Below are 113,953 nucleotides of genomic sequence, written 5' to 3'. Positions count from 1 at the left end.
CATTGCTCGCCCAGTTGGATGTCGCGGTAGCCTATGTCGTAGACCAGTTCCGGGTTAACTGAGCTTCTGGCTTTGGTGAGTTCGCCATGCAGGTGGACTACCGTGCTGGAGCCGCCGCGTTCATGCAGGTCGTCTACGTTTTGGGTGACGATGGTTACCCTGTGGCTCTGTTCCAGTTCGGCGAGCAGGCGGTGGGCGCGGTTTGGCTGGGCGGTGGCGAGTTGGCGCCTGCGTTCGTTGTAGAAGCGCAGCACCAGTTCCTGATTGCGGGCGAAGGCTTCGGGGGTGGCAACATCGTAAACACTATGTTGCTCCCAAAGCCCGCCGTTGTCGCGGAAGGTGGAGAGGCCGCTCTCGGCGCTGATGCCAGCGCCGGTGAGGACTACAACATGCCTTTGCATCAGTCGAAGATCTTGCCGGGGTTGATGATGCCGTTTGGGTCGAATACCTGTTTGATCCCTCTCAGGTAGGCAATTTCTGCTTCGCTGCGTGTGTATTGCAGGTAGGGCTTTTTGGTCATGCCCACGCCATGTTCGGCAGAAACGCTGCCTTGGTATTTCTCGACAATTTCGAACACCCACTTGTTAACCTGCTGGCACTTTTCGAAGAAGTCTTCTTTTGCCATGTCTTCCGGTTTGAGGATGTTGAGGTGCAAGTTGCCATCGCCAATATGGCCGAACCAGATGATTTCAAAATCCGGGTATTGTTCAGCTACCAGCTCATCGATTTCCTGTAGAAAACCCGGAACTTTAGAGACCACAACGGAAATATCGTTCTTGTAGGGCGTGCGGGGCGCGATGGATTCCGAGATGCGCTCACGCAGCTGCCACAGATTCTGGGCCTGGGTTTCGCTCTGGCTGATAACACCGTCCAGTACCCAACCATTTTCCATGCATTGCTCGAACAGGTTCATGGCATTGTCCATCACCTGGTCCGATGTCGCTTCAAACTCCAGCAGCGCGTAGTAAGGCGCTTCGGTTTCAAACGGAGCCTGTACCTGCCCGTGGGCCAGAACATGCCCCATGGCCTGATGCGAGAAGAACTCGTAAGCGGTCAGATCAAGGCCGCTCTGGAAGGTTTTCAGCACATCCATGGTGTTGCCGAGATCATTGAGCCCGAGCACCAACACCGTGAGGCTGTCGGGCTGGCGCGAGAGCTTCATGGTGGCTTCGGTGATAAACCCTAGCGTGCCTTCAGCGCCGATGAACAGGTGGCGCAGATCATACCCCGTGTTGTTCTTTGCCAGATCCTTGTTCAGATCAAGGATGTCGCCTTTACCGGTGACCACTTTCATGCCGGCTACCCAGTCGCGGCTCATGCCGTAGCGAATGACCTTGATGCCACCCGCGTTGGTGGAAAGGTTGCCGCCAAGCTGGCTGGAGCCGGCAGACGCAAAATCGACCGGGTAGTAAAGGTTGTTCTCTTCGGCAAAGTTTTGTAGCTGTTCGGTCACAACGCCAGCCTGACAACGAACCAAGCGGTCGCTGGCGCTAAAATCAAGAATCTGATTCATGTTGTCGAAAGCAACAACCACTTCCCCGTTGGCGGCCACGGCACCTGCGCTCAAACCGGTACGGCCACCGGAAGGAACCAGCGCAACCCGGTTTTCGTTGGCAAATATGACCAGCGCCTGGACCTGTTCAGTGGTTTTCGGGAGCACGATGGCCAGTGGGTTGGGCGCATAGATTCGCGTCCAGTCTTTGCCGTAACTCTCAAGATCAGCTGGGTCGGTCAGTACCTTTCCGGGAGCCTCGCCGTTGGCAACCAGCTGTTTCAGGGAAGCAATGATCTGTTCGGATTTCATCAAGGAATCAGTCTCGTCAGGGTTGGGCTGGCAGCTCTGGATACAAATTCTCAGTCCAGTTGATCCAGGCGAACCGGCACACTGTGAAAAGTTGCTTTTATGGTATCATACCGCCCCTGTTCTGTGAGCCAGCCCCGACGATCACTGGCTGCAGGTCATTTCATGCCACGAAAGGTTCGGAAGCGAAGCCCATGTCAACGATGTCCCTCGAAAAGAGCAAAATCCGGATTCTGCTGCTGGAAGGCGTGCATCAATCCGCCCTGGATACCCTGAACGCCGCAGGCTACACCAACATTGAGTACCTCAGTCACTCTTTGGCCGAGGAAGATCTTATTGAGAAGATTGCCGATGCGCATTTTGTTGGCCTTCGCTCCCGTACCCAGTTGACCGCAAACGTATTTGAGGCTGCCAAAAAACTGGTTGCCGTGGGCTGTTTCTGTATCGGTACCAACCAGGTGGATCTGCAGGCGGCGACCCGTCGTGGCATCGCGGTATTCAACGCGCCTTTCTCCAACACCCGCAGTGTTGCTGAACTGGTTCTGGCACAGGCTATCCTTCTGCTCCGTGGTGTTCCGGAGAAAAACGCCAAGGCACATCGTGGCGACTGGCAGAAATCGGCCAAAGACAGCTACGAGATTCGTGGTAAAAAGCTGGGCATCATCGGTTACGGCAACATCGGTACCCAATTCAGTGTTCTGGCGGAAAGCCTGGGCATGGATGTGTACTTCTACGATGTGGTTTCCAAACTGTCCATCGGTAATGCGACGCAGGTAGGTACCATGCATGAACTGCTCAACATCGCGGATGTGGTGAGTTTGCATGTGCCGGAAACACCGGCCACAAAGTACATGTTCAAGGCAGAGCAATTGGCTCAAATGAAGCCTGGCTCTATTCTGATGAATGCCTCAAGAGGCACTGTTGTTGATATTGATGCTCTCGCAGACTCCCTCAGAAGCGGCAAGCTGCTGGGTGCCGCGATTGACGTATTCCCGGTTGAGCCCAAATCCAACACCGAGGAATTTGTTTCTCCGTTGCGGGAATTCGACAACGTTATCCTGACACCACATGTTGGCGGCTCCACCATTGAAGCACAGGAAAACATCGGGCGTGAAGTGGCAGAAAAGCTGGCGATGTACAGTGACAACGGCACCTCAGTGTCTTCTGTTAACTTCCCGGAAGTTGCCTTGCCTTCGCACCCGAACCAGCACCGCTTGCTGCATATTCATGAGAACGTGCCGGGCGTGATGTCTGAAATCAACCAGGTATTCTCCGAGAACGGCATCAACGTGTGCGGGCAGTACCTGCAGACCAAAGAAGACATTGGTTACGTGGTGATCGATGTAGACAAGGCCTACGGTGAACTTGCCCTGGAGAAGTTGCTCCAGGTAAAAGGTACCATTCGTGCTCGTGTGCTGTTTTAAGCAGCATTGGACATAAAAAACCGGAGCTTTGTGCTCCGGTTTTTTATGTCCGGCAAGGCCGGGACCCGGGTTGTTAACCGGCTACTGCATTGGTACCAGCGTCAGTTCAACACGACGGTTCTGCTCACGCCCTGCCGAAGTGTCGTTGGATGCAATCGGGTAACGCTCACCATAACCCACCGCACGGGTACGCTTGGGCTCAATACCCTGATTGAGCAGGAAGTCCCTCACAGAGCCCGCACGGCGCTCACTGAGCAGCTGGTTATAGCTGTCAGCACCGGAACTGTCTGTATGGCCCTCAATCTGAATAATGGTCTTGTCGAATTCTTTCAGAACCAGGGAAACAGATTCCAGCGTACTTGTGAAGCCACCCCGGATTGTGGTCTGGTTCAGATCAAAGGTGATATTACCGGGCATGACAAGCTCGATCTCGTCACCGTTACGAATCACCCGGACCCCTGTGCCTTTCAGCTTATGTCTCAGCTCTGCTTCCTGCCGATCCATGTAATAGCCAATGCCTCCACCGACAGCTGCACCGCCTGCTGCACCAATCAGTGCGCCTTTGCCGCGATCACTCTTGCTTGAGGTTGCAGCGCCTACAGCTGCGCCACCGATGGCGCCGATGATGCTGCCTTTGGTTGCATTCGAAGTTTTCTCTTCATCGGTGTAAGGGTCATACGTCATACAACCGGCGAGGCCCATGGTTGTAACTGCTAATGCGAGCATTGTTTTCTTCACAGCATTCTCCTGTGGCTGGCTTTTTACAAACGTCTTTTCAGCTTCAAGCCTTCAAACTCTGCGGCCTTGTTGTCGCGACGCATCAAGAGTTCTCAGGGACGTCTGCTACGGGTGATTAAATGTGTCGATAATTGTATTGAACACGGTGGCCTGTAAATCCTTGGCTTCGTTCACCAGGTGGTGACGACCGTCGGCGATTCGAACTTCCTCCACCGATGCAAACTTATTGCGGATAATTCTCAGATTATGCTGCCAGTCCACTGTCTGGTCTTTTTCTCCCTGAACCACCGTGACCGGAAAGTCTACAGGGCGGGCCGATTCAATGTGCGGTATCCAAGTGCGCAACGCGCTTACCCAGTCAACATGCACTGCTCTTGCCTGCAGCGGATCATGCTCCTTCAGGAAGCGCAAAAAATGTGTGTTGCCGCTGTTTGCGGAAAATACACGCTGCCAGCGGCTGATAAACGGCTTGACCACCGTGTGCAGAACTCTGGCACCAAGCCAACCGACTGGCCGGACCAGCGGCGCCAACAAGACCACTTTACGAAATTCTGATGTTTCCCGGGAGTGATGATTCGACAGCAAGTAATCAATCAGTATGCCGCCCCCCGTACTCTGGCCAACCGCAAACCATGGCCCGCGGATTTTGTCCCGGACATGGGCAAGAACTTCTGACAACACCCCCTGATACTCCAGGAAGCTGCCAATTGCCGCCGGTGTCCCGCTGGAAAGCCCATGACCTGGCTGGTCGTACGCCAGCACATCAAAACCGGCGCCAATGCAGCGGTCAATCAACTGGCTGTATAAGCCGACATGATCAAAATAACCGTGCAGAATGAACACAGTACCACGTTTCGCCCGCTGCTCCGGCAACCGAAAGTAATGCACCATGACTTCATGCCGGTCCGCCGCTACATAGCCTTGGTGATACTCAACCTCAGGATGTTCAACCCAGAGATCAAGGCCATAAAAACGACAATAGGCCACCATTTCTTCGCTAAGCCCTTCCCGTCCACCCGGGTCAAAAGGCTCAAGCCGATCCAGCAGGGACCCACGATCCCAATCCGGTATTTCTATGGTATCTGTTTTCCAGTACACGTAGAGTTAAACGCCTGTCATGAATAGATAATACGAATTACGATGCTCAATCCTAACCCATAGCGGGGTCATAACACAGATGTTGCAACATCTTCTTGAAACCGGGCTGCGCCAGACCATGAATCGCCTGGTGAAACCGGCTCTTCATCCCAAGGTACCGGTTTCAGTTCAACGCACACTGGTAAGGCACGCCTACCGAAGCTCTGTTCCGCCCGGTGACTGCCGCTTTCAGGCAGGTACACTGGCAGGCACTCCGGTTATCAGGAGTTCGTTCGGCCAGGCCACACGCGGTGCCGTGCTGTATCTGCATGGCGGCGGTTACATCATCGGCTCTGCCACTACCCACAAAGGTATTACCGGGCATCTGTCCAAAACCAGCGGCTGCATGGTAGTTACTCCGGATTACCGCCTTGCACCGGAGCACCCTTTCCCGGCCGCATTGGACGACGCGGAAGCTGCCTGGCTGGCGCTCATTGATGAAGGTTTCGCACCCGGGCAAATTGCCATTGCCGGTGATTCCGCAGGCGGCGGGCTGACGATTGCGCTGGCCTTGCGATTGCGTGACCGCGGTAAGCCCTTGCCCACCTCCCTTACGGTTTTTTCACCCTGGGTAGATCTGACCCAGGAAGCGCTGTATTCACCCGAGTGCGAGCCAGTATTGCAACCACGCTGGACAGCCAAGGCTGCGAAACTCTACGCCGGTCAGGAGTCTCTGCGCAACCCGCTGATTTCACCGATTTTCGGCGACCTTGAGGGTTTGCCCCCGATACTGATCCAGGTCGGAAGCCAGGAAATTCTGCTTAACGATGCGGAGCGACTCGCAAGCGCAGCCGCAAAGGCCGGGGTTAAAACTCACCTTGAGGTGTTTAACAGCCTTTGGCACGTTTTCCAGGTTCACAGCGGCCAGCTGGACCGAGCTACAGCCGCCGTGCAAGCCGCTGGCGAGCATATCAGAGAGCATCTGGCAGGCTGAGCTTACCGAGCACAAGCGCCTCTTTGCGCTTTCTCGGCCATTGTTTGATGTGCCACTCCAGCTTTGAAGCCCGGCTGCGGTCGCCGGCCGGCGAACTGAACACCAGCTCCAGCGGGCCCTTGCCCCTCAGACTTCGCGCGCCTTTGGGCACGCCAGCCTGGTGTTCAGCAAAGCGGCGGAGGACATCTGTGCTGATACCGGTATAAAGCGCGCCACTGGCGGTACGAACCATGTAAACAGACCAGTCACTAGCCATCAGTCAGCACCTGCTCCCTTGCTCTCACCTTTTTCTGCTGCAACCAGAGGCCCATCATAATCAGCACCAGGCCAATGTAGGTCGACGACAGAATCTGTTCACCAAGAATAAAATAGATAAACACGAGAGACAGGAAAGGCGAAATGAAGATCAGATTGCTTACCCTGGAGGTGTTTTCCGCCTTTTTCATGGCATAAGACCAGAGTACAAAGGCGATGCCCATCTCAAACACACCCACGTATACGGCCGCTACCAGTGAACCCGTTAGCGGCAACGCCAAGCCTTCCGTCCACCAACAGATCAGTGCAATCACCGGAAGGCCAAACAAAAAGTTCAGAAACAGCCCTACCACAGGGTCGCGCGTATCACGGGTAGCGATAATCCAGTAGGAGGCCCAGACAAGCGTACTGCCGATTGCCAGTGAGACGCCCAGCGGATCTGAGAAACTGAGAGTGGTAACGGCGCCACGAGTGGCAATCACCACAACCCCGGCGTAACAGACCAGCCCGGCAAGTATATCCAGCTTGCGCAACCGATGCCCCAGAAAAGGTACCGACAGATACGCCAAAACCAACGCCCAAGTATAATTTAACGGCTGCGCCTCTTGGGCAGGCAGTCGGTCAAAAGCGCCGAAGAGCAGAAAGTAATACAGGCAGGGGTTGATCAGCCCCATACCAAATGACTGAACGTATTGCTTTTTGCGCAACAAAAACACCAGGTGCCAGCGCTTCTGCAACAGCAGAATGCAGCCCATAACCAGCACAGACGAGGCGCAGGCAACCAGCAGCATTTGCACTGGTGCCAGATCCGCAAGCGCCAGCTTGAAAGCGGTGGCCACCGTAGACCAGAGCAGAACCGTGCCCAGCCCGTACAGCATGGCTGTTTTCTGATTTGTCATTACGGCTCCCCTTTCAGCTCTCGTGCACCGGTGCTCTCAGGACTGGCTTCATCATTGTTTTCGCCCGCCGACTGACCCGCTGCCAGCCACCGATACAAGGTGCGTCGGTTAACGCCCAGAATCTGCGCCGCCCGGCGCTTGTTGCCATTCACCGCCTGCATCACTTCGCGCACATAGTCTTGTTGGAGGTGTTCCAGTGTCGGCCATTCGGAGATGTTTCCATCAGATCGGGTAGCTTCGGGGCTGACCGCACCGCCCTGACGTTTCCTTACCCGCTCAGGCAAATGATCGGGCTGAATGGTATCGCCCTCACAGAAGGTAACGGCCCTTTCGATGGCGCTACCCAGCTCTCGGACATTACCCGGAAACGGATAATCCATCAAAGTGCGGGCGCTTACCTCACTAAGCTTGAGAAACCCGCGCTGATGCCGCCGTGCCGCCTCCCGTAAAAAATGCATCGCGAGCAGATCGACGTCATCACCCCGCTCTCTCAGCGCCGGAATACGCAGGCTGAAGGTTTCCAGCCGGTAGTATAGATCTTCCCGGAAGCTTCCCTCGCGTACTGCCTTGAGCAGATCCACATGGGTGGCGGCGAGAATTCGCACATCCACCGGCTCTTCCTGATCCGCCCCCACTGGTTTGACCATGCCCTCCTGCAGAACCCGTAGCAGCTTCGCCTGCAAGGCCAGGGGCATTTCTCCAATTTCATCGAGCAACAAAGTGCCGCCGTGGGCTTCTGCGAACAGACCTTTGCGGGCCTGTCGGGCGCCGGTAAAAGCACCCGCCTCGTGACCGAAAAATTCACTTTCCATAAGTTCGCCGGGGATGCCGGCGCAATTAACAGCCACAAAAGACCCGGAGTTCCGCCCACTGGCCTGGTGAATAGCTCTCGCGACCAGCTCCTTACCGGTGCCGCTTTCGCCGCAGATCAGCACTGCGGCTTCGCTGCGGGCAATCTGTCGGATCTCAGACCGAAGCCGAACCATGCTTTCATGTTCACCAATGAGACCGAGAGATTCATCCTCGCCTTGGTGCGTAAGAAGCTGCTGCAATTGCCGGGTGAGGTCGGCCTGAGCCAGCAACCGACGTATTTTCAGGCGCAGGTGGTCAGTGGATAACGGCTTGGTCAGAAAATCATCCGCCCCGGCTTTTAGCGCATCAACCGCCTGATCCACGGTTCCGAACGCGGTAATGATGATAAAAGGCAAGCTATGGCCGTCAGTCTGAGCTGCCTTGAGAAGTTCCAGACCATCTCCATCCGGCAGACGAAGGTCAGAGACAACCAGATCCGGTGTTTCGTCAGCCAGCAGCCGGCAGCCCTCGTTTACCGTGCTGGCGCGAGTTACGCGATAGCCATCCAGCTCGAGCTCTTCACTTAACAACAGGCTCAGGCTGGCATCATCTTCCAGTAGCAGAATAGTTGCCTGGTGCTCGCTCATTCCGCTGCCTCCACTGGCCAGAACAGGCTCATCCGGCATCCGCCCGCTTCATTGTTCCCGATTTCAATCCGGCCACCGTGCTCTTTCAGCACGCTGCAGACGACCGCCAGCCCAAGCCCCGTACCCTCTCCCGCTGGCCGGGTGCTGTAAAAAGGCTCAAACACAGACTCACGTTTTTCGGGTGCTATGCCCGGGCCATCGTCATCTACCCGCACCTCCCACTCGTTACCGCCGTGATGCAGCGACAAAATAACCTCAGAACGAGCAGCTTGGCAGGCGTTGCGCACCACATTAAGACACGCTAATTCCAATCTCACGGGTTCCGCCCTGATCCTGGCGTCCGCATCAAGGCCCTCGCTCAGCATGCGTTTGCCTCGGCATTTCTCGTCCTCAGCGGCACGATCCAACACATCTCTGAGCACTGCAGCAAGACTGATTGGCCGTCGTGAATCCGGCACATGCCGGAAACAATCCAGAAGCTGCTGAATAATCATGGTCATACGCCCTACCTGGTAGCCTATATCCTCCAGATGGCGGCGCTGCTCATCCGTGAGCTCGTGACGCGCCAGAATATTTGCGCGCCCCTGAATGACATTTAACGGAGCGCCCAGTTCGTGCGCGACACCCCCCGCCACGCGCCCGATCATGGCAATTTTTTCCTGATATTCCAGGCGCTCAGCCAGCTCGCGTTCTTTGATCACACGGTGTTGTATTTCCTCTTCCGCGCGGGCCATGCGCTCACCCATCTCCCGCACACCACCATATATCTGCCTCAGCTCACGGGGGCCGGATGGATCCGCACCAAGACGCCAGTGCCCGGGAGCCAAACCCGCCATCGTGCTCAATAGCCGACTTACATGCCGGCCCACAGCACCGTAATGCCCGAGCACCACCACCAGAATGATCGTGATCGCCAGAGCAGACCAGATAGACACCGCCCACAGGCGGCTTGAGGCCAAAAGCTCATGGAAATCACTGCGTCTGCGGGTTATCTGCAGCAACCCCTGTATACGACCGTCTGCGGCTACCAGGGGCGTAAAGTGCGAGAATACGGACTGCCCGTCCACCCAGCGAAACGCTCCGCCAAGCTCGCCGCTATTGATCACCTGCTCCGCACTGGCGCTGTTACCCACATCTGTATCGGCCAGGCCAAGGCTGGCGATTCGGGCACCATCCTTGTCAAATACCGATGCGCCCGACACACGCCCAATCCGGAAAATCGATTTCAGGGAATCGCCCATTACCAGTTCGTCTTTTTCCTGCATCGCCCGGGAAAGCGGGCCGCTGGCCGCGCGGGCAACCAATTCCAGATCTTCCCGCAAGCGATCATTCAAGGCTCTTTCTACGGCGCCAAACCCCAGATAAATGGCAAGCCCGCTAATGACGAGCAAAGGGACAACAATGCTCAATACCAACGTTAACTGTATCGATCCAAAAACCTGGCCGGCATTTCTGAGGGAGGGTTTCATTCTGGCTCCAGCGACATAATTGCCACACATTTCTGCCACATGTGGCATTTCGCCACAACCCTCATTACGTGAGATTAACCAACAAATAAGGTCAACCTAATGTTTTAAAAGGAAATTATTTCAAAGCAAGAGACTGGCACGGTGTTTGATTAGTGCTTGGTGAACGCAAATGAAACAGGAGAAGTCGATTATGAATATGAACAAATTACTCGTATCCATTACCGCATCCATTGCCCTGCTGGCCACCGCACCCACCATGGCGGACCAGACCCAGCAAAGCCCGGCAGCAACCGATTCCACCGGCTACTCGAACCCCGCAGCAGCGGGCACTCAGAAGACCGACTACAACGACGCTGAACTGAAAAAGTTCATTGCAGCACAGGAAGGCATTACCGAAGTGCGCGAAGAGTACATCGAGAAAATTGAAGCAGCGGATTCCCAGGAGAAAGCTCAGGAACTGCAGATGAAAGCCAACGATGAGATGGTATCGGTCATCGAGGATTCAGGCATGGACATCCCGACCTATAATGCCATAGCTACGGCCTACAGCAGCGAGCCGAAAGTACGCAACCGTATTGAAGCGCTGATGTAAACGCCGGTCGATACCGGACAAGCTGTTCATCAGTTTAGCCCCGCCAAGCGCGGGGCTTTTTTATAGTGCCTTAACAAACCGTAACTGCAAATCTCACTGGCAGTTGCCATACATTAGTTTACCCATTGAGCACATCTCGCCCCTTGACAGTATCCTGGTTCAGGAGGACTCCATGGAAGCGGAAGGCCGACGCCCGCTATTGATCGTCATTCTCACCCTCGCGCTGCTCCACCTTGGTGGCTGTCGTTACCCCAACGATGTCGCGGGCACAACGGAGCGTGTAACCGCGGGCACTCTTCGCGTGGGCATTGCACATAATCCACCTTGGGTGATAACAGACCACGAAGGCACAAAGGAACCTGAGGGAATAGAGGCCGACTGGGTGCGGGATCTGGCAGAAGCCTTATCGGCGAAAATAGAATGGCATCACCAACCTCAGCTTGAACTACTCGAATCTGTTGCCAAGGGCAATCTGGACATTGGCATCGCCGGTCTGGTGAAAACAGCCCAGATAAGCAAAATGGCAGCACTAACACGCCCCTATACCCAGACAAGTCACCATCGTTCGGATGGAAATATAGTTAAGGAGCCACATGTTTTGGCGCTGCCCCATGGCGAAAACGGCTGGATGATGACCGTCGAACGGCTGCTGGAAGCGCGCCCACCGCGAACCGATGTCTGGCTTGCCCCGAGCGAGCAGGGGGCGCAATGAACATACGCCGCACCTACCGTATCCCGGAAAACCGACAGGTCGTCCTAAATAAACTGATCAGGCTGCAGTGGGTAAACTTTTTTTTCCGGTTATCAATTGTTGCGGCCATCTATTTTGCGATGGGCAACAGCCAAGCCATGAAAGCCGCCTGGCTTGAAGACATTCTGACCTTGGGCCCTCCCCTGGCGTTTCTGATTGCCATGCACATACAGAAGCGGCCGCCCGACAAGTCCTACCCTTACGGCTATCACCGCGTTAACGTTATCGCGTTTCTGTTCACAGCTTGCGCGTTGTTCGCACTGGGACTCTTTTTACTGATTGATTCCACAACCTCTCTTCTGGAAGCCAAACCCACCTCCATTGGGGCACAAACCTTCTATGGACACACACTTTGGGCCGGATGGGTGATGATCGCGGCACTGGTATACAGCGCAATCCCGCCGTTTATTCTTGGCCGCATGCAGGAAAAACTCGCCCGCCATGCCCACGAGAAAACGGTAATGGCAGACGCGAAAATCAGCAAAGCCGACTGGATGACTGCGGTTGCCAGTGTAATAGGTATTCTCGGGGTTGGTATGGGGTTATGGTGGGCAGATGCTGCGGCTGCTCTGATCATCGGGCTGGACGTAACCCGCGACGGCTACACCAACATACGGGAGGCCGTTGGGGATCTTATGGACCGACGACCGCACTCATCAGAAACCGGAAAGCCAGAGGAGCTGCCCGCCCTTCTTGAACAACAGCTAATGGCACTGGAGTGGGTAGAGCGCGCGAGCGTGCGCCTGCGAGAGGAAGGCAACGTGCTCAGCGGTGAGGCGTTTGTAGAGCCAGCCTGTGACAAAGACCTGACCACCAACATAGTCCAGGCGCAACACTTGGTCGAAAACACAGACTGGCGCATATCCGAAGTCGTCATAATGCCGGTGACCGACCTTACACGGGCCTCGGGTTAGTCTTGATCTCTTACCCAGCGGTCTCCTTCTTTATGATATTCCTGCTTCACTGCTGCCCACGCGACTTTGTGAGCGGTTTCCTCGCGTCCTGAGTCGCCCCGACGATCGTCGGGATCACTGTATTGATCCCACGCCGAGTTAAACGCTTTGCGATAGATTTCCTGAGCATGAGCGGGAAGATTGTCGGTGACCTGGGCTGGCAGTTTCGATTTACTTGAATACGGCATAAATATCTCCCTGAATGAGAGGTTGGCTACGCTAACCTTGCCGGCGCACTCCACCAACATAACTAACAATCTTTGCGACTGTCTTCAACGAGTAAATAATGACAGCAGCCTTAAGGATTCTTCACAACCACTCCTGCCAGCATTATTCGCACTAGACTTATTCCCGTAACTGCCGCTAACGCGAGCGCCGACCATTCATATCGCGAAAGGAGCCATTTTATGCCTCACAATTCTGATCATCCGAAGCACTCCGCCGCTGAGGGCGGCGAGTGGCATCAGCGTTCTGACAAAGCGCACCCCACGCTTACAACCCAACAGGGCGTACCCATTGCGGACGACCAGAACTCTCTGCGTGCCGGAGCAAGAGGGCCTGGCTTGCTTGAAGACCAGGTCCTGCGAGAGAAACTCTTCCATTTCGATCACGAGCGCATTCCGGAGCGGGTTGTTCATGCCCGCGGCGTTGGTTTTCATGGCTACTTTGAGAATTACAAAAACCAATCTGAGCTGACTAAAGCAGATTTATTTCAGCGCCCTGGCGAACAGACACCGGTCTTCGTCAGGTTTTCAACCGTTGCGGGGAATAAAGGCTCCGTGGACGTTCCTCGCGATGCCCGTGGGTTTGCTACCAAATTCTATACACAACAGGGCAACTGGGACCTGGTAGGCAATAACATTCCGGTCTTTTTTATTCAGGACGCAATGAAGTTTCCGGATCTGGTTCACGCCGTAAAAGAGGCACCGGATCGCGGTTTTCCGCAGGCCCAATCGGCCCATGATAATTTCTGGGATTTCGTCAGCCTGATGCCCGAAAGCACTCATATGCTGATGTGGGTTATGTCGGACCGGGCAATACCGCGTTCACCCCGATTTATGGAAGGCTTCGGCGTACATAGCTTCCGCTTTGTTAATGCCCGGGGGGAGTCGCACTTCGTGAAGTTCCACTGGAAACCGAAACAGGGGCTTCAGTCGGTAGTCTGGAACGAAGCGGTGAAGATCAACGGTGCGGATCCCGATTTTCATCGCCGCGACATGTGGGACGCTATCCAGCGCGGCGATTATCCTGAATGGGAATTGGGCGTACAGATTTTTGATGACGCCTTTGCGGAGGAGTTCGAGTTCGACATTCTGGATCCCACCAAACTTATCCCGGAGGAGCAGGTTCCGGTAACGCCGCTTGGAAAAATGGTACTGAACCGGGTGGTCGATAATTTTTTTGCTGAAACTGAGCAGGTTGCCTTCTGCACGCAAAATATCGTCCCGGGTATGGATCATTCAAATGATCCCCTCCTTCAGGGCCGCAACTTCTCCTATCTGGATACCCAGACCAAACGTCTGGGCGGGCCAAACTTTACGCACATTCCGATAAATGCTCCGAAATGTCCGATGCATCACTTTCAGCAAGATGGCCATATGGCGATGACCAATCCCGGAGGCAGGGCAAATTACGAACCGAACAGCTGGGATGATAACCCCGGGCCGCGGGAAAACCCTGAGCATGGGTTTGAGAGCTACCCTGAGAAGATATCTGGCACCAAAGTGCGCGAGAGATCCCCCACCTTTGCGGATCACTATAGCCAAGCGTGGCAGTTCTATGTCAGTCAGACCGAAACTGAGCAGAATCATATTGCCGATGCGTTCGTATTTGAACTGAGCAAAGTGGAAAGGGAGGATATACGTATCAGGATGGTAGCCCATTTGCTGAACGTAGATGACGCCCTTGCCGGGAAAGTCGCGGACGGGCTGGGGTTGGAGGCCTTGCCAAAGGCCGCAACCGCCGCTGTAGTGCCGCGGAAAGATCTTCCCGTCTCGGACGCCCTGAGCATTCTGAAGAACGGCCCGTCGAGCTTTGCAGGGCGCAAGCTTGGGGTGTTCGTCAGCGAAGGCACCGATGCAAAGATCTTTGATGCCCTGAAGGCGGCTGCAGAGCATGAGGGCGCAGTGCTGGCTGTCATTGCCCCGGCTATTGGTGGCGTAACCGATAGCAGTGGCCGAAAAATCAGCGCGAACGAAAAAATTGATGGCGGGCCGTCTGTGCTTTTCGATGCCGTCGCTCTCCTGCCCGGCGACAAGGACATCCAAAAACTCGCGAGCCATAGCCCGGTTCGCGATTTCATCTGTGATGCTTTTGCCCACTGCAAGTTCATCGGCTATAACACGGCCGCTGAAACTTTGCTGAAGAGCGCTGGCCTTGCTGACAGCAAGGATGACGGATGCCTGAAGATCGACTCCAAAGAGGACTCTTGTTCACGTTTCATAGAGCGCTGTCGTGATTTACGCTATTGGCCACGTGAAGATGCGGTTAACAAGGTATGAAGGTCTGACATTTACGGCTAAGAGGTTAAAGCTGGCCGGATTTCGCCGCCAGCTTTAATCTACAGCGACCGGTACCGAGACAAACTTGACGCCCTGGCGCGCCAGCTCAGCAGCACCACGTGCCGTAAGCTCGGAAATAAACTGGAACTGATCTTTGGGATCAAACGGGTAGGCCTTGAGCCGATAGTGCATACCCCAAGGCTTGTTGAAAACAATCACCAGCACAGGTTGCCAGGTTTTTGTTCGCGGGCTGGTGAAGGCTACGTCCCTGAGCAGCTCACGTACCCGGCTGACATCATGGTTCGCCTCAAGATGAAAGTCTGCCACGCACATCAGGTTATCGGTGCCATCGTTGCCGTTGGCAATCAAGGAGTCCCACAACTTGTTATGAGGGATAATCACAACCGTGTCATCCGGGGTGACAATCTCGGCCGCACGTGTGCCTATGGCCCGCACTTCACCGTATTGCCCATCCACTTCAATCCAGTCTCCGGGGCGATAAGGCATCTCATAAAGGGTGACAATGCCTGCAATCAGGCTGTTTGCGTAATCCTTGAAAGCAAAGCCCAGCGCCAGAGCCAGAGCGCCAAAAATGGCCACCATGTTTTCAAATGATGGCTTCACCAGAATCGGAACTACGATCACAATCGTAGCGAGAATAATTAACAGCCGAAGCAGAGGCACGGATGCCAGCAGGTAAAGGCGCGGCTTGCCGCCAAGCTTTTCGGCAACGCGGGGAAGCACTTTTTGGACCGCCACCATGATCAACGAGGCGATGACGATAACAAGCACGGCCTGCAGCAGCGCCTGCCCTGTAATGGAGGCAAAAGCATCCTTGATTCCAAGATCATCGATCATAATCGCTCCTAGAACTGATCAAGCGGAAATCCCCAGCTCTGCAGATGACGCCTGACAGTGGGGTATCCGATGGGTGTTATTTGCCAACGCTCATCAAGCTGATCACAGGTCACCAACTCAGCACGTTTTAACCGTGACAGCACCAGGCTCAGTTCGTACGTGGAAACACCGGTAACCGCCTCCAACGAGGCCATATCAAGGCCGTTGTGCAGCAACAATCCGTGCAGCACAAAGCCGGTGACACTCTCCTTGCTCTGGGGCATGGTCGGGAGGCTCAGCCGCTCCAACGGCACAACCCAGCAATCTGCCGTTTGACTTTGCTTTTCAGTCTTTTCATCCGCATCGTCCAGCTTGGCATTATCATCCGGTCGCGCCCGTAGGGATCGCTGCCAGATTGCCAGGGCCACGCCGGGGTTGCCGCGAGAGGTGGCGGCCAGATCTCGCAAAAAGTTGCTGTATTTGCGCTTTTTACTGTCTTTAACTTTTTCACTTCCGTTTGTATCGGCCAAGGGCAACACGTAGTAGCCATCGCCCGTCATCCTTGCGATCACGGTTGATTTACCGCTACCCGACGCCAGGTGCGTGAACCAGGCCCCCAGCCGCTCAGCATCCATGGGCCCCGGTGTCCAGGGCGACATCTGGGCGTTCTCAAGATAATGCCCCCAGTATCGCCAGCACCAGCTCGAGCACCCCACAATGCCCGCGCCCGTATCGCCATTCGCGATCCGACGAAACAGTTCCTTGACCAGTGCCAGGCCTGAAAGGCGTCGCAGCCAGAAATCAGCAAGCTCGGGAATCACCCAGGGGCGTGATAGATCCTGCCGATCCCACCACTCACTGGCTTCATGATCGTCAAATGACAGAGTATCCGGCGGCGAAATGATGACCCATTCTTCTCCACCACTTTCAATCGAGCCTGACGGTCCAGGCTCCGGAAATCGGGCGAGTGCCTGCTGCACCCCGGAAAAAGGCGGCGCTACCAGGAAGGCGACCTCCCGGATAAGCGAGCCCTCGATGCGCGCGCGCTCAAGGCCACTCGCAATGGCTGTCGCCTGATCTGAATAATCCGGTTCTGGCGCCAGCCGGTTCTGCTGGGAGGCTGATAGCTCTGGCAGCTCATCCATGCTTTCGAAAGGCTCTTCGACCTGAGACACCCCTGCCTGCAACTGCTTTAGAGCATGGCCAATCGCATCCTTGAGCGAGCGCCGCACAGATGTCTGCGGCAGTGCCCACTGCTCAGCGGGCATCAAGCCGCCTGGAAGACATGGGTCGGCTTTGTTCTCGTTGGTTTTATCCTTCAAAAAACAGCTCCTGCATGGCCAGCGGCTACCCGATCTACTCAGGCACCAACCAGCTGTGTTCGTGAGAAAGGCCCAGCGCAGACTCTCCGGCAATATCCTTAATCATGGCAGAAAACCGATCGTCAAACCCCCAAGGGGGATTAACAACCAACAGGCCGGAGCCAGTCATGCCTCGTTCAGGGGGCGTTTTCAGATAGACTTCACTACACCACACCTTGCGCAACCCGTTATCCTTCACAGCTTGTTTCAGAGTGGCATGCAAACCACTGGTAAGCACCGGATACCAGACAAGATAAACACCGTGTCGGCACTTCTGCCATGCTTTGAGCAGAGTCCCGGCAACATCAGAGTACTCGGATTTGATCTCGTAGGAGGGGTCAATCAAGACCATCAGCCTGGGTTGCGCAGGGGGCAGCCGCCTCAACAGCCCCTTCAGGCCGTCTTCGTGCATAACTCGCACTCCCTGCTCTGCCGCCCAACCGGCAAGCTGGCCACTTTCAGTAGGATGCAATTCAAACGCCGTCAATGAATCACCCGGGCGCAGGAACTGGCGAAACCAGGCGGGGGATCCGGGATAAACTGTCAAACGGTCATCACCTGCGTTGAAGCGCGACAACACCTTCATAACCGGCTGCCAGTCTTCGGAAACCAAATCATTACGGCTGGCCCAGAGTTTTTGCACGCCAGAGTCTGCTTCCGCGGTTTTACGGGCTCGTTCGCTCTTGAGGTCGTAGATAGCGCTACCCGCGTGGGTATCAAAGCCGGCGATAGCTGAAGACTTTGACTGCATCATGGAAAGAGCCAGTGTTAACGCAGCGTGCTTCTGAACATCCGCAAAGTTCCCGGCGTGGAAGGCGTGAAGATAACTCAGCATAAATCGGCTCCCTGTGAACAGGAACTATTAAGCCCGAGCGCACGCCATCAGTGCAAGAGACCCTCTAAAAAACGCTCCCTGATTCAACGCCAAAGCACTCTTGCGTTATGGCGCTTTAGCAAACATAATTGCGAACGATAATGCATCCTATTACCATACTCGTTCCTGGAATTCCGGAGTTATCAATGAAAACAATGTTTCGACCGGCCCCTCTTGTGCTCACGATTGCCGCCATAATGAGCTCGGGCTGCGCCAACACCACTCCGTCAGATTCAGCCGCCTCTCAACCAGCCACCAAAACGTCGGTTGTAGAGCACTACGCTGACATGGCACACGCCGGATATGAGGACGCCCTGATTACAGCCAAGGCGCTCGACAAGGCTACTGATCGGTTAATTTCCGACCCTACAGAAGCCAACATGAACGCGGCCAAAGAAGCCTGGCTTGCCGCACGCGTGCCCTATCAGCAAACAGAAGTGTTCCGCTTTGGCAATACAATCGTCGACGACTGGGAAGGCCAACTGAACGCCTGGCCCCTGGATGAGGGATTGATTGATTATGTACAGGCCGACGATTACCAGTACGAGCTGGGCAATGCAGGCGCAACCGCGAACATCATTGAGAGCAAACGCATCAACGTGGGCGGCGAAACCCTCGATGTAACAAACCTCACTCCCGAGCTCCTTGCTGGTTTGAATGAAATTGGCGGTTCGGAGGCCAACGTTGCTACCGGCTATCACGCCATTGAATTTTTACTCTGGGGCCAGGATTTGCACGGCTTTGAGCAGGGTAACGGCGAACGCCCTGTTACCGACTACGCCACTGGTGCCGACTGTACCAACGGCAACTGCAACCGCCGGGGTGAATACCTCGACGCCGTAACCGATCTTCTGGTTTCTGATCTGGAATGGATGGTTGCGCAATGGGCACCGGGTGCCTCTGACAACTACCGGAACCAGCTAATGAATGCTGACGCCAACGAAGGCGTACAGAAAATGCTGTTCGGCATGGGCTCTTTGTCGCTGGGCGAACTGGCTGGCGAGCGCATGAAGGTGGCTCTTGAAGCCAACTCCTACGAAGACGAGCATGACTGCTTCAGTGACAACACCCACAACTCTCACTATTACAATGGTCAAGGCATCCAGAACGTCTACACCGGCACCTATCGCCGCGTAGACGGTAGCCTGGTAACAGGCCCATCCCTCTCTGATCTGGTAGAACAGAGCAACCCCGAGCTGAATGCTCGCCTGAGCGCGCAACTGGATGCCTCAATGAAGGCTCTGGGCGTGATGAAGGCCAAGGCCGAAGCAAGCCAGAACCCCATGCCGTTTGATATTATGATTGCACCAGGCAACGCCAAGGGCGCAAGCGTTGTGAACGGCGCGATCATGGCATTGGTTGAACAGACCGGTTCCATTGAGAAGGCAGCTCGCCAGCTGGGCCTTGAAGCCCTGTCGCCAGACGACGCCGGCCATTCTTTCTGATGCCAAGTTTGAAATAATGATCAAAAAACGACTAATAACCGCATTGCTGGCGTTTCTGGCCTGTATCACCCTGCCGGTTCACGCTGCCCGCCACGCAGGCTTTCCGTTACAGGAGTCGCCCAATACCGGAGGAGACGGCACGGTCGAGCAGTTCGACACCAATGCCTACTCCTTGCCCCAGGGCAACCTCTCAATGACCAAACGCCTGGACTTCAGCGTTGGCAACAGTTTTTTCCGCAACCCGTGGGTAGAAGCACCTTCCAGCACCACAGCGCGGGACGGTTTAGGCCCCCTGTTCAACACCAACTCCTGCCAGGGCTGCCACATCAAAGACGGCCGCGGACACCCTCCCGGAATCGATGAACCACCTGTATCGCTGTTCCTGCGCCTGGCCGTTCCGGCAGACCCCGAGGTTGATGCCGAAATTCTGCTTACCCATGGCTTCAAACCGGCGCCCGTATACGGCAGCCAGCTGCAAACGGCAGCCCTGCCCGCCGCCAAGCCAGAAGCCGATATGGTGCTGACATGGAACAAGCTGACCAAAACTCTGGCTAACGGCAGCGAGGTGGAGCTGCGAGAGCCCGTGTACCGGATAGAGAACCCCAATTATGGTCCTGTGCCCGACGACCTTCAGATCTCTCCCCGGGTCGCACCACCCATGATAGGTATGGGGCTACTGGAAACCATTCCAATTGCCGATATCGAGGCCTTGGCTGACCCACAAGATGCAGACGGGGATGGTATTTCGGGCAAGCTGAATGAGGTATGGGATCTGGCCACCAACCAGACAACACCCGGCCGGTTTGGCTGGAAAGCCGCCGAACCAAACGTACACCAACAAAGCATGGGCGCATTTGCCGGCGATATGGGGCTGACCTCCAGCCTGAAGCCGGCCACAGACTGCATGCCAGAGCAAGCGTGTGATCGCTTTCCCGACGGTGGCCAGCAGGAAGTCAGCGACAAAATCGCAAACTTTGTCACCTTCTACGCCAAGAGTTTGGCTGTGCCGGCACGACGCAACATGGAAGATCCTTCTGTGCAGAAAGGCGCCCAGCTGTTTAACGAGACCGGATGCGCCGGGTGTCACACTCCCCGGCACGTCACAGCAACAGACGCAGAGCGTCCGGACTTGAGCAATCAGACTATCTGGCCCTATACCGACATGCTGTTGCACGACATGGGGCCTGCCCTTGCCGATGGCCGCGATGAGTTTTTGGCCAATGGTAGCGAGTGGCGCACGCAGCCGCTCTGGGGCATTGGCCTGGCACAGACAGTCAATCCGCAAGCGGGGTTCCTGCATGACGGACGGGCGCGAACTCTGGAAGAAGCCATACTCTGGCATGGCGGTGAAGCCGCGCCAGCCGTGGCACGCTTCAGCCAGTTCAGCGCCGATAATCGTCGGGCGCTGCTCGATTTCCTGAATTCACTTTAAAGGAGCCCGATATGAAGCGACTGACACTAACGCTTTGCCTCGCCTCAATTCTGGCCACCACTCCACTGATGGCGGCTAGCGACAGCGCAGATAACCCGAGTGCTGACTACCGGAAGCAGTGGCACAGCGACATTCTCACGGGCTACCAGAGCTTGGCGACACAAAGCCAAACCCTGGCAAAGCAGGCGGAGACATATTGCCAGGCCCCCTCGCCCGAAGGGTTTGAGAAGACCAAACAGGCCTGGCTGGAGGCATTTCTCGCTTGGCAGCAGGTGCGTTTCGTGGATTTTGGCCCCGTAGAACAGGGAAACCGCGCCTGGCAATTCCAGTTCTGGCCGGATCCTAAAAACCTGGTGGCGCGCAAAGCTTCCTACCTGCTCAAAGATGATGCACCGATAACCCCCGAGAAAATCAACGAGTCCGGTGTCGCTGTGCAAGGCTTCCCGATGGCTGAATACCTGCTGTACGACCAGGCACTCAATAAGGGCGAAAGCGCCCTGCCTGCAAATCGCACCTGCAAATTGCTGGTTGCCGTAACCCACCACATCGCCGCCAACGGCGAAGCATTGGCCAACGACTGGAACAGCTTCCAAAGCAGCTACGTTGGCAATGAACAGTACACAGATACAACCATCCGGGCAGCAATGGCCGGGTTGGAGATTCTGGAAGAACGCCGCCTGGCCACGCCCATGGGATTGCGCGGCAACGGCAAGCGCTCGATATACAGCGCCGATGCCTGGCGCAGCGAGGCCAGCCTGGTTGCTGCTGACGCGAGCGTGCGAGGGCTTAAGCATCTCTTTCTGCCGGCTTTCTCAAAGCTCCTCAAGGATCGGGGACAAGCGAGCCTGGCTGAGAATATCGATCAGCAGTTTAATGAAGTCCTCGCCAACTTCCCGGAGCTTGACCGCCCGATGGCGCCGCTACTGGTTGACGATAAGGCTTTCAGATCCTTGCAAAGCCTTTACATTGACGTGACTCAGCTAACCGCGCTGGTGAACGACCGTGCGGCCGTTGAGCTCGGCGTCGTGCGCGGTTTTAATTCCAGCGACGGAGACTGAGGAAAGACCCATGCATGAACTGACACGCAGAAGCCTTATTAAAACAGCCTTTACAGCCAGCGCAGCACTCACGCTATCCGGTTGCAACATATTGCCCCGAAAAGCCGGCAGCGAAGGCCCGCTACAGTACACGGGTGCGATCGGCCTGCCTGACGGCAGTTTTGCCGTGGGAGCCATAGCGCCGGATGGCACAATGCTCTGGAAATCCCCGGTACAAACCCGCTGCCACAGTGGCTGCAATCGCCCGGGCACAGCGGAGGTATTGTTCTTTGAACGCCGGCCCGGCTGGGCGTTCTATGTTCTCAACAGCAAAACGGGCGAAAAGCTCCACCGCATTGAAGCCGCAGAGGGCGAACACTTTGTGGGCCATGGCGTGTTTTCAACAGACGGCCGATTTCTGTACGCCCCGGTTAACCGCTATGAACCCGGAGAAGGCATCATCGCGGTGTACGACAGCCACATGCGATATCAACGGGTGAATACCTTTGAGTTGGACGGCACCGGACCGCACCAGATCACACTGCACCCCGACGGCCAAACGCTGATCGTGGGGCTGGGAGGCATTCTCACTCACCCGGATTACGACCGCATCAAGCTCAATCTTGACACCATGGAGCCTGCGCTGGTCTTGATGGATAGACACTCTGGCGGGGTTCTTGCCCGCTTCCAGCCATCCCACCACCAACTCAGCACCCGGCACGTGGATGTCGCACCAGACGGCACCATTTATGCCGCCTATCAATATCAGGGCCCGGCCCACGAGCTGCCGCCGCTGGTAGCCAGGTACCGCAACGGGCGCTATGAAGAGATCGACTTGGGTGAGTCTGTTCACCGGGAACTGGGCAACTATATCGCCAGCATAGTCGCCCACCCGGAGAGCGATCTGGTTGCCATTGCCTCTCCGGTGGGAGGGACAGCACTGATCTTCAACAGCCATTCAGGGGAGGTGATTGAAAAAGCCGCCATTGCTGACTGCGCCGGCGTTGAGGCCCTGAAAGGGGGAGATTTTCTGGTTTCCTCAGGCCGTGGCAAGCTGGTTCGCATGGGCAAGGGCAAGCCGGTGGCCGAGATTGCCAGTATGCCTGTTCAGTGGGATCATCACCTGGTGTAAAAACGCTGATCTGCATTCCGGGGTTCAGGGGTGCCGGCCCGGCTGGTATTCTTGGCTATCCATTTCCCGGAGGACGGCGGCTTGTCTCAGCAACAGACACCCTTACAGAAAAACACCACTTCGCAAGAGAGCGCCGAGGCAACAACCGGCGCACTCGAGCGATCTGTTGACCGGCTCTACAGCCTGATCGCAAACGAGGAAGACGCCCGGGTCTGCAGAGACATCCCGACGGAAGCCTGCCGTGTGGTGCCACGCAACTTCTTTCTGATTCTGGCAGCCAACGTACTGACCAAACTGGGCGACCTGTTGATCAGCCCCAAAACGGTGCTCGCGTGGCTGATGAGTGCCATTGGAGCACCGGCTCTGGTGGCCTGGCTTGTTCCTATCCGGGAATCCGGCTCCATGGTGCCCCAGATGATGATCGCGGCCTGGGTCCGCCGCAAACCTGTGCGCAAATGGTTCTGGACAATTGGCAGTTTTGGTCAGGCGGTCAGTGTTGCGGCCATGGCTGCCTGCGTCTGGTTTCTTGAGGGCTATACCGCCGGTGGTGGCATCATCGCCGCGCTGATTGTGTTTTCCCTGTCACGCGGCTTCTGCTCAGTGGCCATGAAAGACGTACAGGGGAAGTGCATCCCGAAAACCCGCCGGGGCAGACTCTCGGGCCTTGCAGCCACCATAGGCGGCACAGCAACCGTTATGCTGACGGCTTTGCTGTTCTGGGGGCGCGGCGACCCGACTCTGGCATTTTACAGCCTGTTACTTCTGCTGGCGGCCGCTCTCTGGATCATTGCCGGGCTTCTGTTCGCAGGCGTGGAAGAACACGATGGTGAAACCGGCGGCGGTGGCAACGCCCTTGCCGAAGCCTTTCACAGCCTGTCGCTTCTGCGCGATGACGTGCCTTTTCGTAACTTCGTTATCACCCGCGCATTGCTGCTGTGCTCGGCTCTGGCCTCGCCCTATTTTGTCGTGCTGGCTCAGAAAGAATCAGATACCGGCTTGATGCTTGGCGTGTTTCTTCTGGCAAGCAGTCTGGCCAGCTCTGTATCCGCCAGCTTCTGGGGTTGGATGGCCGATTCGTCGAGCCGCCGGGTGATGATTCGCGGTGCCGCTATCGCCAGTGCTGTGTGCCTGAGTGTTGGGCTGACCGCCATGTTTGCTGGCGCAGGCGTGGGCAATGGCTGGTTTTATCCGCTGGCATTCTTCGTGTTGAGCATTGCCCATGCAGGTGTAAGACTGGGCCGGAAGACTTATCTGGTGGACATGGCGGGGGGGAACAAGCGCACAGACTACACGGCCGTCAGCAACACCGTGATCGGCTTTTTGCTGCTTGCGACCGGAGGATTGACTGCATTGCTCTCACTGATATCGAACGCCGCTGTAATCGTCTTGCTCGGATTAATGGGTCTGGCCGGAACCTTCAGCGCAATTCGATTAAAAGAGGTAACCGACGACTGAATCTCCCGTCGCCGGCCAGATACTTCAGTGGCTTCAGACAGGTGCCTTGCCCTCATTCAGTGCCAGGGCACCTTTCACAATGCGGTAGATCAGCCAGATCGAGATACCCAGAAGAATGAACCACCCAATAATAATAAACGTGGTCACAACACCAATAACTGACCACAAGAGCCCTATCCAGAAGGTGCGAATCTGCCAACGGAAATGCGGCTCAACCCAGGTGCCTGCAACGTCGTCCAGTTTGACGTAATTGATGATCACACCAACCAGCCCGGTAACGCCTCCCAGAAAAAACGACAGCCCCTGAAGGATATAGACCAATACCGCCAGGTTACGCACGGGGTCGGAGCGACGGGACAACTCATCCGTCTGTGCCTCGGCAGGAATGAATTCCGAATCAGCCAAGTCGTATCTCCTTTGTCTGTATGAACTGCCAGTTTAACACAGCCCCTGAAGCAGCTCTCAGGCTCAGAAGATCAGTGTTTATCCGGACGATACCCGAGCCGGAACCCACCCCAATGTCGGCCATTCACATAAATCGGAACAGACAGATCATGCATCACCTCACCTGTGTCACGGCGGTAGGTCTGCAGCAGCATCTTCTCTTTGTGGCTACCACAGCGAATGCCCGTGCGATCGTTAAACAGGCGCTTGCTTCGGCTGCGCACGAGATCAACCGCGGGGTCGCCGGTTGGTGCGTGGGCAAACTCACGGTTATGGGTAGGTATATAACCGTCCGGTGCTGCAACAATCGCAAACACCAAGGCCGGATGTGAGCTCTTCACCTGTTCCTGGACACCAGGCAGGTTCTTGTCAGTAAATGTATCAAAGCTGCTCGAATACTTTACAGGCTGAGTCCCCTGGATCGGCGTTCTCGTTTTATCAAACAACTTGCTTTCAGTCAGCTTGCCATCGCGGATAGCCTGCTCAAAAATTTGGCCGATCTGCTCTGCGCCATCCCGGGTCTGGTCGTAGAAGAACCTGTGATAACTGGATCCGCTGTTAAGTGCAAACGCCGCGTTAGCTAATTCCGAAAGCTCCATCAGCGTGGCTGCCTGCTCTGCCAGTGACGCAACACTAGTATCACTCTCGGAAATCTGATCCCTGACGGTTTCGATAGCCGAGAACACATGATTCAGGCTGAGCTCGTTGCTCTGATCAATCTCGGCGATGCGCGCCACCTGTTGCTGAACCCGATCAGACTGTTCCCGTATCTGGTCAAGCCGCTCACCGACGGACTCCACCGATGTAAGCCCATCCTCGACGCTGCGGGCAAGGTCTCCAATTCGGGTGACAATCAACGCAGTATCTGACCGGATTTCCTGCAGCGTTTCAGCCACCTCGCCAGTGGCCTGAGCGGTGCGGCCTGCCAACTGCCGGACTTCATCCGCAACCACCGCAAAACCGCGCCCCTGATCTCCGGCCCGGGCGGCTTCAATGGCCGCATTAAGCGCCAGCAGGTTCGTCTGCTCCGCAATACCCTGAATGGTGGTGGTTACGCCCTGAATCTTGTTGGATTTTTCGTTAAGTTCCTGAATCAGGCGAAGGTTTTCACCAGATTGCTGATGCACCACCCGGATGCTGTCAATTGCTGAGGTGAGGGCTTGGCGTCCCTCCGCGCTGGTCTGACTATTCTGCAAGGCCATGGCGGCCGCATCCGTCGCCTGCTGTGAAGACTCCCTGACGGTTTCAGTGATCTGCCCGGCGTGATCGGCCATCTGCGCGGTTTCCTGAACCTGGAGATCGAGCCGCAGCTTGAGCTGATCCGCCGCATAGGAAACCTGGGCGGCAGATATGGCACTCTTATCCGCACTGCCAGATAGCGTTTTTACCAGCTCCTGGCCCGATCGGGCATTGGCAAGTAATTGCTGACACCGTGAATGCAGAGGGTGAGTTTCGTCCAGTGTTCCATCCGTCAGTCCCGCCAGCCCACGATCTACCGGCTCAAGAACCCTCATGACCAGGAATAAGGCTGCAACAACAAGGCCTATGATCAGCCCGATAAGCAGTGATGCCGCATCCAGGCCCAGAAATGGCGCCATCAGAAAGCCTGCAACCGCGAGAACAAGTGCGATTGCGCTCCCCAAAAATATTGTTGCACGATCAAGCAACCCCATAAAAACCTCGTCGTTGTTATTGCTTCTGATAGGTACACGGTTGTCCGCTCACTTAACAGACTAAGGAATTGAAACGGGTTAATAACTCATACTTTAGTTGACTTATGTATCTTAACGGCCGGATTGGGCGCTTCTTAAAACAAAAAAACCGCAAACCCTGTAAGCCTTTCTCATCAGGCCACCAGGTTTGCGGTTTTCAGGAAGGTTGGCTCGCGGCTCAGGCGCCAATCACACCTTTGTCGTCGCGAGTAACGATGACAGTTGCGTCCCGGGGGTGGTCACCTTCGTTGCCAAAAGGCCAATCAATGGCCGGGTGCTGAATATTCACGAACATGGTTCTGACATCCGGCGTTGTTACAACACCGGTTACCTCACAACCCTTTGGCCCCACGAAAAACCGCCGGATATCCCGGGTAACGGGGTTGGCCGCGAGCATCATATTATTTTGATACGGTGCGGCGTCAGAGCCATCTGTCTGAATCCAGAGACGGCCGTTGTAGTCAAACCACAAGCCATCCGGGCTGTTGAAGATGTTGTCGTCGTTCAGCTCTATAGCAACCTCCCCATCCACAATTGTTTTTGTGCCCTGCTCTCCGGCAAAGACAAAGATATCCCATTGAAAGCCTGTTGCGGCAAAATCGTCATTATCCTCGCTCCAGCGGATAATGTGGCCCGTACGGTTTTCAGCATTGGGATTCGCCGCATCAACCTGTTCCTCAGTGCGCCGGGAGTTATTGGTCAAGGTGAAATAGACCTCACCTGTATTCGGATCTACAGCGCCCCACTCCGGGCGGTCCATAGGCGTAGCTCCTGCAATATCCGCCGCCAGCCGCGTATTCAGCAAAACGTCCGCCTGATTATCAAAACCGTCAAACAGGACATCGCCAACCCGTGAGCCCTGCGCAGCCTCAACACTGGCCACAAAGGCTGTATCGTCAAGCGTCAGAGGCAACCAAATACCAGAACCGTCGTCATTAAAGCGCGCGACATACAGGGTCCCCTCATCCAGCAAATACCCACTGGCGGTTGCGGCGTAATAGGGCCGCGAGGAGATAAACTTGTAGATGTACTCAAAGCGCGAATCGTCACCGGAGTAACAGACAACGGGCTTGCCTTCTTCTACCGGCGCAAAAATAACGCCTTCGTGTCCAAACCGGCCGAGAGCCGTGCGCTTCTGTGGCTTACTCTCTGGCGTAAACGGATCGATCTCGACCATATAACCGAAGGTGTTTGCCTCGTTCCGATAGTCGTCTGCCGCGCTCGGTGCCACGGGTGTCACGTCAAACCGTATATATTGATCATCACTGCCCTCGGCAAGTTCCCAGTCGTAACGGGTGGCACCGCCAACACCATGACGGGTCTGTTCCCGTGGCTGCATTTGCGAGCTGTTTGCGAAGTAACCGTGCCAGTTCTCCTCGGCCGCAAGGTAGGTCCCCCAAGGCGTGGGGCCCATTGAACAGTTGTTCAGCGTGCCCCGCGTCTGGGTGCCGTTCTTGCTGAAGCGGGTCGAGAGTTTCTGATATCCGCGAACCGGCCCGCGGATATCCATCTCTGTATTGCCCGTAACCCGACGGTTGAAGGGGCTTCCGAATACCATGCCCCAATTACCTGCGCTGTCTTGCTTTATATGAACTACAGATACGCCGTGCGCAGCCACTTCCTTACGCACCTCATCGGCAGGACGCATGCCATTCGGATTATAGGTGGGGCCATCGGGGTGCAGAGCAGCCTGATTGATGTACTCATGGTTCATCACCAGCAGCCCTTCGTCAGAGCGATTGCCGCCAGCCTTGAAATCGATCGGGAAGAAATGCATGCCGTCATGGTGCATGCCTACTTGTTGTTCCTGATCAGCTCCGGAGTTGGAAGCGTCTGCTCTGAACACCGGGTAAGAGCCGGTGATCGGCGTTCCCCAGGGCAAGAAGGGCTTGGCTGAGTAGCCTGCGGGCACAATAACCGTGTTTGCCGTGGAAACGGCTATGGCCTCAAAGCCAAGATCAGTGGTACCGACATCAGGGTTTGTGTCCCCATTACCGCCATCACTCTTGCTGTCGCTTCCGCAGCCTGCAAGTCCTACGCCCATGATGCTGGCCAACGCAGCGCCAACGCCGCCTTTCATCAGAGTCCGACGCTGCATTCTTGCTGCCAGGACTTCGTGAAATACTCTGTTGCCGGAGTGGTTCACAACAGGTTCATAATCGGGATCAAGGTAGTTTGAATCAAGGTTGTGCTTGGCCATATTATGTCTCTCTTTATCTCTCTCGATAGGCAACAAACGTGTGTTGTCGAGGGGACAGTGTCGGCAGGAGACATGACAGTGCGGAGACAATAAAAAGACAAAACCGTTAATCTTATTAAAAAAGATTAACGGTTTTGGTGTGTTCCGGGGAGATACTCCGACGCGTATTAAACGCGCCGGAGCGGACAACCGGTAATATTTCGCTTATTTGGTTACTTCGTCATAACCTTCTTCAACAGCGTCGCCCGCGTCTTCGGCTGCCTCACCCATTTCGTCTCCAGCGTTTTCAACGCCTTCTTTCATTTCACCCATGACGCCTTTGTCTTGGCCGGTGGCTTCTTCATAGGTTTCTTCAACCGAATTGCCTGCATCGTCCACCATTTCTTCAGCATTATCCGCAGCCTTATCGAAATCAGCTCCTTCATTGTCTTCGGAGCTACAAGCAGCAAGACCCAGAGTCAGAAACATAAGAAGTGCGCTGAGAGTTAACTTGTTCATAACATATCCCTCTGTTGGTAAACGTTTGAAACCGTGTACAGGGTAAGGCCATGTCCGGCGCCACACAATTACCTGCCGATTACCCTTTATTTAACCAAGCGTGCCAGAGATCGGCTGGCCGTCGAGCATAAGCACTCTATCGAAGGGCAACATGGTTCCTCGGCCAAGAAGAATAAAGTCCTGCCCGGCCCGGCTGAAAATGTCCCGCACGACATCATGAACCGTGCAAATCTGGCCCGCACTATCGCGGTATACAACCTCCACAAGCTGAGCCTTGAACTCGTATTCACGCAGTCGGTCCAGACTCTGACCGGGCGCTGCAGAATGCAAATCATCAGAAACTGTCATCACCTGCCCACCCCTGTGTTTATCGTTTTTGTGCGGAAATTCTGGCTCAGATTTTCGGACTCCGCCAATTAATTGTTTTTTGTCATTTCAAGCCAACTCCATTATTGTTTTTGAAAATTGTTGCATTGACAGATTGTCCGACATAGATTCGAGTTACGCGTTCTGCAATGGCGCACACAGAAATGGAGAGAACTCATGAAGGCCAAAACGCATGACAACCTGGATTCGCAAACGCCTGCAACCTCGGTAGGTAACCCCGCAGCCTCTGCAAGCGGCATCGAAAAGTGGAAAGATCCGAAGCGTTACCTTTGGCTACTGGGCCCTGCCCTGCCCGGCATTGGTCTGGCTGCGTTAGCAGGCTATGCAATGGCACCGAAAAAGCTGAAAGGCTTGGCCTGGACTGGTCCGGCGCTGGTACATGGCATCGTTCCGGCCCTGGATCGCGCTATTGGAGAGGACAAGAGCAACCCGCCGGAATCCGCGGTGGCTCCACTGGAGCAAGACAAGTATTACAGCCGTATCGTAAAAGCGTTTATTCCTTCCCAGTATGCGATGACGGTTTTGGGCGCATGGCTGGCCAGCCGCAAAAATACGCCGATTGAGGACAAAATCGGTTTGACGCTGACCGTTGGCGCCATCAATGGCGTTGGCATCAACACCGCTCACGAATTGGGCCATAAATCCAGCAAACTCAATAAGCTGATGGCAATGGCAGCGCTTGCACCAACGGGCTATACCCATTTTGTTGTTGAGCACAATTTTGGCCACCACAAGCGGGTAGCGACTCCGGAAGATCCCGCAAGCAGTCGCATGGGTGAGAGTTTCTGGAAGTTCCTACCGCGCACGGTGTTGGGTGGTATGAAATCTTCGGTGAAAATCGAGAAGGCGCGCCTGGAGCGCAAGGGCAAAAGCTTCTGGAGCCTGGAGAACGAGTTGTTGCAGGGCTGGGCAATGAGTGCCGGTTTCTTCGGAGTGACTACGTTGGTCTGCGGCCCACGAGCAGTTCCATTCCTGGCTGCGCAGGCGGTCTACGGCGCGAGTTTGCTGGAGAGTGTGAATTACATTGAGCACTATGGGCTGCTGCGCCAGAAGGACAAGAATGGAAAATACGCGCGTACCCAGCCGGAGCACAGCTGGAACAGTAATCACATTGTGACGAACCTGTTCCTGTATCAGTTGCAGCGTCATTCTGATCATCACGCCCATCCCCAGCGCAGTTACCAGGCGTTGCGGCATTTCGAGAAGGTCCCGCAGTTGCCCGGCGGTTATGCATCCATGCTGCTACCGGCTTACGTGCCCCAGTGGTGGTACGAGACCATGGACAAGCGGGTGATTGATCACTACGAAGGCGATCTGAGCAAGATCAACTGGGATCCGGATCGTAAGGCGGAGTTGGTGACCAAGTATGCAGATTATTCCGCGGAGGTGGCTGCCAAGGTTGCGGCCAGTCGGGAGGGAGCTTCTGGTTCGGCTTCGGAGAAGGCTGCATAGCTTTCAGACGCTGGTGCGGGCCGCCGGTGGGCCAAGGTTCTCAGCACACGCTGTAAATACCCCTGCGGGGTCCGGCCAGCAATCGTAGATTGCTATCGTTCAGCTGCGCATGAAGCTGCGCTTCATAAACGCTTGCTTCACCCATGTAAGCTTGACGGCAGCATCCGTGCTGCCGACAGTCCTGAGAACCTCGGCCCACCGGCAGCTTAGAGTTTGGTAGGGCCTGCCTTATTTTCCTTTGAAAACTGCGTTTCGCCGCTCAAGAAAAGATTGAATTCCCTCTTTCACATCTTCGCTGGCCATCACTGGTTGCAAATCCGGGAACAAGCGCAGTTTTGCGACCTCCTGACCTTCGCTTACCGCGATTTTGGAGGATTTCAGGCTACCTCGCACACCCAGGGGTGCAGCACTGGCAATCTTCTCTGCGATTTCCAGAGCCACGTTGAACTGCTCTCCCGGCTCAACCAGTTCCTGTATCAGGCCCCATTCGTATGCCTGTTCAGCCGTCCACTCATCACCGGTCAGAAGGTAACGCTGAGCATTGCCCCACCCGATTTCACGCTGCAAGCGGATGGTCGCACCGCCGCAGGCGAAGATGCCGCGTTTGACTTCCAGTTGTGCAAAGCGAGTGCCTTTGGCCGCTACGCGGATGTCTGTGTTCAACATCATCTCGACACCGCAGGTGAAACAGATACCTTGGGCGGCAAACACGACCGGTTTGCCGAGGCCGTCGCCGGTGATATGAAACGGATCCAGCTCGCCTTCACCCGGTTCTATACCTTTACCGTTCGCGAACACGCCCGCCCAATCGTCCAGCTGCAAACCGCTGGTGAAGTGGTCGCCCTCCGCGTACATCAGACCCACTCTCAAATCGTCCTCGTGTTCCAGCTGGTAATAGGCCGCAGCGATCTCGTGGTACATGGCCCGGTTCATGGCGTTCATTTTTTCCGGGCGGTTTAGCCCTATGAGCAGGATATGATTTTTCTTTGTTACGTTAACCAGTGACATTGGCGACACCTATAGCAAACAGCAGTTTTCAACGTTTGGAAGTCATCTTCTTAGCTTGAGCGCAATCGGCGGATGACACCTCCCGGGAATGTCGGTGGCCAGGGATGGCCACCGCCAAGCCTTACTTGGATGTACTCGCAGGCGTTTCCCGGGAGGTGTCACCCGCCGATTGTGCATACTCCCAGCTTAGAACCACTCAGACTTCATGTTCAGGCAGGTGTCATCCATATTCCGCAACAACACCAAATCCTGAGCAACCGTCGGCAACTCCCAATGGAAGAAGTACTGGGCGGCCTGGAGTTTGCCCTGATAGAAGTTGCGTTCGTCATCGCTGTTGGCGGAGGCCAACGCTTGGGCTGCGGCGTTAGCCTGGCGCAACCACATCCAGGCTACGATGATATGGCCGAACAGGTGCAAATAGCAGGAGGCGTTGGCGAGGGTTTTGTCCACTTCACCGCTCATCAGGGATTTGCCCAGGCTTTGAGTAACTTTTACGGCCTGCTGCAAGGTTTCGCTCAGGGACAGTGCCCATTGCTGGCAGCGATCGGTGGTTGCGGCCTCCAAGTCTACCTGCATTTCCTTCATCAGCAGCTGCAAACCAAGGCTTTGGTCCTGCCAGATCTTACGGCCCAGCAAATCCAGACCCTGTATACCCGTGGTGCCTTCGTGGATCGGGTTGAGGCGGTTATCGCGCCAGCACTGTTCCACCGGGTACTCACGGGTATAACCGGCACCGCCGTATACCTGAATGGCCAGGTCGTTGGCTTTCGGGCCATGTTCGGAAGGCCAGGTCTTGATCACCGGAGTAAGCAGGTCGAGCAATTTGCCGGCTTCGGTCCGCTTCTTTTCATCCGGATGGGTGTGCTGATCGTCCATCAGTCGTGCGCCATACAGGCAAAGTGCCAGCCCGCCTTCGCTGTAGGCTTTCTGTGCCAGCAGCATCCGGCGCACATCGGCGTGGTCAATAATCGGAACTTGGGGGGTTTCCGGGTTCTTCTCGGAAGCCTTGCGACCCTGCACGCGGTCTTTGGCGTATTCCAGGCTGTGCATGTATCCACGATAGCCAATTACTGCCGCGCCAAAGCCTACGCCAACACGGGCTTCGTTCATCATCTGGAACATGTACTTCAAACCCTGATGGGGCTCGCCCACCAGATATCCGTGACAAGGCGCATCGTCACCAAAACTGAGCGCCGTGGAGGTTGTGCCACGGTAACCGAGTTTGTGAATCAGGCCGGCGAGGCTTACGCCGTTGCGATCCGTGGGGTTGCCCTCGCTGTCTACCCGGAACTTGGGCACGATGAACAGGGATATGCCTTTAACCCCGGCAGGAGCGCCTTTAATTTTAGCAAGCACCATGTGAACGATGTTCTCGGTGATGCTCTGCTCGCCACCGGAGATGTAAATTTTTGCGCCTTTGATCAGGTAGTGGCCGTCATCGGTTGGCGTAGCGGAGGTGCGAATGTCCGCCAGCGATGAGCCGGCATGGGGCTCGGTGAGGGCCATGGTGCCACTGTATCGGCCGCTGAGCATGTTGGGCAGAAAGCTGGTTTTCTGTGATTCGTTACCGAATACGCGAATGAGGTTTGCAGCCGCAGTGGTCAGGAACGGGTAGCCTGCTGTGCCCGGATTGGCCGCAGTAAAGAAACCATTGCAGGCGGCCATAACGGATTCGGGGAGCTGCATGCCGCCCAACTCGTAATCGTAACGCCCCGCAATAAAGCCAGCTTCGGCGTAGGCATCGAAGGCCTCTTTCACTTCAGGCAGCATTTCCACCTGGCCGTTAACGAATTTGGGCTCGTCTTTGTCAGCCGCGCTGTTGTGGTTGGCGAACTTCTCTCTGGCCATTTTGTCAGCGGTTTCGATGACGGCATCGAAGGTATCGCGATTGTGCTCGTTGAAGCGAGCGCGGCTGAGCAGGCTTTCGGTATCAAGCACTTCATAAAGTTGGAACGCCAGATCGCGGCGGTCTATCAGGGTATCGGTCATTTATACAGCTTCCTGGTGATTGGCTGGAGCCATCTTTTGGTTACCTACAGGCTCTCATAACCGGGTTTTTCTGGGAACCGGCGTTTAAGACATAATTATGGTGATATTTGCCACTTTGTTGACTAACGCCAGGGCGATGCTGGTGCCACTGCCCAGGACTGGCTGGAGGAGCATTATGGTGAAGCTGTAAACCTGCAATCTCTTGCCGCTTTAAGTGGCCTGACTACACGTTCGCTGATCAGGCGATTCAAGTTGGCAACGGGAGACACCCCGACGGGTTACCTTCAGGCTATAAGAGCGGAGGCTGCAAGACAGGCCCTGGAGAACACTCGGTTGCCGGTAGAGGACGTCCCGGGCTTGCTCCCGGCGCCTGCAGGTCGCGGTTCGGTCGTTAGCATAGCGGTGACCGCTTGGCCCGGGTTATGCATCGTACTACCTTGACATCCACTGGCTGGATATTTTCGTAAAGTTTACTGACAGGTGTCACGTTGGAGAGAAATACAATGAACGCAACCGCTCAACAAACCCGGGTTGAAGTTCTTAACCGGCTGTACACAATGAAGCTTGAACAGATCGAGCAAGCCAACCGGCAAGGTAATAGCCTGCGCAATCAGGTGCTGGCTGCCGAAGCCGACGCTATTTTTAACGCTCTGAAATCCGTCAGGTGACTGCCGGATGACCCAAAGGGGTGGCAGAAAATGGCCTGATAGTGCCCTTCCACGTCACTTTTAAATATCACTTCTGCACTTGATCGATCACAAGTTGACTTGACCTGCGAGCCCGGGCACGTATCATCAGTTTCCAGGCTTTAACAACGGAACAACCATGACCGCAAGGTCCTTCGGCTGCAAGCAGATCAACCGCCCCCCTATTACCGCTGACATCGCGCGGCATCGCGGGCGTTTACCGTACTTCCCGGACCCGCCGGCCTCCCGCTGATCCAACTCCTGGCGCCAGCCATTATCGTCTCAAGGCGACTTATGCAGGGTGGCGCACCGGAGACTAGACTCAGACTCATATGCTATCCCCATTCATAACAAAAGAAATCCGCTAACGAGGCTGCGATGTCGCTACCGCTGGTTGTACTACTGCCGTTTCTGGGGGCCATAGCCGCCCCCCTGTTTGCCCAAGGCGGGCGAACGGCTATCGCAATAGCATCATCTGTCCCGGCACTGATTGCACTGGCGGCGCTGTTTCCACACTGGTCTGTTCTTTCGGCAGGCGGCACCGTTCTGCACAGCTACGAATGGCTGCCTGCTCTCGGGCTCTCTTTCAGTTTTCGTCTTGATGGCCTGGCACTGCTGTTCGCATTGCTGATACTGATCATCGGCCTCCTGATTATTCTTTATGCCCACTACTACCTGAAAGCCAATGAAAATGTAGCCAAGTTCTACTCCCTTCTCCTGTGCTTCAAAGGTTCGATGCTGGGCATCGTGCTCTCCGGCAACCTGCTTTTGATGCTCATTTTCTGGGAACTCACCAGCCTGACCTCGTTCCTGCTGATCAGTTTCTGGACTCACAAACAGGATGCAAGGCGCGGCGCCCGGATGGCACTGGCCGTAACCGGGGGCGGTGGCCTGGCTCTGATGGCCGGCATTCTTCTCATCGGCAATATTGTTGGCAGCTTTGAGCTGGACGATGTGCTCGCCGCCGGCGACCAGATCAAAGCACACGCGCTGTATCCGGTTGCACTGGCCCTGATTTTGCTCGGCGCCTTTACAAAGTCCGCCCAGTTCCCGTTTCATTTCTGGCTACCCCATGCCATGCAGGCACCCACGCCGATCTCTGCTTACCTGCACTCTGCCACCATGGTAAAAGCGGGCATATTTCTGATGGCGCGTCTTTATCCGGCTCTGGCAGGAACCGAGCAATGGTTTTACATGGTCAGTTTCACCGGCATGGCCACCCTGTTACTGGGCGCCTATATCGCCATGTTCAAGCATGATCTTAAAGGACTACTTGCGTATTCAACCGTAAGCCACCTGGGCCTGATCACCCTGCTGCTTGGTATGGGTACACAACTGGCCACCATCGCTGCACTATTCCACGTGATCAACCACGCCACCTTCAAGGCATCACTGTTCATGGCCGCCGGTATCATTGACCATGAAACCGGCACTCGCGATATGCGCCGGATCAACGGGCTCTGGCGCTACATGCCCCATACAGCCACCCTTGCGATGGTTGCCGCAGCATCCATGGCAGGTGTTCCGCTGCTCAACGGCTTTCTCAGTAAGGAAATGTTCTTTGCCGAGTCCCTGCAGCTCAATCTGCCTGGCCTCTGGGCCTGGGTTCCTCCGATTATTGCAACCCTGGCGGGCATCTTTGCGGTTGCCTACTCAGCCCGCTTCATTCACGATGTTTTCTTTAACGGAAAACCTGTGGATCTGCCCATATACCCGCCTCACGAACCACCACGATACATGAAATTTCCGGTGGAGATTCTGGTGTTCGCATGCATCATGGTGGGCGTGTTCCCGGCCATTTCCGTAGGGCCGCTATTATTCTCTGCGGCATCTGCCACCCTCGGCGGTGATGTACCCGACTATCAGTTGGCCGTTCTCCATGGCTTTAACTTGCCTTTGCTGATGAGCTTTTTGGCCTTCTTTGGTGGCCTGCTGATGTACAGCCAGCGCCAACGCTTTTTCGACTTCCATGCCCGTTTCGGGGAAGTTGACGGGAAGGCTGTATTTGAAGCCGTGGTTTCAGAGTTCGTAAACCTGGCTCACCGTTTCACCGGGTGGATCGAAAATGGTTCTCTCCAGCGCTATGCCATGCTTCTCGTAATCAGCGTGATTGCAGTAGCCGCATTGCCGCTTGCACAGAGTGGGTTCTATATTGGTGAGAACGGGCTGAGCCCAGTGGACTGGCCCACGGCGATTGCCGCAGGCATGCTGATTGTCTCTACGCTGGCGACAGCGCTCTGGCACCGGGAGCGTTTTTACGCGCTGGTGCTCCTGAGTGTTGTTGGCCTGATTGTGGCGCTGACGTTCGCCCGTTTCTCTGCACCGGATCTGGCCATGACTCAGCTCTCGGTGGAAGTGGTCACCATTGTTCTGTTGATGCTGGCGCTCTATTACATGCCTTCCTGGACACCCCTCGAGAGCTCAAAAATGCAGCGTGCCCGCGACATTCTGATCGCCTTGACTGCAGGTGTCGGGATGACCCTGGTGACCCTGGCCATGCTGACTCAGCCATTCAGCTCCATTTCTGAGTTTTTCCTGGAAAACAGCAAGCCGGGCGGTGGCGGAACCAACGTGGTTAACGTGATTCTGGTCGATTTCCGTGGTTTCGATACCTTAGGCGAGATTACCGTGCTGGCCATTGCAGCGCTTGGCATTTACGCCATGCTGAAAAACACCGCACTCACGCCACCGCCGGGAGACGGCCTGGGCCATACCTGGACCCGGGATCATTACCCACTGATGCTAAGGCAGATTGCCCGGCCCATGCTGCCCCTGGCGCTCATGGTGTCTGCGTATATTTTTCTGCGCGGGCACAATCTGCCCGGGGGTGGTTTTATTGCTGGCCTGATTACCTCGGTGGCACTGATCCTTCAGTACATCGCCAGCGGCATGATCTGGACACAGGATCGTATTCCATTCCGTTACCACAACGTTATTGGTCTCGGTTTGCTGTTTGCGACCATTGCCGGTGCCGGAAGCCTGGCCTTCGGCTACCCCTTCCTGACATCCGCATTTGGGTATATCAACTGGCCTGTGGTGGGGAAATTCGAGGTTGCCTCGGCGCTGGTGTTTGATCTGGGCGTTTACTTGGCGGTGATTGGTGCGACCTTGCTGGCACTGGTCAGCATTGGCCGGCTGTCGCCTCATTCAGCCATCAAGAGCAAAAAGGAGGGCGTGTAATGGAACTGCTATTTGCACTGGTTATCGGTGCCCTGACGGCATCCGGCGTATATCTGCTGCTACGCGCCCGCACCTTCCCTGTCATTATGGGGCTGACACTGCTTTCCTATGGCGTAAACCTTTTCCTGTTTGCAACCGGGCGCCTCGCGACCGGCCAGCAACCTGTCATTGGAACCGCTTCAAATTATTCTGACCCTTTACCCCAGGCATTGGTGCTCACCGCGATCGTTATCGGTTTTGCCATGACCGCGTTTCTGGTTGTACTGGCTCTGCGCAACCTTGCAGACAACGAAAACGATCATGTGGATGGCCAGCGTGAAAAACCTTCACCACCATCGAAACACGAACAGGAGGTAAGCAGTAAATGACTCACTGGCTTATCGCTCCAATTCTGATTCCGCTGCTCGGTGGCATTCTGCAGGTATTCATGGGCTACGCCCCGATCAGCCTGCGCCGAACCTTGGCAATTGCCACCACTGTGCTGATGTTGGTGTCCGCGGTTGTTCTAATGATGCTTGCCAGCGATGACAGCTATCGCATTTATGCGTTTGGCAACTGGCAACCTCCCTTCGGGATCGTTCTGGTTCTCGACCGGCTGGCGGCGCTGATGCTGTTGCTGACAGCGGTTCTCGGCCTGTTTTGCCACATCTACGCCAGTGGCGGAGCAGACGAGGGGAACCGGCAGTTCCATGCACTGTTCCTGTTCCAACTGATGGGTCTGAACATTGCCTTCCTGACCGGCGATCTGTTCAACCTGTTCGTTGCCTTTGAGATTCTGCTTATTGCCTCTTACGGGTTGCTCATGCACGGCGGCGGCACCACACGCACGGTGCCCGGGCTTCACTACGTCGTTTTGAACCTGGCGGGTTCAGCCCTGTTCCTGATCAGCGTCGGCATGATTTACAGCGTTACCGGCACCCTGAACATGGCAGACCTTGCAGTGAAAATTCCGCAGGTTACCGGCAGCAACCTGAACCTCGTGAAGGCAGGCGGCATGATGTTGCTTGTGGTTTTTGGCTTGAAGGCCGCGATTCTGCCCCTGTGTTTCTGGCTGCCCAAAGCCTACGCCAGGGCAACTGCGCCCGTTGCTGCATTGTTTGCGATTATGACCAAGGTGGGCATTTACGCCATTGTACGAATCTACCCGTTGATCTTCGGGGAAGGTGCCGGAGAGCTTGCAAATCTGGGTATGGACTGGCTCTTCCCGCTGGCCCTGATAACCCTCAGCATGGGTGTTATAGGGGCACTTGGCGCCGACACCCTGAAAACCCTGGTGGCCTGGCAGGTTATTATTTCTGTAGGAACCCTGCTTGCGCCCATCGCACTCGGTTCTGTGGCTGGTCTGTCGGCCGCTCTGTTCTATCTGGTCAGCACTACCTGGACAGTAGCCGCTTTGTTTCTGGTTTCCGAACTGGTCGCAAACCAGAGAGGTCTGGCCTCTGACAACATCGTCACGGCGCCAAAAATGCGCCACCGGACTTTCCTGAGCGTGTTATTTCTTATCGGCGCTGTGGCCGCTGCCGGTTTACCGCCCCTGAGCGGCTTTTTCGGCAAGCTGCTGATTCTCCAGTCGGTTGAGCCTGGTGTCGAAATGGCATGGCTATGGGGTGTTCTGCTGGTTGGCAGTTTTCTTACGCTTATTGCCTACAGCCGCGCCGGAAGTATCGTTTTCTGGTGGAACGTGGATGGCCACCTGGAAACGCCGGAGCCCTTGAACAACCGGGTTTCGATCTCCACTGGCATTCTGACCTGCCTCACCATGCTAATCGTGGTTCTGGCTGGGCCTGTGAGTGACTACACCCGTGCCACGGCTGAGCAGTTGTACGATAATCAGGGCTATATCAATATTCTTCAGACGCCTGTGCATATTCCGCAGAATCCTTTGGTCGGGGAGATAAACTGATGTTTGACCGCCTGAGTTTTCCTCAACCCTGGCTCAGCCTTATTCTGTTCACCACATGGCAGATACTCAGCGACGGCGTATCCGGTGGCAGTGTCGTCCTCGGGTTTATCCTGGCCTGGCTGATCCCTCAGATGACTCACCGGTTCTGGCCCGAGCGCCCCGTCTTTGTAAAAACCTGGCGTATGCCCGCCTACATCCTGCGGGTGCTGGGGGATATTGTCGCAGCCAGTTTTTCTGTGGCCTGGCTGATCCTCAGCCCACGCAAGCCTCGGCCGGCTTTTGTCAGTTACCCGCTAAAGCTTGAACACCCGCTGGCAATATCCATTCTGGCCAGCACCATTTCACTCACTCCCGGAACTGTCAGCGCCGATATAAGCGATGACAACACGACTCTGCTGATCCATGCGCTGGATGCCACCAGTGATCAGGAGGTTATTGATACTATTCATAACCGCTACGAAAAGCCGTTGATGGAGATGTTCCAATGATCACGATTGCCTTGAACCTCACCATTGTCATGGTGACGCTGGCAGCGCTACTCAACGTATACCGTTTAATAAAAGGTCCGGACGAACCTGACCGGGTTCTGGCGATTGATACCCTCTATATCAACGCCATTGCCCTGATCATTCTGCTCGGCATTACGCTGGGAACGCGCATGTACCTGGAGTCAGCCCTGTTGATTGCGGTTATGGGGTTTGTCAGCACGGTAGCCATGGCCAAGTATCTGAAGCGGGGTAGCGTCATTGAATAACAATCCGGCACAACCGATCAGCTATTATCTGCCTATGTCTGGAGGAGACAACTCATGAGCCCATTCGCAGAGTACGCCATCTCAGCCCTGTTGTTGTTTGGTGGTGCTTTTACGTTGGTTGGCGCCATTGGCCTTGCCCGGCTACCGGACTTTTACACCCGGCTGCACGGGCCAACCAAAGCAACCACCGTCGGCGTCGGTGCCATCATGCTGAGCTCCGTTATCTATTTCAGCGCCATGGGCGAGGATATCGACATTTCCGAAATCCTGATCACGGTCTTCTTGCTGATGACCGCACCGGTGAGTGCCAACATGCTGGCCAAAGCGGCCATGCACATCGGTGTGAAAACCGTGGAAAGCACTGAAGGCAATCCGTGGGAACAGTAACCCCACCGTGGAACAAGGTTTCTCGGGTGCCAACGGAATAGTGATGCAAGCTTCCGGCTTCACTCAGTTTATGTCAGATTCAGCCAACTTCTCAGACAAAACCAACAACCGGGAAAGAGGATTACAGACATGGTAAAGACACAAATTTTACCGGCGGCGAAAAATGCCCACCAATACCCTCTGCTGATCAAACAGCTGCTGCTTTCAGGGCCAAGGTATTCTCCGGACCAGGAAATCGTATACGCCAACCGCAGCAAGTACACTTACACCGATCTGGTAGAACGCATTCACCGCCTTGCCAACGCCCTCTCCGATGCTGGCGTGAAGCCAGGCGATACGGTCGCGGTAATGGACTGGGATACGCCCCGCTATCTGGAATGTTTTTTCGCGATCCCCATGATGGGTGCCGTGCTGCACACCATAAACGTGCGTTTGTCACCGGATCAGATTGTTTACACCATGAACCACGCCGAAGACGACGTTGTGCTGGTGCACGACGACTTCCTGCCCGTTCTTGAAGCCGCTCGTGACGACATCAAAACGGTCAAAATCTATATCCAACTCAGTGATGAGAAAACGGCAAAAGATACGCGGCTTGATACCCTTGGCGAGTACGAAACACTCCTGGCCAATTCCGCCGCAGAGTTCGACTTCCCGGATTTCGACGAGAACAGCGTCGCAACGACCTTCTACACCTCGGGTACCACCGGCAACCCGAAAGGCGTGTTCTTCAGCCATCGCCAACTGGTGCTCCATACACTGGCAATGACCGGATCGCTTTCCGCCTACGATGAAATGCCACTACTGCGCTCATCGTCGGTGTACATGCCGGTGACACCCATGTTCCACGTTCACGCCTGGGGTGTTCCTTACGCGGCCACCATGATGGGCATCAAACAGGTTTACCCTGGCCGCTATGAGCCCGAATTACTGGTTGATCTGATCAAGGAGCACAAGGTGTCTTTCTCACACTGTGTTCCAACCATCATGCAGATGCTGATGGGCACAGAGTCCATCAAGACAGCAGATCTGAGCAACTGGCACGTACTGATTGGTGGCAGCGCGATGACCAAAGGCCTGTGCGATGCAGCCGCCAAACTGGGCATCCGCATGTACACCGGCTATGGCATGTCAGAGACCTGCCCTTTGCTCAGCGCAACCCATCTGAAGCCCGAAGATCTGGAGCTGTCGCTTGAGCAGCAAACCGCCAAACGGATCAAAACCGGCATTGCAGTCCCTATGGTAGAGCTGGAGATTGTTGACCCTTCCGGCAACCCAGTAGCTCATGACGGCGAAGCCAAAGGTGAGGTGGTTGCTCGAGCCCCTTGGCTCACCCAGAGTTATTTCAAAGAACCCGCCAAAGGTGAAGAGCTTTGGGAAGGCGGCTGGTTGCACACGGGGGATGTTGCCTCCATTGAGCCAAATAACACGCTCACCATCAAGGACCGCATCAAGGACGTGATTAAAACAGGCGGCGAGTGGCTCTCATCCCTGGATCTGGAAAACCTGATCAGCCAGCACCCGGCTGTAGAAGGCACTGCTGTTGTAGGCATTCCGGACGAAAAGTGGGGAGAGAGGCCCTATGCTCTCATCACATTGAGGCCAGGCGCGAAGGCAACGCTGGAAGATATACAGAGCCACCTGCAGAAACATGTTGATAGCGGAGAGATCAACAAGTGGGCGATCCCCAGCGAGATTGACTTTGTTGAAGACATCCCGAAAACAAGCGTCGGGAAGATCAACAAAAAGCTGATCCGTGACCAGTTGCAGTAAACCGATTTGATACCGCAATGGCCCGCCAGGTTTCCCTGCGGGCCATTTTTGTTTTTCACCGTATAATCCCCTGCCTCAAACCTTTCTCAACTCACTGCTACAAAAGAGCCTGACTATCGTGATGTCGAAACTCCGACAGAAGAGAGGCTTGAGGCAATCCGCACAGGCGACAAGATGCTTTACGTCAGGAAAAAGCGCTAAACACGGATATTTCAGCCACCGGAGCGCTTTACCACCCAGCCCTGCTGCTCCATGAGTGGCACAAGCAGATCCCGCTGGTCACCCTGGATTTCAACAACGCCCTCTTTCACCGTGCCACCAGTGCCGCATTTTGCTTTCAGTACTTTGGCGTAGGCTTTGAGCTCTTTCTCATCCATGGGGATGCCGGTAATCAGAGTAACGCCTTTTCCTTTGCGCCCCTTTGTCTCGCGGCTTACCCGCACAACGCCATCACCTTCCGGGCGTTGAGCCTGGCTGCAGGTGCAGTCAGAAACCGGGTTGCGGCATTCGGGGCACATTCGCCCCTGCTCCGTTGAAAACACTAAACCGCCTGTCGATCGCTTCGCCATTTATCCTCCGTATGCAGGGACTCTGGAGCTATGTTCCCAAACGAGCCCCGGTTATTTCAATCGGGATCAGGAGGATACTTGGTGAACATATCCGCAACCACTTCGTCAATCAGCTTGCTGCGGGTTTCGGGAGACTGGTTTTCGTTGAGGTAGCGACGGCTGGCGGCGCGCCAGACAACTTCTTCAGTGCTCTTGTCTACCAGCTCAACCACCAGCTTTCCTTCTTTCACTTCCCGCACAGGAGGCGGTGCCGAGAGCCCCCAGCCAAAGTTACCTATACCATAGCCAAAGCCAAGACCCACACCCGAATGCTCGAGACGATCCTCTTCCACAATCTGCCAGTTCACCAGAATGTCTGCTTCCGGCTCCGGTACCTTGCGCAATGCCTTACGATTCAGCTCACGCTCAACCGCGTTTTGAACACGATTTCCATCCAGTGAAACAAACGAGGAATTGCCGGCACCGGGCGCAAAGGCCCAGGACGAATAGTCGCCGAAAACCACCGCGGAGTTGTAATCAGTCACCACGTTACTGGCACACCCGGTCATTGCCAGTGCCACCAGCGCTGCCATCAGAAGACGAGCCATTGCCTACTCCTTAATTTCCTGGAATCCTGATACCAGTATACGCACAAGACACTTATCCGATGCGTTTTTGCCCGCTCATGTTTCAAAACTGTAATCCAGTTTATGAGCATCACAAAAGGCCGTGAACGTTTCCGCTTGATCGTCCGGAACGAGAACTCGGGCGGTTACCGAATTGCCATAGTCGATTGATTCCAGCTCAGCCGCATTAACATCACACCAGTGTCGCAGCGGTTGCTCATCGGCAAAACCCATCTTAACGTTTGCGGGACAAACCGGTTTGTGGAAAATCCTGCCCACTTCTGACAACACACTTTCAGCCGCGCCAGCGTATGCCCTCACAAGCCCTCCGGCGCCCAGTTTGATGCCACCGAAATAACGGATCACCATGACCAGAACGTCGCCCATATCCTTGTGCTGAATCACATTGAGAATTGGTTTGCCTGCAGTACCGGAAGGCTCGCCATCATCGTTCATGGCGGCTTCCGCTGCAGAGCCGGGGCGTCCGATCTGGTAAGCCCAACAGATATGACGTGCATCGGGATGATCCTGACGTGCCTTTTCAAGCCAGCCTTTTACCTCATCCCGGGTACTCACCGGCGCAACCCGGGCAATGAAACGGCTTTTTTTCACACCGGTTTCACGCTCTAGGTAACCGGCAGGTACCGGGTAATCTTTTTTCATGAACAGGCCTGTGTTTTCATTAATCGGCCGCAAATACCGGTAACCGGGCTACGATCTGTAAACCTCCGCGTTCGCTATTGTTTGCGGTGATCTCACCGTCATGGGCCAGAATAATGTCTTTGGCGATCGCCAGCCCTAATCCCCACCCTTCGCCTCCCCGGGACTTGTCACCCCGGAAAAAAGGCTCAAAGAGATGGCCGAGGATTTCATCTGCGACACCTGGGCCTTCATCTTCGATCATCAGGTTTATCCAACCCGCAGACACCGTAAGCGCAACATGAACCACCTTGCCCGGAGGGGTATAATCCAGCGCATTTTGCAGAATATTATCAAACGCCCGTTGTAACAGGCCGGCATCGCCCAGCACAGACACGCCAGCGCTCTCGGGCATTGATACCAGTTTACAATCCACACTGCGGTGCTCTGCATACTCTGCCGAATCCCGTAACACGTGATTCAACACATCCACGGGCCGCACTGGCTTTCGCGCTATATCACCACCCTGCTCGGTCACCCGGTATAACGTCAGGATCTGCCCTGTCATGGTGTCGAGGCGCTCATTCTGGCGGAGAATACTGGCCATCAGCTCGCCCTCTACGCCGCCTTCGCTGGCCAGCTCAATGGCTACGCGCTGACGCGCCAGCGGCGTTCGCAAATCGTGGGATATGTCCCGCAACAGATGTTTCTGCCGCTCCAACAGAGTACAAAGCTGATCCGTCATCGCGTTAAACGCCGTCGCCAGTTGTCCCACCTCGTCCCGCCGGGCCGCTATGCGCTCATCAACCCGCAATTCTGTATTACCACCCGCGATGGCCTGTGCGGTAGTTTCCATATGCCTCATGGGGCGCGACACAAAACGCGCAATTAACCAACAAGCCAAAGTGATCAGAACAAATGCCAGCCCCATTTCCATAAACCGGAAAACCGGGGGTTCCAGCCAGCCTTCCCCGTGCATTTTGGGCCAGGCAACCAGACGGTACCCCTCACCGACATCAACAATGGCGGGCTTTTGCCGATACCACCCGGATTTGATCCGAGAGCGGATGGCCGCAGGCAAGCGGTTGTCATCATCGGAACCAATCATCATCAGGTGCAGCCCCAGCTCGTCACCCTGTGACTTCAGGAACCTGTAAGCATCTCGGCGCCCTCGGGTATCAAGGATGGAGGCCACCTCAAATCCAAGATCCCGTAACTCAAGCTGGCGCTCGATGCCAGCGCGTTCGCGATCCAGTAAGAAGCTGGAGGCCAGGCCGCTCACGATCATTGCTGCTGCCATAGCCAGCCAGATCAGCAGGAAAATCCGCCAGAAAAGCGGCACTATCAGCCGGCGCGTCATACCGGCACCCGATAGCTGTAACCGAGACCACGTACTGTCTCAATCCTTGGCGTGTCCTCGTTGCCCAGCTTCTTGCGAAGATTACTAATATGCATGTCCAATGTGCGATCAAAGGCTTCCAGGCGGCGACCCAGCGCCCACTGCATCAGGTCTGTTTTGCGCACCACACTGCCAGCATGGGCCAGTAGCACCTGCAGAATTTCGTATTCGGTGGCTGTCAGTTCCAGCGGCTCGTCATTCTGGTAAATACGACGGCGAACCAACTCAATCCGCAGGTCGCCATAGTGCCGTGCCTCCTCTACTTCCGCCTTCTGATCCCAGGCCACCCGGCGCAATATCGCTTGAAGCCGAGCTGCCAGCTCACGGGGATTACAGGGTTTGGGAATATAATCATCCGCACCGACTTCAAGCCCCACAATGCGATCTGTTTCATCGCCCCGGGCGGTCAGCAATACGACGGGCAGGTGAGTTGCCGAGCGCAGTTCACGCAACACCTCAAGGCCATTGATATCAGGCAGCATAATGTCCAGCACGACAATATCGCAACGCTGCCCGAGCGCCAGCGCCAAGCCGTCCTTACCATTGGCAGCTTCGCGCACGGTGAACCCCTGGCCGCTTAAATAGCGGGCAAGCAGCTCGCGGAGCTCGTCATCGTCTTCTACCAGAAGGACTCTGTTCTGCATCGTTTCTCTCTAAACAGGGTTTGCGCTAACCGGATTTGCTCAATTGATGTGTGCAAAGCGTGTTCCCCGAAGTCTAACACGGGCCCCGGAACCTGCTGACTTTGGCGTGCGCTTCTTTGCAGAACCTTTACATAGCGTTGACGCTCGTTTACCAGGACGCCAAGTACCATAACGGTGAATCATGCTTCTGCCGCAACCGGCCAAGCAGCAACTTCACTGAAAGAGGAAATACCATGAGCAAACGTAAATCATCCATCATTGCCGCCGGCATCCTGGCCTCCGCCCTGTTTACAGCCAGTCCTGCTTTGATGGCAGGCAACTCTTCCGGCAACCATGGCGACGGCCAGCGCGGTAATCAGCGCGACATGGCTGAAATGTGCGACAACATGCGCGAAGGCAAAGGGCCCTTTAACAAAGCAGAACGCCAGGAAGAAATGGCCGAGCGACGGGAAGCCATGGCTGAGCGCCTGAAACTGAACGACGAACAGCGTGGAATCTGGAACGAGATGCACGAAGAAAAACGCGAGCAGCACGACAAGCGTATGGAAAACATGCAGGAAAAGATGAAAAAGCGCTGCGATCAGTTGAAGAAGTGATCACAAACCGGGTTTTGACGTAAGGTATCGGGAGCGATCAAGGAGTACGCCCCAGCCATGTCAAAACCCGCTATTCCAAACATAACACTTGAGGCCTGCCATTCCCTTTCCGATATCCCCCGGGAAACCTGGAAGCGGCTGGCAGGCACCGACAACCCGTTTTTACGTTACGAGTTTTTCGAAGCGCTGGAAAGCTCCCATTGCACCAGCGAGAATACCGGCTGGAAGCCCTGCCATCTTGTGTTCCGGACGGAAGGCGAGATTGCCGGTGTCGCGCCCGCCTACCTCAAGTCACACTCAATGGGCGAGTACGTATTTGACTGGGCCTGGGCGGACGCATACCGCCGCTACGACATGGAATACTACCCAAAACTCCTGATAGCTGTGCCTTTTACACCTTCCCAGGGGCCGCGGTTGCTGCTTGATCCGCAATTGCGAAATGCGCTCAATCCCCGCCAGATTCACAACCTTCTGGACACCCTCGTCGGCCACCTTGGCGCTCACTCGTGGCACCTTTTATTTCCCAGCGCAGAGGATCAGCAACTGCTCCAGCAAGATGAGCAGCTACATCGCATTGGCTGCCAGTTCCACTGGCACAACCAAGGCTACGGGTGCTTCGAGGACTTTCTGGGCCGACTCACCTCACGCAAGCGAAAATCCATTCGCAAGGAGCGCCGCCAGGTAGCTGAACAGGAGATTTCCTTCACCCGGTTCCATGGCCGGGATCTCCCCGATCACGTTCTTGCAGCTTTCTATGTGTTCTACCGGGCCACTTACCTGAAACGCGGGCAGCACCCCTACCTTTCCCGGCAGTTCTTTGAACAGATACGACAGACCATGCCCGAGCACCTGCATGTGATCATGGCCATAAAAGACGGAAAAATGATTGCCAGCGCATTGTTTCTGAGTGGAAAGAGCACACTTTACGGCCGTTACTGGGGCTGCCTTGAAGAATACAACCACCTGCACTTTGAAACCTGTTACTACCAGGGCATTGAGCTGGCGATTGATCTGGGCCTTCAAATCTTCGACGCGGGTGCGCAGGGCGAACACAAACTGGTGCGCGGCTTTGAGCCGGTGCTCACGCATTCATGGCACGGGATCGCCCACCCGGGATTTCATGACGCGATTGAAGTCTTCACACGGGAGGAGGCAGAACAGGTGATGGCTTACTACGAAGACGCCAAAACGGTGCTGCCGTTCCGGCAAAACGACGGAGCCTGAGAGGCTACCCTTCGGGCGCCGCCCTGCTCCGCATCCAAGTCAGCTGTCTTTGATACGGAAACCTATCTTCAGCGATACCTGATAGTGGCCAACCTTGCCATCAACAATGTGTCCACGGGTTTCAGTTACCTCGAACCATTCCATATTGCGGATGCTCTTCGCAGATTCCGCAAGGGCATTTTCAATCGCGCCCTCAATGCTTTTCTCTGACGAACCGACAATTTCAACCTTCTTGTACACGTGGTTATCGGACATAACAAAGCTCCTTGCACTCGGTGGCATTCAACCAAAGCCTATAAGACAAGCCGCTATCCGGCAAATCACAGAAGTCAAAATATTACATGGCAGGCTGCAGGTTGCTCGACTAAGCTTTTTTTACAAGTTTGCAGACAGTCGTTCGTGGAAGCCAGAAACATTGATATTGACGCTGCCGGCTTAGCTAATTCACCGACTTCTACATCATTTTATGTGCCAGTTCGTTCTCGAATTTCCAGCAATAGAATCACCATGACGAGAGCACCAGATGCCCGCCGATACTGATACTGCCGCCATTACCGATGATCAGACCTCAGAAATAGAAACCTATTTAACTGATATTGCGCAAGGTATCAGCCAACTACTCCCTGAGTCGGCTCAATCAAGCTGGCAACTTATTTTGCAGCACCCAATTTTGGGGGCTCTGCTAATTGCACTTGTGTCCTACATTATTGCCATTTCTTTCAGGTCATTATTGGCCAACCTTGTAGGCCGAATCACTGGCTTGACACGACCTTCGGTTGACAATGCTGTGATGAAAGATTTGCGCAAGCCCATTTTTAACATGATCTTTTTTTTGGGCTTATCGCTAGCGGTTGTTGTGGCTAACCTGCCTTTAGGTGGAATCACACTGATCAAAATATTCTTATCATTTATAACCGCCAGCTGGATGGGCGCTGTTATTAAAATCTCAACACTCGCGCTACAAGCACTGAGTCGGGAAAACCGTTTTCAACTGATTGATGCGCGCACTGTGCCACTGCTGGATCTGACCAGCAAACTGCTCAGCATCATGATAGGCAGCTATGTACTTTTGATAATCTGGGGGGTTAACCCGGTAGGCTGGCTAGCTTCAGCTGGTATCGTCGGCCTGGCCCTGGGGTTCGCTGCCAAAGATACGCTGGGCAATTTGTTTTCCGGATTTTTTATTGTTGCCGATGCACCTTATAAAATCGGAGATTACATCAATCTGGACTCTGGTGAGCGCGGTAAGGTTTGTGCAATTGGTTTACGCAGCACCCGCCTGTTAACCCGTGACGATGTTGAGATCACCATCCCCAACGGGGTCATTGCTAACGCTAAAATTATTAATGAAAGCGGTGGCCCAATGAGCCTGAGAATTCGCATCATAGTTGGCGTAGCTTACGGCTCTGACGCTGATCAGGTGGTTCGACTATTATTAAAAGCAGGAACAGAGCACAACGAAGTATGCAAACTACCAGAGCCCCGAGTCAGGTTACGTGGTTTTGGCGCCTCAAGCCTGGACTTCAATTTAATGTGCTGGATAACCAAACCGGAAGATCGCGGCCGGATTGCACATGAGCTGCATATGACCATCTACAGATTATTCAATGAGCATGGCGTGGAAATCCCTTACGCCAAGCGGGACTTGTATATCAAGCAATGGCCCAAGGACAACTCCCAAAAATAATAAATCAATGCAACCGGGTTTATCACTCAAAAGAAATATCGAACAAAGGCAGCCGCGAGGATACCTGCCGCAATGGCTGGCAGCGGCTTCTTGATGGCAAGCATGGTAACCGCAGTAACCATGAGGGCCGCGAGCGCGCCCGCATCACCGCCAAATGCCATGGGCACGATGATGGCGATGAGCACGGAGCTGGCCATCGTGTTGATAAAGCTCTCAATGCGGGGGTTTATCCGCACATAGGACATGATAAATACGCCCCCGAACCGGGTTACCAACGTAACCAGCGTCATGATCAGAATCAGCACCAGGACACCGGTTGTAGTGGTTTCAATGGTCATGCGGGCGCCTCCACATCCTCATCAACTGGCTTCTTTTCAATCCAGAAGAGGCCGACCAAGCCGCCTGCAACAGCCCCTGCCACTACATGCGTGTTAGCGGGCAGCCACTTCCATGCAGCGATCGACGCCACGGCCGCAACCGACCAGGCCACCAACACACGGGGGTTCTTCTTACCGCCCAGCGCCATCGCCAACAAAAAGCAGCCCAGCACCATATCCATCCCGAGACTTTTCGGGTTCTGTAAAAGCCCACCGAAATACACGCCTAACCAGGTGCCGACAATCCAGGCCAGCCAAAGCGCAAGCCCGCCGCCCAGAATCACCTCAAGGTTACGCCTGCCGCTTTGGTATTCCTGGGCCGACACAGCCCAGTTGGCATCCGTAAGCAGCAGCATAAGGCCGTAGCGTTTGGCGGGAGAAACATCCTTCAGCATGGGATAAAGCGAAGCGCCCATCAGCAGGTGCCTGGAATTAATAGCAAATACTACAACCATAACGGGAATAACCGAGACTTCAGCCCCCCACATATCAATTGCGGCAAACTGCGAGGCACCCGCAAACACCAAAGTACTCATCAGCAAAGATTCGAGAGGGCCCAGCCCCTTCTGCACAGCCGCAAGACCGAACGCGGCGCCAAATGCCACCACAAACAGAGAAATAGGAAACATCCGGATAAGTTCGGAACGAACCTTCGCGGGCTGGAACTGGTAGGAACGTGCAGTGTTTATCATCTACGCAAGCTAAGGAAGTTTTACGGAAACGCGTATAGGTACTTTCCGAAGGCAGGGACCTCAAGTGCAGCCGCGCCCGGTTATTGCTCGGAGGCCATGTCTGAGTCCTCCACCAGCCGCGCCCGAACACGAGGTAGATATTCCGGATATTGGCTCTGAACAAAGTCTACTAAGCCCTCACGCACAACACACCGAAGGTCCCAGGCCTGGCTGGAATCCGGGGCGCCCATCAGGAAGCGTATCTGTAAGGCCCGGTCGTTGGAGTCAGTAACCTGCACCGTCTCTGTCTTGCCGTCCCACTGAGGCGCTTGCCGGAGCAGGCGCGCAAACTCCTCGCGTAATGGCTCCACCGGTATGGCGTAGTCCAACCACAAAAAGACAGTGCCCAGCAGGTCCGCCGTATTTCGCGACCAGTTCTGAAACGGGTTCTCTATAAACCACTGCAATGGCACGATCAACCGCCGCAGATCCCAAACCCGCAACACCACATAGGTGGCGGTTACTTCCTCGACCCAGCACCACTCACCCTGAACATGGAGTACGTCGTCGATGCGGAACGGCTGAGTTAGCGCGATCTGCATGCCCGCCAGCAGGTTACCGAGCACCGGACGGGCCGCAAAACCCAGAACAATCCCACCAATGCCGGCAGAGGCCAGCAAACTCCCGCCGACATGGCGCACCCCATCAAAGGTCATCAGGGCTGTCCCCATCCCGACGATCACTATCAGGATGTTGAGGCCACGAACAAGAAAGCGGGTCTGTGTTTCAACTTTGCGAGCACGCTTCCATTGGCCTTCCAGTACCGGGTTGAGCGTGACTATTACCTCACCGATGGCCGAGGTGCAACGCACCGCCGCCCAGGTTAGCGACAGGATCAACAATAGCGTGGCGAGATGCTGGAGTTCCGACAGCAGGGGAAGATCTTCGGGTGCGGTTTCCAGAACCCCGTTCAGCACCAGCAAACACAAAACGACGCCCAGAGCGCGCGCGGCGGCATCGAGAAAGATACGGGGAACGGCCTTGGAGCGGGTAAATCGCCGCGTCAGTGCCAACGCAAGCCGATAGGCAGTGTAGGTTGCCAGCAGCGCCAGTAACGCCGATACCCCCGGCAACAGCCACGCCCTGAGGCCGGCCTCGATAGACTCCAACATCCTGTCCTCCCCCGGACAATGACTCCAAAACCCTCAAACTAGCGCATGACTGCGGGCAGTGGCAAAAGAAAGTGATGGCGGGGGGCATGCGGGGAACGGAAAAACCGGAAAACCATCCCTGGGGACCGTCTTCCGGCCTGAAGCTAACACCAATTGTGGCAAATCAGAACTTCACTCCAGCCCATAACCAGGCCTTGTCCGTATCAACACCAAAGTCATCGGCTGAGTAACTGGCAAACTTGGCACCCACACTGTAGTTCTCATCAAAGGCATAGGTCGCCTGAAGACCGAGTTCGCTGCCATAATCAACACTGTTCCTATCACTACTGAAGTCCCGATAGACCACTATCAGCTTGACCCCGTTGACCGAAGTCGCAACAGACGCATGGATATCCTGCAGACCGTCCACCGGGGTTACCAGGAACTGATCGGCCCAGCCGTTCATGGCGTGTAGCGTCGCCAGCGGTGTCTGGAAGAAGGCCTTGCCGTCATCGGAGCCCAGGGTCTCCATACCGGCCTTAAAGGTTACGCCCCAGGTCGCCAGCCCCGCTTCCAATAGCCAGTAGTCCACGTCAAAACTTTGGGAATTGTCCCCATAGTCGCTCTGGCGCGCATACTCAAGTGTGTAAAGGGCCTTGGCCCCGTCGGTAATGGCCGTTCCTCCATCGAAGCGCAGACCAAAGGTCTGAGTAGACAGCGACGGCAAATCGGTAAAGTCCAGCAGGTAGCCGTAACCCGTTACCGTGCCTGCGGCCAGCCCCTCATACCGGACATTAAGCACTGGAGCACGCATGCCAAAATTCCCCACCGGACTCGCATCAGAAAAGATTCGATTGGCGTTATACAAATAGCCGGCCGTTATCCGTGTATCCCTGAGCGAGGTGTTAATAGCGGTGAACCCGTCAAAGGTCTGCTCATTCTGGCGCCAACCAACGTTGCCTATAAAGCGATGGTTGTCCAGCGCAAGACGCTGACGGCCGTAGGTCAAGGTTGTATCCGCCAGACCGCGATAGCGCAGGTATACCTGGTTGACCTCGGTTTCTGTAGGGTCGGCCACCACCGAATGGTCAACGGTGCCATTGATAGTACTGTTGTAATTCTCATTACCTACTGCAGTAACGTTCTCAGCCTCCATGAATACCTCAAACCCCTGATACCGAGCAGTGCGGTAGCCCAGGCGTGTGCGGACGGTGGAAGCCTGGGCATTATCAAGTGGGTTGTCCTGGTCGACAAACTCGTAGCGATAACGGAGATCAGCCGACGGTATGCCAGAGGTCAGCGCATCGGTAAGGCTTTGCGACGCGACCGGAGTCGCCGTCGAGACCAATAATATGCCGAGCGGTAAAACCGGCAGCGACAGTTTCCGGGCACGCGAGCTGGAGAGCAGTGATCGTTTTTTCATCGGTATTGCACCTTGTGTGGTGGCTAGCGGGTTGCTGACAAACAGAATTGGATGAAGCTGTGCGAGTCTAGAGCGCATCAAATCGCACCAACCTTGACGAAAGTCAGTCCAGAGTTCTGACCATCCACAAATGGCATGCAACAGACAAAAATACCCATAAATATAACAACCTACCTCCATAGTGGTATGTGTTTCTTGGTATCACTCTCCTGTTCCCGGGCGTAGATTGCCCAATCCCGGGGTGAGCGCCCAGTCTCGCCGACGCCCAGGACCAACAGGTCAGCGAAGAGCGATCCCACATCTGCAATTGACCTCTCCGCCCAGAGCGATTAGTTTATATCCAGTCCGACCCCACAAGGGCAATCCCCTTGGGGAGACCCGGGCACCTGAAATCAAAACGCCGGCCACAAGCCGGGCGACAAAAACAACACCGCCACTGCCGCCGAGATCCGGCCAAGTGGAGAGGATTTCAAAATGTCTGTATCTGCACGCCTCCAGGATGTCTTGTGCGCTGCACAACCGCGCCCAACTGTTATGAATATCGCCTTTCATTTCCACAGGTTTGAGTCCATCAGCACCAGGGAAGAGGGGTAAACCGCATGAACGTATTCAGCCATCCCGAATTTGACAACCACGAACATTTATCCTTTTTCTGCGACCCCGAGACCGGGCTCAAAGCCATTGTTGCCATACACAACACTTCCCGCGGACCCGCTTTGGGTGGCTGCAGGATGTTCCCTTATACCAGCGATGAAGAAGCCTTACGCGACGTACTGCGCCTGTCACGGGGGATGACGTACAAATCCGCGCTTGCCAACCTGGATCTGGGCGGCGGCAAATCGGTCATTATCGGCGACCCTCGCAAGCAAAAGAGTGAAGTCTTGCTGGAAGCCATGGGCAAGCGTCTGGAAGGCCTTGGCGGCCAGTACATTGCGGCCGAAGATTCCGGCACCAGCGTGTCTGACCTGAAAGTCATGGGGCGGCATACCAAGCACGTTGCCGGCATTGTGGAACGTACCGCTTTTGACGGCCAGCCCAGCAACGGTGATCCCTCACCTACCACAGCCTATGGCACATTCGTCGGCCTGAAGGCTGCGGTGAAACACAAGCTTGGCCGCGACGACCTGACCGGTTTGAAGGTTGCTATCCAGGGTATTGGCAACGTGGGCTATCGCTTGGCACGCCACTTGAAAGAAGCCGGCGCAGAACTTTGGGTGTACGACATTCACCAGGAGAATATGCAGCGTGCGGTGGATGAGCTGGGCGCTCATGCCGCCTCGGCTGACGACATTCTGTTCCTGCCGGTAGATGTGGTCGCACCCTGCGCCATGGGTGCAGTGCTAAACGACGCCAGCATTCCCCGCCTGGACGCTACTGTCATTGCAGGCGCCGCCAACAATCTCCTGCAGCGCCCGGATCACGATCAGGCACTGAAAGACCGCGGCATTCTTTATGCTCCGGACTTCGCCATTAACGCCGGCGGCATCATCGACATCTTCTACGAGCGCACAGGGGCGTCCCCGGAAGCCGTGCGGGCCCATGTAGAGGGCATTGGCCAAACGCTTTCCGAGATCTTCACGCGCTCGGATCGCAGCGGCATGCCAACAGGCGCAGTTGCCAATATTCTTGCCGAAGAACGCTTCCGGAAACATTCCGGCGCAGCTGAGACAGCGCGCGAGCAGCGCATCAACGCGGGATAACGAACAGCATTTGGTTTACGGGGCTATGATCAATTCATGGCTTCCGCTCTTACAAACAAAAACAAGCATCTACAGGAGACAATCATGTCTGAATCGAACGCACCTGTTTCAGGAGCACTGGAAGGCTCGAATGCCAACCGGGGGCTCTGGTCCTCCCGCCTTGCTTTTATACTTGCGGCCACAGGTTCGGCTGTTGGATTGGGGAATATCTGGAAATTCCCTTACATTACCGGTGAAAACGGTGGTGGAGCCTTCGTACTGGTATACCTGCTGTGTATCGCTGCGATTGGTCTGCCCATCATGATGGCTGAGGTGCTCATTGGTCGCCGCGGCGGCCGCAGCCCGGTTAACAGCCTCAGAGCCATTACCGGGCACGACAAGCTGAACCCGGCCTGGCGCATGGTCGGCGCAGTCGGGGTGATCGCCGGCTTCCTGATTCTCTCATTCTACTCGGTGATCGGTGGCTGGGCTGTATCCTATGTAGGGACAGCCGCCAGTGGAGAGCTGACCGGCCAGTCTGCGGATGCCATTGGTGCCATCTTCTCTGACCTTCTGGCGGATCCGCTCACGCTGCTGATGTGGCATACCCTGTTTATGGCGCTGGTGATGCTAGTGGTAGCAAAAGGCGTTCGCGCGGGCCTTGAGCGGGCCGTCAGCATTCTTATGCCGGCCTTGTTCCTGCTTTTGCTCACCGTTGTCGGCTACGCCATGACCACCGGTGAGTTTGGCCGCGCTGTGACTTTCCTGTTCCAGCCAGACTTCTCCAAACTCACCACCTCCGGCATTCTGGTCGCCTTGGGCCACGCCTTCTTCACTCTGAGCCTCGGCATGGCGGTGATGATGGCTTACGGCTCCTACCTGCCTAAAGGTGTGTCCATCGCCAAAACCTCCATTGCCGTTTGCGTCATCGATACCGGTGTGGCTTTGCTGGCCGGCCTGGCCATTTTCCCGATTGTCTTCGCCAACGGCCTTGAGCCCGGCGCCGGCCCCGGCCTGATCTTTCAGACCCTGCCGCTAGCGTTTGGCCAGATGCCCATGGGGAGCCTGTTCGGAACCCTGTTCTTCCTGTTGCTGATATTTGCCGCCTGGACCTCCGGTATTTCGCTGCTGGAGCCCATTGTGGAATGGCTGGAGGAACAAAAAGGAATGACCCGCATCACCAGTACGTTAGGCGCAGGTTTCGTGTGCTGGGCGCTGGGCATTGCATCAATCCTTTCCCTGAACCTGTGGTCGGGTTTCGCGCCACTGGGGTGGATTGGCATGCTCGAAGGTAAAACGATCTTTGATCTGCTGGACTTCTTTACTGCCAACATCCTGTTGCCGCTGGGCGGCCTGCTGGTTGCCGTATTTGCCGGCTGGGTAATGTCACGCAAGGCGATGGAGGATGAACTGGCGCTGTCAGAGCCCATGTTCCGCCTCTGGTACATTACCGTACGTTTCATTACGCCGGTGGCCGTGGGTGCAGTATTTATCTACAATTTGTTCGGTTCTTGAGCTATGTCAAATTTGAAAACGAGGTGTAAAAACCGAGGAGTTCCGACGTAGACTTCAAATATGTTTGAGCTATATCGCAGTGTATGATGGGGCGTTGTTGATCTAAGGAGAGGCCCTATGACCACTCGCCCCGTCAAGGATCCATCGGCCCCCAAGTGGTTTGCACTTGGGGAGGACGAGGTTTTCAGGAATGTGGGCTCAGGCCTTGATGGCCTGAGCCCCACAGACGCAACAGAAAGGCTTAACCGCACCGGGCCGAACCGGCTACCCGAAGTTCAGCCCGACGGCCCGCTACGCCGATTCCTCAGACAATTCCGCAATGTCCTGATCTATGTACTGCTGGCCGCCGCAGCGGTAACAGCCGCGCTTGGGCATCTGGTCGATACCGGTGTGATCCTGGCCGTCGTGCTGGTCAACTCAGTGATCGGCTTCGTACAGGAAGGTCGTGCCGAGCAGGCTTTGTCGGCAATTCGCGACATGCTGGCTCCAGAAGCAGAAGTACTGCGTGACGGGCGCCGGGCGACGGTGCCAGCCGAGGAACTGGTACCGGGGGATATCGTACTTCTTGACGCCGGCGACAAGGTGCCCGCCGACCTTCGATTGGTTGCCGCCAAGGGCTTACGTATTCAGGAAGCGGTTCTGACAGGTGAATCCGTTCCGGTCGACAAGGTGACAGATCCTGTCGCCGCAGACGCACCCATTGGCGACCGACACTCGATGGCCTACAGCGGTACCCTGGTCGCCGCCGGCACCGGGCGTGGCGTTATTGTAGCGACAGGAGCCGAGACCGAAATCGGGCGAATCAGCGGGCTGCTGACCAGCGTCGAGACAACAACCACACCACTTCTCCTGCAGATGGAGGTCTTCGCCCGCCGCATTACCGGCGTCATCCTCGTACTGGCCGCGATGATCCTCGCCTTCGGGTACGGCGTGGCCGGCATGAGCTTTGGTGACGTCTTTGTCGCCGTGGTTGGCTTATCGGTTGCTGCGATCCCTGAGGGGCTGCCGGCAATTCTCACCGTAACACTCGCCATCGGCGTGCAGGCGATGGCACGGCGCAACGCGATCGTGCGCCGACTCCCCGCGATCGAGGCTTTAGGCTCTGTCTCGGTCATCTGTACAGACAAGACAGGCACGCTAACCCGCAACGAAATGACGGTGACCAGGGTCGCCACCGCAAGGCAAAGCTTTTCTGTAACCGGCACAGGGTATACACCCGATGGTTCCATTATGCTCGACTCCAAGGAGGTCGAATCAGGAACCCATCCGCTCCTGAGCGATCTTGCCCTTGGTGCCATGCTTTGCAACGATGCAGAACTGAAGCAAACGGAAGCTGGCTGGACCGTTCAAGGCGACCCAATGGAGGGCGCCCTGGTCGCCTTTGCCTGCAAAGCCGGCCTGGTGACAGGTGATACCCGCCCTGCCAATCCGCAAACTGACGCGATTCCCTTCGACGCCCAGCACCGGTTTATGGCGACACTGCATCATGATCACAACGGCCAGGCAACAATCCACGTGAAGGGAGCTCCCGAGCGTATCCTGGCCATGTGTACCCGCCAGCATGAGGACGAAGACGGGGCCACCCCCTTAGATGCCGAATACTGGCGGCGTGCTGCGTCGGAGATTGCAGCTGAAGGCCAGAGAGTTTTGGCCATCGCCACAAAGCACGCACCGGAAGGCGCTCAGACACTGTCCTTCAGTGAAGTGGAAAACGGGCTGACCATTCTGGGACTCGTCGGCCTGATAGATCCACCCCGTGAAGAAGCTATTACCGCCGTAGCCGAGTGCCAGGCAGCGAGCATCCGGGTCAAGATGATTACCGGCGATCATGGCGGCACCGCCCTGGCAATTTCTCGACAACTGGGGCTTGAGAATACCGAGGAAGTTCTGGAAGGTGCCCAGATTGACGGGCTGAGTGCCACAGAACTGCAAGAGAGCGCCGCGCGCATCGACGTGTTTGCGCGTACCAGCCCCGAGCACAAGCTGCGCCTGGTCGAAGCATTGCAGGCTGATGGACTCGTCGTGGCCATGACTGGCGACGGGGTTAACGACGCGCCGTCGCTAAAACGCGCTGATATCGGCATCGCTATGGGAAAAACCGGGACCGAAGCGGCCAAGGAAGCGGCCGAGATTGTGCTGGCCGACGACAATTTTGCCACCATTGCGGCCGCCGTTCGAGCCGGCCGAACTGTTTATGACAACCTGCGAAAAGCCGTCCTCTTTCTCCTGCCTGTCAATGGCGGTGAAGCGATGGCACTCATTGCAGCGCTTCTTCTGGGCCTGACGCTGCCCATCACGCCGGTGCAGATCCTGTGGGTTAATATGGTCAGCTCGGTTGTTCTGGCCATGGCCCTGGCCTTTGAAGGGGCGGAACCCGGCATCATGCAGCGCCCGCCTCGCCCTGCCTCAGAGGGTATTCTGTCGCGCTTCGTCCTATGGCGCGTGGCATTCGTGTCGATTCTCCTGTGCTCAGGCATTTTCGGGATGTTCATCTGGGCCCAACAGCAAGGCGCAAGCATCGAAGAAGCACGCACGATCGCAGTCAACACACTGGTGGTGATGGAGATCTTCTATCTTTTCTCTGTGCGCTTCCTCAATACCACCTCGCTGTCGCTCAAGGCCGCACTCGGAACGCGGCCGGTGCTTATCGCCATAACCGCAGTCACCACGTTACAGTTCCTGTTTACCTACGCTCCGTTTATGGAAGCCTTCTTCGATACCCGGCCTTTGAGCGTTCCCCAGGGCTTGGCTATCGTCGCCGTAGGGCCAGCACTGCTTGTGATTCTTGAAATAGAAAAACGTGTTCTGCGCCACAGGATGCACCGTCCCCGCACCCCAGGGCAGCCTTCAAAGACTGAAAGTAAAAGAGAGACATTGTGACCGAAGCGCTTCAGGGCTACATGTTCTACGAGTTCGCTGCGCTGCTGGTACTGGCCGCTGGTGTAGGCTTCATCGGACTTCTTCTGCGCCAACCATTGATTGTGAGCTTCATTGCGGTGGGCATAGTTGCCGGCCCCTCTGTGCTGGATATCGCCCGCTCGGATGAACAAATAGACCTCTTGGCCGAGTTGGGAATTGCGGTTCTGTTGTTCCTCGTCGGGCTCAAGCTGGATTTCAATCTGGTACGCACGCTGGGCCCTGTGGCACTGATTACGGGGTTGGGGCAAGTAATCTTCACAACGGTCTTCGGCTTCATCATCAGCCTATTACTTGGCCTCGATGCTCTATCGGCTATATACGTAGCCGTCGCTCTGACGTTTTCGTCGACCATCATCATCGTCAAACTGTTGTCTGATAAACGTGAGATCGACTCGCTCCATGGCCGCATCGCGCTTGGCTTTCTGATTGTGCAGGATGTCGTTGTTGTGGTTGCGATGATCGTATTGTCTGCTATCGGCGTGGGAGCCGGTGAAGATGCTGCGCTGACCGATGTCCTGGTCGTTCTTGGTTACGGCCTGGTCATGCTTTTCGCGGTGGCGCTATTCATCCGTTATGCTGCCAATCCGCTGGTCGACCGCCTGTCGCAGGCTCCGGAATTGCTGGTGTCATTTACCATCGCCTGGGCCGCACTGTTAGCGGCGATTGGCCACTATCTCGGCTTCGGGAAAGAACTCGGCGGGCTACTAGCGGGTGTTTCGCTGGCCTCCACGGCCTACCGTGAGGCGATTGCCGCACGCCTCACGTCGCTGAGGGACTTTCTGTTGCTATTTTTCTTTATCGCGCTCGGAGCTTCCCTGGATCTGTCAGTTCTGGGAGCCAGCGTAGGGCCGGCCATTGTCCTGTCGCTTTTCGTGCTGATCGGGAATCCGCTGATTGTGCTGATCATCATGGTCACGATGGGCTACCGCAAACGTACAGGCTTTCTTGCGGGCCTCACGGTGGCACAGATCAGCGAGTTCTCTCTCATTTTCATGGCGATGGGCGTGACTATCGGACATGTCAGCGACCAGGCGCTCGGCCTGGTAACACTCGTGGGCCTTATTACTATCGCCGCCTCAACCTACATGATCACCTATTCGCACCAGATATATGATCGAGTAGAGCCGCTTCTGAGAATTTTTGACCGACGCATGGCTGCGACGCCGCGCGAAGATGCTCCATCAAGCTCGCAGGGACACGATGTGATCCTGTTCGGGCTCGGGCGCTACGGCCTTGGTATTGCGGGCGTGCTGCGGGAGGCCGGACTGAGAGTGCTTGGCGTCGACTTCAGCCCCACGGCGGTTCGCCATGCCCGAATGGATGGATACGATGTTATTTTCGGCGATGCAACGGACCCGGAGTTTCTTGCACACCTGCCGCTTGGTGCGGCCAAATGGCTAGTGCTGGCAGTGCCCGAACATGAAACCGGGCTGACCCATGACGACCCGCGCCGTGCGCTGCTCAGGTCGGTGCAGGACCTTGGCTATCATGGCAAGGTCGCCGTTGCCGCACACAGTGAGAAGACGGCGGCAGCGCTTGCGCGCGCCAAGGCAGACATTGTGCTAATGCCCTACCGCGATGCGGCCATTGCTGCAGCGCGTATGATCCTGAATGGAGAAGCCGTAGCGGACACGCCTATGAAAGACCCGACCGGCCAAAAAGAATTCATTGAATGACAGACCAGCCGTTGCCTATAAACGCCTGAGTGAGGCCCCCAGGGCCTCCCCTATTCGTGCATTCAGTTTAAGGTCCGCCAGCTCTTCCGCCCGGGTCCGGCCCAGGTTAAGGGTGGCGACAGGTTTGCCAAATTCTTTGGCATACCGGCAGAAACGAAAACCCGAGTACACCATCAGCGATGATCCAATCACCAGTAAACCATCACTGGCGTTAAGCACCTCTATGGCTGACTGTACTCGCTGCTTCGGGACATAATCCCCGAAAAACACCACATCCGGCTTCAGTATGCCGCTGCACCTGGGGCAATCTGCCAACTGAAATCCTGAAAAATCCACATCCAGATCCGCGTCTCCGTCCGGTGCGGTGTCGGCTTTGTACTGCCCGAAATCCGGATTGAGATCGGCACAACGTGCGTGCACATCATCCCGGGGACAGCGATAGCCACAGCTCATACACACTACTTCATCCGCTCGGCCATGCAGATCACACACACCGCGCGTACCTGCTTTTTGATGCAGGCGATCTACATTCTGGGTGACCACCAGGCTGGCATGATTACGCAGTTCGAGGTCGGCGATGTAGTAGTGAGAGGGGTTTGGGGTGGCATTGCGCATGACAGGCCAGCCAATCAAGCTGCGCCCCCAGTAACGCTGACGGGTTTCAAAGCTTTCCATGAAATCCCGATGCTGTACCGGTTGTTTGCGCTTCCAGGCGCCTTCGCCATCGCGATAATCCGGAATGCCGGAATCGGTGCTGACGCCCGCACCGGTCAGAATCATGAGTTTGGGATAGCGGTGGATAAATTCTGCCAGCAACTCACCTGCCTGTTCCGGCGCGTGCAGAACCTGCGCCTCACTCAACTCCGGGAGGCGGTGGTTCGAACTGAAGGGACGAGTTCGGTGGGTTGTCTCTGGCATACAAACTCCGGCTGATTCAGCCCGGTTTGCGGGCCACGTAAACGGTGTTGAAAGACTCTCTGTTCTGGAATGGGTTATAAAAGCTTACAACATGGCAGACTACTTCGGTGAACACATCTCGAAGTACATCCATGAATACGGCATCTTCGCCCTCATTGGACCACATGGCAAAAATACCCCGGGGTTTGAGTTGACGGGCCATGCGGCTGATATTTTCGGTGGTGTAGAAGCTGGCGTTCGAGTCGCTCAACAAGGCACGAGGCGAATGGTCTATGTCCAGGAGGATGGCATCGAACTCTTTGCCCGGGGTTTCGGGATCAAAACCGCCGTTTTCGGGATCGGTGACGGCCAGATCAAAGAAACTGCCGTGAATGTAGCGGCTGCGAGCATCTGCGTTGATGTCTTTACCGAGGGGCACATACTCTTGCTGGTGCCAGCGGATAACCGGCTCCAGGTACTCGACAATCAGCAACTCTCCGACCCGTTCGTGCTTGAGTGCGGCTACAGCGGTATAACCGAGCCCCAGGCCACCCACGACGACGCTCAGGTTGTCGCCTTCGGTTTCACCTAGCCCGAGATCAGAGAGGGCCACTTCGGCGTCCACAAACATACTCGACATGAGAAATTCTTCGCCGAGTTTTACCTCGAAGATGTCTCTGTCGCCCAGTGCCGGGATGCGTCGGCGGCGGAGTGTGATTTCGCCGATTTCGGAGGGTTGGCTATCAATTTGTTCGAACAGTCGTGCCACTTTGGTGCCTCTTTTTTTATTTAGCTAAGGTCGGGCCTGCATCAAATCTGCACTGTGCAGGCGCCGGTGGGAGCCCCTCTCCCAAAAACCGCTGTAAATACGTCCTTGTACGCTTGGCTCCGCCATCCATGGCTCCGCACATTTTTGGGAGAGGGGCCCCCACCAGCGCTACTGTCTACTCCCCTGTATCCTCCGCCACCTTCAAGCATTCGGTTAAAACTATGCTCATTTTCTCTGCACCGAACTTGTTCATCAGTTCAATGTTCCGCGGTGGTATTCCGTCTACATCCGGATGGCTATCAATCGCGGCTTCCAGACTGGCTTCCCGTAACAGGTGAAGCATCGGGAACGGGGAACGATTGGTGTAGTTCTCCGCTGCATCCGGTGCTGTGTCGGCAAACTGATAATCCGGGTGGAAACTGGCAATCTGGTATACACCTTCCAGATCCAGATAGGTTAACAACCCATCCGCAGCACCCAGAAACTCATTGTAGTCCGCAAAACTCTGCAGTACGTGAGGATGAATCAGGAGTGTGGTTTCGGTGTCCGGTTCATCGTCCAGGCGCAGCAATTCAGTTTGCAGGGCCTGAAGCAGTGAATCTTCGTTATCAGCCTCGGATACCACAAACCGAACCCGATCTCGGACCAGCTCCCGTTTGGCGAACGGGCAAAGGTTGTAACCAACAACAACGTCTTCGACCCATTTACGGGTTGCCTGAACTACGGTTCCATCGCTCACAATAAATTCCTCTGGTTGTTGATCCAACCCACCAAAGTTCGGTCGGGTAGGCGGGCAGGGCGGGCCAAAAATGTGCGGAGCCATGGATGGCGGAGCCAAGCGTACACGGACGTATTCACAGCGTTTTTTGGCCCGCCCTGCCCGCCTGCCCAGCCTCCGCAGTATCAGTAGATTTTACAGATACCCCTGGCTACGAAGATAATCATCGTAGGTACCACTAAAGTCAGTGATGCCATCAGACTTAAGCTCAATAATCCGAGTCGCCAGTGAAGAAACAAACTCACGGTCGTGGCTCACGAAAATCAGTGTACCGGGATAGTTCTCAAGGGCCAGGTTCAGCGCCTCGATGGACTCCATATCCAGGTGGTTGGTGGGCTCATCCATCAGCATCACGTTTGGCTTCTGCAGTATCAGCTTGCCAAACAGCATGCGCCCCTGCTCACCACCGGAGATTACCCGCACAGATTTACCAATGTCATCGCCAGAGAACAGCATTCGGCCGAGGGTGCCTCTTATCAGCTGCTCGCCGCCTGTCGTCCACTGGGCCATCCACTCGGTAAGCGTGTCGTCTGCGGCGAAATCCGCCGTGTGATCCTGGGCGTAGTAGCCCACTTCGGCGCTGTCGGTCCACTTCACCTCACCGCCGTCAGGCTCGTAAACCCCTGCCATACACTGTAACAGCGTGGTTTTACCAATACCGTTCGGGCCAATAATGGCCACGCGCTCTCCGGCTTCAACCTGCAGGTTCAGCTTGTTGAACAAAGTATTGCCATCAAAGCCCTTGGTCAGCTCCCGGATGGTTACGGCCTGGCGATGCAGCTTTTTGCCTTGCTCAAAACGGATGAACGGACTTATACGGCTGGACGGTTTTACTTCATCCAGCTGGATTTTGTCGATCTGTCGCGCGCGCGACGTGGCCTGCTTTGCTTTGGAAGCGTTGGCAGAGAAGCGGCTGACAAACTGCTGCAGTTCGGCAATCTGGGCCTTTTTCTTTGCGTTATCCGAGAGCATACGCTCACGGGCCTGGGTGGCCGCCGTCATGTACTCATCATAGTTGCCCGGAAACAACCTCAGCTCACGGTAGTCCAGGTCAGCCATATGGGTACACACACTGTTAAGAAAGTGCCTGTCGTGAGAAATGATGATCATGGTGCTGCTGCGGGCTACCAGAATGTTTTCCAGCCAGCGGATAGTATTGATATCCAGGTGGTTGGTGGGCTCGTCCAGCAACAGCACGTCCGGATCGGAGAACAGCGCTTGGGCCAGCAGTACCCGGAGTTTCCAGCCCGGGGCCAGGCTGCTCATGGGTCCTTCGTGTTGCTCCAGGGGAATATCCAAACCAAGAAGCAATTCACCGGCACGGGATTCGGCGGTGTAGCCATCCATTTCCGCAAACTGTACTTCCAGGTCGGCAACCGTCATGCCGTCTTCTTCACTCATCTCTGCCAGCGAATAGATGCGGTCGCGCTCTTTTTTAACGTTCCACAGTTCTTCATGGCCCATGATCACGGTGTCCATGACCGAGCAGCTCTCGTAGGCAAACTGGTCCTGGCGCAGCTTACCCAGGCGAACGTTCGGCTCCAGCATGACCTGGCCCGCAGACGGCTCAAGGTCGTCACCCAGGATCTTCATCAGAGTGGATTTTCCGCTGCCGTTAGCCCCGATCAGGCCGTAGCGATTGCCGTTACCAAACTTGGCGGAAACATTTTCAAACAGGGGTTTAGCCCCGAATTGCATGGTGATATTGGCAGTAGAGATCAAGAAACAAACCTGTATATGTGAGGGCCAGCGCCGTGCTGGCTAAATAAAGCCGGCATTGTACAGGTTTGCAGGGATAACCGTGAGGCCGCAGAAACACCGATAAAAAGGCTTGCCTCAGGCGAAGGGTACGGGCAGCATTCTTTCTCTGAAGTACCCATTCATTTTATGTAAGGACAGTTACCATGGCACAGGCAACCGCACGCCACATTCTGGTAGACAGCGAAGCAAAATGTGAAGAGCTGAAAAAAGAAATTGAAGGTGGAAAAGATTTCGCTGACGTTGCAAAGCAGCACTCTTCCTGCCCGTCCGGCCGTAACGGCGGCGACCTGGGTTCATTCGGCCCTGGCCAGATGGTTCCGGAGTTCGATAAAGTGGTCTTCAGCGGCGAAGTCAACAAGGTTCTCGGGCCGGTAAAAACCCAGTTTGGCTATCACTTGCTGGAAGTAACCAGTCGCAGTTAAGGGGCCATCTACTGCGGGCCGAAGTTCTCCAACCGCGGATTGCTGATTGGCTCCTGATCGCATCAGGAGCCAATCCAACGAGTACTGAGTGTTCTTACCGCACCTGCCCTATTTTTCCGGAGAGAGGAAACGCGCCATCTGGTTGCCGATGGATTCAATCGGATCGGTAATGGCCTGCTGAATGCTGCGGGTAACGGTTTTTGAAAACGCAGTCCCCGGGCCGCTCTCCAGAAAATCGATATACAGCCCCATCTCTTGAGAGCTGATTTTTTCATAGGTATGCAGGTAGCTGTCATACACCTGCTGCTCAACGATGCCACGGATTTTGCCGCGCTGGTTTTCTATGCTCTGTTTGAGCTCATCGTAATTCGCCGAATCGCTGCTGAACGCAGCCATGGCGGTTGCCAGCCCGAGCTGCACGGCAATGGTGGTATCCACAGCGCTTTCCGTGGCGCGGGATGCACGATCAAACCGCTCAAACGCCCGGGCGCGGTCGGTGCCTTTATACTTCTTGTTCAACTCCGCCGCTCTGGCCTGAATCTGCTTCCAGGCGCCCGGATCGGAGGCCGCAACTTCCACCGCCGAAATTTTCCGGCCAACCGGGGTTTCATACCAATCCTGTACCGCTTCAAGCTGCTTCCCCGAGAGGTCGCTCTCCAGGTTTTTTACAATCTGCTGCTCTATATCCGCCGCACGGAAGCTGTTGGTAACGACGTATCCAATAGTATCGGCCACCATGGGGGGCAACTGCGGGTTGCGCTTCAGCCCCTCGCGGATGCCCTCACTCATCATGGCGGGATAGCGATCGACGATATCATCAATGGGCGACGCAGCCAGAACCTGCTGAGCAGTGGGCGCAGCCATAGCGGGACCAGCCAGAAACAGGCCAGTGATTAAAAGAGGTTTAACTAGGGTGCCAGGCTTCATTTAATTATCATCCTGTTTAGTGGGTGCTGCGTTTATGACACGCGCGCCCTCCCCTGAGCAAGCAATCCATGGGTTCCGGAGATGACAGTTTGGTAGGAAAATTCTGGAAGCCGGCACGTCCGCGCAAGCGACGCCGCCAGACCCGCCGTAATCGGTGGCGATCCCACGTGAAATGGTTCGGGCTTCCGGTTCTGGGTTTGATTATCGGCACATGGGCAACGCTGCGCTTCAGCCTGCTGGCTCCGGACCCACCGGTTAATCCCGAGAATCTGTGTGAGATTTTCCGTGAGCATACTGTCTGGTATGACTACGCGAGCAACTCCCAGAAACGCTGGGGCACGCCCATCGCCACACAGATGGCTTTCGTTTACTACGAATCTTCGTTTCGCAGCCACGCCCAGCCACCCAGAACACGGCTATGGGGTTTTATACCCTGGCGCCGGCCAACCACCGCCTATGGCTATGCCCAAGCCCTGGACCCGGCCTGGGGGGAATATCTTGCGGCTAATGGTGACGGTTTGTTTACGGTTCGCACCGATATGGAATACGCGCTGGATTTCGTGGGCTGGTATAACCATCTCACTCATCGAGAGCTCGATATCGCCTTCCATAAGCCTCGCGAGCTCTACCTGGCATACCACGAGGGTCGCGGCGGCTACGCTCGAAAATCCTTTACCCGAAAGCCTGCAGTAACGGCGCTAGCGACAAGAGTTCAGAACCGGGCCTTCCGGTACGACAATCAGCTCAAGGCCTGCGAGCAGGAATTCCAGTGCTGGCACTGGTATCAGTTCTGGCCATTCTGCGGTTGAGCTTGCGCACGTTCAGGCGGTCGGACTGAACTCAATGGCGGTGGCCTGGGCCCGCAGGCGGTCCACCAGAAACTCCATCACAATACGCACTCTCGCCATTTGGTGCGTGTCCTGGCTTACATGCACCCACAGGTCGACACCTTCACCCTCGATAGGATCTGACAGGCGGCGCAGTTCTTTGGTGCCCTCACCCAGGTAACAAGGCAGCACAGCCAGACCAGCTCCGGAACGTGCCAGCGCATGCATCGCATGCAGGCTGTTACAACGGATCACTGACGTAGCGTTTTTCAGGTGTTTGCGATACCACCGACCCGTCGCCAGATGGCTGAAGGTGTCATCCGGAATAATCCAGATACAGTCTTCGGGGTGGTTTTCAATATCCATATTGCGGTGGTGCCGGCAGTAACTGGCTGAGCCATAAACAGCCGATTCGATTGCGGCTATACGCTCACCTTCCAGCGTTGCCTGAGGTTTGTTTTCAGGGCGCAGCGTAAGATCCGCCTCCCTGTGCGTGAGATTGCTTACGTCGTTATCCGTAAGCACTTCCAGTTCAATATCCGGAAACTCGCGCACCAGCTCCGCCAGCACCGATCCGAGCAGTTCGCTCATCATCGTGTCCTCGGCGGCCAGGCGCACCTTACCCACGGGCGCCGCATCCTGCCCTACCAGTTTACGCTCAAGGTTCTCCATCTCGACAGACAGCTTTTGCGCGTTGCGAAAAGCGGTCTCACCCACCGGCGTCAGCTGTAATCCGTCTCGATTGCGCTCAAAAAACTGCACGCCCAGAGATTCTTCCATCTGGTCAAGGCGGCGCAAAACAGTGGTTTGATGAACGCCCAGTATTTCTCCGGCTTTTGCGAGGGTTCCACCTATTGCCAGAGCGTGTATGTATCGAAGATAATCCCAGTCCATAGCTACTGCATATTTGCAACGTGAGTAAGGAGTTTAACGTATTTACGCTGCAAAAAAATACCCCTATAATTTTGCGTATATTCGGGCCAACCCTTTTATCCATTTTTAAATAGCAGCTCACCAGACAAGGAGGAAGTCGCTATGGCACAAAGACATATAGCAACCGTTCAACCGCTACCATCCAGTATCCTCCACAACAGTACTGCGGTGAGAAGCCAGCACACCCGTGCGGCTGCAAAGATGGCGGTGCAATTCATGAGCAGCAAACTGCGTTCTTTCAATCGCAAGGCTGCTGCAGTAACTGATATCACCCAGATGCAGGGTGGCCACTGATTCCAGCCGGGCATACGTAAAGAGCTGCGCCAATAGCGCAGCTCTGAAACCAGAAGCCAGACTGAAAACGCCGACGATTCTCAAGAGGATCCGTCGGCGTTTTGCATTAGACGTTCAAAACTCCCAGATCACCTTCTTTTTCTGCTCGAACCAGTCGTCCATTTTACGGTTGTAGAGGTCTTCGATCACATTGCGCTTGATCTTCATCGTGGGCGTAAGCATTCCGTTCTCCATGGTCCAGGGCTCCTTCACAGCAACCACAAACGCAATTTTTTCGTGGGCCTCACAACCTTCGTTCACTGCTTTCAGTTCGTTCGCCAGCTCCTGTTCCAGCTCATCCCGGCTCATGCCAGTCGTGAGCGCAGCCCGGATTTCTTCCGAGAGCAGCAGCATCAGGCACGGTTGAGGCTGGTTAGCACCAGCAACACAGACAACTTCCACAGCAGGATGATTAAACCGATTCTCAATAGGTACCGGCACCACATACTTGCCTTTGGAGGTTTTGAACAGATCTTTCACTCGGCCCGTAATCCGCAGATAGCCGTCGGCATTGATTTCGCCCATATCACCGGTCTTGAGAAAGCCGTCGGCGGTAACGTCCTCCCGGGTTTTCTCTTCGTTTTGATAGTAGCCCAGCATCATGCCCGGGCTTTTCACCTGCAGTTCGCCACCCTCACCAATGCGATGTTCCACGCCGGGGTTCGTAACGCCCACAAAGCCGATTCTGGCCTGTCCTGGCCGGCTGGCATGGGAGTAGCCAAAGTTTTCCGTCATGCCGTAAACCTCAAGCAGCTCCAACCCAAGGCTGCGGTACCAGGTGATAATTTCTTCCGACAAAGGCGCGGCTCCGGTCAATGCGGCACGGCAGTGATCCAGGCCCAGTTGCCTGAGCACCTTCTTCTTCACCATGGAACTGACGACCGGCAGACTGAACAGTAATTTCTGCTTTTTAGGCGGCAGTTTGGCGTTAACGCCGAGGTAGAACTTCATCCACAACCGGGGAACAGAGAAAAACAAAGTGGGCCGAGCACGCTGCAAATCCTGCTGAAACGTGTCCAGCGTATTGGCAAAGTAAACATGAAAACCGAAATACAGCGACTGGGTTTCTACCGCCGCCCGTTCTGCCACGTGAGCCAGTGGCAGATACGACAGCATCCGGTCGTCTGATGAGGCGGTGAACATCTGCTGCAAACCATCCGCGACCGACACCATGGCCCGGAAACTGTGCATAACCCCTTTGGGACGCCCCGTGCTACCTGAGGTATACGCAATCGTCGCGAGCGTATCCGGGTCTGGCAGCTCCGGAGAAGCTGGCTGATGCTCCGCAATAATGTCCAGCCACTTGGGCGTATCATTTCGCGGCGACATGGGTAGAGAGATGATCGGGAGGTCGGAGGGGATATGCCCTTTTATATCGTTCCAGCCATCCGCCGTTCCATCGAGCTTGCCCAGAAACAGCAGCTTTGCTCCGCTGTGCTCAAGTATGTAAGCGGAAGCTTCACCGTTGAGTGTGGGATACAGGGGCACGGACACATGCCCTGCAGCCCAGATGGCCAGGTCCGACAGGATCCAGTGCGCGCTGTTTTTGCCCAGCACTGCGATATTGCTGCGTTCCGGTAATGCCAGGCTGTTGATATGGGCTGCCATACGCGATACCTGATCAGCTGCCTGCTTCCAGGTAATGTCCTCCACCGTTCCATCCGGATAAGGCTGAGTCAGGTATGGCTTGTCGGGGCTTTGTTCCGCCCAGTAATACAAGCAATGCAAAGAGGTTTGCCTACGGGGGTCCACTGCCATGAAAAACTCCTTTGTTATTTTTTTATGACATTAATCAATATTGGTCTAAAGTAAAAATCGAAGCGTACCGCATCCCATCACTCATAGGAGATCACCATGAGGCCGTCGAGTCGCTCTTTCCTGATTTTCCCAGCCTGGGGATTTATCCTGCTTGGCTCCGTCGCTTTCTTGTATAGTGCTTTCTCGGGCATGCTGGGCTCCTGATATTACACGTATAAAAACAGCTCAGGAAAGGCGCCTAACGCCGGAAGCGGGTTTCCAGCACCACGGCCGAGTTAGTGCGCTCAACTCCTTCCAGATTACCAAGCTCATCCAATACGGTACTCAGTTCCTCCAGGGATTGAGCTTGTACGATGGCTATAAGGTCGTATTCACCACTTACCGAAAATAATTGCGACACCTGACTGATGCCCTCAAGTGCCGAGTTTGTTCGCGCCGTCAGTTTCTGAGCAACTTTTATCGAGACATGAGCCTCCACCTGGCTGGACGAAAACGCCCCTCCCAACTGCACCGCATAACCCGCAATGACTCCGCTCGCTTCCAGCCGGGCTATGCGGTTCTGCACGGTTGAGCGAGATAAGTGCAAAACCCTCGCCAGATCCGTAATGCTGATGCGCGCGTTTTGTCGCAACAGCATAAGCAGCTTCTGGTCTTTATTTCCGATCATTTTGATCACTCACTTGGTTATTATGACAAAATCTTAGCCCACTTTGATCAAATTGCATCTGCAACATGCCGGAGCATCGCGTCATACTGCCCTGAAATAATGTCAGGTTGCAGCCCATGATCATTCGACCGATTACCGACAGGGACCTGGACGCGCTTTTCCTCATAGCGACAGAGTCCGGCCCGGGGTTTACATCCCTGATGCCAGACAGAGATGCTCTGGCGCGAAAAGTCGCGCACTCCATGGCCAGTTTTGAGCGCCGGGTTACCAACCCAAGTGACGAGCACTACCTGTTCGTAATGGAAGATGAAGCGACCGGAGCCATAATGGGCACCACCGGCATCGAGGCAAATACTGGCCATACCCGCCCGCTTTATCACTTTCTGCGCAACACGGTTACCCATCACTCCCGCGATCTCGACCTTCGCAGAAGCGTGGAAACCCTCACCCGCTGTAACCATTACACCGGCTATTCCGAGATCTGCTCGCTTTACTTGCGGCCAGAATTTCGCAGGGCCAATGCCGGCAAACTGCTCTCCCGGGTGCGCTTCCTGTTTATGGCACTTCACCCGGAACGTTTTTCAGACAACATCATTGCTGAAATGCGCGGTGTTTCCAATGCTGCAGGGCAGTCGCCTTTCTGGGACTGGCTGAAAGCTCATTTCGTTGACATGGAGTTTGGCCAGGCAACCCAGCTGGTTGGTACCGGCTATACTGATTTCATTGATGAGCTGATGCCCTCCCACCCTCTGTACACCTGCATGATGAGCCCGGAGGCCAGGGCAGTTCTCAGCCAAGTACACACGCACACCCGCCCTGCCTTGCAAATACTTGAGGCAGAAGGATTTCAGCACAAAGGGTTCATAGACCTGTTTGACGCAGGGCCAACAGTTGAGTGTGCCTTGGCAGACATTCGCAGCGTAAAAGCCTCTTCCGCGTGCAGGGTGCGAATTGACGGAACGGATAAATACACAGGAATTCACACTGACCGTGAGCAAACCAGCTGCTGGCAAAACGAACCAACTCTGATTGCCAACACTGGCACGGTGGGCTTCCGCGCAACCGTCACATCTGAGGTGTCTGTCCAGACAGATTCCGGCACCGCATATGGCGCCCGGCCAGATACGTTGATTGTTCCCTCAGCTCTTGCTGCAAAGTTGCACCTGAGAGACGGTAAAATTGCGCGCATTCTGCCTTTAAACCGGGCGGCGCCCACACAGACTCGCAATACAGCTACGGAGTTAAGTTATGCATACTGATCGCAACGCCCTCTTCGAGAAGCTCTGGCAGAATTATCGCAAGGTTACCCCATCGGCCGCGCAAATCCACCGCATTCTGGGAGCCGAAGAAGGCCACGCCATCATGAACGATCACATCGCTTTGCGAACCTTCAACCTGCCACCGGTCGGCCTGGACGCGCTGGCGGAGCATTTTCTTGCTCTGGGGTATCGCCAGGGCGGCGAATACCATTTCGAGGGCAAGAAACTCTATGCCCGACACTATGAGCATACCGATCCGGAAGCACCGAGGGTGTTCATTTCAGAGCTGCTCACGGAGCAGTGCTCACCGGAACTTCAGGCGGCGGTAAAAACACTGGTGGCCGGGATGACAAAAGAGCAGGTTGCAGCGGACGACTTTCTGTATTCAGGCAGACACTGGGATCTGGATTACGACACTTATCTCAAGCTACTCGAAGAGAGCGAATATGCAGCCTGGCTGGCAGCCTGGGGCTATCGGGCGAACCATTTCACGGTCAGCGTTAATCACTTGCAGAATTTCGAAACAGTCGCCGATATCAATCAGCTTCTGAAAGCTAACGGCTTTACCGTGAATGCGTCCGGTGGCGAGGTGAAAGGCTCACCCGAGGACCTTCTTGAGCAGTCATCCACCATGGCTGACCGGGTGCCCGTGAAATTTCGTGACCGTGAAACCACCATCCCCAGCTGCTTCTATGAGTTCGCTCTGCGCTACAAAAAGCCCGACGGGCATCTCTACAATGGTTTTGTAGCAGCCTCTGCAGACAAGATTTTCGAGAGTACCAACGCGAGCATGTAGGGCCATGCAAACTGGCTGACAGGCGGCTTACTTGCCGTTACAAAAACCTCACCTTTTTACAACGGCACAGGCAGCAACCTTTGTCTACTTTTTAGACATCTGTACGTTTCACAGACAGCCGGTCAAGCGCTACCGAAAACTGCGCAACAACAAAAACAAGGCGGTGAAGCCAGAGAGCCCGGCCTCCGCCAAGGAGAAAACATGTCTGCATCCGCCAATCACCTCGACGAGCGCACCCGGGATTCCGGTGAGCTGCTTGAAGAGATCATGCCTTCGGCCATCACACTTGCCATGATGTTACGCCACAAGAGAATGGCTGCGTGGCTGCGCTCCGAATTCGATGGTTACCAGGATCGTGATGCCGCTCCCCCTTTCCGCCTGGACTTGCCGGGACACATCGTCGCGAAATCTCCGCAATATGGCTGGATTCCGGCGCCCGTAAGCGATCAAGATAAACTTGAGTTTGGCCACATCGATCTCATAGACGGTACAAAGGTGCTGGAGAAAATCTGCGTCAACAGCAAAAAAGGTGACGGCAACCGGTTACTGCTGGAGGCCGACGATATGGTTGTTCTGCAGAAACAGATCAACCTGAGTGCGGAGCTGGCCATCAACCTCAGCCGCGATGTTTATTCACGCCTGTTGAAGACCGTAAGAGGTGCCGTTTATCTTTGGGCACAGGCATTGATGGAAAAAGGACTGGAGGGAGAGCATAACCACTACAGCCCCGAAGAGCGCGCGCTGGTTGCAGAGCTGGACACCCCGGAGCACTACTGGCGCAGAGCCATGGATGAATTGGACAGCCTGCCGATTCCGGATGTGCGTTCTGCGGGCTTTTTCGAGAAGATATTCGGCCGGGCAAGCTAAGCGACGCTGCGCTAAACTAACTCCTTGTTCCCGAACAGCACGACGCCCAACGAAACCCGGATGACAAGGAGCACCCCCATGCGTTATCTCGTTCTCGCCCTCTCGCTCGTCGCCTGCTCCGCCGCCGCCAGCCCCGCTGAACGCGAAGGCTGGGCGGTGATCGAAACGAACCATGCCTATCAGGATCTGATCGACAGGGTGAAAACGGCGGCGAAGGCCAACAAGATGGGCGTCGTCACTGAAGCTGGCCCGACCGAGGCCGCGGCCAATCGCGGTGTCACCATCCCCGGAAACCGGGTGATCGGTGTCTACAACAACGACTTCGCGGTCCGGATGCTGGAAGCCTCCGAAGCCGCAATGATCGAAGCCCCGATCAGGTTCTACGTCACCGAGCAGGAGGACGGAACCGCGACGCTCAGCTACAAGACGCCGAGCCTCGTCTTCTCCCCCTACGCCGAAGACAGCACCGAAGTGATGCTAATCGCAAAGGAACTGGACGTAGTCTTCGAGAAGATCGCCGAAGACGCGGTGAAATAGGCAGCGATCGCCGACAGGTGACCGTGAAATTTTTCTTCAGCCGATTCACCTCTTTAATATACCTGAACGGGTACCCAGGTATCCCGAATCTGATCTAAACTGACGCCTTGTTCCCGGACAATCCCATTTTGTTCAATGCGACAAGGAGTAACGATGAAGCCTGTCGTCACGATTCTGCTGGCCTGCCTTCTGATACTGACGGGCTGCCAGTCGTTATCAGACAAAAAGCCAGTCAGTGAGCCAGACAACAGGAACCCGCCCGCAAGCGCTGAAGCCAGGAACCGCGATACCGTCTTGCTCAGCGCGCAGCATTGCCTAAGCGAATATCTGCGTGAGCAGCGCAGAGTTCATTACGGCCCCTGTCTCAAAATCATAAGCGTAGACGGCGATACTCCGCAGGTTCGGGATGATGGTTTCATAGAGCTACCCCTGGGCACTTCTCTGACCCTTGGTACCAGCTGCGTCTACCGCCATGCCGACGGCTCGCCGATCCCCGCAACAATGGAAACAAAAGATTTCCGTGTTACCCCGCAAACGTTTACCCAGCCCGGAAAGCGCTGGTACTTGCACGCGCAAACTCAAGCCAGACAGGTGATCGGCTGCGAACCTACGCTATCGCGTTCGGAAAACCCGACCTACAAAACGGACTGACGGCTTGAAACAATTCCGGCAACGAGTACCAACGATCACTCCGTCCATGAGAATCAGGCTTTCATGACACCTGATATCAACATCATCTGGCTTGGCGCTCTGGCAAGCCTGTTAGCTGGTCTGGCAACCGGCGTTGGCGCCGCAGCCGTTTTCTTCATCAAGCCGCCGTCTGACCGAATGCAGGACAGTATGCTCGCGGGCGCGGCCGGTGTGATGTTGGCCGCCTCTTTCTTTTCGCTACTGCTTCCGGGGCTGGAACACGGGGAGGCACTGCTGGGCTCAACATGGGCTGCCGCGTTGCTGGTAATCTTCGGCATCTTGTCCGGCGCTGGTGTTCTGTACTACATCCATCAGAAACTGCCCCATGAACACTTTAACCTCGGACCGGAAGGACCGGACGCCTCGCACATACGCCGTATCTGGCTTTTCATTATCGCCATTACGCTGCATAATTTCCCGGAGGGGATGTCCGTGGGCGTCGGCTTCGCTGGCGGAGATGTGCGCAACGGCTATGTGCTCGCCATAGGGATCGGTATCCAGAACATTCCCGAAGGCCTTGCCGTTGCGCTCTCACTGATGGCCATTCAATACTCCCGGGTGCGGGCTTTCACGATTGCCCTGCTGACCGGCTTGGCCGAGCCCATCGGTGGCGTGTTTGGCGCCACTATGGTGTCGCTCGCAGAGCCGGTTATGCCCTGGACTCTGGGTTTCGCGGCCGGGGCTATGCTGTTCATCATCAGCAATGAGATAATTCCGGAAACCCACCGCAACAGTTATAAAACACTGGCAACCTTCTCACTTTTGGTCGGTTTTGTGGTAATGATGTTTCTGGACGCCACTTTGAGTTGATGTGGCGTAGTCACCATTCAGGTCAGCATGGAGAAACCACCTTGCCCGATAACAATAACGCACCTGGGCTGTTTGAATTCGATTACATCGTAGCAGGCGCCGGGACAGCCGGTTGCCTGCTGGCTAATCGCCTGAGCGCAAACCCGGAGACCCGGGTGCTGCTGATCGAAGCCGGGGGACGAGACAACTACCACTGGATCCATATTCCGGTGGGCTATCTCTACTGCATCAACAATCCACGCACTGACTGGTGTTTCCGCACCGAGCCGGCACCGGGGCTCAATAACCGGTCTTTGATATACCCCCGTGGCAAAACCCTGGGTGGTTGCTCCAGCATCAACGGCATGCTGTATATCCGCGGCCAGGCACGGGATTACAATCGGTGGGCAGAAATAACTGGCGATGACGCCTGGAACTGGAACAATTGCCTGCCTGATTTCATGCGCCATGAAGATCATCATGGCTTGGACGCCGGCGACCATAAAGATAGCACTCACAAACTGTTCCACGGCCATGGCGGTGAATGGCGAGTGGAACGCCAACGCCTGAAGTGGCAGGTGCTTGAAGACTTTGCAGAAGCAGCGGTTCAGGCGGGCGTTCCCCGCATAAGTGACTTCAACCGCGGTGACAATGAAGGCGTGGACTATTTCGAGGTGAACCAGCGTGCCGGCTGGCGCTGGAATACCTCCAAAGCCTTTTTGCGAAGCGCTTCGAAACGCCGCAACCTTACAGTATGGCATTCCACCCAGGTATTGAGCCTCGAGATGAACACGGATGGAGAGCAGCCCCGGTGCACCGGCGTGCACGTCGCACGTGCCAGCTCCGGCGAACAGACACTCGCAAGGGCCAGCCACGAAGTTATTCTCTCTGCCGGCTCGATCGGCTCGCCACAACTGTTGCAGCTATCTGGTATCGGGCCATCCGATCTACTTCAGGAGCTGGACATTCCGGTGGTAGCAGACTTGCCAGGGGTAGGCGAAAACCTTCAGGATCACCTGCAAATCCGCTCCGTGTACAAGGTAAGCAACGCTCTTACTCTGAATACCATGGCCAACTCCCTGCTGGGCAAGGCGCGAATTGGCCTCGAATACCTGCTTAAACGTTCAGGCCCCATGAGCATGGCGCCTTCACAGCTGTGTGCGTTCACCCGCAGCTCGGATGAATACGACTACGCCAATATCCAGTACCACGTTCAGCCGCTGAGTCTGGATGCCTTCGGCCAGCCCCTGCACGAGTTTCCGGCCATTACCGCCAGCGTGTGCAACCTGAACCCTACCAGCCGGGGCACTGTGCGCATCCGCAGCCGCAACCCTCTGGAAGCGCCGGCCATTGCGCCCAATTATCTCAGCACGCCGGAAGACCGGAAAGTCGCGGCAGACTCATTGCGAGTAACACGCCGTATCGCCGGCCAACCAGCGTTCTCAAAATACCAACCCGAGGAATACAAGCCCGGGCCGCAGTACCAGACTGACGATGAGTTAAGCCGCCTGGCCGGCGACATCGGCACCACTATTTTTCACCCGGTGGGTACCACCCGCATGGGGCGCCCGGATGATGCACAGGCGGTGGTGGACTCTCACCTGAGGGTAATAGGCGTAACAGGTTTGCGGGTTGTGGATGCGGGCGTGATGCCCGTGATTACCAGCGGCAACACCAATTCACCGACATTGATGATTGCCGAGAAAGCAGCAAGGTGGATTCTGGCAGGCGATTAGACTATCTGGACTGACAGCTCAACAATATCCCGATATTCCCGGATCTGAACCACCTGTTCGGCAGCCGCTTCGGATGCCAGGTTGCAAAGCTCGTTGACCATGGCACTGGCAACCGTCGATGCTTCGATACCACGGTATTTTTCCAGTGGGCCCAAAAGAGCCATGTTGATCAGTGGCATGGCTTTTGCGCCCATTGCTTCTCCGAGGCGGTGCTCAGGCCTGTCACCCAGCAACAGGCTGGGGTGATAAATCGACAGGTAAGAAAATCCAAGCCCTTTTACAGCATTCTCCAGCTCGCCTTTGACCCGGTTGTAAAAAATAGTCGATGAAGAAGATGAACCTATGGCGGACATCAAAATAAACGCGCGGGCACCTGTCGCCTTGCCGAGCTCAGCGGCTTTCAGACTGTAGCCATAATCCACTTTGCGGAAGTGTTCCTGAGAGCCGGCTTTTTTAATCGTCGTACCCAAGCAACAGATGATCACATCCACCTGAAAAAGCTCGGCATGCTCTTCCATACAATCAAAATCAATTTCCTGTTGGCGCAATCCGGCGTGAACCGTCTTCAGTGGTTTCCTGACGGGCACGACCACCTCCTCGATTTCATCGCGAGCGAGCAGCCCGTTCAGAACAAATCCACCGGTCAAGCCGGTTGCCCCCAATAACAACACTTTCATAACGTTCTCTTTCTTCAGCAGGTGCGCTCATCGTACCAAAGACTCAAAGCGACCGGGCAGGATCTTGTGTATCCAGGAAGTGTCTATAGACTTTTCATAGCCCCTTCAAATACTGCAGCCCGGAGAGCTGGTCCATCTGACCGCGTATCCAGAATATCCGATCCCGAACATAGGGTGACGGAGAAGCAACACTCAGTACTTTCGGGTTAGGTAAAACCGCTGCAAGCCGCGCAGCCTGCTCGAAGGACAACTGGCTGGCAGGAATACCGAAGTAGATCTGGCTAGCTGCCTCCACGCCGTATATGCCAAGGCCAAACTCGGCGATATTGAGGTATACCTCCAGAATCCTCTGTTTTGGCCAAAGCCCTTCGACGGCCAGCGCAAGCCCGGCTTCCAGTGTTTTACGAACAAAGCTGCGACCATTCCAGAGAAACAGATTTTTCGCCGTTTGCTGCGTAATCGTACTGGCTCCTCTAAGCCCCTCACCCGCGTGGTATTCGGCCAGTGCATTGCGAATCGCAGCAAAATCCACACCCCAGTGATCCGGAAACCGCTGATCTTCGCTGGCAACAACCGCAAGCGGCACCCATGGGGAAATATCCGAAAAGTTGACCCATCGTTGCTGTAACTCCTTATCCGGGTTCGCAAAGCTATAACCAAGCATAAACGCGGAGGTAGGTGGGTTCACATAGCGAAACAGCAGCAAAACGGATAGTAGTAAGAGCATCAAGGCAAGGAATACCCAAGCAACCGTGCGGAAGAGTCGTTTTACAATCGATATACGAGCCATAAGCGCCTTACCCTTGCCCTTTACCCAAGCCCGACCTGTTTGTTATCCGCTTTTCCCGTGCTCACTACCGACGAACCGACGACCCGGAGACAATGCTTGCGACACGTCACGTGTAGCGGCGTCTTGCCCGCTTCGTCACCATCTACCGTAACGGTCTTTGGCCGGGGGGTAAGAACATCGCAGCGCTTTCCTTTCAGGTGCACCAGGGTGCTTGTGCGTTTGGGAGATTTGCCACTGAACTGAACCATCACGAAGGTCAGAAGCAACTGCACCAGGGGGCGCGGTTTAACCGCGATAACGTCCAGAAGCCCATCGTCTGCCGTGGCTTGCGGAACTTCGTTACCGCCTCCGAAAAACGCGCCATTGGATACAGCAATGGATAACCAGCGTCCGCTCAAAAAAGCCTGGTCGCATTTTATTTCTGCGTGAAACCCTCGCTTGGCGTTTACCCGGCGCAATAATTCGACTCCGTAGCTAAAACGACCCAATAGCTTTTTAGCAGAGCCCTGCGACTCTCGGGCGGGAAGCGTGCCCAGACCGACATGGGCAACGTTCAAAAACAGACCGTCGCCAAATTCGGCCACGTCCACCAACTGCGTAACTCCGCGCTTCACTAATTCGCAAACAGCTTCTGGCTCCTGAGGCAAAGCAAGGTTGCGAGCAAAGTCGTTGGCAGTGCCGGATGGCAAAACGGCCAATATCGCATTGCGTTCGAGGCACAGACCAGCACCGGTGTTAACCGATCCATCACCGCCTGCAACCATCACAACATCATCTGGTTGTACTTGCTCCTTCCAGCCCTGTTCCCGAAAATCACAGCATTCCGGACTGGCAATGCCTGCACCTGCCAGCTTTTCAAGCCAGAACTCCCGGCCTTTCTGGCCATCGCCTGCCTCTGGGTTCGCAACCAGCCAATAGGTCATATCATTTTTTCTCTGTATCTGCGTCAGATATTTCCGGGAAATAATCGTCCCCAAGATACCTCAAACAGGCTTCTGCTGACGTTACGATCAAGACACCAGGATCCTGTCAAATCCCCGCAGACTCCCGATTTCTGATAGCGCTCCTTAGTTGGGGCGTCTTTGTGAAACCACCAGGGCAACGCCAGTAATGGAGATGATGCCCCCGGCAATAGCCAGTACGCCCAAACGTTCATCAAACAGCCAGAAGGCTTCCAGAGCGGTTACCGGGGGCACAAGATAGAACAGGCTCGCAACCTGGGATGCGGCTCCACGACGAATCAGCCACATCAGTAGCAATATCGCGCCGATGGACACGCCCAAAACCAGCCAGGCCATGGAAAGCTGTAGCTGGAGAGACCACACCACCTCGCGAGATTCCAACATCAACGCGCCCACCGCGAAGAACATTGCGGCAGCACCGTACTGAATGATGGTGCCCGAAACAAGATCGGCACCTGTGCCGTAGCGCTTCTGATACACGGTGCCCAAAGAAATACCGGTCAGGGCAAACAGGGCCCAGACAAGTGTCCAGAGCGGAAAGCCAGAGCCCGAATTGCCGGCCCCACCAAACTTCTCCAGCAGAACCAGCGTTACACCCAACAACCCTAACCCAAGCCCGAGCCACTGCCTGCCGGAGACCGCCTCCTTCAGCACAAGGACAGCCGCACCGGCCGTCACCAAAGGCTGCAGACCAACAACCAGAGACACTATGCCGGAAGGCATCCCGCCCTGAATCGCGTAGTAGACACCGCCAAGATAACAACCGTGAACCAGCAGCCCGGTTACGGCCAGGTGTCCGGCAGCCCGCCAGCCAGGCCATCGGGCTTTGAGCAACACTGCCAGCACAAGAAGCAGAGCCAGCGTCAGTAGCATACGAATCAGCAGGAGGGTAAACGGCTCCGCATAAGGCAAACCGTATTTGGCACCGATAAAACCAGTGCTCCACAACCATACAAACAGCGCGGGGACAAAAAAGGAATAGAACAGTTTGCGCATAACGGATAGCCGGAATGAGGTATTTGGGCGGTCAGCCAGTGTAGAAGCTCATGCGCATACCGAACAGACACAGACACCCGGCCAGGCAACCATTACAGATAGCCATCTGGCCGGAACAGTGCTTGTTATGTTGTCAGGATAGATTGCAGCTTCTGCGCCAGCTCTACCGCCTCGCTGCCCATGGGTGTGAGATAGCCCCCGTCATCGCGGGTAATCAAACCCTTGGCAAAAAGTCGCTCTGCGGCCTGAACAGTCTCAGGTGCCGCATCCTGCCGATGTACTTTAATACCAGCCTGACCTGAGGAGGATTCAAACTGGGACAACAGGTTAAGCTCGGCAATATGGTCTGGAGAAAATGGCATTGTGTTTCCTTGTCTGGTTTTGGTGGTCAGATACTCTTGGATTTCTTGTCCTGATCAAGGGTCAAATCCCGCTCAGTCTCATTCCACTGTTCGGAAAGTGCATCGTAGGCATCCGAGAAGCCTTTTTTGGCCCGTTCCCACGCCGACGCTGAACTGGCTTTGAGTTCGTTATACCAAGCTTGCACTCGTGCACGCTGCTCCCGCAAAGACGACAGGCTTTTCTGCGAACGCTCCCGCGCGGCATTGCTCATGTCATCCCAATTTTCTGAAAGCTCACTTTCCAACTCAGTAATACGCTTATCCAGCGCTGCCAATGTCCGGTTAATGGCGTCTTCTGCCTGATCCTTCTGGTCGGCACCGTATTCCTGCAATGTCTCACCCAACTCCTGGCTTTGCTGCTTGAGCTTATCCACCGATGAATCGGCTGATTCCGCCTGCAGAGGCGCTGTAAATGTGCAAGAGGCTACGACAAGCAGAGCAAAGGTAATGCGCTTCAAAGTCATAAATTACTCCCAAACTACATTGTTTAAGAATAGCAGTAGCACCACGATAACAATATCCCGACCATCGGCTTATCTTATAAAACCTTAATTAACTGCTAATAAAGCTTGATTACATCAATAAAAACATAACCTTGAAGCCGAAAAAATTACTCGAAGCCCGGCCTGAGACGGCTCGGCATTTGTACTTCTCCACTGCCTGTGCCATTTTTCAATTGAATCCAAACATGGAGAAAACACTATGCTTTATTGGGCTGTAGTTTGTCTTATCATCGCCGTTATTGCTGGTGTCCTGGGTTTTGGGGGCATTGCAGGCACAGCGGCAGGCATCGCAAAAGTACTGTTCTTTATCTTTCTCATTCTGCTGGTGATCTCCCTTGTTGCCAATGCTGTTCGCGGGCGGGGGCCAAAGGTTTAGCGTTCTGAGTCAATCCGAGCAGTGTTTCGGCCCGGGCATTTGCAACACGCCCGGGCTTTGCTGCTATTGCCGAATCGATAGGCGATTTGCGCTATCTCGCAGGTTACCCGGACCGGGGCCGCCGGTGGTACCAGCCGGCATCAACATTGGCGATACTCTACCCTCCCTGTACGGCGTGATAATCATGTGTAAATAGCCCGTTGAAAAATTACGTCCCTGGCGTTCAGGGGGCAATTTCATATCTTGTGAACAGAAGCCCGCGATCATTTCCAGGCCATTGATTTCCACCTCTACACCCGCCTTTTGTCTTCGTCAGTAGCCTAACTTGACAAAACCACGATGGGGCATCTTTACCGAAGCCTGTATTCGGTATATCGAACACACGCTCGAACTGCCGTTTTTATATTGAAAGGCAATAAAAACAAACAATAACCACCAGTGTCCGAACCACTGGTCTGACAGCTGTGCTTTTCGTGACCGACAACGCTCGGGAACAGACCGCTTTCAAGGAACCCAGGTTGATGTTGCTGGATGAGCCCACACAAGGCATGAGTGCGGAAGATGTGAGCACGGTGACCGATCTGATCAAACGGGTGGTCGAGGGCGTATGGGAAACTCTTGGGGCCCTTCCTCAATCGTCTGACTGACCAGCCAGCGCCGATTCGATCCAGGGTGGAGCATCCGTTTCACGTTATCAAGAACCTGTTCCGGCATCGCAATGTGCATTATCGCAGGCTGTTAAAGAACAGAGCGATAAAATGCCGCTTGCTTGGAACCGGCTCTACACTTGCTTAGACACTAAGCTTTCGATCAGCGTTTCTCTAGGCGCTTTCACCAATGGCCAGTACAAAACTGACGTCCGTCTGATTGCTGCTCAGTGCACGGCCTTCGATGCGGGCAATCACCTGCTCAGCCGCAAGACGACCAATCCGGTGGCGGGGCGACGTTATCGTGGTCAGGCGCGGCGTAACGTGCTGTCCGATCGGCAATCCATTAAATCCGGCAATGGCAATGGTCTCCGGGACGCGGATGCCTTGGCGCTGTGCGTGCAAGAGTGCACCGGCGGCCAGATCGTCATTGGCAAAATGGATAGCACTGGCGTCGGGGTAATCGGCAAGCACCCGGTCGAGTGCCCGGGCCCCGGTTTCAAACTGGCCAAGCTCGTCCATATCGAGCAAAGGCGCCGTCAGACCCGACTCCTCAAGCACTTCCCGGTGGCCATCGTAGCGTAACCCTGCACGGTAATCCCTGGCCACCTGGGCCGCCACGTAGACGATGTTGCGATGACCTTTTTCCAACAGGTAGCGGGCCATACAGCGACCCGCTTCCGGGTGATCAAGCCCGATATTCAGATCAATAGCATCACCCAGCTCCATTATTTCGGCAACGGGGCTGTCGCACTCTGAAAGGATGCGCTGACAGGCATCGTTATGTCGCAAACCCGTAACGACAAGGGCGGACGGCGACCAGCCAAGGAACGTCCGGACCAACTGGCACTCCCGATCGAGATCGTAGTCCGTATTGGCCAGTAAAATCTGGTAACCCTGACGCTCGAATTCGCTTTGCAGGCCGTTGATCACCTCGATAAACACAATGTTTGAAAGCGACGGCACGATGACGGCGATAAAGCGTGAACTGGCAGAGGCCAGACTGCCCGCAAGCATGTTGCGCACATAGCCGACCTTATCAATAGCCGCTTCCACGCGGGCGCGTGTTGCCGGGCGTACCACATCGGGCGAATTAAGCACCCGTGACACCGTGATTGCTGAAACCCGGGCCTCCATGGCAACGTCTGCAATGGTCGGCTGCATGACGCCTCTGCGCTGTCGTTTGGTTTTACTGCTGGACATATGTACTTAATTTCCTCAAGGGCCTTGCCTCAAACTGAAGAATATTCTATTAATGATGGTAGCGCTAACATTTTGCTGTAGCAGGTTCTATTTTAACTGTGGAACCTGCTTTCACCGTGAGGAATAAACGAGTGTCTAATCACGTTAATCCCGTTGTCGGCGTCGTCGGGCTAGGTGCCATGGGTCTGGGTTCCGCAACAGCAATACTCGAAGCCGGGCTGACCGTTATAGGCTGCGATGTTTCGGCCCACGCTTGCGATGCGTTCATATCCCGCGGCGGACGCTGCGTTGCAACGCCAGCAGAGTTGGCCGATGAATGCGACATTGTGGTGCTGTTGGTGGTCAACGCTGACCAGGTTGAATCGGTGCTTTTCGGCGCTGCAGGCCTGGCGTCCAGGCTGGCGCCGGGTAGTCTGGTCATGCAATGTGCGACGGTCGCGCCCAGTTATGCCAAGGCCCTTGGCACGCGCCTGACTGAGGCAGGATTGCTCATGCTCGATGCACCTGTCAGCGGGGGTGCTGCCAAGGCCGCCACCGGGCAGCTGTCAATAATGTCCTCCGGCAACCCGTCAGCCTACACCAAGGGTCAAGCGGTATTGGACGCCATGGCCGCCACCGTTTACCGGCTGGGCGATGCGCCGGGGGCTGGCTCCAGCGTGAAACTGGTCAATCAACACCTGGCGGGCATTCATATCGCTGCGGCCGCCGAGGCCATGGCCCTGGGTATACGCATGGGGCTTAATCCGGAAACGCTGTATGAGGTGATAACCCATTCGGCGGGCAATTCCTGGATGTTTGAAAACCGTGTTCCGCATATCCTTAAAGGCGATTATACCCCGCTGTCCGCTGTCGATATCTTTGTCAAAGACCTGAACATCGTGCACCAGACCGGTCGTGAGCTGACCCTCGCCATGCCGGTTGCGGCCAGTGCCTTGCAGCAGTTTACCGCAGCGAGCGGGGCCGGACTGGGCCGCGAAGACGACTCCGCCGTTATCAAAGTGTATCAGCGACTTTCAGGTATTGAGTTGCCGGCCGCTAATGACCCAGCCGATCAGGAGGTCGGATAATGTCGATTGTACTCGGCGCCATCGCTGATGATTTCACCGGCGCCACGGATCTGGCCAACAATCTGGTCCGCGCCGGGATGCGCACCCTGCAGGTTATCGGAGTACCGCAGGATGCGCTGGATCTTAGCAATATAGATGCGATTGTGGTGGCACTCAAGTCACGTTCGTGTCCTGCTCAGGACGCGATCGGCGATTCCCTGGCGGCACTGGACTGGCTCCAGGATCAGGGTGCCCGGCAGATATTCTTCAAGTACTGCTCCACCTTTGATTCTACCGATGACGGCAATATTGGCCCCGTCGCGGACGCCTTACTGGACCAACTCGGTGCCCGGCAGACCGTGATGGTACCGGCGTTTCCCGTTAATGGCCGGACGGTTTATCAGGGCCATTTGTTCGTCGGTGACCGACTGCTCAACGACAGCGGTATGGAACACCACCCACTCAACCCGATGACCGATGCTGATCTGGTACGCACGCTCTCCCGCCAGACACCCCACACCGTTGGCCTGTTGGCCCGGTCCACCCTGGCGGCGGGCCCCGAGCAGGCACGGGCACATCTCGACAGGCTTGAAAAACAGAATGTACGCCATGTAATTTGTGACACTCTGGATGAGGCAGATCTTACCGTATTGGCAGCGACACTGGCTCAATCCGCCCTGGTAACCGGCGGTTCCGGACTGGGTGGGGCGTTGCCTGCCGAGTACCGCCGGCTCGGCTGGCTCGAAAATGTGGACAACGCCGGACAACTGGCGCCCGCCAGCGGCGCCTCCCTGATACTCTCCGGAAGTTGCTCCCGGGCGACACTGCGTCAGGTTGAACACTTCCTTTCCCGTTTTGAGGGCTTCGCCCTCAATCCCGTAGCGCTTGCCGACAGCGATGACCAGATCAATGAGGCGCTGGCGTTTGCCCGTGATCGTTTAAGTCGCAAAGATCCAGTGCTGATTTACGCCTCGGCCACGCCAGACAAGGTCAAACAAGCTCAGGAACAGCTTGGCGCAGCCGCCGCAGGTGAGCTGGTTGAGCGCGCGCTGGCCAGGCTGGCGAGGGAACTGGTAGCCGAGGGCGTGGGCAAATTGCTGGTAGCAGGCGGTGAAACCTCGGGCGCCGTGGTATCCGCACTCGGCATCGGCAAATTGCGCATCGGCGAGCAGATCGACCCCGGTGTGCCCTGGACCCAGACTCACCTGCCCCAACGGGAGACACCCCTGTCGCTGGCGCTCAAATCCGGCAACTTTGGTGGCGTCGATTTTTTCTCGCGAGCCTTTGAGGTGCTGTTATGAGCAGAATCAACACGTTACGCGATGAGATCGCCCTTCACGGCAAGTCGCTGTTTGATCGTGGTCTGACCATGGGGTCCAGCGGCAATATCAGCGTGCGACTGGATGATGGTGGTTGGTTGATGACCCCCACCAATGCCTGCCTGGGGCGGCTCGACCCGGCGCGTATCTCGCACCTTGATCGTGACGGCAAGCTGCTGGATGGCGACAAGCCAACCAAGGAAAGCTTTTTGCACCAGGCCATGTACGGAGAACGCCCGCAATCCGGCGCCATTGTGCATTTGCATTCCACGCACTCGGTGGCGGTTTCATGCCTCCCCGAGATTGATCCGCACAACTGCATTCCGCCGCTGACCGCCTATTATGTGATGCGGGTGGGCAAGCTGCCGCTGGTGCCCTACCACATACCCGGAGACCCCACTTTGGGCAACGCGGTGAAAGGACTGGCGGGCGAACACAGTGCCGTGCTGCTCGCTAACCACGGCCCAATCGTGGCTGGAAAATCGCTGGAAGCCGCGGTCTATGCGACCGAGGAACTTGAGGAAACCGCCAGACTGTTCATGCTGCTACGCGGTCAGAACCCACGCTGCCTAAATGAAGAACAAGTGGCTGAACTGGAGGCGCGTTTTCCGCGCGACTGATACCGATGATGGATGTAACAAGGAACAAGCGATGATTCGACTGGCCGCCAACCTGAGCATGCTGTTCACCGAGCATGATTTTATCGACCGGTTTCCAGCCGCGGCAAAGGCTGGTTTTCGCGGCGTTGAGTATCTCTTTCCTTACGCCTACGACCCGGATGAGTTGCGCGACGCTCTCAACGCCAACGACTTGACGCAGGTCTTGTTCAACCTGCCACCGGGCGATTGGGAGGCCGGCGACCGGGGGCTGACCAGCCTACCCGGACGTGAGCAGGAATTCCGCGATTCGGTCAGCCGGGCCATCCGCTATGCCGAGGCGCTGGATTGCTCGCAGCTACACGCCATGGCTGGCTTGCTACCCGCCGAAGCGGGTGTCGATGTTCGCAGCGCCCACCTGAACACCTATGTGAACAATCTGCGTTATGCGGGCGCTGAACTGGCCAAGGTGGGGAAGACACTGCTCATCGAGCCCATCAATGGCCGCGACATGCCGGGGTTCTTCCTCCAGCGCCAGGCCCAGGCAAGAGACATTCTGGCGCAGGTTGGCGCCGACAATCTCCGGGTACAGTTTGATGCCTATCACTGCCAGATCGTCGAAGGTGACCTGATCCGCAACCTGGAAACCCAGTTCCCGAACATTGGTCATGTACAGATCGCCGGTGTCCCCGAGCGGCAGGAACCCGACGTCGGTGAGCTGAACTACCCGGCCATCCTGGCCCGACTCGACGCCCTGGGTTATCAAGGCTGGGTCGGGTGCGAATACCGCCCGGCTGGCGGCACTCAGGCGGGGCTGGGCTGGGGCACGGACTATGGATTGACGCTCTGAGCAATCCGGTGCTGATTGCAACAAGACAACGAACACATATAACAATAAGGATTTTGCCATGCACATTCTTATCACCGGTGCCGCCGGCTTCCTGGGCCAACGCCTGATCCAGGCTCTTGCGGCGCGCGGTACGCTCAACGGCCAGACACTTGCGCACCTCACTCTGATTGATCAGATAAAGCCGGAAACACCACCCGGCTTGTCGTTCAAAGTCACTGCCTATGCCGCCGACATTACCGCACCCGAGGCGCTGGATGCGGCTCTGGATGAACATCCTGATGTCATATTTCATCTTGCCGCTGTCGTCAGTTCCGCGGCCGAAGCCGATCTCGACCTCGGTATGGCCGTAAACTTTGATGCTACCCGCGCACTTCTGGAGGGTTGCCGTTCAAGGGGCCTCTCTGACACCCGCCTGATTCTGGCCAGTTCGGTAGCCGCATTCGGAGGTGAATTACCCCCGGTGCTTGACGATATCACGGCCGTCACGCCGCAAAGTTCCTACGGCACGCAAAAAGCCATGAGTGAGCTTTTAATCAACGATTACAGCCGACGTGGCCTGGTTGACGGTCGCGTGCTGCGACTGCCTACCATCGTCATCCGCCCCGGTCGGCCCAATGCCGCAGCCTCAAGCTTTGCCTCAAGCATTCTGCGCGAGCCGCTCAACGGCGAAGAGGCCGTTTGCCCGGTGCCCGTGAACCTTGAGCTGTTCGTGATGTCACCCGGAAAAGTCATCGAAGCCCTGTTACACGGAGCCGAAGTTTCGGGACACGCCTTTGGCCCCTGGCGCTGCCTGATGCTGCCAGGCATTACGGTGAGCGTTGCCGAGATGCTGGACAGCCTCCGAACGCTAGGCGGCGACGAGGCCTTGGCCCGTGTTCAGCATAAACCCGACCCAAAAATCGAGGCAATCGTGGCCAGTTGGCCATCAAGGTTTAAAACCCAGCGTGCACAACAACTGGGTTTTAAAGGCGACAGCAGTTTCCGGGAAATCGTCGAGGCCTTCCTCAACGACCGTACCAAGCCTCTCTGACTGAGCGTCAGGGGGATCCACAAGTGTGTTACAACAACTCGAGAGAACAACAATGACAACAATATTCGCACGTCGTACGCTCGCACTGACCATGGGCGGTTTCACAGCCGCTTTGGCCCTATTCGGCGCAAACGCCCAGGCTGCGCAAACCATCAACCTGGGGCATACACTGTCTGACAGCTCGCACTACTCGGTCGGCGCTGATGCCTTTAAAGAAACTCTTGAGCGTCTCAGCGATGGGGAGTTCACGTTAGTCGAGCACCCCTCCGGCGCCCTAGGCGGGGAGCGCGCCATGATCGAAGGACTGCAAATCGGCACCGTCGATGTGGTGATTACCTCAACGGGCCCATTGGGTAATTTTGTACCGGAGAGCTACGTATTGGACCTGCCGTTCCTGTTCAAGGACTACGAGCAAGCCCGTTGCGTGCTTGATGGCAACATCGGTCAGCAACTTCTCGACAAAATGGGAAAGCATAATCTGGTCGGCCTGGCCTGGTCGGAAAACGGCTTCAGGCACATGACCAACAGCAAGCACGCGATCAAGACACCAGCCGATGCCAAGGGCCTGAAAGTGCGTACCATGGAGAACAAGGTGCACATGGAAGCGTTCAAGCAGATGGGCGTGCATCCCACCCCTATGGCCTTCCCTGAAGTGTTCACCGCATTGCAGCAAGGCACGGTCGACGGCCAGGAAAACCCCATTACCGTCATCGTGGCTACCAAATTCTGGGAAGTGCAGGACCACCTGTCACTGACCGGTCACGTCTATTCACCTGCTGTCGTTCTCGGATCTCCGGTCTTGCTGGACGGCCTTAACGAAGAGCAGCGGGGCTGGTTTTTCGAAGCAGCTGCAGCGTCAGCGGCAGCAACCCGTGAGGAAGTATCACGTCTTGAGCGTGAAGGTGTGGAACTGCTTCGCGGGAAAGGCATGACCGTGGAAACAGACATCAATAAGGCGCCGTTCCAGGAAGCCGTCAAACCCGCCTACAAGATCTATACAGATCAGTACGGCAGCGAAATGCTTGACCTCATCCGCGACAGTGGTTGCTAGGTCTGTTGTCGCTCAGGCCCGATGCCAGAGGTCTCGGGCTGTCAAGATCCAAGGGTGATCGTCATGGTTAATCATTTTCTGCGTTTCGAGCAATGGACGACCAGGCTGGCCCTGGTGGCTGCGGTGGCCATGCTGATCATCTCGGTGTCGCTTGGTTTTTATCAGGTCATTACCCGGTTCTTCCTTGATGCACCATCAACCTGGTCGGAAGTTATCTCGCGTTCGGCGATGATCTGGTGCGTGTTCATGGGTGCCGCTGCGGGTTTCCGCGGGGGCTTCATGATGTCGGTGGAGGTCATCTACAGACTGCTGCCGGCACGAAAACTTGTCTGGCTGGAATTACTGATTGCACTGTGCTGCACGATTGTATTGCTGGTGCTGATTCACTATGGCACCGCCATGACCTGGCGAGTACGTAGTCAAATGCTGTCAGGTCTCGGCGTCTCTATCGCCTGGGCCTACGCTGCCATGCCGACAGGCGCTATCTTTGCCCTGATTGCGGTGCTGGCACGCCTACTCGCACAGATCACCGGTCTCGAGGCTATCGGCCCAGCCGAAAGCGAGACCGATGACCACCAGGTTTCCTCACCAATGGTCGAACGACACGCTACCCCTGCACCCTCGGCATACGACGGGAGCGTGAACCAATGAACACGGCAATCGGGCTCGCACTGATTATCCTGTTCAGTCTCGGCGTGCCCATCGCAGTGTCGATCGTGCTGGCCTCTATTATCGGAATTGAATTCTTCTCGCGCCTGCCCCTGTTGCTGGTGCCGCAACAGATGTTTGTGGGCATCGACAACTTTCCCCTGATGGCGATTCCGTTTTTTATCCTGGCGGGCAATCTGATGGCAGCGGGCGGCATTTCCCGGCGGCTTGTCGATCTTGCCAAGTCCATCGTGGGTGGTTTTCAGGGCGGTCTGGCCATGACCTGCGTGCTGACCTGCATGATGTTTGCCGCCGTCTCAGGTTCGAGCGTTGCGACCACGTTCGCCATCGGTTCTATCCTGATCCCGGCAATGGTGAAGCACGGTTACCCACGCCCGCTGGCGGCCTCGATCCAGGCGTCCTCGGCCGAACTCGGCGTACTTATTCCGCCGTCCATTCCCTTGATCCTGTATGGCGTCAGTACAGATACCTCCATCGGTAAACTGTTCATTGCCGGCATTGGCCCCGGGTTGTTGATCGGTGGCGCGTTGTTGCTGTTCCTCTATCTGTTTTGCAAGGTACGCGGATACGGCTTGCGTGATCACGAGGATCGCCAGAGCTTTCCGGTGGCACTGAAACGCGCCTGGATCGCGATGCTGATGCCGGTCGTCGTCATTGGTGGTATCTACGGCGGCGTCTTCACACCGACGGAAGCGTCAGCAGTCGCTGTCGTATATGCCGTCATTGTTGGTGGCTTTATCTACCGTGAACTCAGTCTCGCCGAACTATGGCCGATCCTGCGCCACAGTGTGATCTCCACGGCTGCGGTCATGCTGATCATCGCCGCTGCTGCTCTGTTCAGCTTCCTGATCAGTCGTTCCGGCTTACCCAGGGAGGTCGCCGGTTGGGTAACCATGGTATTCGACAACCCGATCTCGTTTCTTCTGGCCGTCAATGTCATGCTGCTGATTGTCGGCATGTTCATTGAAACATCCGCTGCGATTCTGGTGCTGGCGCCAATATTCACGCCGATTGCCGTACAGTACGGCATTGATCCGGTGCATTTCGGGCTGATCGTGGTCGTGAACCTGGCACTCGGCATGTTTACACCGCCGCTCGGGGTAAACCTGTTCGCCGCCTGCGCCGTGGCCAAACTGTCGGTCGACCAACTCCTGCCCTGGCTGATGCGCTTCGTGTTGGTGGTTCTGGCCTGCCTTATTGCCATCACCTATCTCCCGTGGATATCCTTGGGCCTGGTCGATTTACTGTACTGAACCCCGGTAGGATCCGGTTCAAAAAACAGAGACAAAGCACGCTGATTTCCGTCAAATTGGCAGGAACTATTTTTGAAAGGACACCCCCTGTGACCCGGATAAAAGTAAAATTCCCCAACAACGAAGGCAACACTCGGCCAGCCTATCGGTTGTAATTTGTCTTATCATCGCCGTTATTGCCGGTGATTTCTCTGGTCGCCAATGCAATACGCGGGCGGGGACCAGAGATCTAGCGTTCCAAGTGAATCTGATCAGTGTTTCGCCCCGGGCACCTACAACGCGCCCGGGCTTCTCCCTCCCGGTAACATTTCTCAGACAAGACGTAATGTCATTTCTGCCCGGTAACGCCGTATAATCTTTTTCGTGCCTGCTTTATCGTGATCTGCAGCACGACTGTTGATTGCGCTTTCCGTGAGTAGCCAATGATACGCCCCAAACTTATCGCCCTGTCTGTCCTCATCGCGCTGATTTGGCTTTCTGCTCCGGCTACAGCAGACAGCATCAAGCGCATTGTGCATCCTGATGGCCGCGTTGAATTTACCAATGTAAAAAGTAACAGCCCAGGACGTGCCTCCAGCAAAAGCGAGACTGTTTTCCGGTATCGTGACGATAATGGCATTGTCGCTTACAGCGGAACTCAGCCCTCGGTTACGGATTTCGACGTCATCAGCTTCCATTGTTACGCCTGCGACCCGAATTCTCCTGTTAACTGGCGCACAACACCTCTGTTCCTGAGCCGTTACCAGTCGGAGATCAAAACGACGGCTGATGAGTATGGTGTGGATCCTGCGCTGGTACGCGCGGTTATTCATGCCGAGTCGGCATTCAACGAGAAGGCGCTCTCACCGGTGGGAGCTCAGGGGCTAATGCAACTGATGCCGGGGACCGCCCTGGAAGTGGGCGTACAGAACGCCATGATAGCGGCGGAGAACATTCGTGGTGGGGTCACATACCTTGCCAAAATGCTGGAGCGTTTCAAAGGTGACACCAGGCTCGCTACCGCAGCCTACAACGCTGGCCCGGGTGCCGTAAGCCGTTACGGTGGCATCCCACCCTATGCCGAGACCAAAGCTTACGTTGAGCGCGTTGGCATACTGCGCGAGCGCTATGCCAGCAACTGAATGCTGATATACGAGAGATACCGACAATAACCCCCTTCCCTGGGAGTTCCCGCCGGCTGCAGCAGCTGCTTTATTCGGAGGCTGCAATCAGGCTGGCGTTACCACCGGCCGCAGTTGTATCCACACACAGGTGCCGCTCGATCACAAATCGCTGATCGAGCGTGTGCTCCGTGATCAGAGGCAGCAACGCCCCATCGCGTTTGGCCAAAGCCAAACGATACTTCCGCAGTAGCGACTGTTCAGCGCAGCTTACAACCGCTTCGAATCCGCTGGCAGTAGCCAGTGCGTCCGGCTCCAGACTGCCCTCAACGCCTGCAATCGGCAGCCCGGCTTGCGCAGCGCGACTCACGGCGTCTCCAACACCCGGTGCGATCACTACCACCTTGTTGCCCTGCGACAGTGCCATTGCGGCCTGGGCCAACGCTGTTTCCTTGTCTGGCCCAAGGCACAACACAACCCCACGGGCATGATTGGTAAGGCGGTTAAGCTCACCCGTTGGTCCCGGCAACTCTTCAGCGTGAGCGTCCAACGGCTCGGGCACCTTCCCGAAAATCGGTTCCAAAGCTTCTATTCTGGTTTTTGGAACAGGCGTCTTGAGCTTACCAAGGTTGCCAATCAGTCCTTCCAGCTTCTTGCCATCAATCGCTTTACCACCGGACACCGCCGGGCGCTCAGCGGTGGGCCCTTTCAGGAAGCGACGAACGTATTGCGGGCCGCCTGCCTTTGGCCCGGTCCCGGAAAGCCCCTCACCACCAAACGGCTGAGAACCAACAATCGCACCGATCTGGTTACGGTTAACATAGATATTGCCAACCTTGATGCGGCTGGAAATCCGGTCAACCCGGTTATCCACCCGACTGTGGATACCGAATGTCAGGCCGTAGCCCTTGGCGTTTATGGCATCGACAACCTTGTCGATGTCCTTGGCCTCAAAGGTAGCCACATGCAGTATCGGACCGAAGATCTCTTCTTCCATGTCTTCGATGCCGTTGACTCGCAGTACAGCAGGTGAAACAAACAGCCCCTTTTCCGGCACGGGGAGTTTTTTAAGCAGGCGACCTTCGCGCTCAAACTTATCGCAGTGATCCACGATCTTCTTGCGGGCGGCCTCATCAATGACCGGGCCCACATCTGTGGAAAGCGCCCAGGGATCACCAACTCCCAGCTCTTCCATGGCGCCGTACAGCATTTCCAGCAGGTTATCCGCTATGTCTTTTTGCACATACAGCATACGCAACGCAGAGCAACGCTGGCCGGCGCTCTGGAACGACGATGCCAGTACGTCCCGAACCACCTGCTCAGGCAGCGCAGTCGAGTCTACAATCATGGCGTTCAGGCCACCGGTTTCCGCCACCAACGGCGCATCCGGGGCCATGTTTTCTGACATCACTTTATTGATGCGGTGTGCTGTTGGGGTGGAGCCGGTAAAACAAACGCCGGCCACCCTGGAATCAGAGGTGAGCGCCGTGCCCACAATAGCGCCCGATCCCGGCAACAACTGAATTGCATCTTTCGGAAGGCCCGCTTCGTACATCAATTCAACAGCACGAACGGCAAGCAACGACGTTTGCTCCGCGGGTTTGGCAACGACTACGTTGCCGGCAGCCAGGTTCGCCAGAACCTGACCTGCAAAGATCGCCAACGGAAAGTTCCAGGGCGAAATACAGCAAATAACGCCGCGAGCCTCACCGCTGTCGTTATTACGCACACCTTCGTTGGCGTAAAACTGCGAGAAATCAACCGCCTCGCGAATTTCGGCAATGGCATCCAGCAGGGATTTTCCAGCTTCCCGGGTTGTCAGTGCAAACAGTTCGTGGGCATTCTCCTCCAGAAGGTCACCGACTTTGCGAACGCGGGCCGCACGATCTTCTGCGGACATGGCGGACCAGGTCGTGAAACCTTGCTGGGCAGCGGTAATGGCAGCATCGACATCGGCTTCATTAGCCTGAGTAATCTGCCCGACCAGATCATCCGGGTTAGCCGGATTTTTAACGTCCAGCACTTCGGTGCCGGTAATGTCCGCGGCAATAAGCGGGCCGCCCGTCCAGCGGTGGTTGCGAAATGCATCGCGACCTTCGTTAATGCGCGCAACGGTGACCGGATCGGTAATATCCCACCCTTTGGAGTTGCGGCGATTGGCACCAAACAGGTCCGCAGGCCGCACAATCACTTTGCTGGAAAGGTTTTCACCGAGTTCCTGGACGGCATCAATGGGATCCTTGGCAATCTCCTCAGGGGTGATGCTGGTATCCACAATCTGATTAACGAAGGAGCTGTTAGCTCCGTTCTCAAGCAAACGACGCACAAGGTAAGCCAGCAGATCACTGTGCTTGCCAACAGGTGCGTATATCCTGCAGGGCACTCCACTCTCTTTGAGAACCTGACTGTGCAACGATTCGCCCATACCGTGCAGGCGCTGGAACTCATAGCTTTTCAGGCCTGCGGTTTTTGCCAGTTCCAGAATGGCCGAAACCGAATGCGCGTTATGGGTGGCGAACTGTGAATAAATACGGTCGCTCATGCCCACCAGCTTTTTGGCGCATGAGAGATAGGCAACATCGCTGCACGCCTTACGCGTGAATACAGGGAAATCAGACAGACCCATCACCTGGGCGCGTTTGATCTCGGCATCCCAGTAGGCGCCTTTCACCAGGCGAACCATTATGCGGCGGTCGAGCTTTTCAGAAAGCGCATACAGCCAGTCAAGCGTGTATGAAGCACGCTTGGCAAAGGCCTGAACGACCACGCCAAAACCGTCCCAGCCAGCAAGTGCCGGGTCGGACAAAATGCCTTCGATGACATCCAGAGAAATGTCGAGGCGGTCCTGCTCCTCAGCATCGATATTGAACCCCATATTGGCAGCTGCCGCTTTCTTAGCCAGCATCAGGGCCCGGGGCAGTAACTCAGCCATCACCCGGTCCTTATGGCCGTACTCGTAACGGGCCAGCAGTGCGGACAACTTGACGGAAATACCGGGGTTTTTACGCACATCACCTTTGCAGTTTTTGGCGATGCTATCGATAGCGTTGGAATAGGACTCGAAATAACGGCGGGCATCCGCATCAGTACGCGCGGCTTCGCCAAGCATGTCGTAGGAGTAAGTGTACCCCTTGGCCATGTAAGACTTGGCTTCGCTCTGCGCCTCTTCAATGTCACGACCCAGAACGAACTGACGGCCCATTTCCTTCATGGCCTGGCCTGCAACAGTGCGAACCACCGGCTCACCCAAACGCTTGACCAACTTACGCAAAGTCTCACCGACTGTTTGACGCTCGGAATCCTTCAGCAGGTTGCTGGTCATCAACAGCGCGACAGTGGTGGAATTAATAAATGATGAGGTCGCTTTGCCTACGTGAGCACTCCAGTTGCCGGAGGTAATCTTGTCTTCAATCAGCGCATTGATCGTTGTGTTATCCGGCACGCGCAACAGCGCCTCAGCCAGACACATAAGCGCTACGCCCTCTTTGGTAGTGAGACCGTATTCCGCTAGAAATTTCTCCATAATCGTGGATTTTGCGCTTTCACGGACGCTGCGCACCAGGCCGGCCGCGCGGGCGGAGATCGCTTCGCGCTCTTCCCGGGACAACTGAGCGTCAGCAATCATCTCGTGAATCACTTTGTACTCATCCTGGAGATAATGATCGCGGATTGCCTGCCGGCTATTGGCAAGTTCGGGAGTCACTGAATGCTGCGATGACATAGCTGTACCCTCTCAATTGTTTGTCTTTTCCGCATTCTACCTACAACAACAAAGACTGTTTCACCGTAAAAGCCACAAACACATACCATTTCGGCTTTATTAGGCGCCGGGAATTTATTAATTCTCTTTTATGAAATACCATCTCAGGCAAAACGACTTCAGGCGTGCAAGTCCAAACAAACCCGGCCTGAAGCCTTTTTTATAATATCTGGCGTTTTCAGCCTACAGCATAGCGTCCCAGTTGAAGACTTGCCCAAAAGAGACGGTTTTACTGCTTTGGGGTGTCTACGACAGGAACGACAGGGAAGATCAGATGGCTACGCCTACACAGAGGACACGGCACTATGAGCGAGCTTGATCGAATCGATCATTCCATTATTCGTGAGCTACAAAAGAATGCGCGAATTACGATCACCGACCTTGCCTCCCGCGTTGGCCTGTCCAAAACTCCGTGCCAGGTGCGTATGCGGCGGCTTGAGGAACAAGGCTTTATCACCGGCTACACTGTGCTGGTTAATCAAACCAAGCTGGGGCAAAACCACATCGCCTTCGCCCAGATAACTTTGAGCGACACCAGCAGCGATGCACTGAAGGCTTTCAACAAGGCCGTTAAACAGATTGCGGCTATTGAACAGTGCCACATGATTGCGGCCAATTTTGACTATCTGATAAAAGTGCGAACCCGCAACATGGCCGAGTATCGGCAGGTGCTGGGCGAGCAAATTTCTGCCCTGCCCCATGTACTGCAAACGAGTACGTTTGTGGTGATGGAAAACGTAAAAGATGCAGGGCTCTGAAGCACCTGACGGTGGAAACAGGCTACTTGTTGACCTTGGCCAGCCCCAGAGACGACACATGCAAGCCGAGTTCGTTTCGGTACAGCGCATTGCCGATACCAAGCACAATGTTCTCGACCGAAAAGTTTGACGACACAGCGGTTGCACCGCCGGTAGAACGGGACTCCAGAACAAGCACCAGACGCAGCAAATCAAGAAGCCGGATGACCAGGTCCAGAATGCCGAAATCTTTTGGTGCATCATCAATGCGGGATGCAACGTAAGCCTTCGCCGCCTCTACCACACAGGTTTCATGGTCGGTCAGGTGCTCGGTGCCCAGACATTTGATTGATTCGACACGCTGCTCCCGCTCACGCCTGATTGCCTCCATACAAACCTGGCCGGAGTTTTCCGGCGAATCACCAGCACGCAGAATACCCGCGAGCCGAAAGTCCACTTTGCCTTCGCGGCGTATCTGGTCATATTCGTTTTTGAGGCTCTCCTTTGCGTGAGGCAGATACCGGCGAATCGCCGTCTCGCGGGCTCGCTCCAGATCTTCGATTGTCGCCAGACCCACCAGCGAACTCATCACACGCACACAGTGGAGCAGGTGCTGCCAGCTAGCTGGCTCAATTGAATGCGGATTAGCCGGCAGTACCCGATTGGCAGACACGAACTCGAAATAGAGGGCCGTCACTTCCTGCTCCGAAAAATCGGACGTGCGAATAATCCGCCGCAGCCCCAGCTTCTCAATATCCCGCAAAAGACTGGGGATCAGCATCAGCACATAATGTTGCGCGCCTTCCGATATCAACATGTCTGACTACTGCTCCCTATTAAGCTTTCCCAAAAATCTGGCGTGCTGAATCCCCTGATGCTGCATCCAACGATAGATGGTTGGCCGGGACACCTCATAGAAACGGGCCACCTCAGAGACATTCCATTGATACTTCATCAAAGCCCCCAGCAACGGGCTGGGATCACAGCGTTCTTCATCAGCCTCTACCACCGATAGCACCTGTTCACACAGGCACTCCTCAGGCAGATCATTAACCGTAATTTCGCCGTTGTTGCAGGTGGCCTCGGCAAACGCCAACGCGTTGTCCAGCTGTCGGATATTTCCTGGCCAGCTATAGGCAAGCAAGGCACTCATAGCATCCGCCCGGATACGAACATCCGGGAGTTCGCCCTGATCAATCAGGTTTGCAAGCACGCGGTTAATTACGTGCTGTCGATCCGCTCTCTGGCTCAGAGATGGCAAGCGCAGGGTAGCGCCATTAAGCCGATAATACAGATCTGCACGGAAACTGCCTCGCTCGATTAACTGACCCAGATCCTGATGGGTAGCGGCAATCACGCGACAGTTCACTTTCACGGGGCTATCGGCCCCGACAGGCAGGATTTCCCCCTCTGCCAGTACTCGCAACAAACGGGTCTGGAGCTGAAGGGGCATATCCCCGATTTCATCCAGAAATAACGTACCGCCATCCGCCTGCTGAATCAGCCCACGCATGCCCCGAGTGCGGGCACCGGTGAAAGCGCCGCTAACATAGCCGAAAAGCTCACTCTCAATCAGTGATTCGGGAATAGCCGCGCAGTTTACCGCTACAAAAGCCCGCCGGGATCGGTGACTCGACGCATGTACAGCCCTGGCCAGAATCTCCTTACCCGTGCCGGTTTCACCCAGAACAAGCAATCCTACATCCCTGTTACGAAGACGCTTCGCCAGACCGAGCGTACGCCGCATGACGGGGTCATCCGCTGCCAATGCATCCAGTTGGGGCACACGCTCTTCGGCTGCGTGGGCCTCCGAAGATGGGGATGCAGGGGTCTTGACCCTGGGCTGAATCAGCGCGGCAAAAAAAGTACGACCACTGGCACAATGCCTGAACGCTTTCACCTGGTCATCGTGATCGTAGGGAATACTCCAGATATCCCGGAGTTCACACTCAAACAAACCGGTCAGGTCAGGCCGGGTCTCCGTGTCACTGCCTGAGCCTGGGTCCAACATGAGTGAGCGCCCCGCTGTATTGGCGGCCTCCACACGGCCATCCCCGTCAATGGCAAACAGGTATTTACCATTAACCTGAACGAACTCACGAGAACCGTCACACCGGACAATCACCTGCTTACGATAGCGGCGGAGAAAATAGGCATCCTCGATCATTCGGGCATAGAGTTGGGTGAGGTGCAACGCGAAAGTCTGACTGTTGTGCGCGTTGGGCGAATCCAGAGCAGAAATGTCCAGAACCGCCAGGAGATTGCCCATCGGATCAAGAATCGGCGCTGACGTGCAGGTCAGATTGATGTGGGTCGAGTCAAAATGGTCAACCCGATGACACGTCAGAGCCTGCTGCTCCTGAATACAGGTACCTACTGCACAGGTGCCGGCATATTGTTCACTCCAGTCCGCACCCAGATACAAACCGGCCTTGCGCAAACGCTGGTCGTAACGACGGTCCCCAAGATACTGCACAGTAATCCCACGATGATCCGTCAACAGTAGGACATACCCGAGATTGGCGATGTTCGAGTAGAGTTGTTCAACACCTGCCCTGGCGACGTCCAGAAACTCATCCACCGAGTCCTGATGCTCCCGCAGGGTTTGCTGGGTAACAATCCGGGCACTGCGAGGCTGGCTCGGATCCAGTCCGTACTCGTTGATACATCGTTTCCAGGAACGACCAATCAGCTCGCTTTCCGGAGACAAGTTCGCGGAGGCGTCGTTGTCTGCGTAGCTTAAAATAGCGTCAATATGGCGCCGCTGCGCCAGTTGCGTAGTCATACCAAGCTCCTGCAACACTCTGATGTTGTTATTGTCATGCACGAGAGATACTGCTGCACCGCCCTATCAGCTTATACCCAATGATCCGAAACCGACATCCTCCCTTAGGACCCGTTTTGGCGTTACACCTGTCACGCCTCCACAGCCAAGAACATTACAGGTGTAACGCAAACTCTGGCCGTCAGAAAGCTCTACCTGACACCGGCGGTTAACTAAAGAGTCCATTATCAGATTTCAAATCAGCCGCTTAAGAATACTTACAAAGCCAAGAACAGAGCTGGCACGGCGCCTGCTCTTGTCTAACCGGAGGATTCATTCCTGCACAAGGCGCCACCGGCACCCTGCCAACAATAACAATGCAAACCTGGAGAATCGTAATGACCGAAGCACAAATTACTCCTACCCAACGAGTCCAGCAATGGCTCGACGGGTTCAACGAAACCCTGCAATCCGATAACCCCGGCCAGGCGGCTGAGCTGTTTGAGCAAGATGGCTTCTGGCGCGACCTTGTTGCCATGACCTGGAATATCAAGACAATGGAAGGCCACGAAAACATCCGCGACATGCTGGAGCACACCACAGGGCAGGCTCGCCCCGATAACTGGAAGGTAGCAGAAGAAGCCACCGAACAAGACGGTGTTACCGAAGCCTGGATTACCTTCGAAACCAAAGACGCGCTGGGCAAAGGCCATGTCCGCCTGCGTGACGGTGCTGCATGGACGCTCCTGACCACCATGCAGGAGCTGAAAGAGTTCCCGGAAAAGCGCAACTTCCTGAGGCCCAAGGGCGCGCGGCACGGTGCGACCAAGTCACGCAAGACCTGGCTTGAGGCACAGCTGGAGGAAGAGCAGGAGCTGGGCTACAGCCGCCAGCCTTATTGCGTAATCATCGGGGGCGGACAAGGCGGAATCGGTCTGGCGGCGCGGCTCCGGCAACTGGATGTACCCACAATTGTCATCGAGCGCAATCCGAAAGCCGGCGACTCCTGGCGCAACCGCTACAAGTCGCTGTGTCTGCACGACCCGGTCTGGTACGACCACATGCCTTACCTGCCCTTCCCGGACCACTGGCCCGTATTCGCCCCGAAGGACAAAATTGGTGACTGGCTGGAGATGTACACCAAAATCATGGAACTCAATTACTGGAGTTCAACGGAATGCACCGGCGCCCGCTACGATGAGACCAGCAAGGAATGGGTCGTTGATGTCATCCGGGAAGGCGAGAAAGTCACACTTCGTCCCAAACAGCTTGTTCTGGCCACCGGCATGTCCGGCATCCCGAATATTCCTGACATCCCCGGCATGGATGCGTTTGAAGGTGAACAGCACCACTCCAGCAAGCATCCCGGTGGTGCTGCCTACAAGGACAAAAAATGTGTCATCCTCGGCGGCAACAACTCCGCTCACGACATCTGCGCAGCACTCTGGGAGAACGGCGCCGACGTTACCATGGTCCAGCGCTCGTCCACGCACATCATCAAATCCGATACCCTGATGGATCTGGTACTCGGCCCACTCTACTCCGAGGAAGCGGTACAAAACGGCACAACGACCGAGAAGGCGGATCTCACCTTCGCCTCTGTTCCATTCAGGATTATGCCCGATATGCATATCCCGGTTTACAAGCAGGTCGCCGAACAGGACGCCGATTTCTATAAACGGCTGAAACAAGCTGGGTTCATGCTGGACTTCGGTGATGACGGCTCCGGTCTGTTCATGAAATACCTGCGCCGTGGTTCGGGCTACTACATTGATGTGGGAGCCTCCGAACTGGTCGCCCAAGGGGAAATCAAGCTCAAAAGCGGGGTCAGCATTGAGCGCATCAACCCGCGCTCTGTGACGCTGACCAATGGTACGGAACTGCCTGCGGACCTTATTGTCTACGCCACCGGCTTTGGCTCCATGAATGGCTGGGCGGCAAGGATTATCTCCCAGGAGGTCGCGGACAAAGTCGGAAAATGCTGGGGCATGGGCTCAGACACCACCAAAGACCCTGGCCCATGGGAAGGCGAGCTACGCAACATGTGGAAACCAACGCAGCAGGACGCGCTCTGGTTCCATGGCGGCAATCTGCACCAGTCACGTCACTATTCGCTCTACCTGGCGCTTCAGCTAAAAGCCCGAAAAGAAGGCCTCGAAACGCCCGTATACGGAATGGAAGGCGTTCATCACCTTTCCTGAATCTCGGAAGAGGTTGGCCTTGGCCAGCCTCTTTTCTATAACTCCCCGCAGGCACAATTTTGTACAATACTCGGAATTACGACCACGCCAGACTCCTCACTCACTGTCCCGAGATGAGGAACCTGTTGATGTCTCTGCTATTGATTTTGCCCATGTCAGCCTTTGCGCTTGCAGCTTCTATTTCACCCGGGCCGGTGAATCTTGTCTGCCTCAGCAGCGGCACCCGATACCCTCTGCGCCAGGGTTTGTGGTTTGTGTCAGGGGCGACACTGGGATTTGTAGCGCTGTTTCTTGCTATCGGGCTGGGATTGCATTCTGCTCTGACCTGGATTCCGGGATTTGATCGGTTGCTCACCTGGGCGGGCATCGCGTTTCTGCTTTATCTCAGCTACCGACTGGCGATAGATGACGGAAAAATTTCAGGCAGGGCCCTGGGAAACGCTCCCGGATTCTGGACGGGCGCTATCATGCAGTGGTTGAACCCGAAAGCCTGGTTTGCGTCCGCGTCTGGTATCGGTGCCTATACCTCCGGTGGTGACCTCACACAACTGGCCATATTTTCCAGCCTGTATTTGCCTATTTGCTGGCTGTCACTCTCGACCTGGGTCTTTGCAGGGCGTTTTCTGCGCCAGTATGTTCAGCGGCCACGGGTGCTTCGAACGGTAAACCGTGTGCTCGCAGCCTTACTGCTGGCCAGTTGCCTGTATCTCATACTCGGTCAGGAAGCCGTTTTAGCGGTCGGCCATACTGGCCAGGGGTAGCGGCAACCAGCCGCTTGAAGACCTTTTGAAAATGTGGCTGATCAAAAAACCCGGCGGCCAGAGCCGCATCTGCGATGGGAGCACCCCGCCGAATCGCCCGCTGCCCGAGCTGAACACGTCGATTGATCTGATAGGCATGAGGTGTCATGCCAAAGTGCTTACGGAACACCCGCACCAAATGGGACTCAGAGAATCCTGCCCGTTCTGCCATCCACTTGATGGACAACTCATCCGTGCAGTGACAATCCAGATATCGGGCCAGCTCCTGCAAAGGAACAGGCGCGGGAGGAAACGGCTGTTCAGCCTGCTCTGCCGCACCGGATATTGATACCATTACCTCCGACAAAAACGCTTCTACGCAATCCCGTTTTTGCTCTGAAGACACCTGATCATCCTGCAGCCGGTAAGACAGGGCCTGGAAGCCAGAGTACAAAACAGCAGACGAACTGACGTCGTAATGGATATCCTGCCAGAGCGGCGTAGCCAGCAGGCCCAGACGAAACCTCAAGCCGGCAAGCCAACCCGCATCCACATACAACATCAGATAGGCCCAGGGCTGGTTATCCACCGGATTGCACGCATGAACCCATTCCGGGTTCATGAACACCAGCGAACCTTCACCAACGTGGTAATGCCGCCCCACGTACTCAAAGGTGCTCTGTCCGCCGGTAATGGCTCCCATCGACCATTGAGTGTGGCTATGGGGCTCGTAACAGACTGCACGGCCATCGCTGACCTGCCGCAACTCAATGTACGGTAACTCGCTGTCTCGCCAGAAAACCGGCTGTGCCAACGTCGGATTGCTCATCGGGCCGGCTCCATTTCTCCGCCCTTGGCCTGGCGCGCCAGATGAACCATGACCACACCGAGCGCCATCACCAGCAGGGTAAGCCAAAGACCGTTGGTATAATTGCCTTCTACGTCAGCCAGATAACCGACAACAGCGGGCGCCAGCATCTGGGCGATGCCATAGCTGAAGGTAAGTCGGCTCATAGGCCGGGAGGGGTTTTCCGGGAACACGCGCCCCACCATGGCCAGCATCATGCTGACGATGCCGATGAAACTGGCCCCGTAAATAACGGCGCTGAGCATAACGCTGGCCATGCTCGTGTTGAGGATCAGCATCAGAATACTGACAGAATTGAGCATGTAGGCAAGATAGAGTGCCGTCCACTGCCCCCAACGGCGAGAGAACACATCCCACAGCCAGCAAGCAGGTGTGGCCGCCAGCCCCGCAATCAGCCAGATCAGCCAGCCACGGCCACTGAGTTCCGGCATGGATTCGGCAATTGCCACCAGGAAGGTCGCGGTTACCACATACCCGACACCTGCACAAAAGTAGGCCAGCTGCAGGATCACGATAAACCGGCTTCGTTCATCAGTACCTGCCGGACCCCCGGTTCGCGGCAAGGCACAGGCACGATAGTCTGGCATCCAGCGCCACACCGGAACAATCAGCGCCAGCCCGACCAGCCCGTATATTACCCACTGCTGATCCCAGCTAAAGGACTCCTTGATTAACTCCGCCAGCACTGCAGTAAGAACAATCCCGAGCCCGATACCCGAAAAGAACACGCCAAGCTCGGATTTCTCATTGTTTTTTATCAGCCAGCTCATCAGCAGGCCGGCGCCCAGCAACATGCCTGCTGACGTGCTCAGCCCGGAAACGAAGCGCAGCAAAAACCACAGCCAAACGTCGGTGGTATACCCCATCAGAACCGTAGAGACAACTGCGACAATCAGACCAAGCTGGTACAGCTTTACCTTGAGGTCCAGATCGCTGATCCGGGTGATCAGAAGCGCACCGGTGAGGTAGCCGGCGTAGTTCACCGTCGCCAGCAAGCCAACTACCGACTGGCTCAGCCCGAGTGCGTCCATCATCTCGGGAATCATCGGCGTGTATGAGAACCGGGCTATCCCCACCATCACCACTACCGCGATCACGCTGGCAGCCAGCACCTTTATTGTTTCTATTGTTTTCACAGGGCTTTCCTTCCTCAAGGCAACTTCAGAACACCAGCAGTCAGATCAGGCCCGGCTCAAAAACTTCCGTTCTTCAACGTTGATCTTGATGCGATCCCCGGTAGAAATATGCTCGGGAACCTGAATAACCAGCCCGGTGGCCATTCTTGCCGGCTTGGTACGAGCTGTCGCTGAACCACCCTTAACGGAGGGGTCGGTTTCCTCAATTTCAAGCTCCACAGTTGGCGGCAGTGCCAGTGCAACCGGCGCTTCACTGACCAGAATCACCATCACCCCCTGGGTGTCCTCACTGATAAACAGCAATTCATCCGCAATTGCTGATCCATTCAGGCTGTACTGCGTGAAGTCTTCAGTATCCATGAAGACGTATTCGTCGCCGTCAGAATAGGAGAAGCTCGCGGGCCTGCGCACGAGATCGGCAAGATTCAACATATCGGAATCTTTAAACGTCTCGTCAATTTTGCTACCCGTTACCACATCGTACATGCGCATGCGGTAGAGGCTACCACCTGCCCGTCCTTGAGGAACAGAGCGCTCAATGTCCTTCACGAAATACACCCGACCTTCGTATTCAACCGCAGAATTTTTTTTGATTTCACTTGCTCTAGGCATTTTTTAAAGCTCCAAAACAATCTCTGATCGCATCCATACCGGACATAAGCCGGCGTGTTTCACACCCGGCAATTCTACCGGCAGACCTGCCCTGCCGATACTGGGCGAGCGAACACTATAAGCCATTCGATAAAAAGCTTCCTGACGCAACAACCAGATTCATATAAGAAATGGCAATTTGATGTAAGCTATGCCCCTTTGTGACCATCATTTCGCTTCTGGCTGGCCTCAGCGTTGGGCAACATGCATGGTCTGCACGCTTATAGCTAAACTGAAAGGTTTTATGAAAGTACCCAAGAGATTGCAGCCCCTGGTCGATGACGGCATGGTGGATGAAGTGCTTTACCAGCTTATGAGCGGTAAAGAGGCACAGGTTTATGTAGTGCGGTGTGGCGAACATGTACGCTGCGCAAAGGTGTTCAAGGAAGCCCAAAAAAGGAGCTTCAAGCAGGCCGTTGAGTATCAGGAAGGCCGAAAGGTACGCAACAGCCGGCGAGCCCGGGCCATGAGCAAAAAAACCCGCTATGGCCAGAAAGAGCAGGAAGACGCCTGGCTCAATGCCGAAGTGGATGCCCTTTACCGCTTGGCCGAAGCCGGGGTGCGCGTACCCTCACCGATGGGCTTCGTGGACGGCGTGCTGCTGATGGAGTTGATTGCTGATGCAGACGGCAAGGCAGCTCCGCGTCTGGATGATGTCACCCTCACCCCGGAGCAAGCCCGGGATTACCACGGCCGGGTTATCGCAGAGGTTGTGCGCATGCTGAGCGCCGGGCTGATCCACGGTGACTTGTCAGAATTCAACGTGCTGGTAGACAGCAGCGGGCCCGTGATTATTGATTTGCCCCAGGCTGTTAACGCTGCAGGCAACAACAACGCCGAACGGATGCTGGAGCGGGATGTGGACAACATGCGCCGCTATTTTGCCAAGTACGCGCCCGACCTGCTGGTTACCGATTACGGCAAGGAGATCTGGGCACTTTACGAAAGCGGCGACCTGCACCCCGACAGCAAGCTGACAGGGTGCTTTGAGCACGATACCGCCAGTGCCGATGTGGATGAGCTTATGGCAGTGATTGACGCCGCCAAAGAGGAAGAAAGAGATCGGCTGGAGCGCATGCAGGAAGACGACGAGGATTAGTACTTCGCCAAGGCGCCTACCAGGCGAGCCAGATAACGTGCTTTGCGCCTTTCCCGGGGCGATGAGCACGCACAGTTACGGCCTCGGCCGAAAGCCCTGCACGCTTCAGGCGCTCGGTAAATGCAGGATCCTGCCCGGCTGACCAATACGCCAGAATCCCCTCTGGACGCAGCGCTTCCTGTGCTGCGGCAATACCCGCAGTGGAATACAGCCAATCGTTTTCCTTGCGAGTCAGACCTTCAGGGCCGTTGTCGATATCCAGCAGGATAGCGTCATAACTGGTCGGCGAACCCTTGATCAACTGAACCACATCACCAATATGTACTCTGGCGCGAGGGTCTTTTAGCGGGTAGCCCGAAGCGCTGCCCAAGGGGCCCAGATTCCACTGCTCTACCTCTGGCACCAATTCGGCAACGGTCACTTCTGCGGTATCATCCAAAGACTGCAAAGCCGCCGCAAGGGTAAAACCCATGCCCAGCCCTCCAATCAGCACTTTCGGTGTGGGGTGATCAGCAATGCGCTCACAGGCCAGCGTTGCAAGCGCGTCCTCAGAACCATGCAGGCGAGTGTTCATCAACTCGCCACTGGTGCCGGCGATACGGATGGAGAACTCATCGTTGCGCTGCAGCAGGCGCAGCTCTGTGCCCTTGCCGGGGATGATCGCAGTGCCTAGCAACTCGAAGCGAGCCATAAAAACCTCTGAAGATGGAATTTCGGGGTGCGGGTGGGAGTTGAAGCCAATCAGATTTGAGCGAGAATGTTTCGCTCCGTTTGCCCAGGCAGTACACCCGTCAACCAGGCTTCAGTAACAACCTCGCCATGCTGGTTGGACAGCACCGCTTCAGCTTTTGCGCGGTTGCGCTCATCTGCTTCGGTAATGGTAAACACACAGGTAATGGTATCGCCAAAATAGACGGGCCGGCGGAACCGGAAGTTCATACCGGATGCCAGCCAGCCAATCTGGCCGCCCACTTCAGTAATCATGCCGCCGACCAGCAAACCATGGCAGATCTTGGCCTGAAACCCCTTGGCAGCGGCGAAGTGTTCATCGTAATGAATCGGGTTCATGTCCCTGCTGACTTCGCCGAATGTTACCGTGTCATTCTCGGTAAAGGTTCGGGTAACCGTAAAAACATCACCAGCCTTGAGGCCCCGAATGGCCTGTTCTCGAATATGCGTCACTTACAACTCTCCGGGGGTCAGTCAGGCAGGTAGAGGTTCAGGTGCGCCCAGCGAGGCGGCGCTCAACCCATGAATGATAAAGCTTTGCCAGAGAAGGCCGGATCAGAGGCAAAGAGATCAGCCACGCCAGCGGTTTCAGCACGAACACTCGCGACATCAACAGTATGTATGCATCCATCTCACTGTGGATTTCGCCCTGATCGTCCTTCACGTGCAGTTCCCGAAGCGCTTTGTCCGGATCGACGCCCTGTTCGCGCAGCTCGTCGTCCCGGCCTGTAATATCAAGCCATTCGACAGACTCGCCGGTCTTCCCCGCCAGCTTTTCATACCAGCGACGATCCTTGATGCAAGTAGAGCAGGACCCATCATAATAAACGATCAGCTTACCTTGCGCTCGATTCACAGAGCCCTCCAACTATAACGAAAGCCTGAGTGGCACCTTATCACACCATTCACTCGGCTTTACTCAGCCAGTGGACTCCAGGCCCTCACCAGCAGGTTCCACCACCTGTTTATTCTCGCTGCGAGCAATAACCGCAGTGCCAACAAGGTCCCCGGTAACATTAATCCCGGTAGCACCCATACCGACCAGTGCATCAATTGAAACCAGCAGTGCAACGGTTTCAATAGGCAGGCCCACCTGAGCGAAAACGGTGGCAATCATGACTATACCTGCACCGGGCACGCCCGCTGTACCGATAGAAGTAAGCGTACCTATAAGAACGATCTCAGCCATGGTGAACAGATCCAGCGGAATGCCGACCACGTTGGCGGCAAAGACCGCAGAAATTGCGATACGGATTGCAGCACCGTCCATATTGATGGTGGCACCGAGCGGCAAGCTGAAACCGTAGATTCGTTTTGGGATACCCAAGCGCCGCGCTGCATCCAGCGTTAATGGCAAGGTGCCTGAACTGCTCTGGGTGGCAAATGCAGTGGCCATGGGCGTGCGAGCTTCACGGAAAAACGCTCGCACGCGCACGCCAGACGCACGCATCAGAACGCAGTAAACAAACAGGTGCACCGCCAGCGCGATGTACAGCACCAGCACCATATCGCCCAACGCGAGAATGGTGGCCATCCCCTGCTCACCAGCTGTCTTGGCAACAATCGCGAACACTCCGATGGGCACGTACTGGAGCACGCCTGCCATAACTTTCAGGGTGATCTCGTTCAGCGCTTCAACAACTTTGTAAAGGTGCTCTCCAAGCTCTGCATGGGCTTTTGATTCCCGCAGTTTTAACAACGCTATACCAAACACAATGGCAATAAAGATGATGCCCAACAAATTCAGTTCAGTGAACGCCGTAAAAATGTTGTCGGGCACAATGTTCAACAACACGCTCGCAATCCCGGGGTTGTCCGGTACTTTTACTTCGGCGTCTTCATTCAGAGCTATGCCACTTCCTGGCTCAAGCAGGCTTGCTACCACCAGGCCGACAACAATAGCCAGCGCGGTTGTTATCACGTAAAAACCAAACAGCTTCCGCCCAACGCGCCCCATGCTGCCGATATTCGCCTGGTTGATACCCACCATCAGTGTAAGCAGCACGATGGGCACAATAAGGAATTTGAGCAGGCGCAGCAGCAGCTCGCCGAAGGGCGCCAACCAATCTGCGGCCTGCTGCCCGCCAATCATACCGACGGCCACACCCAGCACCAGAGCGATGCTTACACGCAGAATTAGAGAGGCATTCAGATAGCTATGAAAGAGAGCTCTCACCGGATCACCTCCAATGAGATTGGTGTGCGCCTTGGCATAGTAAGTGCTCCTGATACGGGATGGCGCAGATTGTGATGGAAATCATCAGCTGGGTAAACCGCTGGCTCATGCCTGCAACTGGCGCACATCAGCCAGAAACTGATCAACAACCGCCGGTGTTGTAGCCCAGGAGCACATCAAACGCGCGCTGCCACCAATAAAATTGTAGAAACGCCATCCTTTGGCCCTCAGCGCAGCCTGTAAGGCCTCGGGCATTTCTACAAACACCCCGTTTACCTGCCTTGGGTACCTGAGCTTGATTCCCGGTAGCCCGGCCAGTCCATCCGCAAGCCTTTTCGCACTGGCGTTGGCATGGCGCGCATTTTCCAGCCACACGTTATTTTCCAGCAATCCACACCAGGGCGCAGAAATATATCGCATTTTAGAGGCAAGCTGCCCCGCTTGTTTGCAGCGCCATTCAAAGTCCTCGGCCAGGGCTTTGTTGAAGAACACCACAGCTTCTCCCAGAGCCAAACCATTCTTGGTTCCGGAGAAGCACAGCACATCGACACCCGCTTTCCAGGTAATTTCCGATGGGTGCACATCCAGCGCCGCCACGGCATTCGCAAACCGGGCACCGTCCATGTGGATATTCAGCTTGTACTGATCCGCCAGCGCGCGAATGGCACGAAGCTCGTCCGGGGTATAGATCGTGCCAACTTCCGTTGCCTGAGTAAGGCTCAGTGCCTTGGGTTTCGGGTAATGAATATCGGTACGCTTGGTGACCAGGTGCTCAATGCTTTCCGGAGTCAGTTTTCCGTTTTCACCCTCACCCAACAGGAGCTTGGCGCCGTTGGAGGCGTATTCCGGCCCACCACATTCATCGGTTTCAATGTGCGCCAGCTCATGGCAGATCACGCTGTGAAACGATTGCCCGATGGACGCCAGAGCCAACGAGTTGGCTGCGGTGCCATTAAACACAAAGTAGACATCGCAATCTGTATCAAACAGAGTACGCAATCCATCTGCGGCCCGCTGCGTCCAGCTGTCCTCGCCATACGCTGGTTCATCCACACGGTTTGCCGCCTCCATCGCTTTCCAGGCCTGCGGGCACACACCGCTGTAATTATCGCTGGCAAACTGCTCCGACCGTGACACGGCAACACTCCTTCATCGGTTGATTAAACTTGGTGAAACGTTCGAGCGGTGCGCTCAAACGTCAGGGCCATACGTTCGAACATACCTTCAATGGTTGCTGTTTGCGCATCCGGCTCTTTGGCATCGTAAATAGCTCTTAACAGCCGGGCACTCGCCTCCCTGAACCGGGAATTCATATTGCCACGCGCACTCATCAGGTAGGTATCTGCAAGCACTTGCTGCCACTCAGCAAGCTTTACATCCACAGCAGCATTTCGATGATTCTTGATCCTCCGGCGCAAGCGGATAGACATGTGGCCAATATTCAGCCCGGTAAAGCCCAGATCCGTCATGACACGACTGGGGTTACCCGACCCCTGATCATAATTGGCAAGCCGGAGCAGGCGCTCTCCCATACGGCCGTTAAACCAGCTTTCGGGCCAGCGCTGAGAATCAATGGCGGTAAGATCACGAGCTGTTGCCTCAAGCAAGCGGCGCTGCATCACTTGGCCGTCCAGAGGCGTGATCAGCTTGAAAACCCAGTAGAGAATACTCATACCCACAAAAAGCCCCAGAGCATTACTGGTTGCAACGTCCGTACTGAATGTCATGTGATTGCCGGGCTGGACGATAAGCGTAAAGGAGACGCAGAAGCCCAGGCCGTAAGGCAGAGTAGGCCGTTCAGCAAGCGCCAGCAGGCCGAGAAAATAGGGGCCGGCAAGCACCAGTACCAGCATTTCGAAGTCTCCACTGCTTTTCGACAACAGGCCCAGCCCAAAAAACAGCGCCACCGGAACAGCCACAACAACACCAAGCAACAAGTGCCGCAGCATAACCGTCAGCACCGCCAGTGAAAACCGGGCAAACACCACTGAGAACACCACCGGCATGATCATCAGCATAATGGCCGCAGAGCTGCCAGCGCTTAACCATATTCCTGCCCCGATCATGAAGACAACCGCAGTCCGGAAGCCGTTGACGGCCCCAATCAATGGATCCCGGTGGGTTTTCAGCCTGGAGGCTTTCAGCAACGTCTGGTCGCGGTTTTCAAGCGCATTATAGGCACGCAACACCATCACCAGATCGGCTACCAGCTCCACTGCTGTCTGGCTGAGCCGGGTCACTATGGCAGATTCATCCACATAGGCGGCCTTATGCTCCAGCAGCGCGCGCCTCAGCGCCTGGGCCTGACGGTAGGACTCCTCAAAGCTATTTGCCTCTGCAATTCTGATGAAGTGGCTTCGCATGTCTGCCAGCAACTTACTGAACGCCGGTGAGACCAAATTCGGATGGTTTCGCGGAAAACGCCCCATAATCTGCGTGACCGCCAGCAACGACATCACCTTGTTACAAAGCAGGTTTGCCGCCCTGCTCCGGCCGGGCCCCTCAGGCCCTTCGTAAGCAACCGCGCTGGAGTCATCGTTCAGTATGACCAGGGTTTCCAGAATCTGATCGGCGTGCTGGTGGCGCTGCTCATGGGTGCTGTCCGGATCCAGCTCCAGCGAGAGGTACTCCAGCGTTTCGTTGATCACGTGGCGGGAATGGCTGCGCAGGCTGTCTTTTACCGTCACCGGCCACAGTAACTTGCTGACCAGCATCGCACAGAGAGCACCCACGGTTATTTCACTGATACGGGACTGGGCAATATCAAACACCGCACGACCGTCCACCGCACTGGGGTCGGCCATTACCATGATGATCACCAAACCAGCCGTCATTCCCGACATCGCAAAGGCGTAGATGAAGTTGGTGTTGTGCACCATGGAAGAAGCTGCAGAATTAAGGCCAATCCAGAGCGTGAGACAGGCCAGCGCCAGCAGCGGGTAAGGCATGAAAAATGCCAAAATCAGAATCCCCACGCCACCGCCAACCACCGAACCGGAGATCTGGCACAGGGCTTTTTCAATCACCAGCCCGCTTTCCGGGCGGATCTGCAGAAAAACAGCGGACACTATCGCCCAGTATGGGCGATCAAGCTCCAGGTACATGGACACAAACAATGCCAGCGCCATGGATATCACGCCTTTCAGAGCGAATATCACCGTACGCCTGTTCGGCGTCAGAAGCTGGGCCAGCAGCGGGTGGAGCGTCATGTCTGCCACTTAGCTACTCTTCTTCCAGCTCTTTTTCCATGCCTGTTTCCAGATA

General features: G+C 55.6%; 109 protein-coding genes and 2 pseudogenes (2 of these 111 running past the window's edge). 54 read left to right on the top strand and 57 right to left on the bottom strand.

From position 1 onward, the window contains the following. Both ACN0V1_RS04820 and ACN0V1_RS04815 read right to left on the bottom strand, forming a co-directional pair. Positions 1–401 carry the 5' portion of an SIR2 family NAD-dependent protein deacylase gene (locus tag ACN0V1_RS04820; protein WP_417543904.1) on the bottom strand. 283 nt of this gene lie to the left of the window's left edge, so only the first 401 of its 684 coding nucleotides appear in the window; the start codon lies at positions 399–401; its stop codon lies off the left edge, out of view. After that, positions 401–1,804, bottom strand: a complete 1,404-nt coding sequence (locus ACN0V1_RS04815; RefSeq protein WP_417543903.1) for an FAD-binding oxidoreductase — start codon at positions 1,802–1,804, stop codon at positions 401–403. The genes ACN0V1_RS04820 and ACN0V1_RS04815 overlap by 1 nt, the downstream gene beginning before the upstream one ends. 191 nt (positions 1,805–1,995) lie before the next feature. Between ACN0V1_RS04815 and serA the strand changes: the two genes are divergently transcribed. Then, positions 1,996–3,225, top strand: a complete 1,230-nt coding sequence (gene serA, locus ACN0V1_RS04810; protein WP_417543902.1) for a phosphoglycerate dehydrogenase — start codon at positions 1,996–1,998, stop codon at positions 3,223–3,225. Between the two features lie 81 nt (positions 3,226–3,306). Here serA and ACN0V1_RS04805 read toward each other — a convergent pair whose 3' ends face one another. Together ACN0V1_RS04805 and ACN0V1_RS04800 are read right to left on the bottom strand one after the other, a co-directional pair. Then, the gene (locus tag ACN0V1_RS04805) at positions 3,307–3,963 is read right to left on the bottom strand and encodes an OmpA family protein (RefSeq protein ID WP_417543901.1); all 657 of its coding nucleotides are present in this window, start codon (positions 3,961–3,963) and stop codon (positions 3,307–3,309) included. Between the two features lie 105 nt (positions 3,964–4,068). Continuing rightward, positions 4,069–5,061: an alpha/beta hydrolase gene (locus tag ACN0V1_RS04800; RefSeq protein ID WP_417543900.1), complete on the bottom strand. Its 993-nt coding sequence runs from the start codon at positions 5,059–5,061 to the stop codon at positions 4,069–4,071. 79 nt (positions 5,062–5,140) lie between these two features. Here ACN0V1_RS04800 and ACN0V1_RS04795 point away from each other — a divergent pair, with 79 nt between their 5' ends. After that, positions 5,141–6,034 (top strand): alpha/beta hydrolase, encoded by an 894-nt coding sequence (locus ACN0V1_RS04795; protein ID WP_417543899.1) that lies wholly within the window; start codon positions 5,141–5,143, stop codon positions 6,032–6,034. Here the strand turns inward: ACN0V1_RS04795 and ACN0V1_RS04790 are convergent. The 4 genes from ACN0V1_RS04790 to ACN0V1_RS04775 are packed head-to-tail and all read right to left on the bottom strand — an operon-like array spanning position 6,012 to position 10,096. Further along, positions 6,012–6,290: a GIY-YIG nuclease family protein gene (locus ACN0V1_RS04790; protein WP_417543898.1), complete on the bottom strand. Its 279-nt coding sequence runs from the start codon at positions 6,288–6,290 to the stop codon at positions 6,012–6,014. The two genes, ACN0V1_RS04795 and ACN0V1_RS04790, sit on opposite strands and share 23 nt — an antisense overlap. Beyond that, on the bottom strand, positions 6,283–7,188 hold the full coding sequence (locus tag ACN0V1_RS04785) for a DMT family transporter (protein WP_417543897.1): 906 nt from the start codon (positions 7,186–7,188) through the stop codon (positions 6,283–6,285). Before ACN0V1_RS04785 ends, ACN0V1_RS04790 begins: the two co-directional genes overlap by 8 nt. After that, complete coding sequence (locus tag ACN0V1_RS04780; protein ID WP_417543896.1) at positions 7,188–8,627, bottom strand: sigma-54-dependent transcriptional regulator; 1,440 nt, start codon at positions 8,625–8,627, stop codon at positions 7,188–7,190. Before ACN0V1_RS04780 ends, ACN0V1_RS04785 begins: the two co-directional genes overlap by 1 nt. Then, on the bottom strand, positions 8,624–10,096 hold the full coding sequence (locus tag ACN0V1_RS04775; RefSeq protein WP_417543895.1) for an ATP-binding protein: 1,473 nt from the start codon (positions 10,094–10,096) through the stop codon (positions 8,624–8,626). Before ACN0V1_RS04775 ends, ACN0V1_RS04780 begins: the two co-directional genes overlap by 4 nt. Positions 10,097–10,286: 190 nt before the next feature. Here ACN0V1_RS04775 and ACN0V1_RS04770 point away from each other — a divergent pair, with 190 nt between their 5' ends. From ACN0V1_RS04770 to ACN0V1_RS04760, 3 genes are all read left to right on the top strand, one after another. Then, the gene (locus ACN0V1_RS04770) at positions 10,287–10,688 is read left to right on the top strand and encodes a DUF4168 domain-containing protein (RefSeq protein ID WP_417543894.1); all 402 of its coding nucleotides are present in this window, start codon (positions 10,287–10,289) and stop codon (positions 10,686–10,688) included. Positions 10,689–10,860: 172 nt separating this feature from the next. After that, positions 10,861–11,400 (top strand): substrate-binding periplasmic protein, encoded by a 540-nt coding sequence (locus ACN0V1_RS04765; protein WP_417543893.1) that lies wholly within the window; start codon positions 10,861–10,863, stop codon positions 11,398–11,400. After that, positions 11,397–12,353 carry a cation diffusion facilitator family transporter gene (locus ACN0V1_RS04760; protein WP_417543892.1) on the top strand — a complete coding sequence of 319 codons (957 nt, stop codon included), beginning with the start codon at positions 11,397–11,399 and terminating at the stop codon, positions 12,351–12,353. The genes ACN0V1_RS04765 and ACN0V1_RS04760 overlap by 4 nt, the downstream gene beginning before the upstream one ends. Here the strand turns inward: ACN0V1_RS04760 and ACN0V1_RS04755 are convergent. Beyond that, positions 12,350–12,580, bottom strand: a complete 231-nt coding sequence (locus ACN0V1_RS04755; RefSeq protein WP_144775598.1) for a ChaB family protein — start codon at positions 12,578–12,580, stop codon at positions 12,350–12,352. The genes ACN0V1_RS04760 and ACN0V1_RS04755 overlap by 4 nt on opposite strands. 219 nt (positions 12,581–12,799) lie before the next feature. On the opposite strand from ACN0V1_RS04755, the gene ACN0V1_RS04750 reads away from it, so the two are divergent. Then, positions 12,800–14,893 (top strand): catalase, encoded by a 2,094-nt coding sequence (locus tag ACN0V1_RS04750; RefSeq protein ID WP_417543891.1) that lies wholly within the window; start codon positions 12,800–12,802, stop codon positions 14,891–14,893. Positions 14,894–14,947: 54 nt separating this feature from the next. Here ACN0V1_RS04750 and ACN0V1_RS04745 read toward each other — a convergent pair whose 3' ends face one another. The 3 genes from ACN0V1_RS04745 to ACN0V1_RS04735 are packed head-to-tail and all read right to left on the bottom strand — an operon-like array spanning position 14,948 to position 17,926. Further along, positions 14,948–15,751: a mechanosensitive ion channel family protein gene (locus ACN0V1_RS04745; protein WP_417543890.1), complete on the bottom strand. Its 804-nt coding sequence runs from the start codon at positions 15,749–15,751 to the stop codon at positions 14,948–14,950. A gap of 8 nt (positions 15,752–15,759) precedes the next feature. Beyond that, complete coding sequence (locus ACN0V1_RS04740; RefSeq protein WP_417543889.1) at positions 15,760–17,052, bottom strand: hypothetical protein; 1,293 nt, start codon at positions 17,050–17,052, stop codon at positions 15,760–15,762. 34 nt (positions 17,053–17,086) lie between these two features. After that, entirely contained in the window at positions 17,087–17,926 is an 840-nt protein-coding gene (locus tag ACN0V1_RS04735) for a 23S rRNA (adenine(2030)-N(6))-methyltransferase RlmJ (protein ID WP_417543888.1), read from the bottom strand. A gap of 185 nt (positions 17,927–18,111) precedes the next feature. On the opposite strand from ACN0V1_RS04735, the gene ACN0V1_RS04730 reads away from it, so the two are divergent. The 5 genes from ACN0V1_RS04730 (at position 18,112) to ACN0V1_RS04710 (ending at position 24,466) form a co-directional block, all read left to right on the top strand. Next, positions 18,112–19,410, top strand: a complete 1,299-nt coding sequence (locus ACN0V1_RS04730; protein WP_417543887.1) for an imelysin family protein — start codon at positions 18,112–18,114, stop codon at positions 19,408–19,410. Between the two features lie 16 nt (positions 19,411–19,426). After that, positions 19,427–20,842, top strand: a complete 1,416-nt coding sequence (locus tag ACN0V1_RS04725; protein ID WP_417543886.1) for a di-heme oxidoredictase family protein — start codon at positions 19,427–19,429, stop codon at positions 20,840–20,842. Positions 20,843–20,853: 11 nt separating this feature from the next. Next, positions 20,854–21,900 (top strand): imelysin family protein, encoded by a 1,047-nt coding sequence (locus ACN0V1_RS04720; protein ID WP_417543885.1) that lies wholly within the window; start codon positions 20,854–20,856, stop codon positions 21,898–21,900. 10 nt (positions 21,901–21,910) lie between these two features. Beyond that, positions 21,911–23,011: a DUF1513 domain-containing protein gene (locus ACN0V1_RS04715; RefSeq protein ID WP_417543884.1), complete on the top strand. Its 1,101-nt coding sequence runs from the start codon at positions 21,911–21,913 to the stop codon at positions 23,009–23,011. 183 nt (positions 23,012–23,194) lie between these two features. Beyond that, positions 23,195–24,466 (top strand): MFS transporter, encoded by a 1,272-nt coding sequence (locus tag ACN0V1_RS04710; RefSeq protein ID WP_417544048.1) that lies wholly within the window; start codon positions 23,195–23,197, stop codon positions 24,464–24,466. A 33-nt stretch (positions 24,467–24,499) separates the two neighbouring features. On the opposite strand, the gene ACN0V1_RS04705 is transcribed toward ACN0V1_RS04710, so the two are convergent. The 5 genes from ACN0V1_RS04705 to ACN0V1_RS04685 all read right to left on the bottom strand — a co-directional run bounded on the left by ACN0V1_RS04705 (position 24,500) and on the right by ACN0V1_RS04685 (position 29,668). Next, positions 24,500–24,871 (bottom strand): DUF4870 family protein, encoded by a 372-nt coding sequence (locus ACN0V1_RS04705; RefSeq protein WP_417543883.1) that lies wholly within the window; start codon positions 24,869–24,871, stop codon positions 24,500–24,502. Between the two features lie 71 nt (positions 24,872–24,942). Next, entirely contained in the window at positions 24,943–26,583 is a 1,641-nt protein-coding gene (locus tag ACN0V1_RS04700) for a methyl-accepting chemotaxis protein (RefSeq protein ID WP_417543882.1), read from the bottom strand. A gap of 217 nt (positions 26,584–26,800) precedes the next feature. After that, complete coding sequence (locus tag ACN0V1_RS04695) at positions 26,801–28,822, bottom strand: PhoX family protein (RefSeq protein ID WP_417543881.1); 2,022 nt, start codon at positions 28,820–28,822, stop codon at positions 26,801–26,803. Positions 28,823–29,026: 204 nt separating this feature from the next. Continuing rightward, positions 29,027–29,320, bottom strand: a complete 294-nt coding sequence (locus ACN0V1_RS04690; RefSeq protein WP_417543880.1) for a hypothetical protein — start codon at positions 29,318–29,320, stop codon at positions 29,027–29,029. Between the two features lie 90 nt (positions 29,321–29,410). Then, a complete protein-coding gene (locus ACN0V1_RS04685) occupies positions 29,411–29,668 on the bottom strand; it encodes a hypothetical protein (RefSeq protein WP_417543879.1) in 258 nt (85 codons plus the stop codon). 195 nt (positions 29,669–29,863) lie between these two features. On the opposite strand from ACN0V1_RS04685, the gene ACN0V1_RS04680 reads away from it, so the two are divergent. Next, entirely contained in the window at positions 29,864–31,159 is a 1,296-nt protein-coding gene (locus ACN0V1_RS04680; RefSeq protein WP_417543878.1) for an alkane 1-monooxygenase, read from the top strand. A 228-nt stretch (positions 31,160–31,387) separates the two neighbouring features. On the opposite strand, the gene ACN0V1_RS04675 is transcribed toward ACN0V1_RS04680, so the two are convergent. Together ACN0V1_RS04675 and ACN0V1_RS04670 are read right to left on the bottom strand one after the other, a co-directional pair. Then, the gene (locus tag ACN0V1_RS04675) at positions 31,388–32,167 is read right to left on the bottom strand and encodes a crotonase/enoyl-CoA hydratase family protein (RefSeq protein WP_417543877.1); all 780 of its coding nucleotides are present in this window, start codon (positions 32,165–32,167) and stop codon (positions 31,388–31,390) included. Between the two features lie 186 nt (positions 32,168–32,353). After that, positions 32,354–34,156 carry an acyl-CoA dehydrogenase gene (locus tag ACN0V1_RS04670; RefSeq protein WP_417543876.1) on the bottom strand — a complete coding sequence of 601 codons (1,803 nt, stop codon included), beginning with the start codon at positions 34,154–34,156 and terminating at the stop codon, positions 32,354–32,356. 162 nt (positions 34,157–34,318) lie between these two features. Between ACN0V1_RS04670 and ACN0V1_RS04665 the strand changes: the two genes are divergently transcribed. The 9 genes from ACN0V1_RS04665 to ACN0V1_RS04625 all read left to right on the top strand — a co-directional run bounded on the left by ACN0V1_RS04665 (position 34,319) and on the right by ACN0V1_RS04625 (position 42,839). Further along, positions 34,319–34,597: a helix-turn-helix domain-containing protein gene (locus ACN0V1_RS04665; RefSeq protein ID WP_417544047.1), complete on the top strand. Its 279-nt coding sequence runs from the start codon at positions 34,319–34,321 to the stop codon at positions 34,595–34,597. Between the two features lie 62 nt (positions 34,598–34,659). Beyond that, complete coding sequence (locus tag ACN0V1_RS04660; protein ID WP_417543875.1) at positions 34,660–34,824, top strand: hypothetical protein; 165 nt, start codon at positions 34,660–34,662, stop codon at positions 34,822–34,824. A 396-nt stretch (positions 34,825–35,220) separates the two neighbouring features. Further along, a complete protein-coding gene (locus ACN0V1_RS04655) occupies positions 35,221–38,022 on the top strand; it encodes a monovalent cation/H+ antiporter subunit A (RefSeq protein WP_417543874.1) in 2,802 nt (933 codons plus the stop codon). Further along, on the top strand, positions 38,022–38,390 hold the full coding sequence (locus tag ACN0V1_RS04650) for a Na+/H+ antiporter subunit C (RefSeq protein WP_417543873.1): 369 nt from the start codon (positions 38,022–38,024) through the stop codon (positions 38,388–38,390). The genes ACN0V1_RS04655 and ACN0V1_RS04650 overlap by 1 nt, the downstream gene beginning before the upstream one ends. After that, positions 38,387–39,925, top strand: coding sequence for a monovalent cation/H+ antiporter subunit D (locus ACN0V1_RS04645; protein ID WP_417543872.1), 1,539 nt, complete (start codon positions 38,387–38,389; stop codon positions 39,923–39,925). Before ACN0V1_RS04650 ends, ACN0V1_RS04645 begins: the two co-directional genes overlap by 4 nt. Further along, the gene (locus ACN0V1_RS04640) at positions 39,925–40,413 is read left to right on the top strand and encodes a Na+/H+ antiporter subunit E (protein WP_417543871.1); all 489 of its coding nucleotides are present in this window, start codon (positions 39,925–39,927) and stop codon (positions 40,411–40,413) included. The genes ACN0V1_RS04645 and ACN0V1_RS04640 overlap by 1 nt, the downstream gene beginning before the upstream one ends. After that, positions 40,410–40,679: a K+/H+ antiporter subunit F gene (locus tag ACN0V1_RS04635; RefSeq protein ID WP_417543870.1), complete on the top strand. Its 270-nt coding sequence runs from the start codon at positions 40,410–40,412 to the stop codon at positions 40,677–40,679. Before ACN0V1_RS04640 ends, ACN0V1_RS04635 begins: the two co-directional genes overlap by 4 nt. Before the next feature lie 54 nt (positions 40,680–40,733). Continuing rightward, positions 40,734–41,066 (top strand): Na+/H+ antiporter subunit G, encoded by a 333-nt coding sequence (locus ACN0V1_RS04630; RefSeq protein WP_417543869.1) that lies wholly within the window; start codon positions 40,734–40,736, stop codon positions 41,064–41,066. A gap of 129 nt (positions 41,067–41,195) precedes the next feature. After that, on the top strand, positions 41,196–42,839 hold the full coding sequence (locus ACN0V1_RS04625) for a fatty acid--CoA ligase (protein ID WP_417543868.1): 1,644 nt from the start codon (positions 41,196–41,198) through the stop codon (positions 42,837–42,839). Between the two features lie 212 nt (positions 42,840–43,051). Here the strand turns inward: ACN0V1_RS04625 and ACN0V1_RS04620 are convergent, their stop codons facing one another. The 5 genes from ACN0V1_RS04620 to ACN0V1_RS04600 form a co-directional block, all read right to left on the bottom strand. Beyond that, complete coding sequence (locus ACN0V1_RS04620; protein ID WP_417543867.1) at positions 43,052–43,408, bottom strand: translation initiation factor Sui1; 357 nt, start codon at positions 43,406–43,408, stop codon at positions 43,052–43,054. 56 nt (positions 43,409–43,464) lie between these two features. Continuing rightward, positions 43,465–43,995, bottom strand: a complete 531-nt coding sequence (locus ACN0V1_RS04615) for a DUF4136 domain-containing protein (protein ID WP_417543866.1) — start codon at positions 43,993–43,995, stop codon at positions 43,465–43,467. A gap of 75 nt (positions 43,996–44,070) precedes the next feature. Next, positions 44,071–44,676: a YigZ family protein gene (locus tag ACN0V1_RS04610; protein WP_417543865.1), complete on the bottom strand. Its 606-nt coding sequence runs from the start codon at positions 44,674–44,676 to the stop codon at positions 44,071–44,073. Positions 44,677–44,695: 19 nt separating this feature from the next. Continuing rightward, on the bottom strand, positions 44,696–46,012 hold the full coding sequence (locus ACN0V1_RS04605; protein ID WP_417543864.1) for a sensor histidine kinase: 1,317 nt from the start codon (positions 46,010–46,012) through the stop codon (positions 44,696–44,698). Beyond that, positions 46,009–46,695 carry a response regulator transcription factor gene (locus ACN0V1_RS04600; protein WP_417543863.1) on the bottom strand — a complete coding sequence of 229 codons (687 nt, stop codon included), beginning with the start codon at positions 46,693–46,695 and terminating at the stop codon, positions 46,009–46,011. The genes ACN0V1_RS04605 and ACN0V1_RS04600 overlap by 4 nt, the downstream gene beginning before the upstream one ends. A 233-nt stretch (positions 46,696–46,928) precedes the next feature. Here ACN0V1_RS04600 and ACN0V1_RS04595 point away from each other — a divergent pair, with 233 nt between their 5' ends. Both ACN0V1_RS04595 and ACN0V1_RS04590 read left to right on the top strand, forming a co-directional pair. Next, the gene (locus tag ACN0V1_RS04595; RefSeq protein ID WP_417543862.1) at positions 46,929–47,291 is read left to right on the top strand and encodes a hypothetical protein; all 363 of its coding nucleotides are present in this window, start codon (positions 46,929–46,931) and stop codon (positions 47,289–47,291) included. A 57-nt stretch (positions 47,292–47,348) separates the two neighbouring features. Then, complete coding sequence (locus tag ACN0V1_RS04590) at positions 47,349–48,515, top strand: GNAT family N-acetyltransferase (RefSeq protein WP_417543861.1); 1,167 nt, start codon at positions 47,349–47,351, stop codon at positions 48,513–48,515. Between the two features lie 39 nt (positions 48,516–48,554). Here the strand turns inward: ACN0V1_RS04590 and ACN0V1_RS04585 are convergent, their stop codons facing one another. Next, a complete protein-coding gene (locus ACN0V1_RS04585; protein ID WP_417543860.1) occupies positions 48,555–48,770 on the bottom strand; it encodes a dodecin in 216 nt (71 codons plus the stop codon). Positions 48,771–49,038: 268 nt separating this feature from the next. On the opposite strand from ACN0V1_RS04585, the gene ACN0V1_RS04580 reads away from it, so the two are divergent. Continuing rightward, positions 49,039–50,202, top strand: coding sequence for a mechanosensitive ion channel family protein (locus ACN0V1_RS04580; RefSeq protein WP_417543859.1), 1,164 nt, complete (start codon positions 49,039–49,041; stop codon positions 50,200–50,202). Between the two features lie 26 nt (positions 50,203–50,228). On the opposite strand, the gene ACN0V1_RS04575 is transcribed toward ACN0V1_RS04580, so the two are convergent. From ACN0V1_RS04575 to ACN0V1_RS04560, 4 genes are all read right to left on the bottom strand, one after another. Then, a complete protein-coding gene (locus ACN0V1_RS04575; RefSeq protein ID WP_417543858.1) occupies positions 50,229–50,540 on the bottom strand; it encodes an AzlD family protein in 312 nt (103 codons plus the stop codon). Then, positions 50,537–51,271: an AzlC family ABC transporter permease gene (locus ACN0V1_RS04570; RefSeq protein ID WP_417543857.1), complete on the bottom strand. Its 735-nt coding sequence runs from the start codon at positions 51,269–51,271 to the stop codon at positions 50,537–50,539. Before ACN0V1_RS04570 ends, ACN0V1_RS04575 begins: the two co-directional genes overlap by 4 nt. 80 nt (positions 51,272–51,351) lie before the next feature. After that, a complete protein-coding gene (locus ACN0V1_RS04565; protein ID WP_417543856.1) occupies positions 51,352–52,422 on the bottom strand; it encodes a mechanosensitive ion channel family protein in 1,071 nt (356 codons plus the stop codon). A gap of 163 nt (positions 52,423–52,585) precedes the next feature. Then, positions 52,586–53,824, bottom strand: coding sequence for an alginate export family protein (locus tag ACN0V1_RS04560; protein WP_417543855.1), 1,239 nt, complete (start codon positions 53,822–53,824; stop codon positions 52,586–52,588). A 599-nt stretch (positions 53,825–54,423) separates the two neighbouring features. Between ACN0V1_RS04560 and ACN0V1_RS04555 the strand changes: the two genes are divergently transcribed. The 4 genes from ACN0V1_RS04555 (at position 54,424) to ACN0V1_RS04540 (ending at position 61,613) form a co-directional block, all read left to right on the top strand. Next, on the top strand, positions 54,424–55,524 hold the full coding sequence (locus tag ACN0V1_RS04555) for a Leu/Phe/Val dehydrogenase (RefSeq protein WP_417543854.1): 1,101 nt from the start codon (positions 54,424–54,426) through the stop codon (positions 55,522–55,524). Positions 55,525–55,608: 84 nt separating this feature from the next. Beyond that, positions 55,609–57,018 (top strand): sodium-dependent transporter, encoded by a 1,410-nt coding sequence (locus tag ACN0V1_RS04550; protein ID WP_417543853.1) that lies wholly within the window; start codon positions 55,609–55,611, stop codon positions 57,016–57,018. Positions 57,019–57,135: 117 nt separating this feature from the next. After that, on the top strand, positions 57,136–59,898 hold the full coding sequence (locus tag ACN0V1_RS04545; RefSeq protein ID WP_417543852.1) for a cation-transporting P-type ATPase: 2,763 nt from the start codon (positions 57,136–57,138) through the stop codon (positions 59,896–59,898). Next, the gene (locus tag ACN0V1_RS04540) at positions 59,895–61,613 is read left to right on the top strand and encodes a cation:proton antiporter (RefSeq protein ID WP_417543851.1); all 1,719 of its coding nucleotides are present in this window, start codon (positions 59,895–59,897) and stop codon (positions 61,611–61,613) included. The genes ACN0V1_RS04545 and ACN0V1_RS04540 overlap by 4 nt, the downstream gene beginning before the upstream one ends. 15 nt (positions 61,614–61,628) lie before the next feature. On the opposite strand, the gene ACN0V1_RS04535 is transcribed toward ACN0V1_RS04540, so the two are convergent. The 4 genes from ACN0V1_RS04535 to ACN0V1_RS04520 all read right to left on the bottom strand — a co-directional run bounded on the left by ACN0V1_RS04535 (position 61,629) and on the right by ACN0V1_RS04520 (position 65,779). Then, entirely contained in the window at positions 61,629–62,531 is a 903-nt protein-coding gene (locus ACN0V1_RS04535) for an NAD-dependent protein deacetylase (RefSeq protein WP_417543850.1), read from the bottom strand. Positions 62,532–62,547: 16 nt separating this feature from the next. Further along, the gene (locus tag ACN0V1_RS04530; protein ID WP_417543849.1) at positions 62,548–63,279 is read right to left on the bottom strand and encodes a spermidine synthase; all 732 of its coding nucleotides are present in this window, start codon (positions 63,277–63,279) and stop codon (positions 62,548–62,550) included. 175 nt (positions 63,280–63,454) lie between these two features. Next, entirely contained in the window at positions 63,455–64,018 is a 564-nt protein-coding gene (locus ACN0V1_RS04525; RefSeq protein WP_417543848.1) for a DUF1415 domain-containing protein, read from the bottom strand. Between the two features lie 174 nt (positions 64,019–64,192). Next, on the bottom strand, positions 64,193–65,779 hold the full coding sequence (locus tag ACN0V1_RS04520; protein WP_417543847.1) for an ABC-F family ATPase: 1,587 nt from the start codon (positions 65,777–65,779) through the stop codon (positions 64,193–64,195). 182 nt (positions 65,780–65,961) lie between these two features. Between ACN0V1_RS04520 and ACN0V1_RS04515 the strand changes: the two genes are divergently transcribed. Next, positions 65,962–66,240, top strand: a complete 279-nt coding sequence (locus tag ACN0V1_RS04515) for a peptidylprolyl isomerase (protein WP_417543846.1) — start codon at positions 65,962–65,964, stop codon at positions 66,238–66,240. A 108-nt stretch (positions 66,241–66,348) separates the two neighbouring features. On the opposite strand, the gene ACN0V1_RS04510 is transcribed toward ACN0V1_RS04515, so the two are convergent. Further along, a complete protein-coding gene (locus ACN0V1_RS04510; RefSeq protein WP_417543845.1) occupies positions 66,349–67,167 on the bottom strand; it encodes a DUF2059 domain-containing protein in 819 nt (272 codons plus the stop codon). A gap of 167 nt (positions 67,168–67,334) precedes the next feature. Between ACN0V1_RS04510 and ACN0V1_RS04505 the strand changes: the two genes are divergently transcribed. After that, complete coding sequence (locus ACN0V1_RS04505; RefSeq protein ID WP_417544046.1) at positions 67,335–67,976, top strand: lysozyme-like domain containing protein; 642 nt, start codon at positions 67,335–67,337, stop codon at positions 67,974–67,976. Positions 67,977–67,988: 12 nt separating this feature from the next. Here the strand turns inward: ACN0V1_RS04505 and ACN0V1_RS04500 are convergent, their stop codons facing one another. Next, positions 67,989–68,888, bottom strand: coding sequence for a LysR family transcriptional regulator (locus ACN0V1_RS04500; protein ID WP_417543844.1), 900 nt, complete (start codon positions 68,886–68,888; stop codon positions 67,989–67,991). A 141-nt stretch (positions 68,889–69,029) separates the two neighbouring features. Here ACN0V1_RS04500 and ACN0V1_RS04495 point away from each other — a divergent pair, with 141 nt between their 5' ends. Then, on the top strand, positions 69,030–69,221 hold the full coding sequence (locus ACN0V1_RS04495; RefSeq protein WP_291944630.1) for a hypothetical protein: 192 nt from the start codon (positions 69,030–69,032) through the stop codon (positions 69,219–69,221). 114 nt (positions 69,222–69,335) lie between these two features. Here the strand turns inward: ACN0V1_RS04495 and ACN0V1_RS04490 are convergent, their stop codons facing one another. Beyond that, positions 69,336–71,018: an AMP-binding protein gene (locus tag ACN0V1_RS04490; protein WP_417543843.1), complete on the bottom strand. Its 1,683-nt coding sequence runs from the start codon at positions 71,016–71,018 to the stop codon at positions 69,336–69,338. Positions 71,019–71,256: 238 nt separating this feature from the next. Beyond that, a complete protein-coding gene (locus ACN0V1_RS04485) occupies positions 71,257–71,685 on the bottom strand; it encodes an Lrp/AsnC family transcriptional regulator (protein WP_417543842.1) in 429 nt (142 codons plus the stop codon). Between the two features lie 116 nt (positions 71,686–71,801). On the opposite strand from ACN0V1_RS04485, the gene ACN0V1_RS04480 reads away from it, so the two are divergent. The 7 genes from ACN0V1_RS04480 to ACN0V1_RS04450 all read left to right on the top strand — a co-directional run bounded on the left by ACN0V1_RS04480 (position 71,802) and on the right by ACN0V1_RS04450 (position 78,359). Then, positions 71,802–72,944: an arginine N-succinyltransferase gene (locus tag ACN0V1_RS04480; RefSeq protein ID WP_417543841.1), complete on the top strand. Its 1,143-nt coding sequence runs from the start codon at positions 71,802–71,804 to the stop codon at positions 72,942–72,944. Then, on the top strand, positions 72,934–73,740 hold the full coding sequence (locus ACN0V1_RS04475; protein ID WP_417543840.1) for a DUF1338 domain-containing protein: 807 nt from the start codon (positions 72,934–72,936) through the stop codon (positions 73,738–73,740). The genes ACN0V1_RS04480 and ACN0V1_RS04475 overlap by 11 nt, the downstream gene beginning before the upstream one ends. Positions 73,741–73,941: 201 nt before the next feature. Further along, on the top strand, positions 73,942–74,607 hold the full coding sequence (locus ACN0V1_RS04470; protein WP_417543839.1) for a hypothetical protein: 666 nt from the start codon (positions 73,942–73,944) through the stop codon (positions 74,605–74,607). Positions 74,608–74,685: 78 nt separating this feature from the next. Further along, positions 74,686–75,144 (top strand): DUF302 domain-containing protein, encoded by a 459-nt coding sequence (locus ACN0V1_RS04465; RefSeq protein WP_417543838.1) that lies wholly within the window; start codon positions 74,686–74,688, stop codon positions 75,142–75,144. Positions 75,145–75,297: 153 nt separating this feature from the next. Then, positions 75,298–75,795: a hypothetical protein gene (locus ACN0V1_RS04460; RefSeq protein WP_417543837.1), complete on the top strand. Its 498-nt coding sequence runs from the start codon at positions 75,298–75,300 to the stop codon at positions 75,793–75,795. A gap of 63 nt (positions 75,796–75,858) precedes the next feature. After that, complete coding sequence (locus ACN0V1_RS04455) at positions 75,859–76,644, top strand: ZIP family metal transporter (protein ID WP_417543836.1); 786 nt, start codon at positions 75,859–75,861, stop codon at positions 76,642–76,644. 41 nt (positions 76,645–76,685) lie between these two features. Then, the gene (locus ACN0V1_RS04450; protein WP_417543835.1) at positions 76,686–78,359 is read left to right on the top strand and encodes a GMC family oxidoreductase; all 1,674 of its coding nucleotides are present in this window, start codon (positions 76,686–76,688) and stop codon (positions 78,357–78,359) included. Here the strand turns inward: ACN0V1_RS04450 and ACN0V1_RS04445 are convergent. The 6 genes from ACN0V1_RS04445 to ACN0V1_RS04420 all read right to left on the bottom strand — a co-directional run bounded on the left by ACN0V1_RS04445 (position 78,356) and on the right by ACN0V1_RS04420 (position 82,649). Next, positions 78,356–79,036 (bottom strand): NAD-dependent epimerase/dehydratase family protein, encoded by a 681-nt coding sequence (locus ACN0V1_RS04445; protein ID WP_417543834.1) that lies wholly within the window; start codon positions 79,034–79,036, stop codon positions 78,356–78,358. The two genes, ACN0V1_RS04450 and ACN0V1_RS04445, sit on opposite strands and share 4 nt — an antisense overlap. Positions 79,037–79,130: 94 nt before the next feature. Beyond that, a complete protein-coding gene (gene mtgA / locus ACN0V1_RS04440; protein ID WP_417543833.1) occupies positions 79,131–79,826 on the bottom strand; it encodes a monofunctional biosynthetic peptidoglycan transglycosylase in 696 nt (231 codons plus the stop codon). A gap of 20 nt (positions 79,827–79,846) precedes the next feature. Continuing rightward, positions 79,847–80,749 (bottom strand): diacylglycerol/lipid kinase family protein, encoded by a 903-nt coding sequence (locus ACN0V1_RS04435; RefSeq protein WP_417543832.1) that lies wholly within the window; start codon positions 80,747–80,749, stop codon positions 79,847–79,849. 144 nt (positions 80,750–80,893) lie between these two features. Next, complete coding sequence (locus ACN0V1_RS04430; RefSeq protein ID WP_417543831.1) at positions 80,894–81,784, bottom strand: DMT family transporter; 891 nt, start codon at positions 81,782–81,784, stop codon at positions 80,894–80,896. Between the two features lie 125 nt (positions 81,785–81,909). Continuing rightward, positions 81,910–82,146 (bottom strand): TIGR02647 family protein, encoded by a 237-nt coding sequence (locus ACN0V1_RS04425; RefSeq protein ID WP_417543830.1) that lies wholly within the window; start codon positions 82,144–82,146, stop codon positions 81,910–81,912. A 26-nt stretch (positions 82,147–82,172) separates the two neighbouring features. Then, positions 82,173–82,649, bottom strand: coding sequence for a hypothetical protein (locus ACN0V1_RS04420; RefSeq protein ID WP_417543829.1), 477 nt, complete (start codon positions 82,647–82,649; stop codon positions 82,173–82,175). Positions 82,650–82,887: 238 nt separating this feature from the next. Here ACN0V1_RS04420 and ACN0V1_RS04415 point away from each other — a divergent pair, with 238 nt between their 5' ends. The 3 genes and pseudogenes from ACN0V1_RS04415 to ACN0V1_RS04405 form a co-directional block, all read left to right on the top strand. Further along, positions 82,888–83,064, top strand: coding sequence for a DUF1328 domain-containing protein (locus ACN0V1_RS04415; protein WP_417543828.1), 177 nt, complete (start codon positions 82,888–82,890; stop codon positions 83,062–83,064). A gap of 497 nt (positions 83,065–83,561) precedes the next feature. Continuing rightward, positions 83,562–83,669, top strand: a pseudogene (locus ACN0V1_RS04410) (ABC transporter ATP-binding protein); the annotation flags it as partial. A gap of 49 nt (positions 83,670–83,718) precedes the next feature. Then, positions 83,719–83,859: pseudogene (locus ACN0V1_RS04405) on the top strand (transposase); the annotation flags it as partial. Between the two features lie 26 nt (positions 83,860–83,885). Here ACN0V1_RS04405 and ACN0V1_RS04400 read toward each other — a convergent pair. Next, positions 83,886–84,914, bottom strand: a complete 1,029-nt coding sequence (locus ACN0V1_RS04400) for a LacI family DNA-binding transcriptional regulator (protein WP_417543827.1) — start codon at positions 84,912–84,914, stop codon at positions 83,886–83,888. A gap of 131 nt (positions 84,915–85,045) precedes the next feature. Between ACN0V1_RS04400 and ltnD the strand changes: the two genes are divergently transcribed. The 9 genes from ltnD (at position 85,046) to ACN0V1_RS04355 (ending at position 93,849) form a co-directional block, all read left to right on the top strand. Next, positions 85,046–85,981, top strand: coding sequence for an L-threonate dehydrogenase (gene ltnD, locus ACN0V1_RS04395; RefSeq protein ID WP_417543826.1), 936 nt, complete (start codon positions 85,046–85,048; stop codon positions 85,979–85,981). Next, on the top strand, positions 85,981–87,261 hold the full coding sequence (gene otnK / locus ACN0V1_RS04390; RefSeq protein ID WP_417543825.1) for a 3-oxo-tetronate kinase: 1,281 nt from the start codon (positions 85,981–85,983) through the stop codon (positions 87,259–87,261). The genes ltnD and otnK overlap by 1 nt, the downstream gene beginning before the upstream one ends. Next, positions 87,258–87,899: a 3-oxo-tetronate 4-phosphate decarboxylase gene (otnC, locus tag ACN0V1_RS04385; RefSeq protein WP_417543824.1), complete on the top strand. Its 642-nt coding sequence runs from the start codon at positions 87,258–87,260 to the stop codon at positions 87,897–87,899. Before otnK ends, otnC begins: the two co-directional genes overlap by 4 nt. A gap of 31 nt (positions 87,900–87,930) precedes the next feature. Beyond that, complete coding sequence (gene otnI / locus ACN0V1_RS04380) at positions 87,931–88,725, top strand: 2-oxo-tetronate isomerase (protein ID WP_417543823.1); 795 nt, start codon at positions 87,931–87,933, stop codon at positions 88,723–88,725. Between the two features lie 58 nt (positions 88,726–88,783). Next, positions 88,784–89,755 (top strand): D-erythronate dehydrogenase, encoded by a 972-nt coding sequence (gene denD / locus ACN0V1_RS04375; RefSeq protein ID WP_417543822.1) that lies wholly within the window; start codon positions 88,784–88,786, stop codon positions 89,753–89,755. Positions 89,756–89,807: 52 nt separating this feature from the next. Next, on the top strand, positions 89,808–90,806 hold the full coding sequence (locus tag ACN0V1_RS04370) for a TRAP transporter substrate-binding protein (protein ID WP_291951267.1): 999 nt from the start codon (positions 89,808–89,810) through the stop codon (positions 90,804–90,806). A gap of 63 nt (positions 90,807–90,869) precedes the next feature. After that, positions 90,870–91,457: a TRAP transporter small permease gene (locus ACN0V1_RS04365; protein WP_291951265.1), complete on the top strand. Its 588-nt coding sequence runs from the start codon at positions 90,870–90,872 to the stop codon at positions 91,455–91,457. After that, complete coding sequence (locus ACN0V1_RS04360) at positions 91,454–92,728, top strand: TRAP transporter large permease (protein ID WP_291951262.1); 1,275 nt, start codon at positions 91,454–91,456, stop codon at positions 92,726–92,728. Before ACN0V1_RS04365 ends, ACN0V1_RS04360 begins: the two co-directional genes overlap by 4 nt. 422 nt (positions 92,729–93,150) lie before the next feature. Beyond that, complete coding sequence (locus ACN0V1_RS04355; protein WP_417543821.1) at positions 93,151–93,849, top strand: lytic transglycosylase domain-containing protein; 699 nt, start codon at positions 93,151–93,153, stop codon at positions 93,847–93,849. A gap of 70 nt (positions 93,850–93,919) precedes the next feature. Here the strand turns inward: ACN0V1_RS04355 and putA are convergent, their stop codons facing one another. Beyond that, positions 93,920–97,549 (bottom strand): bifunctional proline dehydrogenase/L-glutamate gamma-semialdehyde dehydrogenase PutA, encoded by a 3,630-nt coding sequence (putA, locus tag ACN0V1_RS04350; RefSeq protein ID WP_417543820.1) that lies wholly within the window; start codon positions 97,547–97,549, stop codon positions 93,920–93,922. A gap of 344 nt (positions 97,550–97,893) precedes the next feature. Here putA and ACN0V1_RS04345 point away from each other — a divergent pair, with 344 nt between their 5' ends. After that, on the top strand, positions 97,894–98,346 hold the full coding sequence (locus ACN0V1_RS04345) for a winged helix-turn-helix transcriptional regulator (protein ID WP_291951253.1): 453 nt from the start codon (positions 97,894–97,896) through the stop codon (positions 98,344–98,346). 22 nt (positions 98,347–98,368) lie between these two features. On the opposite strand, the gene ACN0V1_RS04340 is transcribed toward ACN0V1_RS04345, so the two are convergent. Beyond that, a complete protein-coding gene (locus ACN0V1_RS04340; RefSeq protein ID WP_417543819.1) occupies positions 98,369–99,142 on the bottom strand; it encodes a hypothetical protein in 774 nt (257 codons plus the stop codon). Positions 99,143–99,148: 6 nt separating this feature from the next. Continuing rightward, positions 99,149–101,110 (bottom strand): sigma-54-dependent Fis family transcriptional regulator, encoded by a 1,962-nt coding sequence (locus tag ACN0V1_RS04335; RefSeq protein ID WP_417543818.1) that lies wholly within the window; start codon positions 101,108–101,110, stop codon positions 99,149–99,151. Between the two features lie 377 nt (positions 101,111–101,487). On the opposite strand from ACN0V1_RS04335, the gene ACN0V1_RS04330 reads away from it, so the two are divergent. Both ACN0V1_RS04330 and ACN0V1_RS04325 read left to right on the top strand, forming a co-directional pair. Then, a complete protein-coding gene (locus tag ACN0V1_RS04330; protein ID WP_417543817.1) occupies positions 101,488–103,290 on the top strand; it encodes a flavin-containing monooxygenase in 1,803 nt (600 codons plus the stop codon). 134 nt (positions 103,291–103,424) lie between these two features. Beyond that, on the top strand, positions 103,425–104,051 hold the full coding sequence (locus ACN0V1_RS04325) for a LysE family translocator (protein ID WP_417544045.1): 627 nt from the start codon (positions 103,425–103,427) through the stop codon (positions 104,049–104,051). On the opposite strand, the gene ACN0V1_RS04320 is transcribed toward ACN0V1_RS04325, so the two are convergent. From ACN0V1_RS04320 to yeiP, 3 genes are read right to left on the bottom strand one after another with little or no spacing between them, the layout of a single operon-like run. Continuing rightward, on the bottom strand, positions 103,999–104,859 hold the full coding sequence (locus ACN0V1_RS04320) for an AraC family transcriptional regulator (RefSeq protein ID WP_417543816.1): 861 nt from the start codon (positions 104,857–104,859) through the stop codon (positions 103,999–104,001). The genes ACN0V1_RS04325 and ACN0V1_RS04320 overlap by 53 nt on opposite strands. Continuing rightward, the gene (locus ACN0V1_RS04315) at positions 104,856–106,034 is read right to left on the bottom strand and encodes a YbfB/YjiJ family MFS transporter (RefSeq protein ID WP_417543815.1); all 1,179 of its coding nucleotides are present in this window, start codon (positions 106,032–106,034) and stop codon (positions 104,856–104,858) included. Before ACN0V1_RS04315 ends, ACN0V1_RS04320 begins: the two co-directional genes overlap by 4 nt. A 45-nt stretch (positions 106,035–106,079) precedes the next feature. After that, positions 106,080–106,646 carry an elongation factor P-like protein YeiP gene (gene yeiP / locus ACN0V1_RS04310; RefSeq protein ID WP_417543814.1) on the bottom strand — a complete coding sequence of 189 codons (567 nt, stop codon included), beginning with the start codon at positions 106,644–106,646 and terminating at the stop codon, positions 106,080–106,082. 283 nt (positions 106,647–106,929) lie between these two features. On the opposite strand from yeiP, the gene ACN0V1_RS04305 reads away from it, so the two are divergent. Further along, positions 106,930–107,784, top strand: a complete 855-nt coding sequence (locus ACN0V1_RS04305) for a PA4780 family RIO1-like protein kinase (RefSeq protein ID WP_417543813.1) — start codon at positions 106,930–106,932, stop codon at positions 107,782–107,784. A gap of 16 nt (positions 107,785–107,800) precedes the next feature. Here the strand turns inward: ACN0V1_RS04305 and ACN0V1_RS04300 are convergent, their stop codons facing one another. The 7 genes from ACN0V1_RS04300 to ACN0V1_RS04270 form a co-directional block, all read right to left on the bottom strand. Further along, on the bottom strand, positions 107,801–108,475 hold the full coding sequence (locus ACN0V1_RS04300) for a spermidine synthase (RefSeq protein WP_417543812.1): 675 nt from the start codon (positions 108,473–108,475) through the stop codon (positions 107,801–107,803). Between the two features lie 50 nt (positions 108,476–108,525). Beyond that, positions 108,526–108,966 carry a MaoC family dehydratase gene (locus tag ACN0V1_RS04295; protein ID WP_417543811.1) on the bottom strand — a complete coding sequence of 147 codons (441 nt, stop codon included), beginning with the start codon at positions 108,964–108,966 and terminating at the stop codon, positions 108,526–108,528. A gap of 37 nt (positions 108,967–109,003) precedes the next feature. Next, complete coding sequence (locus ACN0V1_RS04290; protein WP_417543810.1) at positions 109,004–109,369, bottom strand: thiol-disulfide oxidoreductase DCC family protein; 366 nt, start codon at positions 109,367–109,369, stop codon at positions 109,004–109,006. 63 nt (positions 109,370–109,432) lie between these two features. Further along, entirely contained in the window at positions 109,433–110,689 is a 1,257-nt protein-coding gene (locus ACN0V1_RS04285; protein WP_417543809.1) for a dicarboxylate/amino acid:cation symporter, read from the bottom strand. A gap of 105 nt (positions 110,690–110,794) precedes the next feature. Beyond that, on the bottom strand, positions 110,795–111,826 hold the full coding sequence (locus ACN0V1_RS04280; RefSeq protein WP_417543808.1) for a threonine aldolase family protein: 1,032 nt from the start codon (positions 111,824–111,826) through the stop codon (positions 110,795–110,797). 23 nt (positions 111,827–111,849) lie between these two features. Next, positions 111,850–113,898, bottom strand: a complete 2,049-nt coding sequence (locus ACN0V1_RS04275; protein ID WP_417544044.1) for an FUSC family protein — start codon at positions 113,896–113,898, stop codon at positions 111,850–111,852. Positions 113,899–113,911: 13 nt separating this feature from the next. Continuing rightward, positions 113,912–113,953, bottom strand: partial view of an efflux RND transporter periplasmic adaptor subunit gene (locus ACN0V1_RS04270; protein ID WP_417543807.1) — the final stretch only. Its footprint extends 843 nt past the window's final position; the window shows 42 of its 885 coding nt (coding positions 844–885); its start codon lies off the right edge, out of view; the stop codon is at positions 113,912–113,914.

Source organism: Marinobacter sp., from assembly GCF_048266785.1.
In the GTDB taxonomy this organism is placed as follows: Bacteria; Pseudomonadota; Gammaproteobacteria; order Pseudomonadales; family Oleiphilaceae; genus Marinobacter.
Note: the sequence above shows the minus strand (reverse complement) of the source record. Positions and strands in the feature narration are given on the sequence as shown.

What these genes read in the sequence shown, in the direction of transcription:
- ACN0V1_RS04575 (WP_417543858.1), bottom strand. Translation starts at nt 50,540, where the DNA reads ATGACCATTGAAACCACTACAACCGGTGTCCTGGTGCTGATTCTGATC.
- ACN0V1_RS04340 (WP_417543819.1), bottom strand. Translation starts at nt 99,142, where the DNA reads ATGTTGATATCGGAAGGCGCGCAACATTATGTGCTGATGCTGATCCCC.
- ACN0V1_RS04630 (WP_417543869.1), top strand. Translation starts at nt 40,734, where the DNA reads ATGAGCCCATTCGCAGAGTACGCCATCTCAGCCCTGTTGTTGTTTGGT.
- ACN0V1_RS04400 (WP_417543827.1), bottom strand. Translation starts at nt 84,914, where the DNA reads ATGTCCAGCAGTAAAACCAAACGACAGCGCAGAGGCGTCATGCAGCCG.
- ACN0V1_RS04565 (WP_417543856.1), bottom strand. Translation starts at nt 52,422, where the DNA reads ATGTTGGAGTCTATCGAGGCCGGCCTCAGGGCGTGGCTGTTGCCGGGG.
- ACN0V1_RS04275 (WP_417544044.1), bottom strand. Translation starts at nt 113,898, where the DNA reads ATGACGCTCCACCCGCTGCTGGCCCAGCTTCTGACGCCGAACAGGCGT.
- ACN0V1_RS04305 (WP_417543813.1), top strand. Translation starts at nt 106,930, where the DNA reads ATGAAAGTACCCAAGAGATTGCAGCCCCTGGTCGATGACGGCATGGTG.
- ACN0V1_RS04475 (WP_417543840.1), top strand. Translation starts at nt 72,934, where the DNA reads ATGCATACTGATCGCAACGCCCTCTTCGAGAAGCTCTGGCAGAATTAT.
- otnI (WP_417543823.1), top strand. Translation starts at nt 87,931, where the DNA reads ATGATTCGACTGGCCGCCAACCTGAGCATGCTGTTCACCGAGCATGAT.
- putA (WP_417543820.1), bottom strand. Translation starts at nt 97,549, where the DNA reads ATGTCATCGCAGCATTCAGTGACTCCCGAACTTGCCAATAGCCGGCAG.
- ACN0V1_RS04370 (WP_291951267.1), top strand. Translation starts at nt 89,808, where the DNA reads ATGACAACAATATTCGCACGTCGTACGCTCGCACTGACCATGGGCGGT.
- ACN0V1_RS04755 (WP_144775598.1), bottom strand. Translation starts at nt 12,580, where the DNA reads ATGCCGTATTCAAGTAAATCGAAACTGCCAGCCCAGGTCACCGACAAT.
- ACN0V1_RS04795 (WP_417543899.1), top strand. Translation starts at nt 5,141, where the DNA reads ATGTTGCAACATCTTCTTGAAACCGGGCTGCGCCAGACCATGAATCGC.
- ACN0V1_RS04650 (WP_417543873.1), top strand. Translation starts at nt 38,022, where the DNA reads ATGGAACTGCTATTTGCACTGGTTATCGGTGCCCTGACGGCATCCGGC.
- ACN0V1_RS04485 (WP_417543842.1), bottom strand. Translation starts at nt 71,685, where the DNA reads ATGATCGGAAATAAAGACCAGAAGCTGCTTATGCTGTTGCGACAAAAC.
- ACN0V1_RS04690 (WP_417543880.1), bottom strand. Translation starts at nt 29,320, where the DNA reads ATGAACAAGTTAACTCTCAGCGCACTTCTTATGTTTCTGACTCTGGGT.
- ACN0V1_RS04785 (WP_417543897.1), bottom strand. Translation starts at nt 7,188, where the DNA reads ATGACAAATCAGAAAACAGCCATGCTGTACGGGCTGGGCACGGTTCTG.
- ACN0V1_RS04640 (WP_417543871.1), top strand. Translation starts at nt 39,925, where the DNA reads ATGTTTGACCGCCTGAGTTTTCCTCAACCCTGGCTCAGCCTTATTCTG.
- ACN0V1_RS04645 (WP_417543872.1), top strand. Translation starts at nt 38,387, where the DNA reads ATGACTCACTGGCTTATCGCTCCAATTCTGATTCCGCTGCTCGGTGGC.
- ACN0V1_RS04735 (WP_417543888.1), bottom strand. Translation starts at nt 17,926, where the DNA reads ATGCTGAGTTATCTTCACGCCTTCCACGCCGGGAACTTTGCGGATGTT.
- ACN0V1_RS04775 (WP_417543895.1), bottom strand. Translation starts at nt 10,096, where the DNA reads ATGAAACCCTCCCTCAGAAATGCCGGCCAGGTTTTTGGATCGATACAG.
- ACN0V1_RS04535 (WP_417543850.1), bottom strand. Translation starts at nt 62,531, where the DNA reads ATGCCAGAGACAACCCACCGAACTCGTCCCTTCAGTTCGAACCACCGC.
- ACN0V1_RS04545 (WP_417543852.1), top strand. Translation starts at nt 57,136, where the DNA reads ATGACCACTCGCCCCGTCAAGGATCCATCGGCCCCCAAGTGGTTTGCA.
- ACN0V1_RS04465 (WP_417543838.1), top strand. Translation starts at nt 74,686, where the DNA reads ATGCGTTATCTCGTTCTCGCCCTCTCGCTCGTCGCCTGCTCCGCCGCC.
- ACN0V1_RS04695 (WP_417543881.1), bottom strand. Translation starts at nt 28,822, where the DNA reads ATGGCCAAGCACAACCTTGATTCAAACTACCTTGATCCCGATTATGAA.
- ACN0V1_RS04605 (WP_417543864.1), bottom strand. Translation starts at nt 46,012, where the DNA reads ATGACGCGCCGGCTGATAGTGCCGCTTTTCTGGCGGATTTTCCTGCTG.
- ACN0V1_RS04510 (WP_417543845.1), bottom strand. Translation starts at nt 67,167, where the DNA reads ATGAAGCCTGGCACCCTAGTTAAACCTCTTTTAATCACTGGCCTGTTT.
- ACN0V1_RS04760 (WP_417543892.1), top strand. Translation starts at nt 11,397, where the DNA reads ATGAACATACGCCGCACCTACCGTATCCCGGAAAACCGACAGGTCGTC.
- ACN0V1_RS04355 (WP_417543821.1), top strand. Translation starts at nt 93,151, where the DNA reads ATGATACGCCCCAAACTTATCGCCCTGTCTGTCCTCATCGCGCTGATT.
- ACN0V1_RS04660 (WP_417543875.1), top strand. Translation starts at nt 34,660, where the DNA reads ATGAACGCAACCGCTCAACAAACCCGGGTTGAAGTTCTTAACCGGCTG.
- ACN0V1_RS04500 (WP_417543844.1), bottom strand. Translation starts at nt 68,888, where the DNA reads ATGGACTGGGATTATCTTCGATACATACACGCTCTGGCAATAGGTGGA.
- ACN0V1_RS04570 (WP_417543857.1), bottom strand. Translation starts at nt 51,271, where the DNA reads ATGATAAACACTGCACGTTCCTACCAGTTCCAGCCCGCGAAGGTTCGT.
- ACN0V1_RS04745 (WP_417543890.1), bottom strand. Translation starts at nt 15,751, where the DNA reads ATGATCGATGATCTTGGAATCAAGGATGCTTTTGCCTCCATTACAGGG.
- ACN0V1_RS04595 (WP_417543862.1), top strand. Translation starts at nt 46,929, where the DNA reads ATGAGCAAACGTAAATCATCCATCATTGCCGCCGGCATCCTGGCCTCC.
- ACN0V1_RS04590 (WP_417543861.1), top strand. Translation starts at nt 47,349, where the DNA reads ATGTCAAAACCCGCTATTCCAAACATAACACTTGAGGCCTGCCATTCC.
- ACN0V1_RS04300 (WP_417543812.1), bottom strand. Translation starts at nt 108,475, where the DNA reads ATGGCTCGCTTCGAGTTGCTAGGCACTGCGATCATCCCCGGCAAGGGC.
- ACN0V1_RS04580 (WP_417543859.1), top strand. Translation starts at nt 49,039, where the DNA reads ATGCCCGCCGATACTGATACTGCCGCCATTACCGATGATCAGACCTCA.
- ACN0V1_RS04625 (WP_417543868.1), top strand. Translation starts at nt 41,196, where the DNA reads ATGGTAAAGACACAAATTTTACCGGCGGCGAAAAATGCCCACCAATAC.
- ACN0V1_RS04585 (WP_417543860.1), bottom strand. Translation starts at nt 48,770, where the DNA reads ATGTCCGATAACCACGTGTACAAGAAGGTTGAAATTGTCGGTTCGTCA.
- ACN0V1_RS04670 (WP_417543876.1), bottom strand. Translation starts at nt 34,156, where the DNA reads ATGACCGATACCCTGATAGACCGCCGCGATCTGGCGTTCCAACTTTAT.
- otnC (WP_417543824.1), top strand. Translation starts at nt 87,258, where the DNA reads ATGAGCAGAATCAACACGTTACGCGATGAGATCGCCCTTCACGGCAAG.
- ACN0V1_RS04480 (WP_417543841.1), top strand. Translation starts at nt 71,802, where the DNA reads ATGATCATTCGACCGATTACCGACAGGGACCTGGACGCGCTTTTCCTC.
- ACN0V1_RS04700 (WP_417543882.1), bottom strand. Translation starts at nt 26,583, where the DNA reads ATGGGGTTGCTTGATCGTGCAACAATATTTTTGGGGAGCGCAATCGCA.
- ACN0V1_RS04420 (WP_417543829.1), bottom strand. Translation starts at nt 82,649, where the DNA reads ATGACTTTGAAGCGCATTACCTTTGCTCTGCTTGTCGTAGCCTCTTGC.
- ACN0V1_RS04460 (WP_417543837.1), top strand. Translation starts at nt 75,298, where the DNA reads ATGAAGCCTGTCGTCACGATTCTGCTGGCCTGCCTTCTGATACTGACG.
- denD (WP_417543822.1), top strand. Translation starts at nt 88,784, where the DNA reads ATGCACATTCTTATCACCGGTGCCGCCGGCTTCCTGGGCCAACGCCTG.
- ACN0V1_RS04555 (WP_417543854.1), top strand. Translation starts at nt 54,424, where the DNA reads ATGAACGTATTCAGCCATCCCGAATTTGACAACCACGAACATTTATCC.
- ACN0V1_RS04515 (WP_417543846.1), top strand. Translation starts at nt 65,962, where the DNA reads ATGGCACAGGCAACCGCACGCCACATTCTGGTAGACAGCGAAGCAAAA.
- ACN0V1_RS04345 (WP_291951253.1), top strand. Translation starts at nt 97,894, where the DNA reads ATGAGCGAGCTTGATCGAATCGATCATTCCATTATTCGTGAGCTACAA.
- ACN0V1_RS04330 (WP_417543817.1), top strand. Translation starts at nt 101,488, where the DNA reads ATGACCGAAGCACAAATTACTCCTACCCAACGAGTCCAGCAATGGCTC.
- ACN0V1_RS04780 (WP_417543896.1), bottom strand. Translation starts at nt 8,627, where the DNA reads ATGAGCGAGCACCAGGCAACTATTCTGCTACTGGAAGATGATGCCAGC.
- ACN0V1_RS04715 (WP_417543884.1), top strand. Translation starts at nt 21,911, where the DNA reads ATGCATGAACTGACACGCAGAAGCCTTATTAAAACAGCCTTTACAGCC.
- ACN0V1_RS04680 (WP_417543878.1), top strand. Translation starts at nt 29,864, where the DNA reads ATGAAGGCCAAAACGCATGACAACCTGGATTCGCAAACGCCTGCAACC.
- ACN0V1_RS04610 (WP_417543865.1), bottom strand. Translation starts at nt 44,676, where the DNA reads ATGAAAAAAGATTACCCGGTACCTGCCGGTTACCTAGAGCGTGAAACC.
- ACN0V1_RS04750 (WP_417543891.1), top strand. Translation starts at nt 12,800, where the DNA reads ATGCCTCACAATTCTGATCATCCGAAGCACTCCGCCGCTGAGGGCGGC.
- ACN0V1_RS04455 (WP_417543836.1), top strand. Translation starts at nt 75,859, where the DNA reads ATGACACCTGATATCAACATCATCTGGCTTGGCGCTCTGGCAAGCCTG.
- ACN0V1_RS04430 (WP_417543831.1), bottom strand. Translation starts at nt 81,784, where the DNA reads ATGCGCAAACTGTTCTATTCCTTTTTTGTCCCCGCGCTGTTTGTATGG.
- ACN0V1_RS04655 (WP_417543874.1), top strand. Translation starts at nt 35,221, where the DNA reads ATGTCGCTACCGCTGGTTGTACTACTGCCGTTTCTGGGGGCCATAGCC.
- ACN0V1_RS04320 (WP_417543816.1), bottom strand. Translation starts at nt 104,859, where the DNA reads ATGAGCAATCCGACGTTGGCACAGCCGGTTTTCTGGCGAGACAGCGAG.
- ACN0V1_RS04435 (WP_417543832.1), bottom strand. Translation starts at nt 80,749, where the DNA reads ATGACCTATTGGCTGGTTGCGAACCCAGAGGCAGGCGATGGCCAGAAA.
- yeiP (WP_417543814.1), bottom strand. Translation starts at nt 106,646, where the DNA reads ATGCCTAGAGCAAGTGAAATCAAAAAAAATTCTGCGGTTGAATACGAA.
- ACN0V1_RS04615 (WP_417543866.1), bottom strand. Translation starts at nt 43,995, where the DNA reads ATGGCTCGTCTTCTGATGGCAGCGCTGGTGGCACTGGCAATGACCGGG.
- ACN0V1_RS04765 (WP_417543893.1), top strand. Translation starts at nt 10,861, where the DNA reads ATGGAAGCGGAAGGCCGACGCCCGCTATTGATCGTCATTCTCACCCTC.
- ACN0V1_RS04620 (WP_417543867.1), bottom strand. Translation starts at nt 43,408, where the DNA reads ATGGCGAAGCGATCGACAGGCGGTTTAGTGTTTTCAACGGAGCAGGGG.
- serA (WP_417543902.1), top strand. Translation starts at nt 1,996, where the DNA reads ATGTCAACGATGTCCCTCGAAAAGAGCAAAATCCGGATTCTGCTGCTG.
- ACN0V1_RS04600 (WP_417543863.1), bottom strand. Translation starts at nt 46,695, where the DNA reads ATGCAGAACAGAGTCCTTCTGGTAGAAGACGATGACGAGCTCCGCGAG.
- otnK (WP_417543825.1), top strand. Translation starts at nt 85,981, where the DNA reads ATGTCGATTGTACTCGGCGCCATCGCTGATGATTTCACCGGCGCCACG.
- ACN0V1_RS04550 (WP_417543853.1), top strand. Translation starts at nt 55,609, where the DNA reads ATGTCTGAATCGAACGCACCTGTTTCAGGAGCACTGGAAGGCTCGAAT.
- ACN0V1_RS04490 (WP_417543843.1), bottom strand. Translation starts at nt 71,018, where the DNA reads ATGGCAGTGGACCCCCGTAGGCAAACCTCTTTGCATTGCTTGTATTAC.
- ACN0V1_RS04360 (WP_291951262.1), top strand. Translation starts at nt 91,454, where the DNA reads ATGAACACGGCAATCGGGCTCGCACTGATTATCCTGTTCAGTCTCGGC.
- ACN0V1_RS04335 (WP_417543818.1), bottom strand. Translation starts at nt 101,110, where the DNA reads ATGACTACGCAACTGGCGCAGCGGCGCCATATTGACGCTATTTTAAGC.
- ACN0V1_RS04470 (WP_417543839.1), top strand. Translation starts at nt 73,942, where the DNA reads ATGTCTGCATCCGCCAATCACCTCGACGAGCGCACCCGGGATTCCGGT.
- ACN0V1_RS04720 (WP_417543885.1), top strand. Translation starts at nt 20,854, where the DNA reads ATGAAGCGACTGACACTAACGCTTTGCCTCGCCTCAATTCTGGCCACC.
- ACN0V1_RS04675 (WP_417543877.1), bottom strand. Translation starts at nt 32,167, where the DNA reads ATGTCACTGGTTAACGTAACAAAGAAAAATCATATCCTGCTCATAGGG.
- ACN0V1_RS04445 (WP_417543834.1), bottom strand. Translation starts at nt 79,036, where the DNA reads ATGAAAGTGTTGTTATTGGGGGCAACCGGCTTGACCGGTGGATTTGTT.
- ACN0V1_RS04425 (WP_417543830.1), bottom strand. Translation starts at nt 82,146, where the DNA reads ATGCCATTTTCTCCAGACCATATTGCCGAGCTTAACCTGTTGTCCCAG.
- ACN0V1_RS04635 (WP_417543870.1), top strand. Translation starts at nt 40,410, where the DNA reads ATGATCACGATTGCCTTGAACCTCACCATTGTCATGGTGACGCTGGCA.
- ACN0V1_RS04495 (WP_291944630.1), top strand. Translation starts at nt 69,030, where the DNA reads ATGGCACAAAGACATATAGCAACCGTTCAACCGCTACCATCCAGTATC.
- ACN0V1_RS04730 (WP_417543887.1), top strand. Translation starts at nt 18,112, where the DNA reads ATGAAAACAATGTTTCGACCGGCCCCTCTTGTGCTCACGATTGCCGCC.
- ACN0V1_RS04815 (WP_417543903.1), bottom strand. Translation starts at nt 1,804, where the DNA reads ATGAAATCCGAACAGATCATTGCTTCCCTGAAACAGCTGGTTGCCAAC.
- ACN0V1_RS04725 (WP_417543886.1), top strand. Translation starts at nt 19,427, where the DNA reads ATGATCAAAAAACGACTAATAACCGCATTGCTGGCGTTTCTGGCCTGT.
- ACN0V1_RS04415 (WP_417543828.1), top strand. Translation starts at nt 82,888, where the DNA reads ATGCTTTATTGGGCTGTAGTTTGTCTTATCATCGCCGTTATTGCTGGT.
- ACN0V1_RS04365 (WP_291951265.1), top strand. Translation starts at nt 90,870, where the DNA reads ATGGTTAATCATTTTCTGCGTTTCGAGCAATGGACGACCAGGCTGGCC.
- mtgA (WP_417543833.1), bottom strand. Translation starts at nt 79,826, where the DNA reads ATGGCTCGTATATCGATTGTAAAACGACTCTTCCGCACGGTTGCTTGG.
- ACN0V1_RS04790 (WP_417543898.1), bottom strand. Translation starts at nt 6,290, where the DNA reads ATGGCTAGTGACTGGTCTGTTTACATGGTTCGTACCGCCAGTGGCGCG.
- ACN0V1_RS04770 (WP_417543894.1), top strand. Translation starts at nt 10,287, where the DNA reads ATGAATATGAACAAATTACTCGTATCCATTACCGCATCCATTGCCCTG.
- ACN0V1_RS04685 (WP_417543879.1), bottom strand. Translation starts at nt 29,668, where the DNA reads ATGACAGTTTCTGATGATTTGCATTCTGCAGCGCCCGGTCAGAGTCTG.
- ACN0V1_RS04560 (WP_417543855.1), bottom strand. Translation starts at nt 53,824, where the DNA reads ATGAAAAAACGATCACTGCTCTCCAGCTCGCGTGCCCGGAAACTGTCG.